This is a genomic window from uncultured Eudoraea sp., assembly GCF_947490415.1.
In the GTDB taxonomy this organism is placed as follows: Bacteria; Bacteroidota; Bacteroidia; order Flavobacteriales; family Flavobacteriaceae; genus Eudoraea.
This window is the reverse complement of the sequence record NZ_CANLGX010000003.1, coordinates 115,343-230,685: the sequence shown is the minus strand read 5'-3', so window position 1 is coordinate 230,685 and position 115,343 is coordinate 115,343. Positions and strand designations below refer to the sequence as shown.

The window sequence follows — 115,343 nt, the reverse complement described above, 5'->3', positions numbered from 1 at the left end:
CAAAGGCTAATTCTTTTGCAGTATTGTATGCATTATCAAAGTCTTTACCATTAAAAACACTGTTTATCCAGACCATTTCTTCTTTGGAAGGATTACTTTTTAATTGAGCAAATAAGTTTGATGAAGAAGGAATAATTTTATCATTGTTCATGACATATTTATTGACCGTTTTGAAATACTTAAAATGTTCTTTCACTTCCTGCTTTAAAACTGAAGGATCCGGATCTATCAATTTCAGTTCACTATCGAGCTTAAATAAATTACCGCCAGTAAGAAAATGATTGCCGTAAACAAAATCCTGAATATTGCTATTATGCCTGAAAAGAGGAATCTTCTTAGTTGAGTCAAATACTCCAGCATGAATAAGTCCTCTCCCCAGCCAGGCAACTTCTGATGGAATTATCATATCATATCGCGATTCTAATAACCCCAGGATTGCCGGCGCTACATCTTCATGGGAAACCAAAGAAGCTATCTTTGCTGGCTGTTTTAATAAAGGACTGTATATGAGCAAGGGCACCCTATATCTTCCCAAATTGTCTTTCAGTGGCAGATCAGTAAGGTTATGACTGCCTGTAATAATAAAGATGGTGTTATCGTAATCCTCATTGCTGGCATATGAAGAGAAAAATGATTTTAACGCGCTATCAGTATATAAAATACTGGCAAAAATCTCTTTATTCTTCTTCACCAACTTTGAAGTCCTGGACTCCATTTTGCCTTTAGCCAGAACTTTGTCCACCTTAAGTATATAAGCCTCTTTTTCAGGAATAAGGAAGGGTTTTTTAGAACTTAAGGTAAAAAAGACATCTAATCTTGGATTATTAGAACCAACGAGATCATTTTGCCATTTCTGAAAGAGTGCTTTATCCGGATATCCAAGGGATATACCGGCTGCATCTTCATTTTGTTTCAGATATCCGCTGCCAAACCCTTTGTTGTCTAAAATAAAATCTACTCTTTCTTCATAGAGAAATTTGTCTAATTGATTATGTGCACTGTTCCCTCCGTAGTTAAAAGAAGTAGTATAGTCATTTTTTTTAAGGACCCCATAAATAGTCTGTCTGGCAGGGGAAGCAGCCGTATTGGTAAAACCATTATCTCCAAACGGCAAAGAACCTAATAAGCATGGTAAAGCAGCATGGCTTTCTCCGGCATTGCTCAAATAATTGTTCCAATATAAGGATTTGGTCTGAAGCGAATCTAAAAAAGGGGTAAATCCACGATATATTGCCCTATCACCAGCAAAATCTGATCCCAGACCGTCAACTATTATAAATACCAAATTGGGCTTTTTATCTCTTAAATTAAAATAGGGAGCAAGGCTTTTATTTGAAACATAGTTGCGTAATAGAGGATACTCTTCTTCTCCTTCATACTTGTTAAAATCAAAAAGCTCATCAGCAACGCTATAGGCTAAATACTGTAGTTTATTTTCATTAACAGGGTTTTTATCGGAAGTTAAGGTGGCCAGAAATAAACTTAAAAGAATAATGGTCAGTGGAAACATCCGGCTTATAGTTCCATACACGGAAGCTGTTAATTTATAAAAGAGGTATAGCAGTCCTGCCATTAAAGGGAGTAAAAGCAAGATAGAGAGCAACAAGGTAGCTGTTGATGTTCTGCTGGCATAAACTTCTAAAAATCCGGCACCAAGTATGTCGTAGTTACGCACATAGAATTCTATAAGTAAGCCCTCAAGAATTAAAATAACAATGAATAGTAAGCATGTCACTTTAAATCCCAAAGAATTTTTCTTATCCTCCAAATAATTAAATATAAAAGCCATAAAAAGGCCGATCATGGCTGTAAAACCAGAATGATGTACAACTAAAAGCAACAGGCTTTTAGTAAATACTCCATCGAGAACCCCCGCCATATACAGGCGTAGGTTTTGATAAATGGACAAAACCACCATACATATAAAAAAGGCCATTATAAGACGTATAAAGTCCCTTAGGGTCTTTCGCCCGGCATTCCGCGATATGTTAGTGACTATCTGCATTTTATTATATTTTGGCAAATCCTTTCCGTACCTGTGATCCCCAGCCGGATTTTACCCTAAATAATTTTTTATAATTACCCCGAATAGCAGACCAAACTACTAATGGGTGAAATGTAAATGGTTCAATTATGGCACAAAACATTAGAATAAGTATGTCTTTTGTCCTGGTATACTGATTATAAGAATACACATCCCAAAGAATTGCATAGAATGAAAACATAATGGAAAATGTATAGACTGTAATTGTAATAGCCAGAAAGAAGTCCAAATTTAAAATTCCCATATAGCAAAATATAATAATGGAAAAAAACCCTATGAATTCTAAAATTGGCGCCAGCCATTCATAAAAAAACCAATACGGATAACTAAGCATTCCAAGTCGGCCAAACTTGGGGTTAAAAAACATGTCTTTATGTGTAAACAAGGTTTCCAGGTTTCCACGTGCCCATCTATCTCGCTGATTCACAAGATTTTTAGTGCTTTCCGGAACTTCAGTCCAACAGAGTGAATCCGGGATATATTCGATCGTATAGGGAAGTTGGCGCTCATGCATATGACGCCTCATTCTAAATACAATCTCCATATCCTCTCCTACTGTTTCAGTGTCATATCCACCTACTTCCAGGGCTATTTCCCGATCGAAGAATCCAAAAGCTCCTGAAATGATCAAGAGACTATCTATTCGGCCCCAGGCCATTCTTCCTAAAAGAAAAGACCGGGTATACTCTAGTAATTGGAATCTGGCCAGCCAATTTTTTGGTAGTCGAATCTCCTCAAGAGTTCCACCGGAAATTTTACAGGAATTAGCAACACGAATTACACCGCCAACGGCAATTACCCTTTTTTGAGTTCTTTGATAAAATGATTTTACAACATGCAGTAGCGCATCTGGTCGTAAAAGGCAATCCACATCTATACAGCCAACATATTTATTTTCAGATAGTTGAATGCCTGTATTTAACGCATCAGATTTACCGCCATTTTCTTTGTCAATAACTGTTAGCTTTGAGAAGGAGCGCTGCCTGGATTTGTACACACCCCGTATAGGTTTTGAGCTCCATTCAGGATCTATTGTGCGTTGCACTTTTTCCAGATCATAGGCGTCTATCATATTCTGTAAGGTGTTATCCTTACTACCATCATTAACCACCATTACCTCATAATTCACGTATTGAAGGGAAAGAAGAGATCGAATGTTTTCAACTATGGTCAACCCCTCGTTATGGGCCGGAGCAATAATAGTAATACTTGGCGCCAAAGGTGAAGCCATTATTTTAGACAAATCAACGAAACTGTTTTTCCTTCTGTAGTGGATAGATTTTCGGGTAGACAGATATCCCATAATGCTGAACATGGTGAAAAGCACCACTGTAAACACAAGAAATACAATGTTTAAATATTCTATTAATATGTTGAATAAACCACTATCCATTAAACTTCTCCTTAAGTTTTTTAGGAAATAAGATTATGTTTCTCATAAGTGAACCAAATATTTTATCTTCCTCTTTATCCGTTTCTTTATAATCTGTTTTATCTGGCTGCAGCCCCATTTTTATCACCTCCAATGCGGTATCCATTAATTCAAAATCCAACTCATAAAGATGTTTCTCATTATTATCTTTTTCATTGGTTGAATCATCTAAAAAACAGTACTCCAGGGACTTCATATTTTCCTCTTCCATATCCGGAAAACTTCCGGACTTCATATTTACCGAGCTTATTACTTTCGTTTCTTCCTTATCAGAATATGTATTCTCAGCTCCTTGCCCATTAGTGTGAATTTGTTCTATAGTAGTCTCGTCGGGCATTTCAGGCGCTAACAGTTTATGTAACTCCTTTAATATTGATTCTGCTTTAGCACTTACCTTTTTGTCACTATCTTCCAGGAGTGTTTTTAAGAAATGAACTTCTTTCTCATCGCCCACAGCCAATATTTCATCTAATAAGATGAGTTTGGACTCTGTGTCGCAGGTTCGGAATAATTCCTGAAAAATGCTGAATCCATAAAAATCTGGAGTGGAATTATCATCATTATTTTCCTCACCCTCAATATTTTCATGCCAGGTCGAAGAATTTAAAGCAGCTGATTGAGCCATATTTCCGGCTCGTTCAGATTCGCTCACTAATGCCATCCAGTCTATTGAGTTTTTGGCTTTGGTTTCAAAACTTTCGAGTTTTTGTTCCGGCAACCAATCAACTTGTGGTATTTTGTTCTGCAGATTTGAATTTTTTTCTTCTCTAACTACTTCCTCTTCCGTTACTTCCATAGCTAATATGTCTTTATCAGCAGCCACTGCCAAATCTTCTGACTCTTCCTCTATATTACTTTCTACTACCAAGGGCAAAAATTCCAATTCTGTATCTTCCTCACCTTCATATGCATCATCTGCACTATGGGTTTTGATATTATCAAGAATTGCCTCTAATTCTTCTTTAAAACTTTCCTCTTCCAAAATTTCTTTCGTTTCAACATCACTATTCTCAACAGTTTTAGGATCCACGGTAGATTTTAGTTCCTCCTCTTCTGATATCAATGGCAAGAAATCCAGAGGCAAATAGTTCACTTCCTGATCCTCCGATTCATTAAATTCCGTAAGGATGTCCTCCAATTCCTCCATAAAGCAGAGATCAAAAATAATTTCATCCTCAACTTCCGGATCTAAATGATTCTGCAGATCTTTTGAGTCTTCTTCATGGTTTGAGGCTGACAGGCTGTCTTCCAGTTGTATCTCCTTGTTATTCATATCTTCTGTTAATTGGGTAGAATTGTCTTCTACATTATTTTCAAAATTCTTGGTGGCAATACGCTTATCAATTCCTTCTGTTGGGACATAGGTTTCTGGGGCTATAGCATTAATTGTACTTATTGCTTTACTTTTCACAAGGAAGTTTGATTCTTTATTTAATATGATTTGAAGAAATTCTATATCCTGTGCTTTCCCTAATGAAGAAATGGTGTCAAGAATCTGTAATTTAATATCCACACTACAGTTTCGAAAGACAGATTTTAACACAGGTGCAGCTTCAAAAACACCGAAATCCTTAATACACTGAATGGCTTCTGATTTAATCTGGTCATTCCTGTGCTTTACCAATTCTATCAGAGACTTATTGGCGTCATTTTGGTTATAATGCTTTATGAGTCGAATGGCAAATAATACGACATCCCTGTTTTTGGAGGTAAGCCATGCTTTAAATCGCGGAGGTGTAAAGTCCTCAAAATTCCTGAGTACATCCAGAAGTTTTAATTGTTGCCACTCAGAGATTCCATATCTCGTGGAATCTAAAAAATACGCAATACCTTCATGTTTTAGAGTAACCGTTGCTATTTGCGCTTGTTTACGTACTACGCCTCTTTTATCATTTATGAACTTTTTTATAAACCCATAAGCAGCTAATACTCTCATTTGGGTTAATTCAAGTATTCCCTTGGAAACGACCTCCCAGCGCCAGCTCCTTAATTTATTAAAGGCATCTAAATGTAGCTCCAGGTCCTGGTACAATTTATAGATGCGATTACGAGAATCTCCCGAAAGGTCTTTTTTAAGATCTAACAAGATCTCTGTTAAGACTAATCGGTTAAAGGGTGTTTTCAATAAATCCCGAATTTCAATTTTTAATTTTATGTATTCATAGTTTTCATCCTTAGTGGCATCTGTCTCGTGGAAGAGAAAATTACTGATGATGGGAGCCAGGATCTTTTTTTGCCCGGCTACTTTTGACGCTTTAGCAGAAAGACGGTTCCTGAATATAAAAACACCTAAAAAGAATATGATTCCGAGTCCGGAAAACAATATTGTTAAATCCCACAAAAGATCCATATGGATCTTTGGTGCACTTATCAGCGTAAAGCCGTGATATGTTGGTGAGATTAATTTCAAAAATTATTGTTTGTTTAATTCCCTTCCTACCCTAACCAAAAGTTCAGAAGGACTCACCGGTTTAGATATGAAGTCATTTGCTCCTAACTCAAAAGCACTAAGGACGTTTTCTTCGTTTCCTGCAGATGAAATAATGATTATTGGAATCTTTGAATCCAATTGGTTTCTTACATAATCTATGAGTTCAATTCCAGAGAAATAGGGCATCATTATATCGCTAACAATAATATCGGGAGTTGCCCTTCTAAGATATTCTTTTACATCCCTGCCGTCATTTGCTACGTGGACATTATAACCCCCTTTTTGAAGTCTATAATCCAATAAAGATGCTAACAACTCATCGTCCTCCGCTAATAGTAGATTTTTCTTTACCATCCTGCTAGTTCCTATTTTTCTTTATTCGCCTTAATTCTTCATCAATCATCTTTTCTGCTTTCGGATATTCCTGTACAAATCTGTTTAGCAGAAATTGCATATGATTTTCATCTTTAGTGGTCTTTGCGGCGGTATCTAATTGCTCAACAATGGAAAATAGCTCCATTGTCTGCATCATTTTTAAACCACATTTGATCTTGTGTGCTGCGAATGCAACCCCTTCTATATCGCTATCTTGCAGTTTCATTTTAACATTGCCAATAAATTCAAGGGCATTCCTTTTGTAAAGCTCAATCAGCTCCTCCAGCAGCTCCAACTCACCCATGCAGTCTTCTAGAACAGAATTAAGGTCGAAGCGCGAATCAGTTACCGATATATCGACTTGATTATCGTTCGATGAGGCATTTAATTTAAAATTAGTTTGCTGGTCATTCCTGTTTTTAATTAGTTTTGAAAGTAATTCTTCCGGGCTAAACGGCTTAAGGATGAAATCATTTATTCCATTTTCTTCACATTCGTTTTTATCGTCGATAGTGAAGTCTGCTGTGAGGGCTATTATGGGGATCTCTGCCACTTCTTTTTTAGTGCTCTTTCTAATTTTTTGTGTTACTTCAAACCCGCTCATTATAGGCATTCGGAGGTCCATAAGTACAATGTCAATTGCAGTAGTTTGAAGGAGATTCAAACCATAGATGGGGTTTTCTGTAATATAGGTTTTACAGCCCCACGAATTTAATCGACGTTCTATAAGTCGCTGATTTAACGCATTGTCTTCAAATACCAGGATCTTCATTCCTTTAACCTCTTCCGAAGAGATTTCTGTTGGTTTAGATTTAGATATCGCAGCAGATAAACCTTTTGTATAAGGCAGCGTAAATCTAAATGTAGTACCAACGCCAAGCGTACTTTCAACTTTAATTTCCCCGTCTAGTTTGTCAACAATCTGCTTTACAATATTCAATCCAAGCCCGGCGCCTCCATATTTAGAAAATGTCTGTTGATTAGCTTGTTTAAATGAGCCAAAAATATGTTCTAAATCATCCTTAGAGATTCCGATTCCGGTATCAGTAACAACAAAGTCTAATGTAACTTTTTCCTGATCCTGCCTGTGTAGTTTAATTTTTAGCATTATCTCGCCCTCTTCTACAAACTTTATAGAATTACCAAGAAGGTTTAATAATATTTGTGAAAGCTTGGAAGGATCACCAATAAGGTTCCCGGGGATATTCGTGTCAATGTCTACTTCGAGTTGAACATCTTTACCCAGCATAAGCGTATTACAGAGATAAACAACATCCTGTATAATGCTGAAAAAATTAAAATCCAGCATTTCAAAATTTTCCAATCCGGCCGAAAGTTTGGAGTATTCCAAAAGTTCGTTGATAATATCCATTAGGGAATTGGAAGCCGATTGAATGGCGTTAACCTGATATTGTTGGTCTGCGGTTAATTCTCCCTCTTTTAAAAGGTCTGCAAAGCCAATTATTCCGCTTAGTGGCGTTCGTATCTCATGACTGACTGTGGCGATCAGCATTTCCTGAGCATTTTGTAACTGCTCTTGTTCTTTTATTGAATCTGTTTTGGAATCCAGATCAAGTGGAATATCTTCTCCCCAAATCCGTTTTTCAAGATGGGTTTTAAAGGCTTCAAATGATTTTTTAAGACGTGTGGCTTCATCTGCAGATAATTCTTCAAATGAAAAATTATTAAGAGTCGTCTCCAGTTCCGACAATTGAGAAAGTAGGTTTTTTGGTTTCAAGGGGTAATTTTAGGTTAGTTATAGGATTGGAAATGCAAAAGGGTGATTCTTCCCAGGGCCTTCTCAAACTTCAATTTTCTAAACTTTAACATGTCTAAAAATCCCTATTTACAGACCCTCATGCAATTAAATGTTACCTAGGGCGCGTATTATGTTGTCAAATTGCTTTATTTGTAGGTATAAATCTTATCGTATGCGACATATTATTGGCTTTTTCTGTCTTTTATCGACCATTGGGTGCAATGAATCCAAAACTTCAAAAAAACCAGACCTTGAGGCCACCGCCAGACAGATCCATGAAAATGTAATTACGGTTGATACGCATAATGATATTAATGTGAAAAATTTTACTGACAGTATAAATTATACCCAGGATCTGGAGACCCAGGTTAATTTACCGAAAATGAAGGCGGGAGGGTTAGATGTGGCATGGTTTATTGTCTATACCGGTCAGGATTCCTTAAACCCTGTGGGTTATGCCAAAGCAGAGGCAAATGCCATGGCCAAATTTAATGCTATTCACCGTTTGTGTGATACATTCGGTTCCGGAGAAATTGATCTTGCCAGAACTTCCGAAGAGGTTAAGGCTATTCATAAATCTGGTAAAAAAATAGCTATGATTGGTGTGGAAAATGCATATCCGATTGGTGAGGATCTATCCAAATTTGAACAATATCAAAAATTGGGCGCAAGATATATCTCCCTTGCCCATAACGGTCATAGTCAATTTTGTGATTCTAATACAGGAGAAAAAGACAATATATGGTTATATAATGGTTTAAGTAAACTAGGTGAAAAAGCTGTTTATGAGATGAATAGATTGGGTATTATGATTGATGTATCACATGTTTCAAAGGAATCTATGATTCAGATTGTATCTTTATCCAAAGCTCCAATCATTGCTTCTCATTCTTCAGCACGCGCGCTTTGTGATCACAGCAGAAATTTAGATGATGAGCAATTAAAATTACTCCAAGAAAATGGTGGTGTGGTGCAAACAGTGGCCCTGGATGCCTACTTGAATACAGCAAAATATGATAAGAGGGAAAATTACATGAAAGGGATATACAAGCACATTGCAGATTCGCTTGGAATAAAATGGATTGAAAAATCGCAATTGGGACTACTCACCGAAAAAGAACAGGATGATTATCTTGAAAATTCCAATAGAGTTGTCGAATTAGCAAGAGTAATTGTTGCTGACAGAAACGATGTACCGCCCGAAGTGGATGTGTCAGACTTTGTAGACCATATAGACTATATGGTTAATCTTATAGGGATAAACCACGTAGGAATAAGCTCTGACTTCGATGGTGGCGGTGGTATTAAAGGATGGTCCGATGCTTCCGAAACCTTTAATGTAACCTTGGAATTGGTAAAAAGGGGATATTCTGAATCCGAAATTGAAAAATTATGGGGTGGCAATTTACTACGAGTACTGGATGAGGTTCAGGAATATGCACGTTCTTTGAAAAAGTAATAGCAATGTAAAGCATTGGTGAATAGCTTAAACTTAATTTTCCGTTTAAACCTAAAATGGATTGAACATTCTATATTTCTCAGAAAAAGTCAAAAGTGTTAACAAATAATTGGGGAAGAATACTAAATAATGTTAAGCTAACAATAAACTTTTCTTAATTCCTTTTTAGTGAGAGATGAAATTGAATAGATTTAAGAAACCTAAACAAATTTCATCATGCAAACAATCAGCAAATACTTCGTTGCCCTTCTTCTTGCTTTTTTCTCCAATTATGTAAATGTGTCTCCAACTGATTCTGATATGCAGGCAGGAATTCATGAAACCCATATTAAACTCAAGAAACAATCAGACTGCAACAAGATGAAAAAGAGTTATTCTGTATTCGAAAATTATAGCTAAATCATCATGGAGCCAGCAGGAATAGCATATCACAATTCCGATCCGTGTTTCACGATTTTCAAAATACCGCAGTGGCGAGCTGACTTATATAAGTTCTTGTCCGTTACATTTTGGGGAGGCTTACCTGGCAATTTGCAGCGAAGTATTTCCGCTTTCTATTCTAGGGTTTATGACAAACCTTTTACTAAATATATCATTGCTCCTTATATAAGGTATTATTATAGGGATCCCAATTACAAGGACAAATTTCTCCCTCCGGAGGGGAAAGAGGATTTTGGAAGTTTTCAGGATTTTTTTATTCGAAGGTTCAAGATGCTTCCCGTAAGTAATAGTCCCTGGGTTTGGCCCTGCGAGGGTTTGCTTTGTGATGAAGGAAAAGTCCATGAATTTGGAACCTCAAAAGTTAAAAGTGATATACGCACTATTGAGACAATTTTTGGAGTATCCAAGGGAGACATTCCACCTGCTTATAGTTTTACAAACGTTTTTTTGCATAACAAAAATTACCATCGGATACATGCTCCCGTAAGCGGCACTATTACCAGAATTCAGCATATACCGGGAGACCTCATAGTATTACGCCCATGGATATATAAACAAAATCCATCCTTACCCGCATTCAGGAATGAACGCTATAATATTGATATTACTGATAATAAAGGGAGAATCTGGTACCTATCTGTTGTTGGAGGCCCAGGGGTTGGCAGTATAAAACTTCCTAAATCTATAACTTTGGACGGTTATGTTGAAAAACTTGATGAATTGGCTCTGTTTTATCTGGGTTCCACCTGCTGTATGGCTGCTCCTGAACACCCAAAGTATCATCATAAAAATACCTTTGTAGAAGTAGGTGCAAGCTATTGATTAATTAATATTCCCAGCTAAGGTTTTTGGTACATTAAGGTTTATCCTGAATTTTTCATTTATCTTCCTTATAAAAAAAGCGGCCAGCAAAGGAGATTCCAATTCCATATTCTGATGAATAAAAAAATGGATGTTAGTAAGCCCCAAAGTATGCCAATGCCATAGGCGCTCTACCCATTCATCAAGACGGTCATAATCACTTTTATGATTAGCCCCAACAAAACGAACAAAGGCTTCGTTATTGGTGAGTCGCATATGCATAATATCTCTTCGTCCTGCCGTGTCTACCAGAATATTAGCAATCTTCTTTTCTTCCAGTAAATTGTAAAGCTCATTGGCTACATACTCATCATTAAACCAATCAGTATGCCTAAATTCCAAGGCAAGTGGAAACTCTTTTGGCCAGTAATCCACCAATCGAACTACCCTATCCCAGTTTTTTGGGCCGAAGTTTGGGTGCATTTGCAAAAAAATGGTCCCCAATTTATCTTCGAATCCTGCAGTGGCCAAAAGGAAGTTTTCAAGTGCGGGATATGCCATGTCGTTTAAGCGTCTCAGATGACTCACATTTTGAACCACCTTGGGAAAAAATTTAAATGTATCTGGGACCATATGATACCAGTCATTATATTGTTTAACGGGAAAGATGCGGTAAAAGGTGGCATTGAGTTCTATACAATTAAATTGACTGCTGTAATAAGGTAATTCTTCCTTTGTCCCACGGGGATAAAAATTTTTAAGTTCCTGCCGATTCCACTTGGCGCATCCTACAAATATTTTTAACGGGTCTTTACCGGCATCAGAATGTAATACATCCGCTAGGTTAGGATGGTCCTCAGGAAGGGATAAATCTATAAGATCCGGGCGGTCTACCTTACCAAATTTCATGCTGCATCCTATTACTTTTAAACGATGATGAAATTACATATAATTCATAATACGTTTGTAAACGAACTTATGCAAATAGGCTATTGCATTATTTTCATTGAAATTCCGCCTGTTCATAAACCAGTTAACAACTAATTACTATCCAGGCTTAGGATAGGTGGCGTATTTTCTAATTTTATAGAAACTCCTACAGATGAACCAAAGATCTGCTGACCTCCTAAGCCTAAGGCCGGAGATTCCCAATGCCAAAATAACCCCTTACATGAGTAAAGACGAGCAATTCCAGAACAGTACGCTACGTCCTATAATCAAATTTCAAAACCCATTATTAATCGAAGCATTTAAGAATTACATTATTAAACATAAGAATGCGTTTTATCAATTGAACATTGAAAAACGATTAGATTATATAGAAAATGCTATTCAAAAGGATATCAAATTCCGAAACTCACTGAAGGGTATAATAATAGGGCAGTTTACCGTTGAAGAATATATGGCCTATATTCAAAACTCTTCTACGCTAAACAAACGGATGATGAATATCGTAGTTGAGCGCCTAAAAGACCAGGTACAAGCTTTCGAAATTACAGTATTAGTTTAGGAGGGATTCTCCATTAAGATTAGTTGTCAGGATTTCACTCATTAGATTAAAATAGGGTCTGATTTCTTTAAAGGATTTATTTACTTCTACAATAAAATCCTTATTCAACACTTCTTTATCTGTAAAATTTCGCACAAAAATAAACGCTTTTTTCCTGATCAGATCAATATTAGGATCGTCCTTACTAAATCCTTTAGGAGCTGTTTTAACTTCGTCACCAACCAGTTCTCCCCAAGTATTCTTAAAGGAAGGCTTATTAATTAATTCTCTTAAAGCTGTTGCATCAAGCTCAAGTTCCTTCCGAATACGTAAAAGATCTTCCTTATTTGGTTCCCAAAAACCGGCAGCCATAAATGATCCTCCAGGTCGGATCTGTAAATAATATCCCCCTCTAAGCTTAGCGCCTGCCCTTGAAAAGGAACCCGCAAAATGAGATTTATACGGCGTTTTATCTTTGGAAAATCTTACATCTCTGTAAATTCGAAACATTTTTAGTTTTTCAATTTCATCATGCTCTTTCATCTTATCCATCAGACTGTTGTAAAATCCTTTTACACCAGTTTCCAAAGATTTGAATTCTGACTTATTCTGCTCAAACCATTCGCGATTATTGTTTATTTTTAGTTCGTTCAAAAAACGAAGCGTGTCTTTAGTAATTACTGTATCTGCCATTCGACTAAGCGGTATAAAATTTATGCTAAAGTTAACCATTTTGGGCTAGATGCTTTTTGAATATTGGTTAATTTTGATACTCAACTTTATACAATGGACAAGTCAATAATCGTAAAGAAAATTATAGAAAATAAAAAGCAGCCTAATCTCAGATTTCGGCTTAAACGAAAGGTGGAAGATTTTACAGACCTTCTATTCCTTACATTATTTGACATTGAAACTCCTGTTGAGACAAATATTGAATCTCTGGAAATTAAATTTGATGAGTTGATAAATCTGGCTTGTTGGGATGTTGAAAAACCCTGTACCAAAATATGGGGCAATTATTTGGAAAAACTGCCTATGGTCCTTGAAAAGCTAAATTTAGACGCAGAAGCCATAGCCAGCTGTGATCCGGCTTCCTTGTCTATTGAAGAAGTTTATATGGCATATCCCGGCTTTTATGCGATTGCTATCTATCGCCTGGCACATGAATTGTATAACAAGGGTTTCCCTCTTGTTCCAAGATTAATGACAGAATATGCTCACAGACAAACCGGGGTAGACATAAATCCAGGTGCTCAAATAGGAGAATCTTTTTTTATTGATCATGCAACCGGGGTTGTTATTGGGGAAACGGCAATAATTAAAAACAATGTAAAGATCTACCAGGGGGTAACACTAGGAGCGTTATATGTAGCTAAAAATTTGGAGAGGACCAAGCGCCATCCTACTATTGAGGATAATGTTACTATATATGCAAATGCCACTATTTTAGGTGGTAATACTATAATTGGAGAAAATTCCGTAATTGGGGGCAATGCCTGGGTAACTTCATCTGTAGCTCCCAATTCTACAGTTTTTCATAGCGCTGAAATAAAAATAAAAACCTCGCCTAATGTCTCATAGTATTCTAGATCTCATAGGGAACACGCCTCTTGTGGCCTCAAGATCTTTAAATGTAAACCCCGGCGTTACTCTTCTGTTTAAGATGGAAGGGCATAATCCCGGAGGCAGCGTTAAGGACAGAGCCGCTTATAATATGATCAAAAGCGGGATAGAACGAGGAGAGATTAACGGCAACAGCAAATTAATTGAGGCAACCAGTGGGAATACCGGAATTGCTTTGGCTATGATTGCCGGTATATACAAGCTAAATATTGAATTGGTAATGCCCAAAAACTCAACTAAGGAAAGGGTGCAAACCATGCGTGCATATGGAGCAAAAGTTACATTAACCAATGCCGAATTGGGGATAGAAGGCGCCCGGGATTATGCAGAGGCAAAGGTAATAGAAGATGGTTATCAAATGCTTAACCAATTTGCAAACGACGACAACTGGAAAGCGCATTACGCCACTACCGGCCCGGAAATATGGAGGGATACGGCAGGGAAAGTCACCCATTTTGTTTCCTCCATGGGAACAACCGGAACTATTATGGGGACGTCTTCCTATTTGAAAGAGCAAAACAAAAATGTGACCATTGTAGGTGTACAACCCAAGGATGAATCCAAAATTCCCGGAATTAGAAAATGGCCCAAAGAATACCTTCCAAAGATCTTCGACCCTTCAAAAGTTGATCAGATAATGGAAGTAAGCGAAGATGAAGCCAGAATTATGTCTAAACGCTTAGCCAAGGAAGAAGGTATTTTCGCAGGAATGAGCAGTGGTGGGGCAACGGTAGCTGCTTTAAAACTAGCTGCGAGTCTTAAAAGCGGCCTGATTGTTTCCATTATTTGCGACCGGGGTGACCGCTATTTATCTTCAGATTTATTTGACTGATAAGAGGATAGAATTTCCTGAACCCCAGCACGATAAACCTCGAATTCATTTAAATTATTATGCTGCCCGCCCTTTATTGTAAAGAAGGTATTTTTATCGACTGAGACGGAATTAAAAAGGCGTAAGCCCGAATTATAGGGCACTACTCTATCTTCTGTGCCATGAAAAAATGCTATTGGACAGCTCACTTCTGAAATGTACTTATACGTTTTTAATGGATATTTTAAAAACCATTGAACCGGTAAATACGGAAAACGGTTTTTTCCCAAATCCAAAAGACTGTAATAAGGTGTTTCCAGGATAAGGCGAAACGGGCTGTTTTGCGAAGCAACCCAAGTTGCGATCCCAGTGCCCAGTGAACGACCGTACAATGTAATTCCCGACTCATCATAATGTTTTAAGGCGTATTCATAAAATAGCTGTCCGTCATTAAAAAGTGCTTCTTCACTAAGCTTACCGGTGCTTTTTCCGTAGGTTCTGTAGTCCATAATAATTACATCATAGTTCTTTTCAACAAAGAATAGTGCAATATTTCCCCAGCGTGTAAGATCGCCGGCATTACCATGGTAATAGACAATAACTCCTTCAGGCTGCTCCTGTTTAAAATGTATGCCATTTAAAACGGCACCATCATCAGCTGTTAAAAAGATCTCCTCAAAAGGCTGAGTAAAGGAATAAGTATAATCTGTGGGCAATGTGGAAGGTAAAAAGATAAGTTTTTCCTGAAGAAAATAGAGCATAGTAGATATAAGTAGATAAACTGTTAATAAGAATAGAACAGCTTTTTTTAGTTTAACCATTTAAACTTTTAAATTATGTTTTACATGAATACTGGAACCTTTGAGATCAACCTTTGTTGGTCTTTTTGTTATGATTTCACTCAACATTTTGTGGTAAGATTCGAATGTATTCAAATTCTTGTGCCCTCCACCAATCACCGTATATAAGGTTGTTGTAGTTGGTTTTATTTTGGATAGCTTAACACTTGTCTTGTAAGGAATCAACTTATCATCTGTTCCATGTATTATATGGATAGGGCAATTTACGTATTGCAGCCATTTATAGGTAGGCATTGGAAATTTAAGCAATATCGAAAGAGGCATAAAAGGAATGTATTTTTTGGCCACCTTGCTTAAACTGTAGTAGGGAGCATCCAGTATCAGCATTCTAGGATTGTTCATAGATGCTAGTTTGGCAGCAAAACCAGAACCTAAAGAGCGACCATAAAGTATGATATACTTTTCGTCAACGTTCTCCTTTATTTTATTGTAGATTACCTGCATATCCCGCTTAATAGCTTTCTGCGTGCGTCTACCTGTGCTTTTACCAAAACCCCTGTAATCTACCATTAATACATCATAGCCATGCCTTGTAAAATCCACTGCAAACTTCCCCCATCCTTTTATGCTTTTGGAATTTCCTTTTAGATAGAATACAATCCCTTTAGGCTGCTGTGCTTTAAATCTAAGTCCATTTATTATTGCCCCATCCCTTGTTTCAACATTATATTCCTCTATTTCCTGGTGCTCATATTGAAACAGAAAATCTTTTGGAAGTTTTTCGGGTTTAAACATAAGGTAATCCTGAAGTAAATAAACTAGCGCACTAATTACGACATAGGCCAGAATCAACAAAACAACAATATAACCCCAATTTGGCATAGAATAACATTTGTTTCAATGTACAAAAAATTCTATTTACAGGATTTATTCAAATTCAAGCTTGTACAATATCAGCCCAGAACCGGGAGCGATATATGAAATCTTTATATCTGTATCCTCCGTTAAGGATCTTTCAATTTCATCAAGGCTAAGAAGACCTCTGCCTAATTGGATTAACGCACCCATAATCATCCGAACCTGGTAACGCATAAATCCTTTACCGCAGATTCTTAGTACATAACTGCTCTTCGGAAAAAAACTGGCTTTAATTTCCGTATTCTTCATAATTTCACAATAAGAAAGTGTTCGTGTTACTTGTTTGTTCTCGCCGGGTTTTGCTGTATAGGCCTTAAAATTGTGGGTCCCTTTATAAAGTATTGCAGCTTTTGTCATAATGTCAATATCGAGATCCTCTAAAATGTTTGCCATAAATGGAGCACAAAAAGGATGGTTTTTTTCACCATAGGAAAAAAAATAACAATATTCTTTCAATTTACTATCCTTAATTATATTAAAGTTTTTATCCACTTTATCTACTTTAATTACTTTAATATCAGATGGTAAGTTTTTATTAAATGATTTAACAAAATCTGATATATCTGAAATAGGTGTTTCTTCTATAATCAGTTCGAATGCTGCATCGAGCGCGGAAACTTTTGCATCTGTCCTCCCTGCACCTAAGATTTTAAGTTTCTGCTGGGGCAGAATATATTTAAGTGTTTTAAGAAGCATTCCTTCTATAGTTCTTTGCCCTGGCTGTTTTTGCCATCCACTATATCTAAAACCTAAAAATTGAACTCTTATTAAATAATAATGACGTCTTTTCATAAGTGTTAAGATAAATAATTGTGCTGTTTAACGACAGGAATTTCGAAAACTTTGGATTTATTAGTGCAATGCTGTTACTCTACAGTTTTACCATATAGCATCCGACCTAAGTCTGAACTATACAGAATTTATAAAGTCGGATTTACATTTTTTTGTATTTTGTATACTATAAACAAACTAAACTGAAACAAAATGAGTGAGAAATCAAACAAAAAACCACCTGTCTGGTTTTGGATTGTGAGCATTGTCGCATTATTATGGAACCTTATGGGGGTTATGGCTTATCTTGGTCAGGCTTATATGACTGATGAAATGAAAGCAGGATACACCCCAGATCAATTAGCACTAATGGAGAGTACTCCGGCATGGGTTACGGCTGCATTCGCCATAGCTGTATGGGGAGGCCTTTTGGGATGTATTGTCCTTTTGCTAAGAAGAAAGTTGGCAAAACCTGTACTGATGTTATCCCTTATTGGTATTCTGGTGCAAATGGCACATTCATTTTTCATGACTAATGCCGCAGAAATTTATGGCCCTGTACAAGGCGTAGTTACTCCAGTAATTGTTATTATTATAGGTATTGTCCTGGTGCAATTCGCTCGCATTGCGGAGAAACGTAATTGGATTTCATAGATAGACACTATTCCAACTAAAAAAGGCGCATTTTTAAATATGCGCCTTTTATTGATTTATTATCATCTTGTTTATTATTCGGGTCTTATGACAGATCCAGCAAAGTTAAGTTTTTCCGGGATATATACTTTGGGAGATCATCAGCCTAATCAAATGAAGTATTTAGAAAATGGAAACCTACATGGTTTTCGCAACAACTTTTTGAGGTTACTCAACATTGTTTGCGCTTCATCGAATTTTTTCAAATAAAGAATATAGGCTTGCGTTAAAAACTCCAATGAGGTTCCCCAAAGCCTTGCAACCTACTTATATGAAGGCAATTTTAAATTTTTTCTCCTGGAGGATATGTTTGGTACTATCCATTGCGGTATTAGCAATTCTTATTGTTTTTAATTTTTATGGCTTGTACACCGATAAGTTTTACTTTTTCAAATTTGACAATTATATATTTCCATTGTTCGCAGTAGTCCATTTTATTTTTCTTTATGTGCTATGGTTCAAAATTAAAGAGCGGGAATACACTGATCCACAAATGCGCAATCTGGAATATGCCATGTATGGAATTTTTCTTATTTACATGTTTAAAATTATGGATACGGCCTATATATTGCAAAGCTATTATGAATATCAGGATCACATCATTCCAGAAGCATTTATACCTGTCGGCATATTTATTTTCCTATTGCAGTTCTTCTTGCTTTTCCTGACCATATTGACGTTTAAACACAGAATGGTAATGGTGGGTCCATATAACTTTGATAGCATTAATGAAAATATTGATTCCTGGCAATAACGAATTTCTATTATGTTATGGCAATGCAAAGGACCTTAGATGAATTTCTAAGGTCTTTTCATTTAAAACAATGAAACCTTAATACTATGTAATTCTCATGATTACATAACAAATAAAAGCGATCGTGATTTCCACGTGATCACAAAATTCTAAAATTTTGATTGAAGTTATGTAAGGAAAATGTGATTGTTTCGGCTACTATGATAATAATGCATCTTCATGATATCGCTATTATACCTTATTGAGTCACTCTAAAAAAGTAGCTCATTTATTTTAACCATAGAATATACGGAAAGGGTTAAGAATTGCTATGAAGATAAAAGCCCTTTTAATAAAGGGCTTTTGTTATTTAATATTCGCTTATAATTTACTTATAAAACTTCCATAAAGGTCTTTAAATTGATACCCCTTTTGAAATCTGCGCTTACTTAACTTTTTATTCGCCACAAGTCCCCACAATAGAAATTCCTTAAGAAAAAATGTATCCTCTTTGGGAATATCTGGCTGATGCCTTTTAATAAGTGTGTTTAGCTCAGGAATACTGTTGAGTGTAGCTTCATATTCATTATCGGTTAAATTGTCCATCAGATCCAATCCCTCGCTTTCAAAAAACCAATTGATTAAGTTATCATAAGGGCTTTCTGCATCTTTATGTTCCAATTTCTCAATCTTTGGAAAATAATTAGGGAATAGGGTTTTTATGGCATCTTGGAATAGTATAAGTGCAACTTTATCTCCACCCTCCTGTTCGCCTTCATATACCAGTTCTATTTTGCCAGTAATCGCAGGAATGACTCCCATAAAATCACTAAGCCTTACCCGGGTTTTATCTTCACCTGTAATCAAGGCCCTTCGCTCTGCGGTGCTTAACAGGTTTTCGAAGGCCGTAATACTTGTTCGAGCACTAACGCCACTTTTTGAATCGACATATTCACTTTGGCGTGCCTCAAAACTAATCTGCTCCAGTAAATCTTTCGCCAAGTCTGGCACATAAATAGATTTTGCCTGCCTCTCATCTAATTGAGCCTCTTGTTCGGTAATTCTTCTGGCAATTTTAATTTCTTCCGGGTAATGCGTAAGAATTTGAGATCCTATCCTGTCCTTTAAAGGTGTAACTATACTACCCCTGTTTGTGTAATCTTCAGGATTAGCAGTAAAAACAAACTGAATATCCAGAGGTAATCTCAATTTAAAGCCCCTTATCTGAATATCCCCTTCCTGCAAAATATTAAATAAGGACACCTGAATCCTTGACTGGAGATCCGGTAGCTCATTGATAACAAAAATGCAGCGGTTAGAACGTGGAATCATGCCAAAATGAATAACCCTGTCATCTGCGTAAGAAAGTCTCATATTTGCAGCCTTAATAGGATCTACATCGCCAATTAAGTCGGCTACAGTAACATCTGGCGTAGCTAGTTTTTCATAAAATCGTTCTTCCCGGTGTAACCATGAAACAGGCGTTTTATCGCCCTTTTCCTTGATAAGTTCCCTACTGAACCTTGATAAAGGCTTAAGAGGATCATCATTAATCTCTGAGCCTTCAACAAATGGTATCCATTCATCCAGTAAGTTCACCATCAACCTTGCCAAACGTGTTTTGGCCTGACCTCTAAGCCCTAATAAATTTATATTATGGCGCGATAAAATTGCACGTTCTAACTCAGGAATCACCGATTCTTCATACCCCCAAATACCGTGGAAAGTCTCTTCTCCTTTGCTTATTTTATCCCGTAAATTTGATCTTAATTCATCCTTTATACTCTTACTTTGATAAGCGGCCTTCTTGAGTTCTCCTAAAGTGGATATGTTTTTATAATCTATTTTCATAAGAATTTAATTATCTATATAGCAATATATTACAGTATTATACTAATGTTTTACTTTAATCTTTTTTTTCTATTCTGTTCATAATCTTCGAAAATCATTTCCCCTAAACCTTCAAGCCCGGTGAAAAAAGCCTTTCCATTATTGGCTTCTGTAAAATGCCTGATGAATTGCCTTAAATATGGATCCTGTGCTATCATAAAAGTTGTAATAGGGATATGTAATTTTCTTGCCTGTCTTGCTGTATTGTAACATTTTTCGACAATAAAATCGTCGAGACCAACACTATTTTTATAATAGGTGCCATCCGGCATTCTCAGACAACTGGGCTTGCCATCCGTAATCATAAAGATTTGTTTATTGGTATTTCTTTTTCTCCTCAACATATCCATAGCAAGCTGTAAACCGGCAACAGTATTAGTATGATATGGTCCTACTTTCAGGTAGGGAAGCTCCTTTATGGGAATAGGCCAGGCATCATTACCAAAAACCAAAATGTCCAGGGTATCTTTGGGATACCTTGTAGTAATTAGCTCGGCCAGAGCCATGGCAACTTTTTTGGCAGGTGTTATACGATCCTCTCCGTATAAAATCATAGAATGGCTAATGTCTATCATTAGCACTGTGCTCATTTGCGCCTTATAATGTGTGTCTTCTACTACAAGATCATCCTCCGTAAGAGAAAAACCATCCATCCCATGATTGATCTGGGCATTTTTCAAACTTTCTGTCATAGAAATATGCTCTAAAGAGTCTCCGTATCGATACTCCCTGAAATCACCGGTATGCTCATCTCCAGGGCCTGATTTCCCGGTCTTATGGTTACCTGCACCGCTTCTCTTTAGCTTACCAAAAATTTGATCTAAAGCACGCTGACGAATAATTCGTTCCATTTTAGCAGTGATCGACAAACTGGCTTCACCTGGTTCACCATTTCCTTCTCCTCCACCCTCTTCCAATTCTTCTCGCAAGAATCCCTTTGCCTTCAGGTCCTCAATAAAATCATCAATGGTATAGTTCTCATCTGTGAGTTCATACTCCTTATCCAATTCCCGCAACCAATCCAGGGCCTCATCCACATCACCTGAAGTATGTGTAATAAGTTCCTGAAAAATCTCAAAAAGTTTTTCAAAAGGGGTAAGCTGAGGTGCTTCGTAGTTTAAAAATCTAAAGCCTTTTCCTGTTTTCATAGCCATTAGCTAAAAATAACACATTTAATAAAATGCAGTATTAAATTTAAGAAAACTTAAGGGTTTAGGATCTTAAATTTTATGCCTGCTTTTTAGAATGTCGACAACATCTTTAAGAAGATGACCTTTGGCCTGCAACAAAATCAGGTAATGAAAAAGCAAGTCGGCACTTTCTTCAAGGAAAAGCTTTTCATTGTCATCCTTGGCTTCAATAATAGTTTCTACTGCTTCTTCACCAACTTTCTGAGCAATTTTGTTTATCCCGCTTTTAAACAAAGAACTAACATAACTCTTTTCATTACTATCATTTTCTTTTCTATCTGAAATAATGGCTTCAAGCCGGGTTAGAAAACCAAAATTCTGAACATTATCTTTATTCCAACAGGTATCGCTTCCCTTATGACAAGTAGGTCCTACCGGGTTTGCAGAAATTAAGAGTGTATCGTGGTCACAATCAATTTCAACATTAACCAGATTCAGAAAATTACCACTCTCTTCCCCTTTTTGCCATATTCGTTTTTTGCTTCTGCTGTAAAAGGTGACTTTTCCTGTTGCCATAGTTTTATTAAGGGCTTCCTCGTTCATGTAGCCCAGCATTAAAACATTTTTAGTAGTTGGGTCCTGGATTATTGCCGGCACAAGACCATCTTTGTTTTTATCAAATGCTACTTCCATAGAATAATTCTTTTAATGCCAAATAAAATATTGTTATAGTCTAACAGGAATGCCATTATCCTGTAATTTCTTTTTTAGATCTTTTATCTCCATTTCCTTAAAATGAAATACACTAGCAGCTAATGCAGCATCGGCCTTGCCATCATTAAAAGTATCAATAAAATGCTGCATGTTACCAGCCCCTCCGGATGCAATTATTGGAATGTTCCGCTCTGTTGATAGCCTGGCTAATGTTTCATTGGCAAATCCGTTTTTTGTGCCATCATGGTCCATCGAAGTAAACAATATTTCTCCCGCCCCTCTTTCCTCAACTTCCTTTGCCCATTGAAAAAGCTCTATTTCAGTTGGTACTTTACCTCCTACAAGATGTACTTTCCATTCACCTTTTATTTGCTTTGCATCTATGGCCACTACGATGCACTGAGAACCAAATTTCGCGACAAGTTCATTAATTAATTCAGGGTTTTTAACCGCCGAAGAATTTATAGAGACTTTATCTGCCCCATTATGAAGCAGAATATCAACATCTTCAACGGAAGAAATACCTCCACCAACCGTAAATGGGATGTTAACTTTCTCTGCTACCCTTTTTACCAAATCAGCAAGCGTCTTTCGTCTTTCCTCGGTTGCGGAAATATCCAGAAATACCAACTCGTCCGCCCCTTCATCTGCATACACTTTTGCAAGTTCTACCGGATCTCCGGCATCTCGCAAATCGACAAAATTTACGCCTTTTACGGTACGACCGTCCTTTATATCCAGGCAAGGAATTATTCTTTTAGTAAGCATTCTCTAATTTTCGTTTTTAATATTCAAGTCTCTACCATCATAAAATCCTAAATCCTTGTTGATCAACTGCTTTGTCCAAAATGCAATTTGGCCCGTATGATAGGAATAATGTTCAACAGCATGAATAACAATTCCAATTCCCGAGAGATCATATCCCTGCACTACACGTTTTTTTAGTAACTGACTTTTACTACAATTATCTAGTACAAGCTTTGCTTTGTGAACGGTATCCTCTAGTTTTTGTATTAGTTCACTTCTTGTAAAACCATCAGATATTGAAAATTCTGCATCTCTATTTCTCAGATCATCTTGTTCTCCTAAAGATGCAATTATATATTGTGTTATATTGCCACATATATGAATTATTTGGTTACCAATACTATTGGAAGATTCATTTGGTTTTTTCCAAATATTAGATTCTTCAATTGACTTCAGACTAATTTTATTCATTCGGGTACTCTCATCTAGTCTGTAAACAGAATTCTCCAAAAATTCCGACATCCATTCATCTCTTATATTATTCATACTGATAATATAAATTGTTCTAATTGTTTTAAACTAATCTTATTCTCGTAAATGGCTTTGCCTAGTATGGCACCTTCGCAACCAATTTCCTGCAAAGCCGGTAAATCATCAAAATGCGCTATTCCACCACTGGCAATAAGATTTATTCCCGGAATTTTCACATCTTCCACACCACTCATGCTTACCACCGTCTTATTTATACTCGTTTCTTCAAGAAGCCGTTTGTATAATTCTATTGCCGGCCCGGCCAACATCCCGTCCTTTTTAATATCCGTGCAAATGATATATCGGATCCCTTGCTTTTGGTAATCTTTAGCAAATGGAATCAATTTCTTATCTGATTCTTCCTGCCATCCTGTAATTGCAATACGTTCGTCTTTAACATCTGCTCCCAGGATGATTCGCTCTGCTCCATAGGTTTCAATCCATCCCAGAAAGGTATCACGGTCATTTACTGCAATGCTCCCTCCGGTTATTTGTCCGGCACCGCAGTCGAAGGCAATTTTCAAATCTTCATTGGTCTTCAGCCCCCCTCCAAAATCAATTTTTAAATTTGTGTTAGTGGCAATGGTTTCCAAAACCTTATGATTTACAATATGTTTTGCTTTTGCTCCATCAAGATCAACAAGGTGAATATATTGAATTCCGTGAGCTTCAAATTTGAGCGCTACTTCCAAAGGACTTTCGCTATAAATTTTTTTTGTATTGTAATCTCCCTGTGAGAGCCTGACACATTTACCTCCTATAATATCTATTGCCGGGATTAATCTCATTTATCTAATTTTTTGCATCCATGTTTCTGGTTCAGAAATTTGGTGAAACCCATATTTTATATAAAATCCATGGGCATCTCTGGTTCTTAAACCAAACCCATTTACTTCTTTGATCTCGGGTAAATTCATAATATAATCCATCAAAAATCTGCCTACTCCTTTGTTCTTGTATTCATCTATAACAAATACGTCCATTAACCATGCAAACACTACATAATCTGTAACAAGTCGCGCAAAACCAATTTGCGCATTACCGTCAAATACAGCAAAACAAATGGAATTTTCCATAGATTTCACAACTTCTTCTTTGCCTCGCCCCTTTGCCCAGTATGATTGCTTTGAAAGATAATCATGGACCAAATCAATATCCATTTCACGTATATCTGTACTGATTCTAACTTCTTTCATTTCCCTCTATAATGCCAGAAAGTTTTTTAAGATCCGAGCTCCAACTTTACTGCTTTTTTCGGGGTGAAACTGAACCCCATAAAAGTTATCTTTCTGTAAAGCACTACTATATGCCATTTCATATTCTGAGACTGCTATAGTTTCTTTGCAAATTGGGGCATAATAACTGTGCACCAGGTAAATATGATCTTTTTCAATTACATCCTTAAATAAAGCAGATTTAAGATTTGTTATTTGATTCCATCCAATTTGCGGGACTTTAACACTGTTAGTAAACCTGACCACATCGGTATCAAAAATACCTAAACCCGATGTATTGCCTTCTTCTGAAGTATTGCACATTAACTGCATCCCCAGACAAATGCCTAAAACCGGCTGTTTTAATTCCGGAATTATCTTGTCCAAACCACTTGCTTTTAGTTTATTCATAGCACTACTTGCTTCCCCAACACCTGGAAATATCACTCGGTCGGCCGCCATTATCTCTTCCGCTTTATCACTCAATACAGCCTCAACCCCAAGGCGTTTGAAAGCAAATTTTATACTTTGGATATTACCAGCACCATAATTTACTATAACCAATTTCATGTACTTAAATACTTTGGCGATTATTTATTTCGATACTCCGAATCAGATTCTAAAGCATTCCCTTTGTTGTTGGCAATAACATTTTATCCACATCGCGTTTTACCGCCATCTTGATTGCTTTTGCAAATGCCTTAAATATAGCTTCAATCTTATGGTGTTCGTTGGTTCCTTCCGCTTTAATGTTCAAATTGGCTTTTGCTCCATCAGAGAAAGATTTGAAGAAATGATAAAACATTTCAGTTGGCATCTTACCAATCATTTCCCGTTTAAACTCAGCTTTCCAAACTAACCAGCTACGTCCTCCAAAATCAAGAGCTACCTGTGCAAGACAATCATCCATTGGCAGGCAAAAACCATAACGTTCCATTCCCAACTTATTTCCTAATGCTTTATGGAATACCTCACCCAGGGCAATCCCTGTATCTTCTATGGTATGGTGTTCATCTACTTCTAAATCACCCTTTACACTAATATCCAGGTTCATCTGGCCATGCCGGGCAAGTTGGTCCAACATATGATCAAAGAATACAATACCGGTGGAAATATTACTTATGCCCGTTCCATCTAAATTAAGTTTAATCCTAATATCAGTTTCTTTAGTTTTTCTTGAAATTTCAGCAACTCTGTTTTCCAGTTTTAAAAAATCATAAATGGCCTTCCAATCTGCCGTTTCCAGGACAATTGTTTCCTTTAAGTCCTCTTCTTCAACAGTGATTTCATTTGTTCCCAAAAACGTATTTGTATTTATATAAATTCCTTTCGATCCCAAGTTTTTTGCCAATTCCATATCGGTTAACCGATCGCCAATAACAAAAGAGTTTTGCAGGTCATATTCTTCAGCGAAATACTTTTTCAACATTCCTGTACCGGGTTTTCGGGTCTCCGCATTTTCATGTGGGAAGGTTCGATCTATGTGGGTTTCTGAAAAGACTATCCCCTGGCCCTCAAAACATTTAAGAATAAAATTATGTGCTGGCCAAAATGTATTTTCAGGAAACGTCTCGGACCCAAGACCATCCTGATTAGTCACCATGACCAATTCAAAATCCAATTCCTTGGCTATTCTGCTTAGATAGCTAAGGACTCCCGGATAAAATACTATTTTTTCTAAGCTATCTGTTTGTTCGTCGGGCGGTTCCACAATAAGCGTACCGTCGCGATCAATGAATAAGACCTTCTTCTTGGTCGGTTGTAGTGCCATTACAAGGAGTTTAATACTTTTAACAATGTTTCGTTCTCTTCCGGGGTACCTATTGTAAACCTAAGGGTATTATAGCAAAGTGGTTGTGTTGATCTGTTGCGGACCACCACCCCCAATTCTAATATTTCCTGGTACCTTTTATCTGCATCATCTACTTTTACCAATATAAAATTGGCATCTGTAGGGTATATTTTTTTTACATATGAGATTTTGGCTAACTGCCCTATCATTCGATCTCTTTCCGATAAAATCTCAGCAATCTGCTCTTCTACTAAAGCGGTATTCTGAATCATTTGAAATGCCTTTCGCTGAGTAAGTTCATTTACATTATACGGCGGCTTTATACGATTCAAGATCGTTATTATATTTTCAGATGCATAACAAACACCTAATCGTAAACCGGCCATTCCATAGGCCTTGGAGAATGTCCTGGTAACCATAAGATTAGGAAACTGGCCAAGTTTATTAAGCCAACTACCCTGGGTTGCGAAATCTATGTATGCTTCGTCTACAACTAGTAAACCTTGAAAGTTATTCAGCAGGTATTCTATATGTTTAACAGAAAAACTATTCCCGGTAGGGTTATTAGGTGAACACAGGAAGATAACCTTGGTTTTCGAATTTACAGACTCCAAAATTCTATTCACATCAAGCTCAAAACTTTCCGTCAAAAGAACCTCCCTGTTCTCTATTGCATTAATACCTGCCAGAACTTTGTACATTCCGTAAGTAGGTGTCATCGTAATGACATTATCTTTATGTGGTTCACAAAAGGCTCGGAAAATCAGATCCAATACCTCATCACTTCCATTTCCAAGCAGAATATTAGCTGGAGATAAAGAAGAGCTTTTTGCCAAAAGAGTTTTAAGCTTACGTTGTTGCGGATCCGGATAACGATTGATCCCATTAGAATAGGGGCTCTCATTGGCATCAATAAATACCATTTTAGAGCCATCAGAGGTATATTCATCCCTGGCAGATGAATAAGGTTTTAATCCCCTGACATTTTCCCGTACTAATCTATAAAGGTCAAATTTCATAAACCACATCCTTTAAGCAAATGCTATTGCTTGTTTTTTAAACTTTGAAGTCGCAGAGAAACTGCATTTTTATGAGCCTGAAGTCCTTCTGCTTCTGCCATAACTTCAATGGTATTACCAATATTCCATATACCGGTTTCAGATATTCTCTGAAACGAAATACTCTTCATAAAACTGTCCAGATTTACGCCACTATACTGTTTTGCATATCCGTTTGTCGGCAAAGTATGATTGGTGCCTGAGGCATAATCACCAGCGCTTTCCGGGGTATAATTTCCCAGAAAAACAGAACCAGCATTTACCACGTTTCTAATATAATATTCCTCGTCTTCACAACAAACAATAAAATGTTCCGGCCCATATTCATTAATTAGTTCGATGGCAATTTTATCATTTTCCACAAAGATCAATTTACTATTTTCAATTGCCTTTTTAGCGATGGCGGCTCTCGGTAGCTCGATAATTTGTTTTTGCAATTCCTCCTCTACTTTGTCCATAAGCGATTTGGATGTAGACACCAGTATGACCTGACTATCTGTACCATGTTCGGCCTGACTTAAAAGATCTGAGGCTACAAAACCCGCATTGGCAGAATCATCTGCCACTACTAAAAGCTCGCTTGGCCCCGCTGGCATATCTATAGCGACACCAAACTTGGTTGCAATTTGTTTAGCTACGGTAACAAATTGATTACCTGGCCCAAATATTTTATAAACCTGGGGTATACTTTCTGTTCCAAATGCCATTGCCCCTATTGCCTGAATTCCACCAACTTTAAAGAGCTTTGTAATGCCACAAAGTTTAGCGGTGTAGAGAATAGCTGGATTTATTTTCCCGGATTTATCGGGAGGTGTACATAAAATCAACTCTGAACATCCCGCAATATTGGCAGGTATTGCCAGCATTAGAATAGTTGAAAACAAAGGAGCTGTGCCACCAGGGATATAAAGGCCGACTTTTTGAATTGCCCTTTTTTCCTGCCAGCATATTACACCTGCTGTAGTTTCTATTTCAATTTTTGACGTTTTCTGAGACTCATGAAATTTTTCAATATTAGATTTTGCTGTTTGTATTGCAACTTTTAGCTGTTCTGACACCAATGTTTCAGCTTCAATAAACTCATCAGGGCTTGCCAATAAATCAGTTAATTCAACTCGGTCAAATTGTTTCGTATATTTATGTAAAACCTTATCGCCACCTGCCTGTACTTCATTAAAAATCTGCATTACAGTGCGTTCTATATCTTCAACAGTTTGAGTTGGACGCTGCAAGATAAAAGGCCAGTCCTGTTTTTTAGGATTGAATATTTTTTTCATAACACCATTTTCTCAATCGGGCATACTAATATTCCCTCAGCACCCAGCTGTTTCAATTCATTAATGACTTCCCAGAATTTATCTTTATTGATTACCGTATGAACTGAGCTCCAGCCTTCTTCTGCCAGGGGCAAGACTGTTGGACTCCGCATTCCAGGTAATATTTTAATAATATCTTCTAATTTGTCATTCGGAGCATTCATCAAAATATATTTGGATTGTCTGGCAACCAGTACCGATTTTATTCTAAACCTCAGATCTTCCAGAATTTCTCTCTGCTTCTCCGCGATCATTGGTGATACGGCTAAAACAGCTTCACTCCTGAGCATTACTTCTACCTCCTTAAGATTATTTTTGAATAAGGTACTACCACTGGATACTATGTCGCAAATAGCATCGGCTAATCCGATATTAGGGGCAATTTCCACAGAACCGTTAATAATGTGAAGCTCGGCCTGAACCCCTTTGCCCGACAGGTATGCATTTAGGGTATTTGGATATGAGGTAGCAATCCGTTTTCCTTCCAAATCCTTGATCTCAGCATAAGTACTGGATTTTGGGACGGCCAGGGAAACCCTGCATTTTGAAAAGCCCAGATTTTCCGCCACAGCGATATTGCCTCCTTTTTCTTTAAGCACATTCTCCCCAATGATAGCGACATCTACTACACCATCTTTCAGATATTGTGGAATATCGCCATTTCTAAGGTAAAACACTTCCATTGGAAAGTTACGTGCCGAAGCTTTCAATTGGTCTTTACCATTATCAATAGAAATACCACAGTCTTTTAGAACTTTTATTGAATCTTCGTTAAGCCTCCCCGACTTTTGTATGGCTATTTTTAATTTCTCCATTTGTTAAATTTCATTTTCAAGCAATCAAAAAGATTTAAAAGCAAAACCCGTTTGATTGCTCAAACGGGTTAGATATATTTTGGAATACAACAATACATTTCTACCTCGCCTGAGTGCAAGTGTACAAATGATGATGTGTATTTTTAGTTCTCATTAGATTGTAAAATTAGAATTTATTTTTATTTCACAAAACTTATTGTAATTAATTATTTCCTAAAATAAGAGGTAACCCATCTCCACCCGAACCTATTACGACGACTTTGGCATTTGGAGATTCTGCCATTTTTAAGGTGGCATCTATCCCCTTGTCTTTGAGAATTTTATCGGTTAAAGATGCGCTAAGTATCTTGTTGGCATCTGCCTTTCCCTGAGCTTCAATACGCACTTTATCTGCCTCCTTTGCTGCGGTTATTAAAAGAAATTCATATTCCAATGATTCTTGTTCCTGCTTTAGCTTTCTTTCAATGGCCTCTTTAATTGTCGCAGGAAGAGTAACATCGCGGATAAGAATTTCATTCAATTGTATATACTGATCCTCTACAATTCCCTTGGTTTCCTCATAAATCTCTACCTGAATGGCGTCTCGTTTACTGGAGTATAATTGTTCAGGGGTGTATCTCCCGACTACGCTACGCGCTGCAGACCTGATCGCAGGAAGAAGAATACGCTCTTTATATTGTTCGCTTTTTTCCTGATGTAATTTGCCTAGGGAAAGATAATCAGGTTGAAACCAGGCAGAGGCATCGAGCAGGATGTCCAAACCATTACTGGAAAGCACACTCATCTTTTCAAAAACTTCCTGTTGTCTTACTTCGTAAATAAAAACTTTATTCCAGGGAGCAACTATATGAAAACCTTCATTAAGAGGAGGTTCATCCGTCACTACTCCGTTCCCAAAAGTTTTAAATAGAACCCCCGCTTCACCAGAACCTATGGTTACTGCTGATTTAGAAATTAGTATAATCAATAAAATAATTATAAACACTGCTGGCAGTGCTATTTTTGGTAATTTATCCATTAGATATAATATTAAATTAGTCCGTTATATTTTCTTATAAACCACTCCGCTGTCAAAGCTGCAACAATGATTCCCAAGAGAATTTTAAAATCTATCAAAGATACGACATTTTGCTTGCTTTTTTGGATTGGCACAAACCTATTGTCTTTAATGATGTCCTCAATGAAATTAGAAACCTGGGAAGGAAAATAAAGTGTCGCATTGGTGCTTTTAGCCAACCTATCTAATTTCTTATAATTACTCGATAACAATTGTTTTTCTAAGTCGTAGTCCAGTATTGTGAATTTTCCTGTTTTAGTAAGATTTTCATCCTTCACACTTGCCGTAAAGCTATAATCCCCGGATGGCAGTGTACTGATATCAGCTTCGTAATACCCTTTCTTAAGCAACATAGGAATTTGCCTGCTAGTGTTATTCTCAATACCACTTAATATTAAATTTAGTGTTGCATTATTATCAAAAACAAAGGTTTCATCAAAATAAGTAGCCTTTATAGTTGCTTCATTTAAGCCCTGATAAATATTTTCGTACTCCAATGTGAGCCTGCTTCGTGGTTTGCTATTTGCCAGGAATAAAATAACCTTAGAAATAAAATCATCAAATTTTTTAAACTCCTGATCTTCCCTGTAACTCTGTACGCGCCATTTCCAAATATTTTCACCAAAAAGGATGGCCTCGCGACGTAAATTGGTTTCAAGTACCGTAAAAAGAGGTTCATTCAAATCTACTCCCTTGATTCGTTGACTCAACATATTTTCATAAGATGCCGTTATAAGTAATTCGCCCAAAGTTGTCTCAACGGGAGGATATTCGGATACTGTAAGATCTGAGATATCAAAATGCGTAAATCCCGCATTTAAAATAGGGGTTACTTCTTCTTTCTGATCATAACTATTCTTTTGAAAACTATTCTGCACTTTATTAAGAAATGTCCAATCTGTCTTGGGGCCGGTGATAGTAAAAATATTTGCCCCTTTACTTTCTATATAAGAATATACCTTTTCAAAAGACGTGTCTGGCTGATATATAATAAATAAATCAAATTGTTCCAGTTCATTAGGTGATAAGGATGGTTTTATAATTGATACCGATCGTTGCTCATTACTTTCAATTGCTTTTTTTAAAGCACCCAGATCCGGATGAAGCATGTTGGAAACTAGTGCAATGTTGGTTTTTTCATCTATTACTTCTATTCCTATTTGCCTGGAATTATTGGCAATGTTCCTTTCATTTTCCAAAGGACTAAGGCTAATCTTTATATTCTTTATTCCAACAGTAATGGCATCCAACACAGCATTGATAATCTGGGAATTCTCGGTCTCACTTAGAACAATTTGTTTTCTATATAGGTTTTGACCAGCTTCTGTAATGGTCAGAGTGGTTGACACCGTATTTTTGCCCTGGTAGGAAACAAAAATTTCCATAGGGTATTTATTTTTTAAAAAGGCGTATTTGTTTGTGTTTACCTGATCTATTCTGATATCCTGATAACTTGTTGTATCTCCAACAACCAGCGGGTAAATGGGGAATTTTTGCCTTCCTCCGGAGAATTCATAATCTTCACCCAGAGTCTGGTTTCCGTCCGTAAGCATCAAAATAGCTGTATTGCTTCCCGCAAAAATATCTTTTAGTGATGAAAGAGCGCGTCCTATATTCGTAGCTTTCTCCGTAAATGATAAACTGTCCAAAGAATTTAACTCTGTCCCAAATACATATTCAGAGACATTAAACTTTTCCGCAATACTAGTATTCTCTTCAATCAGTTTTTTGGCATTAACAAGCTGATTAACCCCGTTTGCCTGACCAATTGATGAAGTATTGTCTGCTAAGATAATTAGATTCGCCTTCTCCAAAGAATATTGCTCTTTGGTGATTTTTGGATTTATTAGAAGTAAAAACACACAAAATAATGCTACAAATCTCAAAAAGGAGAGTGCTATATATAAAGTGCCTTTGCTCTTGGATTTGTAGTAGTACTGAAATATAACCAACCCCAAAGCCAAGATCGCAGCAAATAATATCAGGAATACCGTTTGTAGTTGCATGAAACTTTTTGGATAACACCTAACTGCCGGAACCCAATCCAGTCAGTAGTCTTGCGCTGGGGTTAATAAATCGTGTGACCGGGCATTATGTTAACATACCGCCATCAACATTTAAAACTTGTCCGGTAATATAATCAGACAGATCTGAAGCAAGAAATAAACAGGCATTTGCAACATCTTCAGGAGATCCACCGCGTTTTAGTGGAATTGCCTCTCGCCACCCTTGTACAGTGTTTTCATCTAATTTATCGGTCATTTCAGTTTCAATAAATCCTGGTGCAATAGCGTTACAACGAATATTTCTGGATCCAAGTTCAAGGGCAACAGATTTTGTAAATCCGATAATCCCTGCCTTGGAAGCTGCATAATTTGTTTGACCCGCGTTACCTTTTACGCCAACCACGCTGCTCATATTAATTATGGAGCCTTTGCGCTGTTTTAACATTGTCCGCTGAACAGCTTTGGTCATGTTGAAAACAGATTTTAAATTGATCTCAATAACAGTATCAAAATCCTCTTCTCTCATTCGTATTAACAGATTATCTTTTGTGATACCCGCATTGTTAATTAACACGTCTATTCCTCCGAAATCCTCCAGAACCTGAACAACCAGCTTCTCAGAATCTGTAAAACTTGCCGCATTACTTTTATAGGCTTTTGCCTTTACTCCTTTAGAATTTAGCTCCTTTTCCAATTCAAGCGCGGGAGCTTCACTGGAACTATATGTAAAGGCTATATTAGCTCCATGTTCAGCCAAAACCCTGGCAATACCCATACCTATACCCCGACTTGCACCGGTAATAATAACATTCTTCCCGTCTAATATTTTCATATCATTGTTTTGTTTCCTAACTCGTATTTCAAAGATAAGTTTTGTTTCACATAAAGGCTAAAAAAAATCCCGACTAATTCGGGATTTTCCTCTCAGATATACCGAGGATTCTTGTTGTTATTTTGTACTATCCGACTACTTCTTTAACCTTCTTTCCTATTTCAGCAGGAGAATCCACTACATTTATTCCACACTCGCGCATAATGCGTTTTTTAGCCTGAGCAGTATCATCTGTTCCTCCCACTATTGCCCCGGCATGACCCATAGTTCTTCCTGCAGGTGCCGTTTCACCGGCGATAAAACCTACAATTGGTTTTTTACTACCACTGGCTTTATACCATTTGGCGGCATCCGCTTCTAGTTGACCCCCTATTTCTCCTATCATTACAACACATTCTGTTTCGGGATCATTAATTAGCAATTCTACTGCATCTTTGGTTGTAGTACCAATTATTGGATCACCACCAATACCAATAGCCGTTGTAATACCCAATCCCTGTCTCACTACCTGATCAGCAGCTTCGTATGTTAAAGTACCAGATTTAGATACAATACCAATAGTTCCTTTCTTAAATACAAAACCGGGCATAATACCTACTTTAGCCTCTTCCGGTGTAATTACACCAGGGCAATTTGGTCCTATTAGAGTGCAATCTCTGTCTTTAATATAATTATTAGCCTTTACCATATCAGCTACCGGAATACCTTCAGTAATGGTAATAATGACTTTTATTCCAGCATTTGCAGCTTCCATTATTGCATCTGCAGCAAATGCCGGTGGTACAAAAATGATTGTAGTATCTGCACCTACACTTTGAACAGCTTCCTCAACAGTATTAAAAACAGGTTTTCCAAGGTGCTCGTGGCCACCTTTGCCCGGAGTAACTCCTCCTACTACATTCGTGCCATAGGCTATCATCTGTTCCGAGTGAAATGTCCCTTCACTACCTGTAAAGCCTTGAACAATAATCCTGGAATCTTTATTTACTAATACGCTCATTGTGAATTTGTCTTTTTAGTTATGCAAAAATATATTTTTGAAAACTATTTTTGGGTGGTTAATTGCTTATTGTTTGTTTAAATCTTTTAAAATTGATGAGAGATTTCGCAGATGGGCTAATTCTCTGAATTTTTCTCGGGCTTCACCAGCCGGACTTCCCAAATAACTTTTGCCCCCTTCGAGAGATCTGCCAATACCCGCCTGCGCCATTATTACTGCTTTCTTTCCTATGGTAATACCGCTTATTATCCCAACCTGACCCCAAATAGTAACCTCATCCTCAATTACTACACAGCCTGCAATTCCTGTTTGTGAGGCAATCAAACAATTTTCTCCTATTACCGTATCATGTCCCACCTGAATCTGATTATCAAGCTTGCTGCCTTTCTTAATTGTTGTATCACCGGTAACCCCCCTATCTATGGAGCATAGTGCACCGATATCTACATGGTCCTCTATTACTACACGTCCTCCGGAAAGCAACTTATCATAGCCCTCTGGCCTTCTTTTGTAGTAGAAAGCATCGGCTCCAAGAACTGTACCTGCATGAATTGTGACATGATCGCCTATAACACAATTGTCATACAGACAAACATTGGAATGAATTGTGCAATTATCACCAATTACGACATTATTACCAATAAAGACATTAGGCTGAATATGAGTATTCTTTCCTATTCTGGCAGATTTTGAAATCGACAAATCTGATTTTTCGAACGGCTTAAAGTAATTCGTAAGTGTATTAAAATCCCTAAAAGGATCCTCGGATATCAGCAGTGCTTTCCCAAAGGGGCAATCTACTTTTTTGTTTATTAAAACTACAGTCGCTTTAGAATTTAGGGCTTTGTCATAATACTTTGGATGATCTACAAAAACAATATCACCTTCTTCCACAACATGTATTTCGTTCATCCCATAAACAGAAAAATCATCCGCCCCTACATATTCAGAGTTGATGATTGCTGCAATTTGTTTTAAAGTGTATGGCTTTGGAAATTTCACGAAAAGTTTATCTAAATTAACAACTTAAAATATAAATCAATGATCAAAATAAAATAACCTAATACATTTAAATACAGATATTTATCTATATTTATTCTTTTGCCCTCTCCATATAAGAGCCCTTTTCAGTATCAATTTTAATTTTATCCCCTTCATTAATAAAAAGTGGTACATTTACTTTGGCTCCGGTCTCAACAACCGCTGGCTTCGATGCATTTGTAGCAGTATTTCCTTTAAGTCCGGGTTCTGTATGGGTAACTTCTAAAATGACACTGGCGGGCATATCCACGGATAATGGCATGCTATCTTCCGTGTTAAACATTATTGTAACTACTTCGCCTTCTTTTAAAAGTCCCGGAGCGTCCAGAATATCTTCCTGAAGTGAAATTTGATTATAATCATCAGTATTCATAAAATGATAGGTTGTGCCATCGGAATACAAAAACTGATAAGACCTTGTTTCCACACGTACATCTTCAATTTTATGCCCGGCAGAGAAAGTATTATCCAAAACTTTTCCGTTTGTTACGCTTTTAAGTTTGGTTCGTACAAATGCAGGTCCTTTACCCGGTTTTACGTGTAAAAACTCAATAACCTTATAAATATCATTGTTGTACTTAATGCACAATCCTTTTCTAATATCGGATGTATTTGCCATAGATAATTAATTTGTACTAAAATAGCCTTTCATTATCCCCCTTTGGGAATCACGAATAAACTGTAAGATTTCATCTCTTTCGGGCGTAGCTTCCATTTCTGCTTCAATGATCTGTACAGCCTGAGTGTTGTTATAATTCTTCTGATAAAGTATTCTGTAAATATTCTGTATCTCCCTGATTTTATCTGAATCAAATCCTCTCCTTCGCAGTCCGACGGAATTTATTCCAACATATGACATTGGTTCTCTTGCGCCCTTGACATAAGGAGGAACATCTTTACGCACTAAGGATCCGCCAGTTACAAAAGCATGGTTTCCAATTGAAACAAATTGATGCACAGCCACCAGACCTGCAAGAATAACATTATCGCCAATCGTTACGTGTCCTGCAAGGGTTGAATTATTGGAGAAAATACAATTATTGCCTACAAAACAATCATGGGCAATATGGCAATAGGCCATAATAAGACAATTTTTACCAATGACTGTTTTCATTCTGTCATGGGTACCTTTGTGAATGGTAGCACACTCCCGGATTGTGGTGTTGTTACCAATAACCACAGTAGTTTCTTCCCCTTCATATTTCAAATCCTGAGGCGGTGCTGATATTACGGCACCGGGAAAAATATTGCAATTCTTTCCTATGCGGGCACCTTCCATAATAGTAACATTGGAGCCTATCCAGGTACCATCGCCAATTATCACATTGTTATGGATAGTGGTAAATGGTTCTATAACCACATTTTTTGCAATTTTAGCTCCTGGGTGAACGTAGGCAAGCGGCTGATTCATGCTAATCTTCTTGTTTTGTTTTTACGATTTGGGCCATTAATTCTGCTTCGGACACCAATTTTCCATTTGCATATGCATAAGCCTGCATATGACAGATTCCTCTTCGTATTGGTGAGATAAGATCGCACTTAAAGATTAAAGTATCTCCAGGGACGACTTGTTGTTTAAATTTAACATTGTCGATCTTCATAAAGAAAGTAAGGTAATTTTCAGGATCAGGAACTGTGTTTAAAACCAGTATTCCCCCTGTCTGTGCCATAGCTTCTACCTGTAAAACCCCAGGCATGACAGGCGCTCCGGGAAAGTGTCCCACGAAAAATGGTTCGTTCATGGTAACATTTTTTACCCCTACCACATGAGAATCAGAAAGTTCCATTATTTTATCAACCAAAAGGAAAGGTGGCCTGTGTGGCAACATTTTCATAATTTGAGTGATGTCCATTAATGGAGGTTGATTTAAATCGAATTTTGGAACCTTATTCCTTTTTTCCAATTTAATTATTTTGGACAGCTTTTTGGCAAATTGAGTATTTACGTAATGTCCGGGCTTATTGGCAATTACTTTCCCCTTAATTCTTGTTCCTGCCAATGCTAAATCTCCAATTACGTCCAATAATTTGTGTCTGGCAGCTTCGTTTGGTTGATGTAATGTCAGATTATCTAAAATACCATTAGGCTTCACCGACAGTTTTTTCTTATTAAAAGCCTTTTCAAGCTTCTTCATGGTGGGAGCTGAAATTTCCTTGTCTACATAAACAATGGCATTGTTCAAATCACCCCCTTTTATTAACCCATTTTCCAATAACATTTCCAATTCATGAAGAAAACTAAATGTCCTGGCATCTGCAATTTCACTCTTAAAATCTGCTATTTTCTCTAGGGTAGCATTTTGTGTCCCAAGAACCTTGGTGCCAAAATCTACCATGGTGGTAATTTTGTAATCCTCCGCAGGAATTAATGTTATATCACTTCCGGAAGCTTCATCTTTATAAGTAATTACTTCTTTAACAACATATTCTTCTCGCTCGGCGTCCTGTTCTACAATTCCGGCCTTTTCAAGCGCCTCGACAAAAAACTTGGAAGATCCATCCATGATGGGTGGTTCAGGGGCATCCAATTCTATTAAAACATTATCTATCTCCATGCCCACCAATGCTGCAAGAACATGTTCCGAGGTTTGGATCTTAACGCCTCTTTTCTCAAGATTAGTCCCTCTTTGAGTGTTAACCACATAATTCGCATCTGCTTCTATAATTGGTTCCCCTTCCAGATCAACTCGTTTAAAAGCAAAGCCGTGGTTCTCGGTTGCAGGAACAAATTTCATGGTAACTTTCTCTCCGGTATGCAAACCCACGCCGGTTAATGTTACTTCATTTGCTATTGTACGCTGTTTTGCCATCCTTTATTTATCGTCACTTTTTTTTTCCAAATTATTAATCCTGTTCTCCAGTTTTGGTAGGTTTTTAAAATGAACATAAGATTTATTATAGTCTGCATAGTTAAATGCAGGTGATCCCTGTATGAATTCATCATCTTTTACATTTCTACCTATTCCTGATTGTGCCTGTATCCTAACCCTGTCGCCAATAGTTATATGTCCAACAATGCCAACCTGGCCCCCAATCTTGCAATTTCTTCCAATTTTGGTAGACCCCGCTATACCTGTCTGGGCTGCTATAGCCGTATGCTCTCCAATCTCAACATTATGAGCAATTTGAATTTGGTTATCCAGTTTTACACCATTTCTAAGAATGGTTGATCCGAGCGTTGCCCTATCTATAGTAGTTCCTGCACCAACATCTACATTTTCCTCCAGAATTACATTCCCGGTTTGAGGAACTTTACTATACTCCCCATTTGAATTAGGCGCAAAACCAAATCCATCTGCTCCAATGATTGCCCCACTATGAATTACACATCCCTTTCCGATTATTGATTCTGAATAAATTTTGGCTCCTGCAAAAATCAGAACATTATCCGCTATGGTTACATTGTCACCTATATAGACATTCGGGTAAATTTTTACATCATTACCAATTTTTACATTGTTACCCAAATATGAAAATGCTCCCAAATAGAAATTTTCTCCATAAGTGGCAGATTCTGATAAAAATATGGGCCTTTCCAGTCCCGTTTTGTTATTCTTAACCTGATTGTAATATTCTAATAATTTTGAAAAAGATTCGTAGGCATCATCAACCTTAATCAAGGTAGTAGTAATGGCCTGCTCTGGGACAAAATCTTTATTTACAAGAGTGATTGATGCTTCGGTGCTATATATAAAAGAGGTGTATTTGGGATTAGCCAAAAAAGTTAATGAACCAATTTCTCCTTCTTCAATCTTAGCCAATTTATGCACAGCAACTTCTGGGTTGCCTTCTACCTCACCCTCCAAAATACCTGCAATCTGACTAGCTGTAAATTTCAAATTTTAAAATAATTTAACCCTGTGTTTAGATTCAGACAAAAGTAAGAAAAATTGATTAATGGTATTAAGCAGAATACATGTGCATAAATCCCTATAAATTAGCATATTAAGACTTTCAAAACGCTTTCAAGAAATTGGAGGTGACCAAAATTCAGAATATTAGAGCTAAAGATCATCTTTTGGATAACAGATATAATATTTAGTTACCGTCTCAGACAGGGAGGTTAAATTTAAATGATCCGATGCTTTGGCAACATCTAATAATTTACCATTACTGCGTAAAATATTTATATTCTGGCTATGACGATTATAGGCCTTGTTCTCTATAATTCCTCGGAATACAAAATAGGAGGTTTCTGTTTCGCTCAACTTGTATTTTGTTCTAAAATTCCCAAAAAGTTCATTAAATCTCTTCTCCTTTTCAGGCTGGTCTTTTAGCCTTATATTGAGCAATCTTCGATTCAGAATCATCCCGCAAAGTTTTGACAAAACAAAGTCACTGTTATGCTGCCATTGTTTTATCGCAGCCAATATATCCGTGTCATCGAGACTTGCAAAAAGATCCAAGACCTCCAAATTAAAATTCTCCTTGTCTATTTTGTTTTTCAAAAAGAACATGAGAGCCGGGCTACAAGCCAATTCAACATTCATACCAACCAGTTCCTTTGCCCTCTGTAATGTTTTAATTAGCAATTGCTCAGCTACTAATCCTGTTTTATGAAGGTATACCTGCCAATACATAAATCTTCTGGCCATTAGAAATTTCTCTACGGAATAGATTCCCTTTTCTTCAACAACCAAGATGCCATCCACAACATTTAACATCGTTATTAAACGCTCGGCATTTATATTTCCTTCTGCAACGCCAGTATAAAAACTATCCCGCTTCAAATAGTCTAATCGGTCCATATCCAATTGACTGCTGACCAGTTGATTCAGAAATTTTTTTCTATACGTGCCTTTAAAAATTTCAATTCCTAAAGTTAAACTTCCGTTAAACTTGCGGTTAAGTACCTCCATAAAAAGGTGCGAAATTGCTTCATGATTTATTCCTTCTACCAAACTATGTTCCATAGCATGTGAAAAAGGCCCATGGCCAATATCGTGCAATAAGATAGCACATAGTAATCCTTGTGCTTCCTCATCTGAAACCTCAATCCCCTTAAAGCGAAGTAGTTGTATTGCTTCCTGCATTAAATGCATACTGCCTAATGCATGATGAAAACGAGTATGATGTGCTCCCGGATAAACCAGATATGAAAGCCCCATTTGTGAAATACGCCGAAGCCTTTGAAAATATGGGTCCGCTATCAGGTTGAAAATTAGTGCATCTGGAATTCTAATAAATCCGTAAATTGGATCGTTGAATATTTTAAGCTTGTTTGATTTTGACAAAATAGCTATTGTTTTCAACGGTAAAGATAAGGACTAAATGGACAAGATAACAATCCTTTGGGTAGATGATGAGATAGATTTGCTAAAGCCCCATATTATTTTTCTGGAAGGCAAAAACTATCAGGTAGTAACTTGCAAAAGCGGTCAGGATGCATTGGAAGAAATTAGAGCCCGGAATTTTGATATTGTTTTTCTCGATGAGAATATGCCGGGAATTTCCGGTTTGGAGACATTAGCTGAGATTAAAGCAATAGATACAACCCTTCCGGTAGTAATGATTACCAAAAGTGAAGAGGAGTATATCATGGAAGAGGCTATTGGCTCAAAAATTGCCGACTATCTTATAAAACCAGTCAATCCTAATCAAATACTTCTTTCACTTAAAAAAAACTTAGATCACTCTCGTTTGGTATCAGAAAAGACGACTTCCAACTACCAGCAAGAGTTCAGAAAGATCTCGATGGACCTATCTATGGTCAACTCTTATGAAGAATGGGCAGATCTTTATAAGAAGCTTATTTATTGGGAATTACAATTGGAAGAAATAGAAGATTCCGGGATGTTTGAAATTTTGGAGTCTCAAAAAGTTGAAGCTAATAATCAGTTCGGAAAATTTATTGAAAAGAATTATGCCAACTGGTTTGAGGATGGTGATGGCCCGGTAATGTCGCATACCTTGTTTAAGGAACTAATTCTGCCTGAAATCAAGGATACCCCTACCCTCTTATTGGTGATAGACAATTTAAGGTATGACCAGTGGTTTTCATTCGAAGATGTACTAACGCCTTATTACAAGAAAAGCAAGGAAATGCCATATTACAGTATTCTGCCAACTGCTACACAATATGCGCGAAATGCCATTTTCTCGGGCCTTATGCCCCTGGGAATGGAAAAAAAATACCCCGAATGGTGGAAGAACGATACGGACGAAGGGGGAAAGAATTTATTTGAGGATAAATTCCTTGGAGAACAATTAAAACGATTGGGACTTGACTTAAAATGGGAGTATCATAAAATCAGTAGTCTTAAACAAGGTAAACATCTTTCTCAAAACTTTCGTTCCCAAAAGAAAAATGACCTTACGGTTCTGGTGTATAATTTTGTGGATATGCTTTCACATTCCAAAACCGAGATGGATGTTATTAAAGAATTGGCATCCAATGATAAGGCTTATCGGTCCTTAACCAATAGTTGGTTTAAGAATTCGCCTCTTCTTGAGATCATTCAACAGGCTCAAAGTATGGGCTTAAAATTAGTCATTACTACAGATCACGGAACTATAAATGTAAAACAACCTTCTAAAGTGATTGGAGACAAAGAGACCAGTCTTAATCTTAGATATAAAACAGGCCGGAGTCTTACATATAATAGCAATGATGTGATAGAGGCCAAAGACCCTGCTAATATTCATCTGCCAAGTATTACAATGAGTAGTTCATTTATTTTTGCAAAAAATGACTTGTTTTTTGCTTACCCAAATAATTACAACCACTATGTGAGCTATTACAGAAATTCTTATCAACATGGAGGTGTTTCTCTGGAGGAAATGATTATACCATTTGTGGTGCTGGAGCCAAGATAATCATATTTGCGTTTTTACTTTTTTCATGTGTTAAACCAACAAGAATTGCTAAGAATCCTTCCGGTAATTAATGGGCATTTTATCAAATTATTGATTCTTGCTAGAATCTAATTAGACTTACCACGACTAAACTTTGCCCTCTAAGGATTATTTCAAATAGATTTGTCTGGAAATCATTTGGTAAATAAAAAAGGCATTTCGGACATTTAAAGCGAGGCTTCGTCCTTTGAGATGGTTTAAATTTTTGAATTTCAACTTTATTTGTGTATTAAACTTTGGAATAGTGATGTAAAGCACTAAATATGCGGGGCTTTACCTAAAATACTATTCTATATCTGAATACTAACTTTAAAACAACCATGGAATGAGAAAAGGAATTACATTTTTAGTCATCTGCTTATTGAGTTTTCAATTTGCAATGGCCCAGGCAATCACAACGCATCAATATAGAAAGGTAGCACCTGAAAATATGCAGGAGTATTTAAAAAGAGAAACTACGTATTGGGCCAAATGGGCAGAAAAGGAAGTTACAAAAGGCAACCTGACATTTTGGGCCATTTTACAAAGGGTCGGAGGTGTAAACCAGGATACCAGCCCGAATATCCTAATAATAAATACTTTTAAAGATATTGACAAAGGAGCAGATTGGGGAAGTATAGACGCAATGTTTCCGGATGTTAAAATGGAAGATATTGCAACATGGGAGATTAGCACCAATATGCATCACGTATTCCTGAGCGATCTTCCCAACCATATCCGGGCAGAAAATTCAACCAATGATGATTATAAATTTGTGCGGATCATTTATCACGACACAAAAAATTCAGGGCAGCACCTTGCTTTTGAAGCCGAGAAATGGAAACCTATGGTAGAAAAGGCCATGAAGGAAGGGAAAACTAGCATGAAAGGCTGGGGTAATCAGGCCATCATTTCTCCGGTTACTTCTTCGTTCACCTATAGCAGCTATTCCTATGATATATTTTCCTCCCTGCAAGAAGCATTATCACCTGCTTTTAGCGATGACTGGGCCGCACCTGAAGGATTTTGGGATGGCTTTCAGGAGAACTATAACAAACGTAATTCCAACGTTTACAGAATTGTTGCAGGTGCATCTGCCCCTACAGAGTAAACAAACCTGAAAGTATTAAAGACAAATGGAAAGCCTTGAATAAATATTCAAGGCTTTTTTTGGTAATTAGATAGATCACAATTTCTTTCAAAGAGCACATTTTAACTTTTAGCATATTCTGGCCTTTGATAAATAAAGAATATTATTCGGACATTAAATGAAGGCTTTAGTCCTTGATGACTTGCTGTATATTATTATTAATTAGCAATTTAGACTCATCTGATAAGATAAATTGATTGGTTAATATTAACAAATAACTTCAGAATTATGGAACTAGATGAACAAAAATTGCATGCTTTATTGGGGAAAGTTGTAGTGGAAATGGGTGCTGCTGCCAACGGTCCTCTTATTACTATTGGAGATAAGCTTGGACTGTACAAATCACTATCAGAATTAGGGCCAATGTCTGCTGCTCAATTGGCCAAAGCAACAGAAACTGCAGAAAGATATGTCAGGGAATGGCTGGCAGCTCAGGCGGCATCGGGCTATGTAGAATACGATAATGTAAATGATACATTCTTTATGACCCCGGAACAAACAGCAGCTTTTGGTGATAAAAATAGCCCTGTGTTTATGACCGGTGCTTTTTATGCAATTACCTCGCTGTATCACGATGAACCCAAAATGGTAGAAGCATTTAAATCCGGGGAAGGTATTTCCTGGGGAAATCATAATAAATGTTTGTATTGCGGGACTGAGAAATTTTTTAGTCCCTCATACGAAGGCAATTTAATCTCAAGTTGGATTCCGTCACTTAGTGGTGTTGAAGAAAAACTTAAAAGAGGTGCAAAAGTTGCTGACATTGGTTGCGGACATGCAGCTTCTACAATTATTATGGCCAAGGCATTTCCAAATTCCACGTTCATTGGGGTTGATTTTCATGACAAATCTATTGAACATGCCAAATTAAAAGCAAAAGCTTCAGGTGTTAATAATATTTCCTTTCAAGTTTCCACAGCTAAAGAACTTCCCGGCGATGGCTATGACCTTATTACATTCTTTGACTGCCTTCATGACATGGGAGACCCGGTTGGAGCTTGTGCGCATGTAAAGAACGCATTAAAACCTGATGGCAGCTGCATGATTGTTGAACCATTTGCTCATAACACTTTAAAAGATAATCTCAATCCAGTAGGAAGAGCTTTTTATGCATTTTCCACACAGCTTTGTGTACCTTGTTCAATTAACCAGGAAGTTGGATTGGCACTTGGTGCACAAGCAGGTGAAAAAAGGTTAAAGGATGCTATTATGTCTGGTGGCTTCAGTCGTTTCAGACGTGCAACTGAAACCCCATTTAATTTAATTTTAGAAGCACGGCCCTAACGAATAGAAACCAAAAAAACTAAACTCGTTTTTTAAATTAATACCAAAACATTTTAAATATGGGAAACATACAGCTTACCGCAAGATTTTTAATACATGAAGGTAAAGAGGAAGAATTTAAAAGCATAGCAGCTCAGTGCCTGAATATTGTAAAGGAGAAAGAAAAAGATACCACCTTGCAATACGACTGGTTTTTTAATACAAAGGGGAATGAGTGTGTTGTAAGAGAAACGTATTTAGATTCAAATGCAATCTTTCTTCATTTGGGAAACCTCGGAGATTTACTAGGCCAGTTCCTTCAGATAGCTGACTTTTATCCAGAGATTTACGGGAGTCCCTCTAAAGAAATTCTGAACGCCATTAAAGACATGAACCCTAAAACTTATTCCCTTTATCAGGGTCTTTAATTGGATTAGATCTTAGGTCTAAGGTTTTTATTATTTATCCAAACAGGATTATTAAGGTTCCCTAATTCAGAGCCTAAATTGTAATGCTCCAGGGTCAGCCTGATGGTTAATTTATAAATCCTAAGTCTTTTCCAAATAAACAGCCCTTCAATTGAAGTTTATCCTCGTTTATTAATAAAAATTAACATAATTACTCATTATCTTTGAATAGCGCAGTTCTGTACTTAGTTCAGGATTCAAACTTTAATCTAAAAAGAAAACCAAATTATGATTAGGATTATCGCTATTACCGCCCTGTTTTTTTTAAACGGATACATTACAAGAAGCCAAGCTGATAAACCGAAACTGGTTGTTGGTATCGTGGTAGATCAAATGAGATTTGATCATCTTTACAAGTATCAGGAGCGGTTTTCCAACGGCGGATTTAAACGAATAATGCGCGACGGATTTAACTATAAAAACACTCAGTATAACTATATTCCTACCGTTACTGCAGCCGGACATGCATCTATATATACAGGGACAACCCCATCTGCGCATGGAATCATCGGAAATACCTGGTATCAGCGGAGTTCAAAACAGGTCATTACAAATATTGGGGATAGTAACGAACTTATCGTTGGAACCACGGATGTTAACAGCTATGGTGCATCTCCAAGAAATCTTCTTACGACTACCATTACTGATCAGTTGAGAATGGGCACTAATTTTAGGGCTAAAGTAATAAGTGTTTCCCTAAAAGACCGCGGTGCTATTTTACCCGGAGGACATGCGGCTAATGCTGCATATTGGCATGACTGGAAATCGAGTCCCGGTTATTTCGTAAGCAGTTCTTATTATATGGATGAATTACCTAAATGGGTGACCAGTTTTAATAAATTGGAAAAATCAAATTCATATTTATCAGATTCCTGGTCAACTCTTTATCCAATAGAATCCTATACGGCTAGCGCTCCGGATGACAATAATTATGAGCGGGCTCTTGGCGGTAAAACAAGTGCAACTTTCCCATATGATTATAAGAGCATGAGGGAGCGCTACAGGGAAATAGGTGCTGAATTTCAATTAATTTGGGTTACCCCCACTGGAAATTCCTTGTTGACGGATTTTGCCATAGAAGCAATTAAGAGCGAAGGCTTGGGTACAGACGATATTACAGATTTTATTAATATAAGCTATTCAGTTCCTGACGTTATCGGACATACTTTTGGGCCGCAGTCCGTAGAGTTTGAAGATGTAATATTAAGATTGGACAGGGACATAGAAAATTTATTAAAATCACTTGATGCAACTGTTGGTACTGGAAATTATTTACTGTTCTTAACCTCTGATCACGGGTCTGTACCTGTAGCTTCCTACCTGGCAGATCATAAGCTACCTGCAGGGCTTGCTCATATAAATCAATATGAGACTGCTCTTCTGACTCATTTGAATTCAAAATATGGCACAAACCAATGGATTGAAAATTTCGATGGGGAGGCTGTATATCTAAACCGGGATGTAATAAAGCAAAAAAAATTATCTCTTAGAGCAGTACAGCAGGAGGCTGCAGATTTTCTGATGACTCTTGATGAAATTACCGGAGCACTTACTGCATCGGATCTGCAATCACAAAGTTATAGTTATGGTATGAAGCAAATGCTTCAAAATGGCTATCATTCGAAAAGATCAGGAGATGTCCTTTTAATATTTAAGCCAGGGTTTATTCAGAATTTGGACCCCAGAATAACCATGCAAAAAATTAAAGGTACTACACATGGTTCCGGGTATGCCTACGACACCCATGTTCCTATGTTATGGTTCGGAAATTCTATTCCTAAAGGTAAATCCGTAAGAAAAGTATCTGTAGTCGATATTGCACCCAGCATCGCACAGATTCTGAATATACCCTATCCTAGTGGAACAAGCGGGGAACCCTTAATAGAACTGTTTGAATGAAAAACCCTTCAGTGAATATGGAGATAAGGGATTTTTTATTTTAAAAAGTAATGGAGTATTGATGCAAACGGTAGATAGCGTTTTATTTTAGCCTTGCAACGTTTAATATCTCCTTTCTGTATGAGTTGTCATTTGCCAAAACATCAAAAAAGTCACTGATAAATCTTCTTGCCGTTGCAAATTCCTTTGGATCATCAAAGCTTGATTCTAGATCATTAACAACCGTCATAATTTTGCTTTTATTATTCAGGAATTCATTCCTTACGTTTTGGTATGTTGCCGGGTCGCGTTTAAAACCCCTATATAATCTTTGAGTGACATCAGTTATACTCAGTACTTCACCCTGAACCTGAGAGACAACTGCGTAGCTGGCATCAACCAATCCTGACATATCAAAATCATATGGTACCGGCATAATATTGTTATCTACAAACAAAAGTTTTTCATTATGCCGATAAGCCGAGGAATAATCGGTATTACCAATCATAAACTGAAAAAAATCATTTCTAACCGAACACAGATCATCCTGTTCAAGCGGATGTATAGACCTTGTAATTTGCTTACCATTGCATCTGTCTTTTACCTCATCAATATCTTCTATAAAAAATCCTTTTACGGTATAGGTTTTCACTTTCTGTCCTTTTTCATCCGTAAAATCAATATGCAACAATCTCGTTTTAAAATGATAAGGAGAGATAAGTTCATACAATTTATACGCCATATATTCCTTTACAACTTTATCATTATAGTCCTTCTGAAGCACACATGGAAGTACGAGTTTTAGTTTCTTATTTCCCTCAAACAAGGTTCCGGCGGAAACTGATTTTTTAATTTTCATTTTCACGGGCGGGAAATAGCAATTTTCCCTTCTGTAATTCCCCCTTGCTCTAATTTTTACTTCTAAAGTTTTCCAGGACTCATCGCTTGTCATATAGCCAATTTCACTATCAATATATGTGCTGTCATTGGTTTCTTTCCTTAAAACTTTATTAGAATAACTCAGCTTAACGGGTAAAGCATCATTTTTAAGAAAGAGCTCAGTGACCTGATTATCCTGCTCGCTTTTTGCTAATTCCTGCGAAAAAACAGGTCCAAAAAAATGAAGATATATGAAAAGGAAAAGAAATATGGCTTGCTTATTCACTAGATTGTAGTTAGATTTACTTTCATAAGTTAATAAATTTTAAGTTATTAGACGATATCTTTCCATATTAAATTACAGAACATTAATCGTATTGATTGTTTCAATAGTCGTTACGTTTCTGGCTTTTAGATTCAATTTAAACTTTTATGTTGATCTTACCATGTTAAGTATTGCCATAATATTTCCTCTGGTTTTTACTATACGTGGTTCGTTCAGGCGTCGGGAAAAGGCCCTGCAGCATTTGAGTAAATTCAGAAGTGCTCTAAAGACTGTTCACTATTTTGTAATGAGTAACCAGGAACTCTCTGCAGAAAGCAAAAAAGAAATGACCGATATTTTGCTTAACATTAGTGAGCAAACTATGGATCAACTAAAAAATAATGATGACAACACAAAAGATCTGGATGAAATCATTGACAAGGTGCTTACGTTTATCGTCGCCAACGATCAAACAGTTTCCAAAAATTTAAAAGACAGAACTTTTCGTTTTATGAAAGATCTGCATGAATCTATAGAAAACCTGCACGCTATTAACACTCACAGGACTCCAATAAGCTTAAAGGCCTATTGTCTCGTATTCATCTATATCTTCCCATTAATTTATGCTCCAACCATTATCTTTGATGTTGGCTTGGAAAACAATCAGGGAATTACCTATTTTATAGTTTTGCTTACTGAGTTTATACTTATTTCTCTTTACAACATCCAGGATCAGTTAGAATATCCGTTTGATGATATTGGCTTGGATGATATCAATCTTGAAACATTTAAACTTAACAGATAGTCCAAAACGGAGAAACTCTTTATCTAAGGAAAGGAAAGGCAACCACTTTACAATACTCCCGCCTAATATCCATTCTAAAAATATAATGGATATATACTTAAAGATTTAAGAACACTTCATTATATTTTACAATTGAGAATAGGACAAAGGTTTTAAAAAAACCCTGTATATATTTGAAACTGTATTAGCGTACTCCGGTAGTTTTGAAATTCGCTGCCATTCCTGATTAGGGCCAAATTTCGCCCAGTTTGCGTCGCGCTCTGCCATGTCTTTAAATGCAATTAAATAGGTGAGACAAGGCATTTGTGGCCCCGCGATTTTCTCTCCAAAAAATACGGAGTGCAGGCCTACCTCATCAAAAATGCTCAATTCACTTTCATTAAACATTTTTACTTTGCGCTGAAAAGCATCTTCATTATAGCTCTCATAGGTTCGTAATTCAAAAACCATGGAACCCTCTGATGGTTTTACTAATTTTGGTATACCATCGAATGCCGTAAACAATGACGTTACATATCGTTCTACAGGAAAAATTTCCTGAGAAGTTTTACTGTATGCTGCAGATGCCTGCAAAAAAACTGAATCATCCTTTAGATTATCAAGCACCTTTTGGTAGCTATTCAAATCATTATAAGCAATTAACAAATAGATCTTCTTTGGCAAAGCATCGCCAATTTCTTCAAATGCTCCAATATTTTTAATTCCATGTTTGTTTAAAGCAGGTATTAAAGCATTTTCAAAATAATCATGTAAAACCTTAACAGGTTTCCCAAATTTTAACTCATATTCCCGAAGTTCATAAACTTCCTTTTGGCTGAATCCAAAAGCACCTAAAAATAGTATAACTACAATTGTAAATTTTTTGATCATGATTAAATTTTTAGCACATATTAATTACATTGTTATAAATCTAATTCTTATTTCATAAATACCCGGATTAATTTATTGCAAATCCTCTTATATCCTACAGAATCTTTTTATAGGCCTTAAGTATATTTTCAATCCGTTTGTTTTCCTCCTGGTCTATAATCTTCTTTTCCGGGTTTTCATCCAGCCATTTTAGGGTCCTTTTTATACCTTCTGCAAAGGGGATTATAGCTTTAAAGCCGGGGACAAATGTTTTTATTTTGGTATTGTCAAAAATCACACTTTCGGCTTTATCAGCAAGTAAAGTGCCTGTATAAGAAGGTTCTATTTTACATATAAAATCTGAAGCAATATGCACTACTTTTGCTTTACAGCCCAGACTACTTGCCAGGATTTCATAGATCATGTTCCAACTTAATATTTCGTCAGAGGTAATATGGAAAGCATGGCCTGTAGCCTGTGATAATCCCAATAATCCTACAAAGCCCCTGGCAAAATCATCAGAATGTGTAACGGTCCACAATGAAGTTCCGTCCCCATGAATAATAATTTCCTTTCCTTTTAGAATTCTATCGGCGGCGGTATACTCTTTAAACCCACCAATAGCTATAGGGATAACAGTGTCATAAGTCAAAGAGGGCCTCACAATGGTAATCGGAAAACCTTCTTCCCTGTATGCTTTCATCAATCTATCCTCGCATTTAATTTTATCATTGGAGTAATCCCATAAATTATTACATAGAGGAGTAGACTCAGTAATGACAGGGTAACTCAATGGTGTCTGATAACATGATGCCGAACTTATAAAAATATATTGCTTGGTTTTCCCTTTGAATAAAGTAATATCCCGCTCAATATCTGCTGATGTAAAAGCTATCCAGTTAACCACAACATCCCAGCTATGAGCTTTCAGTTCTGTCAGACTAGATAGAATGTTGATGTCGCCTAAAATAGTTTTTACCCCTTCTATTTCTACCTTGTTTATCCCTCTGTTCAAGTGATACAGCTCTATCCCTTTTGAAATAGCCAATCTGCTAGACGCACTGCTAATATTTCCTGTACCCCCTATAAATAATACTTTCATATATTTTCCTAAAGAATTACAAAGTACTGAATTATCCAGAACAGTCAATACCTCAGGTTAATAATATTGTTTGAGAGATTTTTATAATAATTCTTCAAGTCAACAGAGGAAAGTATTATTCAATATTGCTAAATACCATCTAAATGATAAATCCTTACCTTAGATATTTAATAATGAAAGAGCCGCTTTAAATGATAAATCTCGATAGACGAACCAAACAAATTATACATCTTCAAATAAAATTTAAAACATGCTGTCACTTTACAAAGAGTAATTTTATTTCTAGACTTAACCATACAACTTCGATTCTTACCTTTTTATTTGTAATCATTGGATTTACAGGCTGTTCGGGTACCTCGGAGAAAACTTCAATAGATACACGACCCAATATTTTAATATTAGTGGCAGATGATCTGGGTTATGCAGATCTCGGTTGTTTTGGCGGAGACATTGCAACTCCCAATATTGATGGTTTGGCATCAAGGGGCATCCGGTTTAGCAGGTTTCATACAGCACCCATGTGTGCTCCCACTAGGGCAATGCTTTTAACAGGTAATGACAACCATATAGCAGGAGTAGGAAGACAGGCCCTAAGTACACAGGTTTTTGGCTACGAAGGATATCTGACCAGCCGTGTGGCCACCATTCCCGAATTACTTAAGGAAGATGGTTACCACACCTACATGGCCGGTAAATGGCATCTGGGTACTGACAGGGAGGCCAACCCGAACCAAAAAGGTTTCGAACATTCGTTTGTTCTGCTTGAAGGTGTTGGAAATCATTATAACAGCCAGGGATTATTTAAAGGTATCCCGGTTTCACATTACACAGAAGATGGAAAACCCACAAAATGGCCGGAAGGATCTTATTCTACAGATCTTTATACCGATAAACTCATTGGATATATTGATCAGCACAAAGATGATGAACGTCCATTTTTTGCCTATGCTGCATATACTTCACCGCATTGGCCACTGCAGGTTGATAAAGCTTATTGGAAAAAGTATGAAGGCCGGTATGATGAAGGTTATGATAAATTAAAGGAAGAAAGGTTTCTAAGTCTTAAAAAGGCGGGGATGATTCCTGAGGATGCGGTCTTACCTCCTACTCACCCTTCAGTAAGGCCCTGGAATTCTCTTTCGGCGAATGAGAAAAAAAGAGAATCGCGAAAAATGGAACTCTACTCAGGAATGGTGGATAATCTTGATGTAAATATTGGCCGTATCGTACAGCATTTAAAAGATATTGGGGAGTACGAAAATACCCTGATTATTTTTATGTCTGATAATGGGGCCGCAGGTGAGGATTATTATAATAATCCAGGGATCAGACCTTATATAAATCCATATTTTAATAATGACTATGAAACCATGGGAGAAGCAAATTCTTTGATTTCCTATGGTCCCCAATGGGCAGAAGCCGGTTCTTCACCCTTCAGGTATTACAAGGAATATGCCACTAACGGAGGTATTATAGCCTCCATGATTATAACCGGCCCCATGGTAGCGGAGCAAAATGTAATTGCAAACGACTTTCTAACGGTTATGGATATAGCTCCTACTCTGTATGACATGGCCAAAATAAGCTATCCTCAGAAATTTAACGGGAATTCACTATTCCCTTTGAAGGGAAAATCACTTTTGCCATTTATTTCAGGTAGAACAAAATCTATACACACAAAGGACTATGTTTTTGGTTTGGAGCACAGCGGAAATACAATGTTGAGGAAGGGGCAGTGGAAAATAACCAATTTCAGTGATCCATTCAGTTTATCGGAATTTGAACTCTATAATCTCGATGAAGATCTGGGTGAAATGCATGATTTAAAAAGCACCAATCCCCAAAAATACCAGGAAATGTATCAGGAATGGACCAATTTTGCGAGTGAAATTCAGGTGCAATTACCTGGCATTAATTACGATTAAACTAATAAATTACCATCGCCCCTTATTTCATACTTTCTATGTTAAGGAAACAAATTTCTTCTTATAATTAATTATGCCCCCTCTTTTTTGGGCTTTGGAGGAAGTTTGAATTCCTCAGGTTGCGGATCCAAAGGTTCTAATTTCTTTCCTTGTAATCCCGGATGGTCTGCAGGGATAAAATTTGATCTGAATTGCCAGTATGCCATAGGCATTGGTGAAACAGGCTCCCCATCAGAATGATGAATAGTCCCACGATAGGGATTCAAATATTCCCAAACAATTTCTCCTTCCGGGGTAACTTCAAAAAAACGACCTTTGGGCCCTTCATTGATAAAGGTATTTCCATTTTGCATGCGTTGTGCACCCGAAATAAAGCTTCCATAGAAGGAAAGTGTGTCCGGCGCTATATACTTCCAAACAGGTTCCTCCGGCCCAAATTGACCGTCTTCATTCCTTAGATAGTTACCTTTATTATCGGTGGGTAGTTCTAATTCGTATACTGCCGAATAATCCAGACTATCCGGACCCATTGGAATATCATTATTAAAGACTGTGAGATGTCCTGCACCCGGTAGGCCTTTCTCAATCCACCGTACATCGTGCTGACCGAACAATTTCTGATCTGTTGAATCTCCCGCGTTATAATTTTTAGGATTTCCCCAACGATATAAAAAATCACCGCCCTGACCCATTTTCCCTCCTGTATGGCCGGTAGCTTCTTCCGTAGTTGTACTATGGTCAATAATAAATATTTCATCCAAATTTGGGGAGCTAAAGGCAATTTGATCCAGTTCAGGATTGTAGTTAATGGCATTTAAATGATAAACATCAGCGCCCCTGTTTTCAACTGTTTGATTCCTCCATGCTCTTTTCATTTTATGCAATACCGCCATACTGTCATGGGAAATAAGGGCTGGTATTTCACCGTCTTTATTAAAGTCGAGAAGTTCAGGGTGTGCTGCAACATCCCCATAATTATCCTTGGTTTCATCATAATCCTGTATTAAATGGTCCCAGATATGCCATTCCCATACAATTTCACCCCCACTTCTACCCTGAGGTTTTATTTCAACTATTTTATCGGGCCAAAGCCCGGCTTTTGGAGTAAATTCGGGCTTTCTGCCAGCCTGTAAAACCTCTTCTTCCGACTTTGCTTCCCAGGCAATGGTGAGAAAATTTCCATTTGGCAATACAGCCATATCATGATGTGCATGATGTTCTTCATTGGCGTATTCAAAATCCCATAGTATTTTACCGTCCCAGCTAATTTTTTGTAGCCTGCCGGCATTACCTCCACCACCGAATACCGGAAAATCAGGATCTACCGAAAGCAGACTTAGGGAACCATCGTCATTTAAATAAAAACTATTTACCTCATAATTCCCTTTCCATTCATGAACTACTTTTCCCTCCCGGTTAACAAGGTAGGTAGAAGCAGAATTTGCCGGTCTGAATATCACATACCCAGGAGTAAGACCTTCTGTGGTTTTTGTTAAACCACGCGGTATATAAAGACCGAACATATTACGATCCTTTTTGTCGGGTTCGTCAGCTATTGGTTTTTTATCAGTACAATGGACAAGGATGGCCGCTAAAATAGCGGCAATTAGATATTTCTGAAATTTTTTCATGTTTGAATTATGGTTAATTGGCTGGAATTTTAAAAAATACAAAAGTGAATTTAGTAACTCTTAACGAATTATTCATAATGTTATCCTTCAAATTAATTCTAAAAATTCATTTTCTTTATTTCTGAAATAAAATTTATTATGCCTCCTCAAATTAATTCTCTTATACCGTTTCCATTATAAATAGCTAATTACTAAGTAATAAGATTAACCTTAATTGTTTATCTTACCTAAAAGAATATTAATATCCTTAAACCAATGAATATCCTAAGCAAACTTTCAGTTCTGATTCTACTAATTTCATGTTCCCAAAAAAAAGAACCTATGAAACATATATTTTATTTACATGGTATGATAATAGAAGTACAGGGAATTCATGCTGTAAGCCCTCAGTTCGGGGCATATGAATACACCACTATTATCGATTCCCTTAAAGCAACCGGCGCTAAAATTCATGCAGAAGTAAGAACTGAGAAGACCGATTTTAATGAATTTGGAAAGAAAATTTCTAAGGAAATAGACGATCTTATAGCAAAGGGGGTAGCACCTTCGGACATTACAGTAATTGGGGCATCCAAGGGAGGTATGATAGCCATGTATATTTCAGATTTGAATATAAATAAGGTGAATTATATACTGTTGGGCTCAAGCAGTGATTATACCCGAAAGAATTTTGACTGGAACCTGCACGGGAATATATTAGGGATTTATGAAAAATCAGATACCGTTGCCGGCAACAATTACCAATACTGGATAGATAAATCTACAAATGCCTCTAAATTTGAACAGCTTCAAATAAATACGGGACTTGGGCATGGGTTTTTGTACACCCCAAACAGTGCTTGGCTGAACCCGGCAAAGGAATGGATGACCCAAACCGATTGAACCAATGGCTGACCAAGACAAAAGTGCCTGATATAAATGTGATTGAAGTAAGCCAACCTAAAGAACTTAATTTTTCAAATCCTTGATAATTAGTTGCCATATGACGAAGAGCCAAACCCTCAATTTATCCATTTAACTGGTGAAAAAGAAGGTCTCCGTTTTTCTTCATTGCTATATATCCCAATTATTCCTTTCATAAATCCGGATGGGAAGACACCTTCATGTTGCTCTCCTTCAAGCACATCTAAATATAATTTCAAATTATCAATTCTTTTCATATTCAGTTCATTAACTAATACATACAAATCCGTAACCATCCCAAAACCTTCTTCATTTTCACCTACTGCAAAATAAACTCTCGTTTCTTTACTGAATAAACCCTTATCCAGAACAGAAACTTGTTTCATAACATATCTATCATGCCTGGCATTGTTCCAATCATCCCACCATAGTGACGGACTTATAATAATATAACGATTAAACAATTCCGGTTGGGTAAGTAACGAATGTATTGCCGCTAATCCACTTAGGGAATTTCCAATTAGCACCCTGTCAGAGTCACTTACATTGAAATGCTCTTCAATGAAAGGAATAAGCTCATCTTTAAGGACCTTTAAAAATGTATCGGTACCACCTGAACCAATATAATCCACCGGATTAGATGCGAGAAAATGAGTACTGTCGGGAGGAGTGAATTTGGTAGGTGTATAATCTCTAGTCCGATTTTCTACTTTTGGTATACCGTCTGCTTCATTGGTATAGCCTATACCAATGAAATAGGCAGCTGGAATATAGTTGAAGTATTCATAATTAGAGCTCATTGCAGCAGAAGGAACAAATAAACTTAAAGGATCAAGAAAATAAAATGCAGAAGCTTGCTCACCATTTTCAGGATCTCTAAGCGGTTCCCTAATATAAATCCTATAGTTTATGCCATTAGATGATATAGGCAAATCAAAAACATGTACTTTAAAGGGATATTCAAATGGTTTAGATTCAATTGTTTGGGCAAACAACTTAAACGAAAATGACCAAATGACTAAGACGAATGTTAATTTTTTCATGTCCATGATATTTAGTTTTCATATAAGGACGAGCGAAAACTTCGCATGTTGCAAGCTTACAATTGAGCATCACAAAGGGATATAATTATTGATGATATCCTACTTATATGAACTAAGATAATACAGCTAATATTATAAGTACAATCCACTTAAAAAAAGACCTCCACATTAGATAGGGTCACAGATATCTCTTTGGTTGATGATATTTAAGTATAACGGTCTCGTATAACCGTCAGTTACGGGTTTATATGCATTGATTTTCGGTTCGGAAAAGAAGTTAGCGATTCCGAGTGGATTCGGACATAATCGAATCCGCCGTAATTGCGGTTAGACATTGTTGGCAATAGTTTTTAATTTAATATACAGTGAAAGGTTTTATCATTTTTCTTTCAACTGCATTGGGAATTTCAGAGATTAGCACATAATTCCCTTTTTCAAGAGTTGCTTCAAAATAACCAGTTTCTCCTGCTGGTAAATCTTCAACTCCTCCCAAAAACAATAATCCCCCAGGTTCAGGTGAACGAAATGCTTTAAAATCAACTATGTTTAACCAATTATTCAAATCAGTTACTAAACTGTCATTTTCAATTTTAACCAAATTAACATCATGTCCCATTAAGTGTTCGTATTGTTTTTGGTCTTCAAATATTGCCTCAAATGTATAATTTCCTGATTTTATTGAGTCAATAAATGTTATTCCCTGTTCACTTGATATACCTATTTTAAAATCAGCTTTTGGGGGTTCATTTCCATTAGATTCATTACTTACTTTTAGCTCTTTAATCATGCCCATGAAAACATGTCCCAAACCGTTTGGCATCCTAACATAGCATTCCATAATGTATGTCCCAGGCTCAAGAAATATTGTCGACTTGGATGTTGTTTTTTTTGAGGTTAATCCAACTCCTCCAGCCAATTCTACTTTATAAAACCACTGCGGTATTTTTTCAAATTCCTTCATACCTGCTTCCATTTCTCCTTTTCCAAAATGCTCAAATGCTGAGATAAAAGGTGGGAATAAATCTTTTTTGTACGTGGTTAATCCCAAGGTGTCGGGCATTTTTTCTAATATAAAAAAGTGTGGTTCAAACGATTTGTTTATGTATTTAAATGTAGTCCAACCAGATTTAATTTCATCCACGGTTTGGAAATCCATTCCGTTTGTTATTACTTCTACATAGTTGTCCTTTTTTTCAACTTTGTTCTCTGAATCATTAGATTCCTTTTTCTCTTTGCATGAGGAAGAAGCTATTAATGCTAATACTGTAAAAATTAATATTGAGCTTTTGCGTTTAAATTTCATATTGTTAGATTTTAATCAAATTATTGCCAACGGTTGGGCTATGGTTTCGTTGTGGAATTTTCCGCAGGAAATATTCCACCGTAAGATCAGTCGTATTTTATAAAATTAATTTTGGAGTGGCACAAAACCACAATGAATTATAGCCATTGTTGTAGCTAGTTTTCATATTTGTAAAAATGGTCAAATTGCTGGATGCCGTTTATGCCATTCTGTGGCTTGTTCAAATTCATAACCCAATCTGCATAATATAGATTCACTAAATGGAGCTCCCATTAGTTGTAAACTAAGAGGATATCCTTCTTTCGATTTTCCACATTGAAATGTAATTGCAGGAGTTCCTGAAAGATTAGCAGGTATAGTAAAGTGCATATTAGCAGCTGCTACATAAGGATTAAAATTTTCCATATTTCCTCTTTGGATTTCATGAGTAATCCCTTCTGGTAAAGTTCCTGCTGGAGCCACTATAACATCAACATTCTTAAATGTTCTTAAAAATTCCTCCTTAAATTTTTCTTTAGCTAATTTGGCATCTTCGTAATCTTTTATAGATACAGATTTACCATAAGCAAGGAAATCACGAAAATAGGGACCATACAAATCTTCTTTTGATGGATAATTAATTTTATGAGCAACCACAGCCTCTGGTGTGCAGATATTAAACCAAATTCCACCCAGAGTATTTTTGTCCCAAGGAATTTTAAATCTTACAATTTCTGCTCCTAATTCCTCTAATTTATCAACTGCATTCAATATGCTGTCAACAATATCCTTATCAACACCATCGGCAATATAACTTTCATCCAATCCAATTCTGAGTCCATCTATTCCCTTTGCTAGTTCAGCACTTAAATTTGAAGCAGGTTTATTTATAGAGTTTGGATCTTTTTCGTCATAACCACTAATTACATCAAACATAATAGCAGCGTCTTTCACACATCGAGTAATTGGACCAACATGATCAAGAGAATCACTTAAAGGTAAAACACCATATTTACTAACTCTACCAAAAGTTGGTTTGAGTCCAACAACACCATTTGCCATTGAAGGAAAACGAATAGAGCCTCCAGTATCTGTGCCAAGTGAACCAAAACAAAGTCCAGCGGCAGTGGCTACACCTGAACCGCTTGAAGAAGCGCCAGCCCAATGTTGCTCTTCCCATGGGTTTATAGGAATTTCAAAGTCACTATGATATCCAGCCATAGCACCTTCAGTAAGATTTAATTTACCCAGAATTATAGCTCCAGCATTCTCTAATTTTTCAAAGACCGTTGCATTATATTCAGGAACAAAGTCCTTATAAAAAGAAAGACCTCCAGTTGTTGGAGCATTTTTTGTAAAGACTAAATCTTTTACTGCAATTGGAACACCATGTAAAGGACCAAGATAATCCCCTTTTAATAACTGCTCATCAGCCATTTTAGCTCTTTTTAATGAATATTCACTCATTATAGTAATATAACTATGTAATCTTTTGTCAATACTTTCTATACGATCTAACATTAATTGAGTCAATTCAACTGAGCTAATTGTTTTATATTTAATAAGATCAGCTACCTCATAGAGGTTTTTAAAATGAATATTTGCTAAATTGAAATTCTTATCTGAAGAAATGCAACCAAAAGGAAGTGTAAGCCCAACAATTCCTAGTCCAGTTAAGGAGCACATTTCTCTTCTGGAAATACTGTTTTTCGAATTATTCATTTGAAATTTAAGTTTTAAGGTTAGTTTTTTTGTTTTTATAAAATTAGCTACAACATTTGAATATAGTACATTATGCACTTTATCCCACTTATGTAAACTAAGATAGTTTATTTAGATCAAGCCCAAAGTTGGTTGGGGCTTATTGGTCATGTGGCACATCATTACATGTACACATTAGGGAGCGTCACAGATGTTGCCTTGGTCGGCGGCGTAGCCTATTCCCAAACAGGGGAAATATCACTTTCCCATAACGGAGTGTTGTTTGTGGATGAACTTCCTGAATTTAAGTGAGGTGTGTTCGAGGTAGTGAGGCAACCTTTGGAAAACAAGGATGTGACAATTTCAAAGGCACGCTTTACAGTGTCTTATTTCATCCATTGAAAATACCTTAGCGTCAGAAATTATGGGGAAGATGATACTATTTTAAAAATAGATAATGACTTCGTGAACTTGGGTTTAATGGATTTTTAGTATAACACGAGCTTGAAACTTGTGTCTGCAAAGAAGCCAGACTCGCACCAACTGGTGGCTATTCTCTTTCAAATTACGATAAACTTTATATGATCTATAACTTCTGATTTCACTTCTATTCAGGCAATTAAATATACCAAGGCTTTTGGCCGTATATTAACTATTTTCTACTTGCTTTTCAGAATACACGTCACCGGTTTCTTGTAATTCAGAAATGATTTTTTTGTCTTTTTTTAATGTAGATTTAAGAGCTATGATTATTGGTGTTAGAACAAAAATTGCAATTATTACACCAAAAGAGAATAAAGAAAATATTAATAAAGCTAATGATGTTTTAATGTTCCAAAATAATAGTGTAATACTTACTTCAGTGGTGTTTTGAAGTGTGAATATAACAACAAATATCAATGCGATTATTGTTAATCCTAAATTAGTTGTCTGTTTCATTTTTTATAGTTTACTTAAGTAGTTTCATTTTAGTTTTTTTAATTAAACGTACCCTACTAAAATTCATTTAAAAATACACCTTGTTTTAAAGTGAATAAATGATCTTCATCATATGTATTATTTAATCAATCTTATTAATGGAACTTTATATTGGTTAAAACAATTGGATATATTTATCAACTACATGTGCACATTAGTTAGCGTAACAAAAGGTGCTTTTACTGGCATGGTTACCTATCGCCAACCGTGAGAAATATCACTTTTCCATAACGGAGTGTTGTTTCAGGTTAAACTTCCTGGGTTTAAACAGGGTGTGCTCGAAGTTTTCGACAACCTTTTTAAGACAAGGAAGTGGCAAATTCAAGGGCATGCTTTATGGTGTCTTTTCCCAAGCATTGGAAATATCATAGTGTAAGAAATTATGAAGAAGATAATACTCTTTTAAAAAAGATTATGACTGTATGAACTTGGGTTTAATGGATTTTTAGTATGACACGAGCGTGACGCTCTCGCCAACGGGGGCAACGCTCACGCCAACAGTGGAAATGAGATAAAGAAGTTGTAAGTAAGAATTTTCAGAAGAAGATTTCTCTCATAGGTATAATGATGATCTTCCTACTTTGTATTAATGCTCTAACGAATTATTTTGTCTTTATTATAATTTTGTTAATTGATTTTTTATTCTAACCAATTTTTCATTTCTTTTTATCAATTTTATATTCGCCATTGCTAACATTTCAGTTTTAGATTCCGACTCTTCTTCCAATTCTTCAATTTCTTTCTTCAGTTCGGCTATTCTGGCAGAATCATCAACAATTTCTTCTGTCAAATCATTTGTTTCATCTGTTAATTTTTCTATGCGTTTTTCAGTGTCATTAACTCTACCTACATAATATATTGGCAAATAGTATTTTAAGAAACTATCCATTATTTCAGTAATGGCCTCATATTCATCAGGGTTATTTTTTTTGGTCAAATAGATGTCGTAACCATAGCGTACGAATACTTTCATTTCAGAACCATTTTCGTCTTCTGTGATAAGCGTGTAGAAATCCATTTCCTTAGAAGATATTTGTTTTACAGTTATTGCTTCTGCTGAACGAAGGTCATTGTTGCTTAAAAATCCTATTCCCTTCAATTTAAAATCGTAATTGTCTTTAAGATACTCTCTCCAGGCGTTTTTAAGAGTTTTGGGTTCGGGATCTAGATTTACCTGAATGCAGGGACGTTGAGCGTTATCATAATCAACTGTTGCTTCAATTGATTGAATAGACGATTGGTCTGATTGAATAGATGATTGGGAATTTATTTGTACGTAGGATTGCGCATTTAATTGCATTGCCCCAACTAACGCTGCTAAAAAAAAAGTTACTTTGAGTGTTTTCATTATATCCGTTTTATATTTCTATATTCTCTATCATAAAAAGTCAAAGGGAATTATATGCATTGACTCCCGCTTCATTTTCAAAGGTCTGGAACTATATGCTTAGAATAAATACGGAATAGAAGTTAAAATGCCCCGTTTGGGTTTATTTCAATGAATATTGCTGAAACGTTTTATAATAATTTTAGTGTTACGGTGTGAACCATTGAAAAAGAGAACTGTTACTTTTTTAAGGTAAGCAGTATTATAAGTCAAATGTTCTTACTTTTTTTATTTGCTTTAGATAATCTTTAGGTAACACACCATAGCGGGTTTTGAATTGCCTGGCGAAGTGACTTTGATTTTGATAACCTACAGTTTCTGATATCTCTTTAATACTTAGTTGGTCTTTTAATAACAATAATTGAGCTTTTTCCAGTTTTTTATAGCGTAACCAGGTTTTTATTGGGGTATCAAAAATGTTTTTAAAACCAATTTTAAGTTTTGTTTGATTGACACCTACTTTTTTAGACAATGATGCAATAGTTGGTGACTCATTTAAATTTTTAAGTAATATTTCTTTAGCCTTTAATATCTTTTCGATGTCTTCATTATTTAAAACTGTGCTCTTTGCAGAAGTGGTTGAGACACTGTTATTAAACAATTTTATTTGATTAGATAATAATTCTAATGTAATGCCCTCTAAATAAACACTCCTGGCCAGGTCAACATGGCTATTATTTAATACTGACAGTAGGTGTATAGAGCTGGCCATACTGTAGTTAGTTTGATAAAAAAAAGACTTTTCAGTAAGTGTATCTAAAAAAACCGATTTCATCTTCTCTGGCATTTTATTTGATTCCACATCAATCTTATGTTTAAAATCTTCCCTATTGATCATAATACACGAAAAAACTATTTTTTCCTTAGGTTGAAATATAAAAGCTTCTGAACTATCCATTTGATTACCTGAGATAGTGCTCTGTAATGGATTAAGCATGTAGTGATTATTTTCATAATTGCTAATATGCGTAATACTTCCTGTAGAGACGAAGTTAAAGAGTAATGGTGACAAAAGAGATTTGTCAAAGACTACAGTACATCTTCGTTTAAACATACAATCAAATAGTAAAAGACCTACTCCATCACTAAATTTAAAACCTAATATTCTGCCTTCACCATATTTTTTTGACAAAAAAAGTTCTTCTTCTACATATTTAGAATTTGTTGCGATGTTTAATGCTTTCCCTATTGTTTTAACAATCAAATTAGGGTTATATGTTATTAGATTTAATTCCAACTATTTTTCTATTTATGTCTTGATGACCTACAGCAATGGGACGTAGATATTATTAAACTCCCACTCATGGAAACTAAGATAGTTTATTTAGATTAAGCCCAAAGTTGGTTGGGGCTTATTAGTAATGTGGCACATCATTATATGCACACATTAGAGAGAGTCACAGATGTAGTAGTGCTTGGTCTTTCTTAATAAAGATGGAGTACGAGATAGGTGGCTATGAATAAAAGCCATTGTTGTAGCTAGTGTTCTTTTTATTTACTTAATTTCAATATTCTAAATGCTCCTTGAATTACCAAAGCAAAAACGATTGTTCCGATAATCAAATCGGGTTTTCCCGAGTTTAACCAATTCACTAAAAGTCCTGCTATTATAACTCCTAAATTGATAATCACGTCATTTGAAGTGAAAATCATACTAGCTTTTATATGTGCTTCTTTTTTGCTTTTTGACTGTTGCATCAAATACAAACAAATTCCGTTCGCTATTAAAGCAAAGATTGATACAATAATCATTGTAGTGAAATCTGGAAGTTTTTCATTTCCGAAAAATCGTCTTAAAATCTCTACAAATCCAATAATCGCAAGTGTGATTTGAAAATATCCTGCAAGTTTTGCTATTCGTTTCTTTTTGATTATGGTTCCACCAACTGCAAAAAGACTAATTCCATAAACAAAACTGTCTGCTAACATATCCAAACTGTCTGCTACAAGTCCCATAGATTTGGAAATCAAACCTGTTGTCATTTCGATAACAAAGAAAGCAAAGTTAATTCCTAGTACAGTCCAAAGTAATTTTCTTTGGTTTGTACTCTCTTTAAAATCGGTTTGCTCGGTTTGTACTGTAGAGATTTTATTACCTCCAAGATTCAATTCGTTTATCGACTTTTCAATTTGGTCGATTTGACCGCTATGGAAAACAGTCAATTTTCGGTTTGGAATATCAAAATCCAAATTCGCAATACTTGAAATTCCGTCTAGTTTCATTCGGATTAGATTTTCCTCGGAAGGACAGTCCATTTTGGTAATTTCGAATATTGTTTTTTCCATTCAGTTTCTTAGTTACCGCATTAGCTACGACAAAGGGATATAGTTACTGATGACATACCAGTTATTTAAACTAAGATAATACAACAAATATTATAAGCACTACGGATTTAAAAACAAGACCTCCACATTTGATAGAATCACAGATGTAGTAGTGGTTGGTCTTTCTTTACATAGGATGGAAAAGGAGATAGGCAGTAATTTCATTTAACCTTTGGGCGTAGGCTCTAGTTAAATCTTTTATTTTTAATTTTAATAAAATTAAGCCTCACTTGCCGTAGCCAAACCGCAGGGAGGCTATGGACATTTATGCTTATGATATACCCATCTCACACCACTAGTCTTTCCCTACATAACGCATGAAAGACAAACAATCCATGACTTTCTAAGTCAAATGCAATAAATGCGTATATCATTGATTAATCCAAAATTTTCTAAGAAGTTTTTGCTCATCCGTTAAGACCTCTACTTCTGTGATCTTTCCCGTTTCTTCTTCATATTTGAAACCTACTTTGTACAAGGTCTCCTGAAGAGGGAGAGGGGTTGTTCCTGAAATGTACTTCTCTACAAATACTTTAAGCTCAGGGAAGCCACTTACCTTGTAAATCTCTTCAAATAAATAATCATCCTTAAACGGTCTGTCTTTCCCATACTTCTTTAATAAGTCTGCAATTAAATTCTGAACCCCATATGTCCCATTACTCAGCTCACGTAATCTTATATCCAGACATAAGTTAATTAGTGCTCCTTTGAAATAGACATTCATGTAGTAATCGGGCATATCTATTACCTTCTTACTAAACTCAGTGAAAGGAATATCAGTAGAATACTTATTCATGTTAGAAACCTTTTGCTCTAAGACTTTGAGAAACTCATCCAATGATTCCATTTTTTCCATTATCCGCATGTGGATAGTGAAGTATTCCGTCATCCCCTCGTATAGCCACAAATGCTTAGAGAATTTCGGATTAGAGAAATCATACTCTGCAATTTCATAGGAATGTAGTCCCAATGGCTGTACAGTATGAAAAAACTCATGACTAGCCAAGTGAAAGACAGTTGACTTAAACGCTTCCATATCAAAAGGGGAATACATAAGAAGAACAGTCGATTGATTATGTTCTAAGCCATCGGAGAAATATTTCTCATCTTCGACATTTTCATTGTGATAGACGATAAAAGTGTATTTATCAGTAGCTAGGTTTCCTTCAAGGTATGCTGTCTGGTTTTTTAGTAAAGGCCCAATTGATATGGCTAAGGAGTCCGCTATTTTTTTTCCTGAACTTGAATAAGCTGCTATAAGAACAGAGATATTAGAAAGTTCGATTGATGTGGTATCGGGTTTTGAATACATCAAAGGATTATCCACTAAATACCTATAATTCTTAGCCTTAAATTCATCTTGGTTTTTGGAGATACTCCGTTTTTCCAAGCTACTTGCTCCATAAAAGTCTTCCCTTTTTAAAATTGTAATATGGTAAGGAACTTTCTCCAGTTTTTCGAAGTATCCAAATATACCGTTAGAATTTAAAATGAAGATATCTTCATTAAAATAGTTCTCCGCAGACCTATAGGGTCTAAGATCTTCGAAATTAAAGTTGTCCCAACCCTGTGATACATTGTATTCTAACTTAGCAAGACTCTTTGCATTAAATAACTGCCAACAATTGGTATTAAACTTCTTTACCTCTAGTCGTTCTCCTTCACTCGTAAATGCCTTAAAATCATGAACAAACTTCCCGAAATTTGTATCATCATAAATGCCAGGAATAATTTTAGGTAAACAGAAGCAGGCTGTATCAGGTAATTCCCCTGAAAACTGTAGTTCAACTGGTATACGCCCATCCTTTACCTTGGTTAGGTCTGTAATATATCGATACTCTTGCTTATCAGCTTCATTAGTATTACTACAACTAAGGATAAGGAGCAGAAGTATGGAGAAGTAAACTGTTTTTTTCATATTTATAAAGTATCTTTTTGTTCGTAACCAATTGGCTTATAACTGCATAAATTTACCGTAAGACATAACGTAGGGATATAGATTATGATCTATATATCTTTTATATGTGAAACTAAGATAAGAGATTATTTATTTAAGCTAAGTTAAGGAACCATAGTAAACACGGTGAGTTTAGAAACATTAGCGAAATTTTGTTCGGATAATATGCATTAACTATCCTTTATATCGCAAATAGACCATACACCAAGTTTGGAATTCTGCAGGAACTTCCAAAGTAAGCGAGAACAATCAACCTGTCCGCCTCTGGCGGATTACTTATAGCCATTGTTGTGCCTTCGTTATTTTTTAAATATTTAATAACTAACTTTTCAAGTGTTCGAGTTCGTCTCGAATGAGAGACAATAGTTCGTGGATTGCCTCTTGACAATTTCGAAGAGAATCAAGAGCATTACCAGACGTACTAAGAATACTACTAAATTCTCTTATTAGTTTGGGATAAAAGGTTTCGAATTTCTTTATATTGAATACGCTTGCAGGCTGTATGTTATTACGGTCATAAAAAATTTGAAGATCTCCTTTAATGATTGGCTTGAGATGAAATTCCGACTTCTCATCAATGCTTGCGTCTACATGCAGATAACGTTTGTATATTCTGTCATATAGCTCTAACAATTTGGATTTTATCTCTTCAGATTGAAGAAGTGCTTGAAAACCGCTGTTTGACATTTGATTATATGCGCTATATCTTGGAAAAAAACTGGCGCCGATTTTGCCTGTACTTTTAAGGGAGTCCTCGAGCTGTTGAACTGTATAGTTTTCAATAAGTTCTTGATATGAATTGCTGATGAAAAATTTTTGAGCTTCCATTCCAGCACTTATTAATCCACTAAATTTTACTACATCTGTAGAATCTGCGGACAAACTTACCAATAGATTTTCATAGAGTTTGATTTCTTGAACTCGCTCTTTTCTCGATTCATTCCAATTATTAACCTGAAGAGCCAATAAAATACCAATCATGACTAATGCAATCTCGCCAATAGCATAAAGCAGATATTTACTAAATTTGTTTTCAGCCAGCAGTCTTTGACGGATTTTACGGAAGAAGTTAATCATGTGTAGTATTGGTTGATGGTTACCTTAACAAGGTACTGAAATATTTTATTCCACTAATTTGTAAACTATTGACTTACCAAGTAAGTAATACTATATCATAAATTGTTAGTTGCCGTATAGTGCTTTTGACATCTGTGGGAAGTGCTGTGAAATGGTCAGTTATTCGAACGAAATAAAGTAAAAGCCCCATGTCCCACAAAATCTTAGTTTTGAAGGCCTTTCCAAAACAATGACATGATAATGATTTTTTTACTAGCATTTTTACCCGGTAGCATTGTCCGCACCATAACATAACAGATGTAGATTTAGTTGGTGGTGGTGACCATCTAAGTTAGGCCATTCATTATAGATTCCTTAATAGGGATGGGTGGTTGGAACAAGGCTCGAGCTTGACGTTCGCGCTAGCGGGAAAATGTATTTTACAAATTGTCAGAGAAATACTTTTGTATTGTTCGTTAAACATGTCACGTACTTCGATAACAAGTTACTAAGTACTAAAAATTAGTTGTTGTAATGTTTTTTAGTCTAGGATGACTTGGTTGTTGGGGTTAATTTTTTTTCTTTAGACTTGGTTAATGGTTTAACATATTTATGCTTAAAAAAAGTGAAAGGAACTCCTTTTTCAAGAATCATCTACCAAAAACCTTAGTATTGCAATGGGAATATTATAAATCATCAACCAATATGACCGTAATCATTGTTTGTACTATTTCTGTGCGATATTTTACACTATAGTGACATCATGATTGATAACATCATGTTATATATGAAGAAATTTTTTAATTAAATAAATTTATAAAGTTGTCCAAACTATGAAAGGTCAAAATCAAGAAGTCAAAACGCATGAAAAACATGGAGTAGCCCGCACTATAGAGGCAGTAGGTTGGGGATTATTTTTTATTTGGGTGGGTATTGCATTTACCATCGGTGTTGGAAAAGCAATCGGATTGCTTGTTATTGGCATCATCACGCTAGGTGGACAGGTCGCCCGTAGATTCTATGGCCTGAAACTGGAAGGGTTTTGGGTAATTGTGGGCAGTTGTTTTATCGTGGGCGGATTGTGGGAATTTTTCACACCGGAATTTGCCTTAGTTCCCATTTTACTTATAATAGCCGGTTTGGCATTGATTTATTCGGTTTCGAAGAAGCGATAGAAGAAGAATAAATAAGTCGAAAGAGAAGAAAGGTTGTGTTACCTCACTTGTGATTCAAAATAAACCAAGGCCCTCCCTAAGGATAATAAAAAAATGTCGTTTTTTTGTCTGCTCGGCAGTTTAATAATACTTAAATAGAAGACCACCACATTGTAGAGAGTAACAGATGTAGTAGTGCTTGGTCTTTCTTAATAAAGATGGTGTAGGAGATAGGAGGCTATGAATAAAAGGCGTTGTTAGCATTTTGTCATTTTAATCTAATTAGACAAGCTTGAAAGTATGCAATAATACATTTCTAATATCATCAACTTATTCTTCTTTGATATAGGTCGTATACCCTAAACCAGGTCTTCTCATCGAAAGGTTACCCTCACTTGGGGTGTTAAAACTTATGTACACCTGAGAGCCAATTGGAATAAAAATATATCCTTTATGATGTTCTAATTTATAATCAATATCATCTTCTTTAAAAGTCAAATGCAATTCCTTTCCTTCATTGCTTATTTTTATTTCTTTAATCCCAACTGCTAAGCTACTATCCATTATTTTATATGTTCCCACTATAGTATTTAATATTGTTTGGGTCATTGGTTCTAAATCTAATGTTTTGGGAATTGAATCTGTACTTTCAATAAGTTCTTGAATTTTACCATACGTTTCAACAGCTTTAAATCGAAATATTTGACTATATAAAGCAATATTTCCTCTATCATTCATGTAATTGTGAACCATATTCTTATAGCGAGAATCATAGAGATAATAATTAAATGCTGCCTCCGTCACAATGCCCCTTTGCTTTAATAAAAAAAAACCGTGTTGATTAGATCCATCATCAACATTTTTTAATACAGTTTCCGTTATTCGTGAATTAGATATGTCTATACTATTTTTTATCCTCACATAAAGATTCTTTAAATCCTTAAGTATAGGTTGATACTTTTCAGGAACGTTGTCAATGTTCCTCGCTAAGTTATCGTAACCACTGGTATTAATGACGAAATTGACAGAGTTATATCCTAGCCTATGTCCTATTTTGGGGCCACTTGGATAGTCGTTTCGTGTGGATTTATTATTTAATATTGAGTCTTCAATTATACAATCTCTCATAAAGAGATTAAAGACTTGTTTAGAACTCTCAACATCAATCACTAAATCTTGTTGAATTTCTTTTAAAATACTCGTGATTTTAGCATCATTGATTTGTTGTTGGTTCCAATTATTAATCTGCAGAGCAATTAATATCCCTATAACAACCAATACAATTTCCCCAATAGCATAAAGCAGATATTTACTGAATTTGTTTTCAGCCAGCAGTCTTTGACGGATTTTACGGAAGAAGTTAATCATGTGTAGTATTGGTTGATGGTTACCTTAACAAGGTACTGAAATATTTTAATCCAATTATTTGTATTCTATTGGGCTTACTAAGTAAGTTAATACTATATCATAAATTATTAGTTACTGTTTAGTACTATCATCATCTGTGGGAAGTGCTGTGAAATATTCTATAAATTAAATCGAGGTTAGTTTTTTATACCTGTAAAAGTAACAGTATTACCGTTCCATTGAAAAGTACAATTGAAAGTCCTGTTATGCATATTGAATCCACTAAGAAAATGGTGTTCATCTTGGTTATGTGCACTATCCAAATGTCTAGTCCAATCTGTGCTACCTGAATTCATATGATTCATACCATCTCCTGACATCATCCCTTCGCCATGTCCATGTCCGTACAAATTGGAATAATCGTTTCCGGTTAAACAAACCATAATATTTTCATAGTGTTCAAAATAATCTAACATCATTATAACATCAATATTTTCACCAAAACAATGGAATTCCAATTGATTTCCTTTCATTTTAATTTCTCCAATAATTTCATTATTTGGTACTTGGGATGATTTATTAATTAAACTTTCACTTTCTAATGACCCAATGTATGTTCCTTCAATAGAACTAAGTTCGATATCATCACCTTTATTACATCCGGTGAATGATAAAATTGTAAATACAACAAATAATAATTTTAATTTGATCATGACGTATGAATTCTAATATTCATCAAAGATTATTCTACCAATAATGAAATCAAATGACAATGGTCATAATATTGATATTTTGGATTTAAATAGAACTTTCTATTCCTTCCAACCCCAAAAAGGTACATGGTCATATTGAGGATGACTTTTTCTTACTAGATTTTTTGGTTTCAATCCTAAATCTATAAACTCATATACATTCAGAAGAACAATCTATTAAAATTAGATAGTAAAGTGAGTTCGTGAACTCATTAAACAAGCTAACAGTTTGGTGCTTTTAACATCTGTGGGAAGTGCTGTAAAAAGTCTGGCTATAAGAGCCAAACAAAGAAGAAAACCAAGGAGAAAAGAATCAACCATCAACTTTATCAAGAAGTATAAACGTCCAATTGTGTTATTGGAACAAGGGTATAAAGGATCTCACGTTCGTAAGATCTGTAATTTGAATAAAAACACTATTACTAAGATCAAGAAATTCATTCAACCTCAACTTCAAGAAATATAAAATTGAAACCAATTGATATGCGCCCCGCGTACTTTGCTAGAAGCACTGAAGTATTTGTCTCGAAATATTATTTCAAATAGCTCAGTTCGCATATTCATTTTAGTGTTTGTTGACGATGGTTATTTTAAGGGGCTGAATTAAATATTGAATCTGTCAATGACTCCCACCAAAATGAATTACTTATATAATCATTTAGAATGAGCAGTAATATGTTTGTGATAAAGACAAACACATAGCTTACATAGATTTTTTTCTCTTTCACATAGTCTTTTATTACTAGTAAAAGCAGGATTAAAGAAATTATAACATTTGCCGGGTCATTGAAATATAAATCGATCCCATTTGCTTCAAATACATTATTTAGCAATCTTGCCAACGCAGGAGGGAGTGCCCAAAAGGCAGTTGTGACCATCCAGCGAGCATGAACCTGAACATTTTTAGAATTTACAATTGCCATGCAAACCGAAATTGCAAATCCAGCAGTATTTGTGACATCAAACAAAATTATTTTCCGTACTACTTCAGCTGCAAACGGGCCGTTATAAAAATGAGGAATCATCAAGATTGCAGAAGCAATTACACCGCCCGCAAGTATCAGGCTGAGCATACCTAATTTTCTATGTAGCTGGACGTTTTTTTTACTGTAAAGGTATGGTTGGATTATAAGTAGGATAAACCATAGAGTAGCTGTAATGCCATGAATATGAAGTCTAAATGGTACTTGCATAGGTTTGGCTAAATAAGAAGGCCAAAAACCAGCAAGAACTATTACAAGTATTACGCTAAGCCAAATGTGAATCTTATTAAGTTTCATATATTCGAATTATTGTTAACAAGGTACTTAAATATTTTATTCCAATAATTTATATTCAATTAGACTTACCAAGTAAGTAATCCTATATCATAAATTATAAGTTACTGTTTAGTTCTATCTGCATCTGTTGGAAGTGCTGTAAAAAGGGGTGGTTATTCGAACGGAATAAAGTAAAAGCCCCATGTCCCACAAAATCTTCGTTTTGAAGGACTTTCCTAAGCATTGACATGATAATGATTTTTTTCACTCGCGTTTTTCACGGTGAAATTGTTAGCACAATACCATGACAGATGCTTTTGTGGGTGAGGAACTTTATTAGCCTTTTGTTATTTTCATTTAGTATTCAAAGCAGGTAGATTTTCAATACCGCTATTCCCAATATTAGCAAGTGAATCGACACCGTTAACAACCCTTTCAAGCCTTTTATAGTTTCTAATAACTCGAGAGGCGTGTTCAATAGATTCCACCAATAAATTTGCAAATTCATTATTCCTAAGAATTTTATTATAATCCGTTTCATTTTGCATTAAAGGGATATCTTTTAATTGTGAGTTACCAATTCCTTTTAATCGGATAGCACTACGATTAATATACTTATTTAGGAATGGGCTGAGTTTATCATCGACGAACTTAACTTGGAGTTCTTCAAAAAGGCTAAGAAACTCTTGGTCAGATTTTAATTGTGCAAGGGCATTTCTCAATTCTTCCGAGGAAATAAGTTTTAGTTCACCGGATCCGATAAGTGCATCATAAATTGAGGTCGGTGTACCAGACAACCAACGTGAGGTAATCCTATCTATATCTTTATCAAGCCTATCAATATTCATTTCCTGTATTGGAGATTGCATTTCCATTAGCAAATTTTTAGCCGAAAGAATACTATTCTCTTGTTGTTCTGTGCCTCTGGCAAAGAGAAATCTTCTTAATTTCAACTCTTCTGAAAGAGCTTTCAGGATTCTTTTTTCTTCCATGTAATTCAATCTCTTTTCATTCCAATTGTTTACTTGCAACGCAATCAGAATTCCAATCACCACTAGTACAATTTCCCCTATGGCATACCTCATGTATTTTAAAGGCTTGTTATTGTCTGCCATTTTTTTACGGATTTTACGAAAGAAGTTGATCATTGGAAGTGGTTGGTTGGTGGTTACCTTAACAAGGTACTGAAATATTTTATTCCACTAATTTGTATTCAATTAGACTTACCAAGTAAGTAATACTATATCTTTATAATCAACTAATAACCAATTAAATATAAAATTATGAAAGCAAAAATAACATTTGCGCTGATTACGATATTCGGAATTGTAATTATAGGATGTAAACAAAAAGAAGAAAAAGTTGTAGTTGAAGAAGTGAAAATTGACCTTTTAAACGATGAATTTCCAGATGCAAAACAAGAGGTAAAACTCACTATGGACAGTATTGCCCAAAGTGTAAAAGATTATGACATTGACAGACTAATATCCTTCCATGCTTATGGTCCTAAGTTCACTGAATTTAAAAATGGAGAACCTAGAAATGGTGGAGCGGAAAATGAAGAATTTGAAAGAGGTGTTTTCGGCTCGGTCACTGAAGTTGTGAAATTTGATATGAACGATTTGAAAGTAGATGTTTATGGTGATGCCGCTAATGTTACCCTTCACTCTGATTTTCATTTGAAATTTGATAAAGATCTCGCAGTGGTGAACGAACAAATATCTTTGTTATTTCTTAAAACTAAAAATGGTTGGAGAATAGTCCATGAACATCATTCGCCCTTAAATATGGAAAAAAAAGAATAACGTACTACAGCAACCTCTATGTAAATTGGCTTTTTAAGCACAAGCCATTAAAGCTTGTGCTTTTTTAATACATTTATACTATCCGCAAAGATTGTGCAAATCAAAAAGCTGCTTTTCAAATAGAAGTCCTTTAGAGAATATAAAAGCAGAAATATTTTATTCCAATAATTTGTATTTAATTAGGCTTCCCAGGTAAGTAATACTATATCATAAATTGTTAGTTACCGTTTGGTGCTTTACACATTTGAAATTATAGCTGTAATTAAATATGACATATTTAAAATAGTGTTCCCACTATATTTCTCGTAACCAACAACTATCTTTTCCTTTCAAGCCCGAAAAGGTGCATTATCATATCGAGGATGTCTTTTTTCTTACTGGATTTTGGTTTCAATCCCGAATCTATAAACTTTTAAACATTCAGAAGAACAATCCATTACAATTAGATAGGATAGTGAGTTCGTGAACTCATTAAATAACCTAACCATTGGTGCTTTTAACATCATAACGAAATACATGCAAGATCTTCTGCCACGATAATTGTTCCGTTAAATTTTGATCCCACAAGCCTTACTGTGGTATTTATATCATAAAGACTAAATTGATTAGCTCGCTTATCAGTAGCATCTAATTTCATTAAGTGACTTAAAACCACCCGCTGAATACCAGATTCCTCGGCTACTGTCCCCACTTTGCCTGGTTTCGCATGCAGGTTTGTAAATGGTTTGTCAGCTTCTTCAGAAATGGCCAAATGCAATACCAGAAGGTCTGAACCTTTAACAAAATTGACAAAATCTGGGCTATCAAGCGTTTGATCTGCTCCAAAAACAATGCTCTTATGGTCTATGGTTACTTTATAGGCCAAAGTAGGTTTATTGGCATGGTTTACCCCAATTGCAATTACCTCGAGCAGTTCATCCTTATAGACCGTTGTTATAGAATCTTTTTGTGGAAAAACTTCAATAGCATTGATTCTGGTAAAAGCATCAATAGGGGCTGCCATATCATTTATAGCGGAAAGGAATCCTTTGATTCCGTCAGATCCTTGGCCTTCCGGGCCGGAAACGTTTAATGGAGTCGGCCTGCTTGAAAAAATGTCGGACCAAAGCAAGGCCGGCAGCTCAGAGGCATGATCTGGATGAAAATGACTTATGCCCAGAAACTTAATATCTCTAATATGCACCCCTGCTTGTTGTAATCTTAGATAAGTGCCCCCTCCGGCATCTATCATCACCACAGGACGGCCATTAAACCAAACCAGATATCCGGTTGAAGCCCTGACGTCTCCGGCAGCAGGGCCACCAGAGCCCAGAATCTGGAGCGTAAGGCCTGTTTTATCACATGGGGTATTAGTTTCAACTGAGTCCTGTTCCGGTTCAATTTTTGGATTCGTATTGCAACCAATAGACAACAATAATAAAAATAGAAGTATCAGAAAGTTTTTCATAACAGAAGAATTTGTTTGCTATAAGAAGAAATATTTGACCTATTCACCTGGGTACAAGAGTTTATTATTTTTTACTCTAAGCTCATAGCACCAATAAAGATAGCGAAACATATATATTTCAAAGTATTAACCTATATACTGGTGAAAAACAATCCAGGGAAGAAGCGTATCATTATTTTGATATCTTTAACCAATGAGCTTTATCGAAAATCCTGTTTATGTTTTAGGGGTATTGTGTTTAATGGTGATCCTTGCAGATTATATTTCTAAAACCAAAATTGGCAAAAAATTGGGTGCCGCTTTATTGGTAATACTTTTTACGGCAGTAGTAGCTAACCTGGGATTAATTCCTTCAGCTTCAAATTCTATTCCTTTATATGATGGTATTTTTACCTATTTAGCCCCTATTTCTATATTTTACCTATTGTTGGGGGTTAATCTTAATTCCATAAAGAAGGCCGGGGCTCCAATGATTATCCTGTTTTTAATAGGCTCGTTGGCTACCACCCTGGGAGTGCTTATAGCCTGGTATCTGATTTCACCGCAGGACATACTTGGAGAAGATGGTAAAATTATTGCTGGTATGTTAACAGGAACCTATACAGGAGGTAGTGTCAACTTTAATGCGGTGGCCCTGGAGTTTGATTTTCAGGAACGAGGTATTCTGTATGCCGGTACCATTGCGGTTGACAATGTAATTACTACCATATGGATTATCGTCACCATCTCCTTCCCTGCCATATTAAGAACATTCTGGAAAGATAAAAAGGTACAAACAGCTGCACCAACATTAGCTGCAGAGGATAAAGAACATCTTAATTTTCATTCGCTAATCTGGTTGCTTTTTCTGGGTATTTTCGCATATTATATATCTGAATTAATAACTAACTTTTTCCCTCAAATTCCTTCAATTTTAACGCTTTCTACTATTGGGATTCTACTTGCGCAAACCCGTTTTGTTCAAGGTTTAAAGGGAAACCATTTCCTTGGTTTGTACCTGGTATACATATTTCTGGCGGTAATTGGGGCATATTGTGAAATTAGTTCGGTTATAGAACTTAAGGAGGTGGGGCTTACTTTATTGATATTTGCTTCAATTGCTGTATTTCTGCATGGGATCCTTGTAATTCTATTAGGCAGTTTCATTTACCGTGACTGGGAGATGATTTCGATAGTAAGTCAGGCTAATATTGGTGGAGGCACTACAGCCATAGCTCTTGCTGAAACCTTTGACAGAAATGAGCTCATCTTGCCTGCCATCCTTGTTGGAACCTTAGGCAATGCACTTGGTACTTATTTAGGTTTTCTGGTGGTATACATATTGTGATAATCAATATGGCAGCAATTCATGGTCCTAATTTTGATCTACGTAAAATGCGATTGATGGCCTTTTATTTTTGATAATTACAAAGTAATTTTAAGATCATTCTACCTCTAAAATTGGTTTTAATAGTATTTTGACTACAAAATTCAACAGTTGACCACATATTTTTTTTTAATTCCACAAAGTTTACCTCCTTTACGGTCCCTAATCTTAAAATGAATTACAATGAAACCTGAATTTCTATTATCCTTTGTGTTTATGACGGCTACCTTATTCGCCTCAGCAAAATGCGACAACACGTATTCTTCAGCGTCTTATGCTTTAAACCACACAAAGAAATCTATTAGCTCAAAGAATTTTGATCACCAAAAATATTATGCCTATAAGGCTCTGGAAGCTTTGGAAAAAGTAAAAAACCAGATAGAAGTATGTGGTTGTGATAAAGCTATGGATCCTATTTTAGATGGGATTGAAAATTTGGAGAAAGCCTCGGACCCTAAAGATTTTGAAATGGGAAGGTATTACACCAAAAAGGCTTTTTCTGATATACAAACCCTAATTAGCCAGCTAGATATTTACACTCAGGGTATTGAGCAGACTTTCGATAGTTCGAATTTCTCAATAGACCAGGACAGCTCTGAGGAAAAGGCATTACTTTCTGAATTAGCCGCAATTAAAAGCCAGAAAATTAAGCTCGCTGTAGAGCAGGCGCGACTTCTTGAGCGACAAAAAGCTATAGAAAAGCAGATAAATAGAACGGGGTCCTAAGTAAAATATCCTTTATAGATTATATCAGCCTAAGATCTTTGAATCAGCCTTTAATTCATGATTTTTCACCGGTAGCTCGCGAATCCGAATCCCAGTTGCATTAAAAATTGCATTAGCTAATGCCGGGGCAATACCCGGGGTACTGGGTTCACCTGCCCCTCCTGGCCAGTTGTCGCTTGTAACGATATAGGTTTCAATTTTAGGAGACTCGTGCATACGTACCATCTGGTAATCATGAAAATTACTCTGCTTTACGGCCCCGTTTTCGATGGTTATTTCGCCATACAAAGCAGCCGTAAGACCGAAAACAATACCGCTTTCCATTTGTGCAGTAAAACCGTCGGGGTGAAACGCATAACCAGGATCAGCCACACAAACAACCCGATGCACCTTCAGTTGGTCATCAACTATTTCTATCTCGGCAACCTGGGCCACAATGGTACCAAAAGATTGGTGAAGGGATATACCCCTGCCCCATCTAGCCGGAAGGGCTTCTCCCCAATTGGCTTTCTCAGCAGCCAGGTCCAGCACCTTTAAAAATCGGGGTGCATTGGTAAGATGATCCCGCCTAAACTGATAAGGGTCTTTATTGGCTTTAAACGCCAGCTCATCCATAAAGGACTCAGTGAAAAAAGCGTGCATGGAAGAATCTACACTTCGCCAATATCCCCAGGGCACATGTGTTTCACTATTCGTATAATGAATAAATTGATTTTCAACCCCATAAGGAATGTGCGGGGCTTCTTCCGGGTCGTGCTTAAATACAAACTGATTGTTCCACGCGCTTATTTGACCTTTATCATTAAGGCTCGCTTTAAAGCGACTGATATTGGCTTCCCTGTAATGATCCTGTCTGATGTCATCTTCACGAGACCAGATTAGCTTAACCGGATAGTCTACCTCCTTGGCAATCAAGGCTGCCTGAATGGCAACGTCGGGCACTGATCTTCGACCAAATCCCCCACCCAGATATTGGTTATGTACCAATACTTTCTCTGTGTCCATATCCAGCACTTCGGCTACACTGTTTGCAAATCCTAAGGGATTCTGACTTCCCACCCAGATCTCGCATCCATCTTCTTTTACCAAAGCAGTGCAATTCATGGGTTCCATTGTAGCATGGGCAAGATAAGGTACCCTGTATTCCGCCTGTATTACATTGGTAGCTTCTTTAAAAATGTCCTTTATGCTTCCTTTTTTAACATCTTTTTCTTCATTCCCCTCCGCAATGGCGGAATCCATATCCCTTAAATACTTATCATAAATATCATTCAGGCCTACGGTATCGTGATCACTTTTGTCAAACTCAATGGGTAATGTGTTTATCGCCTTTTTTGCCAGCCAATAGCCATCTGCAATTACGGCTATGGCTCCTTCAAGATTCACAATTTTGTGCACCCCGGGCATATCCTTAATAGCACTTGCCTCCAAAGGCTTTGCCTTGGCTCCAAAAACAGGAGATGCCTTGATGGCAGCATATTTCATATTTGGGAGGACAACATCAATTCCAAAATTTGCCGTTCCATCTACCTTAGAAGGAATATCGAACCGCGGTGGCGAGGTTCCCATTATGGTAAATTCTTCTGATGTCTTAAGACGGGGTTTGGCCGGTTGAGATAAATTCGCAGCTTTTACTACAAAACTTGCGAAAGGTGCCATTCTATTGCTCGCCGGGTGCGAAATAGTACTGTTTTTAACTACTAATTCCTCTGCAGCGACTTCCCATTCCTCTGAAGCGGCCTCCAGTAAAACGGATCTTGCGGCGGCTCCTGCCACGCGCATGGCAAACATACCCGTAAAACGAACAGAAGAACTGCCCCCGGTCATTTGAAGACTGATTTGTTTAGTGGCCGTTAAAAAAAAGCCATCAACCGTTCCTATAAGTATAGAAGGGATATCTTTTGGTCCCATAAGAAACCCTTTCCCCATGGCGTAATTCGCATATTCTTTATTGCCCGGAGCTTCTAACATCTTGATATTTTTCCAATCCGCATCCATTTCGTCGGCAAGCATCATTGGCAAGGTGGTATGGACCCCCTGACCCATTTCGGCATGAGGAACAATAACCGTAATGGTGTTATCTGCATTAACTTTCAGCCAGATATTGAGTACGGTATCTCCTTCTCCGGCAATTAAATCCTTGACTTTATCCGCACGATTTCCGGGTCTGATGGCCACCCCAATTATCAGGGCACCCCCGCTCAATACTCCGGTTGTAATAAAAGCCCGTCTAGTCCACTTCCCCATTGTTCCCTTTTATTGTATTTGAAGCTGCCGCCAATGTAGCAGCAGCTCTTTTGATTCCTTTTCGTACTCTTGGATAGGTGCCACATCGGCAAATATTGCCACTCATAGCCTCGTCTATATCCTTGTCGGTTGGAGACGTATTGTTGGTCAATAAGGCATGGACAGACATGATTTGACCGGATTGACAATATCCGCATTGAGGAACTTGTTCCTCAATCCATATTTCTTGTATGATATGCCATTCGTTATCGTTAGGCGCAATACCTTCTATTGTGGTTATTTCTTTATCTATAGCCTGCTGTACCGGGGTAAGACATGATCGAATTGGTTGTCCATCCAGATGGACTGTACAGGCTCCGCATTGTCCTATTCCACATCCAAACTTTGTTCCTGTCAACTCAAGCTGTTCCCGGATGACCCATAATAAAGGGGTAGCAGGGTCAACATCCACTTCAAGTATTCTATTGTTTATATTTAACTTCATTAATTAATTTAAATTAACATTTCTAGTCCATTCAATTTTGCCTTAGGCTTTTCTAAATCTACATATAATAATTGAAAATGAAGTTTTACTATATTAAAATATGTGCCCGGAAGATATGATGGTTGTGTCGTTTTGCACTTCTTTAAAATTAATCCTCATTCAGCGTTTTCCTAGTGAAAATTTTAAAAGATAATTGAGTACCTTGGTGAGGTAACTTCCAGCCACTACATTATATGATCAAATTCTTTCAAAAAATCCGCCGGCAGCATTTGGCTAAAAATACTCCTGACAGACGGGCAGGCAAAACGGGAAAGTATCTCATTTATGCCTTGGGGGAAATTGTTCTTGTCGTCATAGGAATATTAATTGCATTGCAGATCAATAATTGGAATGAGGATAGGAAGGCGATCATCAGTGAAAGAAGTCGCATAAATTCTATTCATCAGGATTTAAACAGAGATTTGAATAAAATTGAGGCCATTATTGAGCAATTAACCAATCAATATACCACTGGTTTAGAGGTGCTCAAAATTCTTGAAAATAAAGAGTCTGTTATTTTAGATTCGGCCAGGTTAACAACCAATATTGCCTGGGTTTTGTCGGGTATAATTCCTGCAGACCGAGATGAGAATACCTGGGATGGATTAAAGGTACAGGGCATCAAAACTTTCCTTATAAATGATACGCTAACCGTGCAGTTAAATGCATTTTATACCCGTTTTGACGGGCAGATTGAACGGTTTAACCAGTTGCCAAAAAAAATACGACAGGAACTGCGGGAACTTACAGGAAACTGCCATAATTCAGAAAGCGTTAAAACTATTTTTGAAACGGGAATAGAAAATTATGGTGAATCTTCTTCCCAATTGCGCCATTGCATTATATCAATAGAGAAAATCCCTGAGCTTGTAGGTGCCATAGCCGTTTCAGCGATTGTGAATATAAAATTATACGAAGAACTAAAAAATAAGGGAGAAGCTATTAATTCTTATTTAGAAAACCAATTTAAATTCCTTAGCGATAAGCCTTAATACCGGTGAAGCATTTGTTTTTAAAAGCAATTTTACTACCAAACGTATAATGTTTGCAAATAAAAGGACCACTCCCTTTTAAAACAATGGAGCCCGCCATAGGCAGACTCCTTCTAGTTTAGTTTTTAGCTGTCAAGGACAACCAGCCTTTATCAATTAATCTCAGTCGAATTAATCATCAACAGAAAGGAAATTTCCTTCGGCATCGAAATAGACCTCAAGGCCATTGCTCATAGTCACTTCATATTCTCCTTCGTCTTCTACTTCTGCACGCACAATTGTAAGTTCAGGGTACATTTCTTCCAGGTATGCTAAAGCCGTATCCGGCAATTGGGCAGGGTCTATAGCCTCACCGTCATCATGGCCATCTTCTTCATCCCAATCATAATCTCCATCACCGTCCTGATCGTTTTCATCAACACCAATGCCTAAAAATCCACCGTTGACATCAAAAATTAAAACGACATCATCATTTAAAGTAACTTCGTAATGATCATTGTTTTCAATAGATGCTTCCTCTATGCCTATCTGCGGATAATTCATCTCTATATACTCTAAAATAGCTGGTAATAGGGTTGCAATATCTACCTCAAAGTCGTCAAAATCACCATTCTCCTCACTATCGTCATCAATACCCAAAAAGTTGCCATTAGCATCAAAAATAAGTTCGGTGCCGTCACTCAACTCAACCTCAAAATTACCATTATCTTCTTCTTCCGCCTCGTCGATAGTGCGTTCGGGAAATTCCCTGGCCACAAAATCCAAAATCTCCATAGGTAAATCGCCTACTTTAACTTTAGCATCCGCTTTTAAGGCTATACCTTCAGGTAAAGCATTAGAGATATCCTCATTGTCTTTGCTGCAAGACACCATAGCTAATACACTTAATACGGTTAGTGATATTTTTTTTATCGTTTTCATTTTTAAATTGTTTGAAGGTTTAAATTCATTTTTCATTTGGGGGTAATCATGTTGTTGTTTCATAGACATAATAAATTTTACTAAGATTTGGGTTTATTTAATCCTTGTGTTAGATTATATAACAACTCCCTTTAAAAAAACCCTACCACAAATCGTTAAACAACTAATTTTAGGCATCTTTGATAAGCTTACAACGAAACTTACACACTTGTTTTGTTGCTGTAAAGTATATATAAAAACTGTTCGGGTGTTTAATTTGTGGAATGGAATTTTATATAAGGACCTACCTTCCTTGAGCCAGGCGTTAATATGTTACCCAATACGCATAGACCCCCATAGAATCTTGTTTCTGTAAACTTTCGGATTGTATATCTAACCTAAGGTTGTTATATTTGATAATGAAAAAAATATGCTATCTCCTCTTACTTTCGGCGCTCTTTTCGGGCGGACTTCTTGGACAAAGCAGCACATCGATAAAAGAAGCTTACGAATCCTATTTTGAACTTCCCAGGGAATCAATATTCCTGCACTTGAACAAGAGCACCTATGTGGTTGGGGAAGAGCTCTGGTTTAGTGCTTACGCATACGACAGGAAGAACGGACTGCCCTTTACCCAGACTACGAACCTTAATGTAGTATTGTACAATGAACAAGGGAAGCCCATAGAAGATCGGTTGTTCATGGCCGTTAACGGATTTGCCAGGGGGAATATCAGTATAGACTCTACGTACACAAGCGGAGACTACTTTATAAAAGCCTCCACCAATTGGATGAGGAATTTTTCTGAGGATGATTCTTTTATCCAGAAGATACAGATCATTAACGGCAGCGTAGAGCTCAAGGAACTGGAAGATACAAAATACGACCTCCAATTATTACCGGAAGGAGGCCATCTTGTTCAAGGCGTAGAAAGCGTCATAGGTGTAAAACTGATTGACAGCGATGGCCGTGGAGTAGTGTTTGAAAAAGGTAGTCTTATTGATGATAGTGGCAGAAATGTTATGGATTTCAAGGGGAACGCATTCGGAATGGCTAGTTTTCCTGTTCAACCCAATAGTGGAAACTATAAGGTGCGCATAAATTTTGGGAACAATAAGGAAATAACGGCTCCTCTACCTCAGGTATCAGAAACCGGCATTGTCCTTAGGGTGGTCAACAACTATAGTGGCACTGATATCTTATTAGGGGTAAACACTAATAAAGAAACCTTGAAGGACATTAAAACGAAAAAATTCAGGCTTTTGGTGCATAAGGATGGTGACATCATAGAGGCCAGGACTATCGTCTTTGACGATGTGGAAAAAGAGAACGTCCTCTCTATAAGCCGGGAGCAACTCTTTCCAGGGGTAAACACGGTAACCCTTTTTGATGAAGAAAACAGACCCATTGCAGAGCGCCTCTTCTTTAACCATTTCGGGGTAAATGTGATGGAAGCCGAGGTGCGTCTTTCGGGGAAAATGAAGGATTCCCTGGTCATCGATGTTGGGATCTTATCAGAGCGCTTAACTAGCGGGAAACTAAGTATTTCGGTACTCCCTTCCAAGACAAGGGCTTACAACCAGAAAGTCAATGTTTTTTCTGAATTTCTTCTAAAACCATACGTAAGAGGCTATGTAGAGAACCCGGCCTATTATTTCAGGGGATTCGATCCTAAAAAAAGTTTCGATCTGGACTTGTTGCTATTGACACAGGGATGGAGCAGGTACGAATGGAAGAATATCTTCAACCGTGCGCCTGTCATCAACTTCCCTTATGAAAACGGTCTAACCCTCAAAGGAAGTATCATGGGCGCAGACTTAAGAAAATTCCCTTCCTTTTACATAGAAGATTCAAAATATCACGACTCCAGAGCAGTGCTATTGGAAAACTCCGACTTCGAGATTCCTAACTTACTTGTGGAGAAGAACGAAGAAGTGCAGATAAAACTGATCCGGGAAAATGGAAAACCATCATCACGCAGATTATCCGCTAAAATTGTTCCTGACTCAAACCCAAGCCTTTTGAGACCAAGTGAATTGACCACTCCCAATAATTATGCTTCTGAACTACCGGAATTAGACTACAAATTAGAGAACAAAACCATCTTTTTAGATGAGGTAGAAGTAGTAGAACAAAAACAAAAATTTTCAAATATAATTGGAAAGGATGAAATTGTTGTGGATCAGCAAGTGGTAAACATGTATCCCAGGGTAACTGATTTTTTACGAGTTAAGGGCTATAATATAAAGGAGAGTTTGGGCGCTGTAAAGATATCCAGCAGAAGAAGCCTTGGTGGTGCACCACCTGTAATATATTTGGACGGCACACGTTTGGTGGCCGAAACTTCAGCATCATCATCTCCTCCTCCATCACAAGCACAAGGTAATGGTTTTGGTGGTAGTGTTAAAACCCCGGATACACCTGTAGCCGATCCTTTTCAGGAATCAGGTAGTTTTAGTTTTCTTTACGAACTTTATACAGCAGAGATAGATCGTATTGAGGTCAATCCAAGGCCCGATGTCACTGAAGGTGTAAATGGAGCTGGTGGAGTGATCAAAATATGGACCAGAAGGACACCGCTTGTCCCTACCGATGCCACAGCTATGAATAAAAGTTTTATTGATACAACCCATGGTTTTGATGTTCCAAAAAAGTATTATACGCCAAAATATATTTATACCAATTCCCTTTTTGAATATACAGGGACCATCCACTGGGAACCACAATTGGAATTCAACAATACTGGAAAAACCACATTTAATATTGCAGATACCGGAACGGAAAATATCTCACTCTATATAGAGGGTATGGCAGAAGACGGTAGCCTGATTTCTACCATTAAAACGATCATGAAATCTGAGAAGAGCAATCCTTGATCGTTAATTTTTCCAAACTTCAAAACTTAAATTCCAGGAGCAAAAGACACACTCAAAATCATTTGAAATTTTGTAACTTTAAGGGTCCCGCTAACTATTTAGAACTCTTTAAACTTTGCAATGCCTTATGTGGTAGAAAATAATGATTTAGCATTTTATATCTTGTGAAATTCAAGGACTATCTTAACGAATTACAACGCAGGCATGTCGTAAAAGCAGGAGTTGCCTATTTGGTAATTGCCTGGTTGATTGTACAGGTACTCTCTGTAATGATACCTGCATTTGATCTTGGTCAGGGTTTCTTGAAAATCTCAATCATAATTTTGTCCATCGGATTTCCCATATGGCTCATTATTGCATGGATATATGACTTTACCCCGGAAGGCATAAAGAAGACGGAAGATATGGTTTTCGATGCCAAGGTATTGGCCAAAAAGAATGTACGTCTTAATCGTGTAATTATTGGTGCGCTTTCTATTGCACTTATTTTGTTGATAGTCAATCAGTTGCGCATGGCAGAAACTATGGAAAAACAAGTGATGACAGCCTCTATGTTACCTGATTTCACTTCTTCCATTGCCGTATTGGCGTTTGATGATATGAGTCCCAACAAAGACCAGGAGTACTTTTCTGATGGTATTAGTGAAGAGATATTGAATCATCTGACCAAATATAAAGAACTGAAGGTGATCAGCCGTACCTCGTCTTTTGCCTACAAAGGAAAGGATGTTACGATTAATATGATAGGTGAAGAATTGGATGTCGCCTATGTTCTGGAGGGTAGTGTACGCAAATCTGGAGACACTTTTCGGACCACGGTACAGTTGATTGATACCAAGGATGGCACACACCTATGGTCAGAAACCTTTGATCGTAAAATTGAGGATGCCCTATTTACACAAGACGAGATTGCCAGTCTTGTGGCAAAACGACTAAAACTAACCTTACTCAGGGAAAATGTGCGTTTGCGCAAAGTAGACCCCAGAGCTTATGAGATGTACCTGAATGGAAGAATAAACCTGGCTTTCCAGACTCCAAAAGGAATCGATGTTGCCGAACAATATTTTTTAAAATCGGTGGAGATAGATCCTCTATTTGCTCCAGCTTTTGCGGGATTGTCGGGAATTTGGATAGTCAAAAAACAACTGAATATGGTTTCTCCGGAGTTAGCCGATCCCAAAATGGAAGAATACCTGGCAAAGGCATTTGAACTTGATAGTGCCGATGCTGAGGTCTGGCGTTGGCAGGCAAGCAAATTGGCAAACACGGATTTTAAATGGAAGGCCAGTAATAATGCTATGGAAAAGTGTCTTAAATTAAATCCGAATTTTTCGGAAGCCAGAGCCTTTTACGCACATTTTTTAATGATCCAAAATAGATGGGATGAAGCCTGGGAACAAATGAATAGAGCTGTGGAGCTTGACCCTTTTAGTCCTTTAGTACAAAATTTTCGTGGTATTTTGTTACTCCATCAGGGCAGATATGATGAATACCTGAGCATATTTGAACCCCTGAACATTTCAGCACTCGGCCATACAGGTCTTTTGATATCTTATTCCTTAACAAAACAGTATGATAAAGCCATTGAACATTTGAAAAAGATAATTAAAACAAAAGGTCAAGAAGATAAAAACAAAATAGAGGAAATAATTAAAATACTGGATGAAACGTATAAAAGTACTGGTTTTAGGGCAGCTTTAAATGTTACTGCGGAAGCCTTGGGGAAAATCAGTGACTCGCACCACCTGTGGTCAGGTCAAATTATGCTACTATACCTTATGGCCGAAAACAAGGAGAAAGTACTGTATTGGTTGGAAAAATTATATATAAGAAAAAACCCTAATCTTCCTTATTATGCCATTATAGGACCCCTCACTAAACGCTACCAGAATGAACCACGTTATATAGAAATTATGGAAAGGATAAATCTCAGGTAGAACAAAGATAAACCTTACCTAAATAAGAAATAAAAATAGAAAGAACACAAACAATATAAATGGGATAAGGCTTTATAAACCAGAACACCACGCCTAACCCACCGTTCTCGGCAAAAAGAAATTAATTAAAATAGTTTAACATTTAAAAAAGTAGAATTATGAAAATCAACAAAGAAGACATGCCAATTGTCATGCAAACCCCTGATTCTATTATGCGCAATATAACCGGTTATGGAGGAATGACTGTTGCTTTTAATGAAATCCCCAAAGGAACCGACTTTACACCTTTGCTTCAGGGACTAAAAAATAATAGCTGCCATTGCCCGCATTGGGGCTACATTTTTGAGGGCGCAATACGCCTGGTTTATGATGATAAATCTGAAGAAATTGTCAAAACAGGTGATGTTTTTTACTGGCCTGCGGGACATACCGCCATTGTTGAAGAAGATGTGAAAATAATTGATTTTAGCCCTGAGAAGGAGTTCGGTGAAGTGATGGAACATATAGGTATGAAAATGGCGGAACTGGGAGAATAAATTAAAATAATTTGGCGCTAATAAAAGTTATTATTGTATAGGGAAGTTGGATTCAAGGAATTAATGAATAGCTATCTTAGCAAAAGCTAACATTCTTCATTACTACAGCATTATGGATCCTGAAGAAGCTCCTGAAGTCTTCCATAACCGACGCTTTATTTCAGAGGGTGAGGAAGTATCTGGTGAATAAAAGTTAACTTTGAATTAAAGTGAATTTAAAAAAATACATAGCAGAACTCAAAAGACGTAATGTATTTAAACCGGCTATAGCCTATTTAGTAGTTGCCTGGTTAATTACTGAAGTGGCTTCTATAGTTCTTCCAACTTTTGGTGCTCCGCCTTTTATCTTGAAAACCTTGATTTTTTCTCTGATCATAGGCTTTCCGCTCTATTTAATTATCGCCTGGGTATATGAATTCACTCCTAAAGGAATTAAGAAAACTGAAAATACTGAAGTAGCGGCTTCGTTACCACCAAAATCAAACCAGTGGTTTGACAAAAACATTAAAAAACTTGCGGTATTACCCTTTCGAAATATCAGTCCGGAAAATGGCAGCAATTATTTTAGTGATGGTCTTACCGAGGAAATTATTATGCGTTTATCCGGAATCAAGGAGCTTGAGATAGCTTCCAGAAACACTTCCATGAGGTATAGAAATTCGGATTTGGATATTGAATCATTGGGAAAGGAATTGAAAGCGAAATACCTGTTGCAAGGCGCTGTGCGCAAGCATAAGGATGATTTAAGAATTTCGACAGAATTAATAGATGTCGAAAAAGATGCTGAACTTTGGGCCGAAATTTACAGTGGTAAGATGGCAGATGTTTTTGATATTCAGGAAAAGGTATCTAAGAAGATTGTAAAGTCTTTACAACTAAAGCTTACTCCTAAAGAAAAAGTGGCTATTAGTGAAAGTTCAACTATGAATAGCGAGGCGTTTGATACTTACTTAAAAGCCCGTGAATTTCTATTTCGATATACAAAGAGCTATCTCCTTTTAGCTATAGATCTTTTTCAAAGCGCAATTGATCTGGATCCTGAATATGCTGCAGCTTATGCTGGTATGAGTGAAGCTTACGCCATGTTATATGAAACACATGACAAAAATATCTCATGGCTTGAAAAGGCAGAAGGATCAGCCTTGAAAGCACTAATCTATGATCCTAACTCCTCGGAGGCTTATGGCGCTCTTGGGTTAGCTTACTACAATAAAAATTTACTAAACGAAGCATTGATAGCCGTTCAAAAAGCGATATCATTTGACCCTGATAATTTTTTTGCCTATTGGATTAGAGGCCGACTCTATAGAATACAGGACAGAGATTCTGAAGCTGTAGTTGATTATAATAAAGCATTAGATCTTAACCGAGATTTCCATACAGCTTATGGTGATTTGCAGATGTCTTATGAAAAATTAAAAGATAAAGTTGGGTTAGAGGATACTATTCAGCGGGCAGCAATATTTTACCCTGGATATCTGAAACGGAACCCTACTGACGCCCGTGCCCACCAATTTTATGCTTTTACATTAAAAAGGTTAGGTAATTTAAAAGAAGCAAAAATAGAAATGAAAAAGGCTCTTGAACTAAGCCCTAATGACTTAATTATTATTTATAATCTTGCTTGTTTTAATGCCTTATTAGGTGAAAAAGCTGCGGCAATAAAAATTCTTAAAAAAGCAATTGATAATGGATATGGAAATTTTGAATATATCAAACACGACCCTGATTTATATTGCTTACAAACGGAGACAGATTTCATTAAACTTATGCAAGGCAAATAACTGGTTTAAATTAAACCTCCGAAAGTACGGACGGCTTTATGGCATTTCGCTACTGAAAATGAATTTTAAATAATATTATAGTAATGGTAAATAATGTGAAGGTCTAATTTCTTAGTCATCTACAAGCACCTGAATAATTCTACAGATAAAACACTATCCTGATACGATAAATGCCAACCACTTCTGCAACTAATCAAATTCTTTCTTGATCAAAACAGGACGGAGCGTTAAAAAAACATTCAGTGAATGTTTTAGTAAACTGGCCAGCCGCTACGCAGGAGTAATACAAAATAATATACCGGTAGTCCCGGTAGTTTCTCCTTTGTAATACTATGGAGAAAGAACCATTGGGTTCGAATTCTTGAAAATATAATTAGTAAAGACCAAAACGATTTTTAGGCGAATATACGCGTGGCTTGAATATCTATAAGCATTTAATAATAGGTTTTTATCAATAATCTTGGCAATAATTGCCAGAATTTAGAGTTAAAGGATCATCTTAACAATGTTTAAAACTAAAAAACCAACAAAATGTTTAAAAAAATTTTATTTGCAGCCCTATTACTTGTTTCTGTAATAGAAATAAAGGCCCAAACCTTTGAGTACAGAATTGTCACGAGTATTGAATCGGTAGTTCCAATGGGACTTGGAAGGTCCAGGATTATTTCCGCCCAGGAAGATAAGGATTATACGGAATACACCTCATCCAGAACAGAAGAAAATAATAAGCAGAATAAATCAAAACGAGGCGACGCCAAGGTGGATAATTTTGATGAAACTAAAATTCTCAATTTCTACAGTGCAACAGGTATTAATTTTCAAAATGTTGCTTCAAATGACGCCTTACTTTCATCAAAGGTCAATACTATGATTACACAAGGATGGGAATTGACATTCGTAACAAGTGGCGTTGAAAGTGACTCAGGGAAAGGTGATGGAACAGGTATCTTTATTACCCGATTCATCTTTAAAAGATTAAAGTCGTAAGTATACCTTAAACTTGATCAATTACATAAGATAAAGTAAAGATTTATTTTATATTTAAGAATAAAAAAACCGCCACAATCTAGTGTGGCGGTTTTTTTATTTCGTGATAATTGTTTAGTATTAATCTATTACTCTTTTTACAATATGCCATATATACTTAAAAACAAAAATCTGGAAATTCATATTGACCTGCCTGAGGAGAATTATACCTTTTCAAGATTTGACTGGACAGGAAAAATTGTGGAAGTAAAATTTCAAAACATTAATTTATCCGGTGTTGAGCGAACTGATTGTGAAAATGAGCATTATTTTGGAAAAGGATTTTATAATGAATTCGGAATTGATTCGGCATTAGGGTTTAATGAGACTGATATAGGTGGTTGGTTTCACAAAATAGGCGTGGGTTTATTAAAAAAAGATGAGAATCAATATCTGTTTAGTAAAAATTACGATATTAAACCAGCAGCGTTTAATACTGTTATTGAATCAAATAAAATTTTAATTAACTGTTTATCAGAAAATATCAACGGCTATTCGTATTTATTGAAAAAAGAGGTCGAATTGCATGAAAGTAATTTTACAATCAAATACTACTTAGAAAATAAGGGTGAAAAAGATATTTGTACGAACGAATACGGGCACAATTTTATAGCAATAAATAAAGAACTTGTGGGGAATAATTATGTATTAAAATTTCCATTTCAATTAAAGCCTAAAAAATTTGGGGAAACTGTTAATCCTGAACGAAAAGTTGATATAGGGCAAAATGAAATTAAATTCAATAGTTCGCCCAATGAGCAATTCTATTTTAGCAACCTCTCCGGAAATGAAAATGTTGATGCAGAATGGGAATTAATAAACCGTAACCAGAATATTGGAATTACTGAAACCGGAAGTTTTAAAACAAATAAAATAAATCTTTGGGGATGTAGTCATGTGGTTAGTCCTGAGTTATATTTTAATATATTTATTAAACCTGGCCAATCAGTGGCATGGTCCAGGACGTATAAGGTGTATAATTTAAAATAAATCCAGACGTCTGCTAATTCGAGTTACCCCTGACATTTGGAAGGGCAGGTAAAATGGGCAACTACCTGAAATATGCTTTTGACGAAAAAGTATTGGCCTGTTGCTTAACTTGTTATGAACACTAATGTAAGAATGATATTTATGAAACTTGATTTACAATTTGTACGCTCACAATTTCCGGCTTTTTCTGAACCCGCCCTGGAGGGATGGGCCTTTTTTGAAAATGCGGGAGGATCCTATCCTTGTATACAGTTTATTAGCCGGTTGACCGACTTTTATATGAAAAACAAGGTGCAGCCTTACTATCCCTATCCTTCTTCAATGCGGGCGGGAGAATTGATGGACCTTTCGTATAAGAGAATGGCTGATTATTTGAATGTTGAAGCTTCAGAAATTCATTTCGGTCCATCTACCACCCAAAATGTTTACGTTTTGGCCAATGCCATGCGGCCCATGTGGGAGGACGGGGATGAAATCATTGTTTCTTGCCAGGATCATGAAGCCAATGCAGGCGCATGGAGGAGATTAGCAGAACGAGGAATTAAAATTGTAGAGTGGCATGTAGATTCGGAAACGGGATTGTTGAGCTTAGAAGCATTGGAAGCTTTGTTTTCTGGCCGAACAAAAATGGTGGCTTTTCCGCATTGTTCTAATGTAATTGGCCATATAAATCCGGTTAAGGAAATTAGCACCCTGGCTCATAAACATGGTGCCCTGTCTGTTGTGGATGGCGTAGGTCTTGCACCCCATGGATTTCCGGATTTAAAAGATCTGGGCGCAGATATTTATCTTTTTTCATTGTACAAAACCTTTGGCCCTCATCTGGGGTTGATGTATGTGAATAAAGAGCTGATTGGCAAGATGGAAAACCAATCTCATTTTTTCAAAGAAGGCATAAGCCGAAGTATGCTGACTCCTGCAGGACCAGATCATGCGCAAATTGCCGCTGCCGGCGGAATATTAGATTATTTTGATGCGCTTTATGAACATCATTTTGAAGAGGAAGCAAAACCAGCTCAAAGAAATAAAGCATTAAATAAATTATTCCAGGAGCATGAAAAAGCCCTGATGGAGCGGCTACTTGATTTTTTAAGAACTCGTGATGATATTAAAATAGTAGGTCCTGATAGTGCAGAAAGAAGGGCACCAATTATTTCTATTATTCCTAAAAATAAAAACCTTAAAAAGGTATATGCAAACCTAACAGAACACAAATTGATGCTTGGCATGGGTACTTTTTATGCGGTGCGACCTTTTATGGATATGGATATTCCTTTACAACCCGGTGTAATAAGAATTTCTTTTTTGCATTATACCAGGATGGAGGAAATTAATCAGCTGATCGCGGGTTTAAAAGTTGCGCTGGATGATATATAGCTATAATTGAAGGCAGTAGGAGAATCCTTAAAAACATAGTATCTTACCGTATAAATTTATCCGTCAAAACTCAATGAAATTCATGTATGCAACCAACCAGGTCAAGGATGACCTAAATTATTATCTGCCGATTCTCCGTAATTTGAAGCTTAACAGATTTGCCCTAATGGCAGCTTTAGGTATTCTGACCCTTCTAAGCTGTGCGGGTCCTCCGGTGGCCACAAATGTGCAACTAGTACCAAATCCGAATAAAAATGCCCCATTGGCAGGAATTCTGACCTTTACTTCAGATCGTCCGGTAAGTACTACTCTAACTATTGATGATGGGGTGACGCGGCAAATTGTTCAGCCTGAAGATTCCTTAAAAACAAATCATCAGGTTTTGGTCCTGGGACTGAAACCAGGTAAACTGCATCAGATTACCGCAACACTAAAAGATAAAAATGGCAGGGAACTTGTCCTGGATTCGCTTTCTATTGAAACCCCTCCATTGCCAGACGATTTTCCTTCGCTGGAATTGGTACAGGAGAAAACCGGTGAGATGGAGCCCGGTATAACGATGTTCACTGTGTTTCGGTGGAAAGAACCATTTGATGATGATTCGGACTGGGGATATGCCATAGCGGTAAATGAAGCCGGGGAAGTAGTTTGGTACCTGAAAACAGATCATTGGCTTGATGAAGTTCGCAGAAAACATAATGGAAACCTGATATTCGGAGGCGTGGACGACGGACGTCTTTTTGAGGCAGATATGCTGGGTAATATTGTTCAGGAATGGTATTCTTCAGGTGCAATAACCAAACCCATAACAGAGGAAAGTATTGCTGTAGATACGGATATGTTTCATCATGATGTGATAGAACTTGCCTCCGGTAATTTCCTGGGACTGGGACTGGAGGTGCGTTCACTTGAGGATTTCCCGGTGGAGTATCCCCCTTCTGAGAAAAAACAAACTGCTGATGTCGCCGGCGATGTCATCATTGAGTTCGCTCCGGATGGCAGAACAGTTCGCAAATGGTCTTTGGTAGACATTCTCGACCCCAGGCGGCTGGGCGAGGGTTCCTTAAGAGGAGACCACTACTATGATATTTATAAAGAAATTTATGATCCCCTGCCCTATGATATTACACACTGCAATGCTATTTATTACATTGAGGAGGAAGATGCGGTATTGGTCTCCTCCAATTTCCAATGTGCCATTTATAAAATAGATATGAAAACCGGGGCCTTAAAATGGATTCTCGGTGATCCGACCGGTTGGGAGAAACCCTGGTCCGATAAGCTCCTGCAGCCTAAGGGGGACTTCATCTGGCCCTGCCACCAGCACGGATTGGAAATGACCCCCCAGGGCACACTTCTTTTATTCGACAACGGAGGGGCTCGCTTTATACCCCCAAATCCGCCAATGCCGGAGGAAGATCGTTTTAGTAGAGCATTGGAATTACGGGTAGATGAAGTTGCCGGAACCGTGGAAGAGGTATGGACCTATGGCCCTGAAAAGGAACGATTTGTATCCCCTTTTATAAGTGATGCCGACTACCTCTCAAACACCGGCAATGTTTTGATAACCGATGGCGGACGTTTTAAGGATAAGGAAGGAAATTTGATGCCAACATTCGGGGGCCATCAATGGGCCCGGATCCTGGAAGTAACGAAAAAACCCTCTACTGAAAAGATCTGGGAATTACATATTTATGATCCCGAAATCCGTTATTCGGTATACAGGGCACAACGATTTTACAGCCTGTACCCCAATAAGGATCGCCCAACAGGATAAATAGATTTTAGGGGTAATATACTTAACACTAGTAAATAGGCGCTATTAGATATAGTCCATAAATTTTTAACACACGCCAAAAACAGTATCAACTTAAAAATTTAAATCATGACATCAACTAAATTATTTGACCTTACAGGAAACGTAGCGGTAATTACCGGGGGAAATGGAGGTATTGGACGGAGTATAGCAATCGGATTGGCACAGGCAGGGGCATCCGTGGCTATATTTGGACGTAACGATGCAAAAAACAAAGCGACCCTTTCGGAGCTAAAGGAAATTGGAGTTCCTGCAATGGCTTTAAAAATTGACATCACAAAACGAACTGAACTGGCGCCTGCCATAAAGAAAGTGGAACAGGAGTTAGGAAGTATTAGCATCCTGGTAAATAACGCTGGTATTGCTGTATTAAGTGGAGGTATTCTTAATGAAACAGAAGAAGAATGGGATGGCTTAATTGAGGTACAACTTAACGCCGTATTTTTATTATCTAAACTGGTTGCAAAATCTATGGTTGAAAATAAAAGAGGAAAAATAATAAACATTGGTAGCATGTATTCTTTCTTTGGGTCCAGTTTTGCCCCATCCTACAGTACCGCAAAAGGAGCTGTGATTCAATTAACCAAATCAATGGCAATAGAATTGGCTCCATACAATATTCAGGTTAATGCCATTGCACCAGGTTGGTTTGTAACTGATATGACCGCTGCGGTTCAAACTATGCCCCTTAATGATGAAATAATTATGAGAACACCCGCCGGACGTTGGGGAAAACCCGAAGAATTAGTCGGTGCAGCCGTGTTCCTGGCTTCAAAAGCTTCTGATTTTGTAACCGGTGAAACCATTCGTGTGGATGGTGGTTATGCTATTCGGTGAACATTCAGATACCAGATTCAAATCTTGAAGAAGAATTCGAAGAAGGGCGCAGCTATTGCTAGCATATTTGAACAATATGATGTAGAGGGCATGCCTAACCCCTTTGAATAAATTAATAGAGAATTCAGTAACTTGGTAAAGTAACCGACTACAATACTTCGCATGATTAAATTCTTTAGAAAAATCAGACAACAGTTACTAACTGAAAACCCGCCTGCCGGGCGGGCAGGTAAATTCAGCAAATATTTGATATATGGGATAGGCGAAGTTGTTCTAATTGTTATTGGAATTTTACTCGCTTTGTATTTAAATAATATCAATAGTGAACAAAAATCAAAACTTGTTGAAATTGAATTACTTAATGAATTAAAGTCTAATATTAATAGCAGTATTAAATCATTTGAAAGAACACTTGAATGGGAACGGGAATATCTGGGATATAATTTACTGATCTTAGATTATTTAGACAATAAAAAGCCTTTCGATGACAGACTCCTCAAGCCATTTGCTACCTATTTTTGGACGGTTTCTTCAAATCCAATTTCAGGTGGTTACACCTACTTAAAATCAAAGGGAATCGATTTAATAACCAATGATAGTTTACGAAAAAACTTGAGCGTTTTATTCGAAAATGAATACCTAATCATTAAAGAGGAAAATCAAGTTTGGGCAAATAATTTACAGCAAAATATTTCTTATCCCTATCATGTCAGCCACTTCCGGAGGTATTTTTTGAAAGATAGTATTTCAGGAGATATTGAAGTGGCAAAACCCTTTAACTATAATGCCCTGATTTATGACAATAAATTTAAAAGTATTAACGCAGAAATCATTTCAAATAGAAATTGGAATATTAATAGCTTACAGGACTTAATTATCAAATCAGAAGTTGTTGTGAAGGAGATTGAAGACGAATTGAAGTTTTTATATGATCAAAAATAACGGAAAGCTAACAACATCTATAATTGCTCTATCTCAAACCATTGGAATTCCTTAATGGATAATTCAGTAACCGGGTAAAGTAAATACCAACTAGTACTTCACATGATTAAATTTTTTCCTCAAAATATACCGGCAATTCTTGGCTGAAAATAAAAAAGGAAATTTTTAAAGTATACCATTACAGAAGGTTATCAATAGCCTTGTTTTCTTTAGTAGCCACTGTGATCAGTTTTTTTTTAACCATAGGAACTGTAACCTTAAAAGTCTAGGAGATTTTATATAACTTGTCGCGATAGAAATCCTGTATGTCTATTATTGGAAAGTTTCAGGTTTCTCATCAAAAACTAACCAGGTCTATCCTTTAAAAAACCATAATGAAGAAAATTATCTTTTTACTCTTGGCAATACTGATTGTAATTGCCGGTATTCTCGTATTCAATACACTCTCTTTAACCTCCAGACAGGTAGAACCAGAATCATTGGAAAAACTTGATATTCCGGACTCAGTTTTTCAAAACCTATCCAGGGCGGTCCAATACAGGACGATTTCCTTTAGCGAAGATGCAATCCCAGATTCTACAGCCTTTCATGGTTTTCACCAATTTCTGGCAGATACATTTCCGCTCATCCATGAAAATCTTTCCCTGGAAAAGATTAATGAATACAGTTTGCTATACAAGTGGGAAGGTTCAGATGCTTCCAAAAAACCAATAATACTTATGTCGCACCAGGACGTTGTGCCTGTAGATCAGCCTACCCTCAAAAACTGGGAGGCAGGTCCTTTCGAGGGGAAGATTACAGACACCCACATCATTGGCAGGGGGACCCTGGATGACAAAAGTTCCTTAATAGCGTTAATGGAGTCTGTGGAAAAGTTGTTGAGTGAATCATTCACTCCTTCACGGACCATTTACCTTGCCTTCGGACACGACGAAGAGGTTGGAGGAAAAAACGGGGCTGGCAAAATTGCAGCCTATCTAAAGGGAAAAGGTGTTAATGCAGCCATGACCCTGGATGAAGGTGGTTTTCTGTCAGAAAGCATGGTTGAGGGAATAGACAAACCAGTAGCCAGGGTAAACCTGGCAGAAAAGGGGTTTGCGTCCTTCCGCCTCATTGTTGAAACAAATGGGGGACATAGTTCGCGTCCTCCTAAGGAAAATACTATAGGAATGCTGGCTCAGGCCATTGTGGACCTGGAAAACAATCAATTGCCTTATAAACTCGTAGAACCAATCAACTACCAGTTCGAATACATGGGAGCTGAACTCCCCTTTATGGAAAAATTGACTTTTGCCAATCCGTGGTTGTTCAAAAATAGCATCCTGGAAGATCTCAATGCTCATACCACCACGGCCCCAACAATTATTGGAGGCGGGGTCAAAAACAATGTGATACCTACTGTGGCTGAGGCTACCATGAACTTCAGGATTTTGCCCGGGGAGACCATAGAAACGGTAAAGCAGCATATACAAAATAGTATCAGCGATAAAATCAGGGTGGAAACTGTAGGTTTTCTAACCAACCCCTCCCCTGTTTCCAAGATTGATTCTGAGGCGTATAAGACACTGGAAAAGACCATTCGATCTATGTTTCCCAACGCTGTCGTGGTCCCCGGACTTGTAGGCGGCGGTACAGATGCCCGTTATTTTTACGACATTTCCGATGATGTTTACCGGTTTTACCCTCTTCGGATCACTCCCGAGAGTTTTACGCGGTTTCACGGTATAGACGAAAAGATCAGCAAGGACAATTATAAGGAAATAATTGAATTCACCTACCATTTGATCAGGGAATTCAATTGAAATAAATCAGGTTTTGGAACTTTATAGATTCTGGTAAACGGATAACTACTGCTTAACATGATTATATTCTTTAGAAAAATAGAAAGACGCTCCTGACTTAAAACCCGATTATTGCTTTCGCATAGCATAAGCGAAAAAAACCGGACGGGCAGGTAAATACAGTAAAAAATAGTATTAGCTTATTTTATGGAAGAACTCTTTGATAATTTTGAAACCCTGGATCCCAAAGACTGGGAAAAGTCTAAAGCTTTAATGCACCAGATGGTTGATGATGCTTTTAATTACACTAAAAATGTAAGAGATCGAAAAATTTGGCAGGAAATGCCGGAGAGTGTTTTAGATACTTTTAAATCGGGCTTGCCCAAACAACCAAGTGATGCAGAAGACGTTTATAAAGAACTTCAAAAAAATGTCTTGCCTTACCCAATGGGGAACCTGCACCCACGCTTTTGGGCCTGGTATATGGGCAGCGGTACTATTTCTGGCGTTATGGGCGATTTCTGGGCGTCTATACTTAACCCAAATTTAGGAGGTGGTAACCACGCGGCGCATAAAGTTGAAGAACAAGTTGTTGACTGGATAAAAGAAATTGTTGAGTTTCCAAAAACCGCCAGCGGACTTTTGGTAAGTGGTGGGTCTATGGCCAACTATGCGGCATTGGCGGTAGCCAGAAATGTAAAGGCAGGTTATAATATCAGAGCTGAAGGCCTCAAAGAAAACAACCTGGTTTTTTATGGTTCTACCGAAATCCACAGTTGCAATACAAAAGCTGTTGAGCTATTAGGCTTAGGAACCAAAGGCCTTAAAAAAATAAAGGTGAATGACGATTACACCATAAATATTGATGCACTAAAAAAACAAATACAACTCGACAAGGAGGCCGGATTACAACCTATTTGTGTTGTTGGCTCTTCGGGTACTGTTAACACTGGCGCCATTGACGATTTAGAAGCGATCGCCGATATCTGCCGGGAAGAAAACCTATGGTTTCATGTAGATGGTGCAATTGGTGCCATAGCAATGCTGTCCCCGATAATTAAACCGCAATTAAAAGGTATTGAGCGTGCAGATTCTGTGGCTTTGGATTTGCACAAGTGGTTACATATGCCTTTTGAGGTTGGTTGTGTTATAATAAAAGATAGTGAAGGACATAAAGATACCTTTTCTTTAATTCCGGAATATTTAGAGAAAAATACTAGGGGCCTGGCCTCCGGCGAAAATTGGTTTAGCGAATATGGCTTGCAACTCTCAAGACGTTTTAGGGCACTAAAAGTATGGATGTCATTAAAAGAGCATGGGAGCGAGCGTTTTGGAAGAATGATATCCAGAAATGTGGATCAGGCCCATTATCTGGGAGCCCTTGTAAACCAACACCAGGATTTAGAACTCATAGCCCCCATTGGCATGGACATTGTTTGTTTTAGATACAATCCCGGTGCGCTATCGCTTGTTGAATTAAATGCACTGAATAAAGAAATTAAATTACAAATTGAAGAACGTGCCATTGCCCTTCCCGGCTACACCACAATTAGTGGTATGTATTGCATCCGCTGTGCTATTTCCAGCCATCGTGTCACCAATGAAGACTTTGATGAATTGGTAAAAAGTGTATTGATTATTGGGAAGGAGCTACTCCCTTAGTTCGTTCATTTTAAAGTAATTACCCATTTACGCCTTTTAAGTACTTGCTGCAACCCTTATTTTAAGTTAGAAAGCAGTAAATTTAGTTTTCCTAAAAAACCAATAATTATGAGATTACAAAATGCTATTTACTGTAGTGTAACACTACTCGCACTTCTTATTACTTCCTGTTCTGGTCCAAAAAAAGAAGCTGCTACCATACTCATTTATGGTGGCCCTATTTATACTGTCGATACCATTCAATCAACCGTAGAGGCCGTAGCTACAAAAGACAATAAGATTCTTTTTGCAGGAAGCCTTGCAGATGCCGAAAAATACAAAGACGAGCAAACACAGTTAATTGATTTAAAAGGCAAAACCATGACTCCCGGGTTAATAGAAGGTCACGGTCATTTTATGGGATTAGGATATAATGAATTGAATCTGGATCTCATGAATACTACGAGCTATCAGGAAATAATTGATGCCGTAGCCGCTGCTGTTGAAAAGGCCGAACCGGGGGAATGGATTACAGGGAGAGGATGGCATCAAAGTAAATGGACCAAAATGCCTTCTGATACCGTAAATGGCTTTCAAACACATTACAGACTCAGTGAGGTTTCTCCAGATAATCCAGTGTACCTGGGCCATGCCAGTGGCCATGCCGGTTTTGCTAATGCCGCTGCGATGGATATTGCGGGTCTGCAAGTTTTACCCAAAGACGGTATCAACAAATTTGAGGTAGAGGGTGGTGAAGTAATGCGCGATCAGCTGGGAAGACCAACAGGTATTTTCAATGAGCGTGCCCAGGGTTTGATAACCAAACATATTCCCGAAAGTACCCCTGAGAAAGATGCCAAAGCTTTTGAATTGGCCATAGCCGCTTGTCACAGAAACGGTATTACCGGTTTTCACGATGCGGGTATTGGAAGAGAGACTATTGCTTTATATGAAAAAATGAAAACCGAGGGTAAAATGAAAGCCCGTCTTTATGTGATGCTCACAGGTTGGGACAAAGAATTACTTAATGAATGGTATGAAAAAGGTCCCTTAATAGATTCTGCCCATTTGCTAACTATTCGCTCGGTAAAATTGAATTGTGATGGAGCTCTGGGCTCTCGAGGAGCGTGGCTTTTAGAACCCTATACAGACAGGCCCGGGCATTATGGTCTCGAAACCTTGCCTATGGACTTTGTGAAAGAAACCGCATTGAACGGATTACAAGGTGGTTTTCAGGTTTGCTCACATGCCATAGGCGACAGGGCCAATAGAGAAATACTAGACCGCTATGAAGTTGCTTTTGATGAATTACCTGACCTGGCAACCGATCACAGATTTAGAATCGAGCATGCACAGCATATACATCCGGATGATATACCGCGCTTTGCCCAGTTAGGTGTGATACCTGCCATGCAGGCAGTACACCTGTCTTCTGACAGACCATGGGCCATAGACCGCTTGGGCGAGCAACGAATCAAAGAAGGAGCTTATATGTGGCAGGCCTTATTAAAAAGTGGCATCCCGATTGTAAATGGTACCGATGTGCCAGTAGAACCTTTGAATCCAATAGCCAGTTTGTATGCCAGTGTTAGTAGAAAAACCTTAAATGGCACGCCGGAAGGCGGTTATGAACCGGAGCAAAAAATGACCAGAGAGCAGGCCCTTAGATCCTATACTCTGGATGCGGCTTATGGCGCTTTTGAGGAAGACAATAAAGGTTCTATTACAGTAGGTAAATTAGCCGATTTTACGATTTATAACCAGGATTTAATGACGGTAGCGGAAGAGGATTTCTTAAATACGGAAATAACCATGACCATTTTTGATGGAAAAGTGGTGTATTCTAAAGCTGAATAAATCAATTAGGTTAAATGATGAATATCTTTCAGGAAAAAGCGTCAGGAAGGCAGAATGAAAAAGTCAACAATTAGGCTTTTGAGTGATGAGCCAGATGAGGCGAGGCAAAGCAGACTTTTTTAGCAGGTTATATCGAAAGCTATGGGCCAGATATAGTGTTTGGATATCAGCCTGCAGCGCTGGCGTTAAAAGTAAAAAGTATGATAAAGTTTCTTAAACGAATCAGATACAACCTTATGGACAAAAATGAAACCGGAAAGTATTTAAAGTATGCTTTGGGAGAAATTGTATTAGTCGTCATTGGTATTCTTATTGCACTGCAGATCAACAATTGGAATGAGTTTAAAAAGGAACGAAAACAGGAACGAAAAGTATTAATAGAGCTTTTGACATCCTTAGAGCATAATTACGATAGAATGATTTCAGATTCTATAAACAGATCAAACTGGAACAAATCAAGCGATATCGTTATCAATTCTCTGGAGAAAGGGACCGCCTACTCAGATACTATGAATAAACATTTTCAGGATGCCCGAAAACCTGGAACAAATCTTTCATTGTCTTATGCCGGTTATGAAGGTTTGAAAAATGTTGGCTACAATATAATTACTTCTGATACACTTAGAAAAAATATTATTGAGCTCTTTGAATTAACTCATAAGACTTTGCTGGAAGAAATGGAATATTTTGAATCTTTCCAACCAGATAGACAAGCTCATATTGACAGGTTATTTAGTTACGAGCATGATAAATTTAATCCAAATAAACCTTTTAATGTCCCCATTTATCCAAACAATTACACTGCATTATTACAAGACCCAATATACTTGCCCATGATTAAATCGGTAACGGTGCAAAGAAATGTGATCGCTGTATTGCTATATAACAACCTAAAGGAGACACAAAGAGTGATTTCAATGATCAAAAATGAACTAAATGAACTCAAACATTGATTAACTTCTTCAGAAAAATCGGCAGAAAAATTCCTGACGATAATAAGACTTTTAAATACCCTATGCTATTGGAGAAATAATACTGGTGGTTACTGGGAGAAAGAAGTGATTAGAACTGCCAACAGCCCATTAAATGTTTTTAGTAATGCTTCTAATTTTGGGGATTAAGGGTATAAAAATTTGAACTCAATGCACTGCTCATAGGTGCGTAATGTTGCTTGGGCTGTTGTTCACCGCGAGTTTGGCAGTAGTTTGGTCATATATTGCCTGAACAATCCTGTACAAATCGGGCATTACTGTTTTTGCGAGCCGGGAATTATTGTTTAAAAGCACGCAAATCCCTAGATCAGCTTCAGGGTAAACCGCAATTTCATTTCTGTAACCATTTACGCTTCCACCATGGTGCCAAATGGTTTTTTCCTGATAAGTATCCTGCTCAGCAAATTTATGGATCCTCCATCCAAAGCCGTAATAGGATGATAAGTGTCCCGGCCAGCGCTGGTAATATTTACTATGCCCTTTAATTTCAATAAAGGGGTTAAAAGCTTCTTCTAAGGCCGACTTGCTCATGATCTCCGGGTTATGTCCCAGCAAAAATCGAATCCATTTGCCCATATCAAGGGCACTGGCATTGATACCTCCAGCCGCTATGGCATTGTAATAATGGTCATTAAGTTTTTTTGGTCTCCATCCGTTTCGCCTTTTTGAATGCGGCATTGCAACATTTTTTTCATGTGCCAGGGTTTCATAATCCATGGTGGTAGAGCACATTTCCAGTGGCTTAAAAAATCTATTCTCTAAAGATGTGCTAATGTCCTGGCCGGTAGCCTTGTACATCATCTCTCCGGAGAGGGCAAAAAGGGCATTCTGATAGCTATACATTAAACCCGGGTTACTGATTGGGGTTACGTCTTTGAAGCGTTTTGCAATATCTGTCAATGACAATCCGGCTTCTACAAGATTGGTATAACTATGGTAAGGCGCGCCCGAAGTGTGTGATAAAATATTGGCCAGCGTAATTTTAGCGGTATTACTTTTGTCGCCCAACTGAAATTCCGGAATATAATCGCTAACCTTATCTTCCCAATCCAATTTGCCTTCATCCTTTAAATCGGCAGCCAATACTCCGGCAAATCCTTTTGAAAGGGACCCGAGTCTAAATATCGTTTGGCCGTCAACGCCTTCATTTACGTTAATATTTCTTTTACCAAAGCCATCTGAAATTACAATCGAATCTCCTCTTACGATGCTCACCCCCGCTCCTACTATGTCACCGGATGCAATGGCCTTATCAAAATATGCCTGCACAGCAACTTTCAATTCTTGTTGTTGCGATTTATATAGTTGTGCCGCTCTTTGATCGGCTAAAGTTGTTTTTAGCTTGTCAGTTGTATTTTTTGACTCTGAAGAAGATACAGGATTATTGGCGCTTATGGTTAGGGCATAAAGCGTAATAATTAAAATCGCAGTGCCTACCAGGATTTTAAATCTATGCATAGGTAAATTATTGTATGGTATAAAGTGTGACAGGATGAATATAGGATTATTTAACTTATTAACCCATTAAAGGCGTTATTATTATGTATTTCATTGTTTTTTATATTGTGGAGTTCTTAATTAATCTAGCCAAACGATCCTCTTTCCCATAAATTATAAATTACATCCCGATAGTTTCTCCTTCGTAATACTATGGAGAAGGAGCTATCGGGACCAAATTCTAATGGCCCGGTTATTGGACATAATTATTTAGAATTTGAGATTTGAGATTTGGTGCTTGATGCTTCTATAGATAATTCAGTAACTTGGTGAGCTAACCGCCAACCATCCTTGCAATGATCAACTTCTTCCCTAAAATCCGCCAAAATCCATGATTCAAAAAAAAGCACCCTGGCACTTCCTGTTTCTACTCATTTTGGCCGGAGAGTCTGTATTTATCATTCCATTTGTTCTTGCTCGAGTCTTTAGGCCTACAGTGCTTGAGGCGTTCAACCTGGATAATGTACAGTTGGGAATATGTTTCTCTGTATATGGTATAATAGCCTTGCTATCCTATCTCTTTGGAGGTCCTCTGGCGGATAAATTTCCACCAAGAAAATTGATTGCACTGGCTCTATGGATGACAGCCTCAGGAGGTTTGGTCTATGCAACTTTTCCCGGTTATACAGTATTAAAAATACTTTATGGTTATTGGGGTTTTACAACTATTTTCTTATTCTGGGCTCCTATGATCAAGGCTGCCAGGGTCTGGGGCGGGTCTTCTTCCCAGGGCAAGGCGTTTGGATTTTTGGACGGCGGACGTGGCCTAGTGGGGGCTCTGTTCGGAGCTATGGGCGTACTTATTTTTTCACTCTTTATTAATGCTGAAGTTGCAGAAGCGACCCTTTCTGAAAGCAGAGCAGCCTTCAGGTACGTGATACTGGTATCCTCAGGTATCGTTGTTATCGTAGGCCTTTTGGTTTGGTTCTTTTTGAAAATGGACCCCAAAGCAGAAAAAGAGATCATCCTGGAAAAAATAACGATATCGCAAATAAAAGAGGTGCTGCGTTTACCTTCCGTGTGGTTACTAATGATCATTATTTTATGTGCCTATGTAGGTTACAAAATCACAGATGTGTTTTCACTCTATGCCCGGGACGTAATGCTGTATGACCAGGTGCAATCGGCCCAGGTAGGCACTTTTTTGTTATTTATTCGCCCAGTCATTGGGGTGCTCATTGGGGTATTGGCAGACCGCACAGAAACTACCTACTGGTTGGTCGTTAGTTTTGTAGTTTCATTCCTCGGGGCATTATTGTTCGCTACTGGTATTATCTCAGATTCGTCCACAATATTGTTTTTTGTATCTATTTTGGTCGTGGCGACCGGAGTGTACGCCGCACGTTCTCTGTACTTCGCAGTGATGGAGAGGGGTCAGATTCCTTTGGTACTTACAGGGACCGCTGTTGGGCTTATTTCGCTCATAGGCTATACGCCGGATATATTCGCAGGACCCGCCATGGGATTTCTCTTAGAGAATTCGCCAGGTGAAGTTGGTCATCAGCATGTATTTTGGATGTTGGCTCTATTTTCCTTTATAGGTGGTATCGCCGCCTGGTATTATTTCCGATGGTATGGAAAGTAGAAACAGCATTGATGGATGACAAAGCGAACCGAAGCTAAATCCCCTGAGGCCACAGTGTAAGGTATGGAATTAAATCAATCGAATACTTCCATAAATAATTCAGTACCTTGGTTAAACAACCACAAACAACTACTGCACATGATTAAATTCTTTAGTAAGATTCGTCAAAAATTACTGACTGAAAACCAGTCTAACGGACGTGTAGGCAAATTCAGCAAATATCTGCTTTATGCTATTGGCGAAATTGTATTGGTGGTCATCGGGATCCTTTTTGCCCTGCAGATCAACAATTGGAACGAGTTTAAAAAGGATAGAGTTGTCGAAAATAAACTCTTAATTGAATTAAAAGAAAACCTAAACACCAACCTGGTGCGCCTTAAAAATGAAATCCAAAAAGAGCACAATTCCATAGCTGAAATCAATTTAATTGTTGACCATATCGATCATAGGCGAGCTTATCATGATTCACTGGACACTCATTTTCGACAAGCATTTTTATCACACGATATTGTACTTTCCTCTTCAGCTTTTGAAGCTATTAAATCGAAAGGATTTGAAATAATTGATTCAGATTCCCTGCGAAAAGATATTATTGACCTGTTTGATGTATCATACTCCAACTTGATTAGTGAAACGGTAAGACTTGAAGATCTATTTTGGCCATCTTCCGTACTACCTATTCTTCATACCCATTTTCGATGGGAGGGAAATACTACCAAACCCGTTGATTATGAAGCACTATTAAATGATAAGAGATATACAAATATGATCACGAATAGGAGGCATTTCCGAAAATTAGCTGCTCTGAAAAAAAGCGAATCTTTGCTTCGAACAAAAGCCTTAATAGCACATATTGATAGTTATTTGGAATTAGCAGAAGATTAAAATCCTATCCCAACAACCGCCGAATGCTGGTGCGAGCATCATGCTCGTTTCTTGTCCCAACCATCCTTGCCTGTCCAGGCTCCCAATATGGCATGGGAATTAAATTTGAAGTAGAAGGTTAGAGGTACAAAGTCAAAGCTACTTCGTATTTTCCACCTCTTACTGCGCATTTCATATTTCGTATTTCGTTATTCCCCTAACTAGCGCAAGCGTCACGCTCGTGTCTTGTCCCAACCATCCTTGCCTGCCCAGGCTCCCAATATGGCATGGGAATTAAATTTGATTTAGAAGGTTAGAGGTACAGGGTCAAAGCTACTTCGTATTTTCCACCTCTTACTTCGCATTTCATATTTCGTATTTCGTTATCCCCCTAACTAGCGCAAGCGTCACGCTCGTGTCTTGTCCCAACGATCCTTGCCTGTCCAGGCTCCCAATATGGAACGAGAATTAAATTTGAAGTAGAAGGTTAGAGGTACAAAGTCAAAGCTACTTCGTATTTTCCACCTCTTACTGCGCATTTCATATTTCGTATTTCGTTATCCCCCCAATTAGCGCGAGATTCACGCTCGTGTCTTACCCCAACCACCCTTCCCTGTCCAGGCTCCCAATATGGAACGAGAATTAAATTTGAATTAGAAGGTTAGAGGTACAGGGTCAAAGCTACTTCGTATTTTCCACCTCTTACTTCGCATTTCATATTTCGTATTTCGTTATTCCCCCAACTAGCGCCGTCGTCACGCTCGTGTTTTATCCTAACCATCCTTGCCTGTCCAGGCTCCCAATATGGCATGGGAATTAAATTTGAAGTAGAAGGTTAGAGGTACAGGGTCAAAGCTACTTCGTATTCTCCACCTCTTACTGCGCATTTCATATTTCGTATTTCGTTATTCCCCCCTGCCAGGGCGAGCGACCACCACGTGCCTTATCCCAACAATACTTGCTTATAAAGGATCTGTATTTAAGGGCCTAACTTAAATGACTCATATGATTAAAGTCATATTAACACTATAAAGCAAGGTGTATTTTTGAAGATGTTTTTAGCAGCTTACGACTAATTTAAAGAAGGAAGACTTAAAGCCAACTTATCAATATATTGATTAATTGGTTACAACATTCCATCAATTGATGGCAATTAAAATATCCCTTGGGTGGTGAGCCTGGATTAAATTGATTTAATAAAAAAACAATCATTTAAGATACAAAGAAACTTGAAAAACTTAATGTATTTACTCGGACTAATGATCCTTATTTTAGCTTCTTGCAACCCACAACAAGAAAATGCTCAAAAATCAGAATATCCATCGGATGGTAGTGTTCTGCCGTTTCCCGAACCACCATCAGCCAGTGTAGCCGGAAAAACCCTAGCCGATTCAAAACATCAATGGCGTAAGGCAGAAAATCATCTTCCGGCAGATGCCCCCAACATTGTAATTTTTATGACGGATGATGCCGGTTTTGGAAATCCAAGCACTTTTGGAGGTCCAATAAATACCCCAACAATGACACGTTTGGCTGAGTCGGGAATTTCATACAATGCCTTTCATACTACTGCGATGTGCTCACCCACAAGGGCTTCCTTATTAACAGGGCGAAACCATCACCGGGTTGGTGCAGGACAGATTGCCGAACTGGCTTCCGATTGGGATGGTTACGTGGGACTAATACCTAAATCAACCGCTACCTTCTCTCAGGTCCTTTCCTATTATGGCTACAATACAGCTGCATTCGGAAAGTGGCACAATACTCCGGTAACAGACATCACCAAACTGGGGCCTTTTGACCGCTACCCAACAGGATTGGGATTTGATTATTTCTATGGATTTCTGGCAGGAGAAACCTCCCAATATGAACCTGCATTGTTTGAAAACAACAATCCGGTGCAAGCACCTCATGATCCCAAATACCACTTAACAGAAGACATGACGGAAAAAGCTATCGAATGGTTGAGAACTACTAATACCATCAACCCGGGTAAACCCTTTTTTATATATTTCACCCCGGGTGCCGTACATGGGCCTCACCATATTTTTAAGGAATGGGCCGACAAATACGATGGGAAGTTCGATGAAGGTTGGGAAGCCCTTCGATCTATGACTTTTGAAAAGCAAAAAGAAATGGGTTGGATTCCTGAAGATGCTGTTCTGAATCCATTGGCGAAAGGGATGCAAAAATGGGACGATATTCCTCAATCACAGCGTGAATTCCAAATCCGTTTAATGGAAATTTATGCGGGTTTCCTTGAGCATACCGATGTCCAATATGGTAAAATTGTAGATGAACTGGAGCAACAAGGATTGCTTGAAAATACCCTTATCATTTATATCAATTCAGATAATGGCCCTTCGGCTGAAGGTATGAATGGAACCATTTCTGAATTGTTGGCTCAAAATGCCATGCCTTCCACTGTTGATGAGCAAATCGAAGTGCTCAACAAAGTGTATGGCGGAATAGAAGTATTGGGCGGACCCAAATTAGAAAACATGTATCATCATGGCTGGACCTATACGGGCTCAACACCTTTTCAAGGCACCAAACTGGTAGCCGCTCACCTTGGGGGAACCAGAACCCCTATGGTTATATCCTGGCCTAAAAAAATAAGGCACGATGGCAAGGTTCGTTCACAATTTCATCATGTAAATGACATAGCAGCCACTATTTACGAAATTCTTGACATTGACCCCCCTGCTGTTGTAGACGGATTTGAACAACAACCCCTTGACGGCGTATCCATGACCTATACCTTTGATCAGCCGGAAGCAAAATCAAATAAGAAAACACAATATTTTGAAATTCTTGGCAGTCGGGGTATCTATCATGAGGATTGGTTTGCAGGCACTTTCGGTCCCAGAGCACCATGGTCAACCGATATAGAAGGGGTAATTAACTGGGAACCTGAAAATGAAGTTTGGGAGCTCTACAACCTTGAAGAGGACTATTCTCAATCAAAAGATTTAGCTACTCAAAACCCTGAAAAACTAGCTGAACTAAAATCACTTTTTGACAAGGAGGCGACTGACAATCTCGTATACCCAATTGGCGCATCAATGTACACGGTGTTTTTTCACCCCGAAGAATTACCCTCTTCAACACTTACAGAATGGTCGTTTTATGAAGGTCAGGATCGAATCCCTGAGGCAATGGCTCCCAAATTTGCGAGTGGGCGATCTAGTTTAGCTTTGATTGATGCTGAAATTGGTGAAAATGCCGAAGGAGTGCTTTTTGCCCTTGGCGGAATTTCTTCAGGCTTTACGGTATACATGGATAAAGGATTTTTAAAGGCAGAATACAACGCCATGACCATGAACCGCTACAAAATTACATCTCAGTCAGCACTTCCAGTCGGTAAAGTAAACATTGAAGTTGAAACCAGGTATGACTCAAAAGAGCGCATGGCTCCGGCTACCATAACTTTACGTTTAAATGGGGAACAAGTTGGTCAGGGACGTATTGATCGCTCTGTACCTGCTGCCCATACCGCCTCTGAAACCTTTGATGTTGGCGTGGATTTGGGCTCACCGGTGTCATTGGATTATTATGATCGGGCGCCTTTCAGGTTTAATGGAAAGATCAATAAGATTGATATCAAGTATTTGAATTAAACCGTTGTAACAAATTAATAAAACACGAACATGAAAAAACAAGGTCTGATTTTGATAGTGGTAATAGTATCCTTTCTAGCCTGCAAAAACTCAAATGAGAATCAACAAAATATTAATCTTAAAGACACTGCATATGAAGCTTTTATATATGCATATCCATTAATGGAACAAGTAAAAACTGTAAATGGTATGTTCGAGTTTATGGGCTTGAAGCCAAACATACCTGCTATGAGTGATAGGTTTCCAATGGAAAATGTGGGGCAACCCATTGTCGCGCCAAATTTAACCTCTATGACCGGCGGGCTTTTAATCGATGTTTCCGGTGGTCCGGTTACCCTTGAGATCCCAGAGGTCAAAGACCGATATATTGTTTACCAGTGTGTTGATGTCTTCACTCATAATTTTTATTACATGGGTACTCACGCAAACAATGGCGAAGGCGGTCGTTTCACTTTTCACAACAAGCACCAGGAAGTACCGAATGATGGTTCCACGCCTGTCTTAATGGAGGGTGATCATGCCATGATTATTATCCGTATCGACATTAAAGACCGTAGTGAATTAGAACGCGTAAGAGCCATACAAGATGCTATCAAAATAGTTGCTGCACCGGAATCATCTCGTGATTACCCAACTTATGACAAAGAAAAGGCCTTCTCCCCGCAGTTTGTAGAATACTTAAATGACTTGTTGATTGAAGTACCTGAATCAGAAACTGAGTTATTTGAAAAGTTTAAAGCCATTGGAGTCATGAACAAGGTTGATTTGAATGAGGGGCAACTGAAACAAGTTCAGGCCGGTATAGATTCAGCAATTGTGGTTATTGATAATGAATCAAAAAACCTGGAAGTTGGTAACGGCTACTTTAGTGCCACCGAAGTTTTTGGCACCCGTGAATTTTTAAATGGAAATTACCTGGGCAGAGCGGCCGGTGCCCATTTTGGACTTTGGGGTAACTCAAAAGAAGAAGCCAATTACTTTATGCTAAAAACCGAAGGTGAGGGCGAAATAACTTTTGGTCCGGATGAGTTGCCTCCCCTTACAGATATTGGATTCTGGTCTTTAACAGTGCACGATGAAAACGTGCATGTTAAAAAGAACGAATACGATTCGTACGTGCTTACCATGGATAAAATGCAGTTTGAGGCTGACGGTTCTTTAATATTGAAGATTTCGTCCAAGCCAGAAGAAGGCAACTGGCTCTATACGCCCGGTGGAAAGATGGTCATTCTAATCCGAGCTTATCAGGCCGATCCGGATAAGATTGGAGACTATGTACCACCGCCATTTAAAAAATTATAAATCATTAGATATGAAAAACTTAGCGAAAATCGCTTCACGTATAAAAATCATACTATTTGCGATTGTAATACTCTTTTTTGCTTGTAATCCTGCTCCTAAAACAGAAAGACAAAGTGAGCTATCCTCTGAGGAGGCAAGGAGCATTGCCAAGGAAGCATTTCTATGGGGTATGCATCCTGTAGCTATTTATCACCTGCGCTATAATTATAGCCAGAATGATTTAAGTCCGATTAAAGTTGGTTTAAACCGGATTGCGTGGTTCAGGAAGCCTCTGAAGGCCCTTCCAAAGGTGGCGACTACACCGAATGCCACTACGCTTTATGGCACCGGAATGTTTGACGTTTCAAAAGAACCAATGGTCATTATAGTACCTGACATTAAAGATCATTATTGGAGCGTACAGCTTTTTGATAATTATGCACGCTGGGGACACATGATCGGTAGCCAGTTTAATGCACCAGGTAAAGTTCAGCGTTTAATTCTTGGCCCCGATTGGAATGGTTCATTACCGGAAGGTTTCTCCGGTGCAGATGTTGTCCAATCAAAATCAAACTTTGTAGGTGTATTAGCGCGTGTCGCACTTACAGATAATACAGACGCAGAGTTGAAGATTGTCAACGGTATCCAGGATGGTATCACAGCTATTACGCTGAGCCAATGGAATGCAGCTGGACGGAAGTTAGTTAGGGCAGAAGATGTTCCGGGCACCGTGGCCGATTACCCCACTTATCCAGGTATGGAAACTGTAAAAGAACCGGGGAAGTTGGCAGGGGTAGAATTTCTACGATGGGTTGGTCTGGTGCTCAACGATCCTAGTTTTACCAAACAAACAGATGGACATAAGGAGATAGAGGCATTTAAACGCTTCGAACGTTTAGGCTTAAAAGCCGGAGTTTCCTTTGATCCTGATCAATTTTCTCCAGAAATAGTAACCGCCATTGAGGAAGGTATTGAAGAAGCAAAAAATGATATTCAGGCCTTATCTGAAAAAGGTGTTGGATTTAACAAGAACGGTTGGGATTTCACCAGTGATTTGGACTATAAGGACACCGACTGGTTAACACGGGCGTGCTATGGGCTGATCGCAGTTCTTGCACCGGTACCTTCTCGATCCCATACGGGTTCACTTTGTATCAAGGATTCTGAAGGAAGATTGTTAATGGGCGAGCACAACTATACCATCACCTTTGATCTGGATAATATGCCTCCGGTCACTGAGTTTTGGGAAATGCCCCTGTATGACAACGCAGGTTACTTTGTAGACAACCCACTGGATCGCTATTCATTGAACAGTTACATGCTTGAGCGGGGCCAGCTTCACACAGAAAATGGGAAATTGATCATCTATGTTCAAAGAGAAGAGCCTACTGATCCCAATAAGAAAAAAAATTGGTTACCGGCTCCTGAACAAGGCTTCCAATTTGCCGCCCGATTTTATGGCGCTTACACACCATTGATTGATGGTAGTTACAATATGCCCGGTGTGGTGCGTGAAGATTAATTTGATCTGATAACAAACAAAAATAAAAAATGAAGAAATTAGCGAAAATCATCCTGTTTACGTTTGTAGTAGTCGTTACAGCATGCAATACAGGCACAAAAACAAGCGCGCAAAATCTATCCCCAGATGAAGCTAAAAACCTCGCAAAAGAAGCTTGGCTTTTCGGTATGCCATTGGTGATGTTCGAGAAACAAATCGATTACAGCACCCATGTGACACAACCAGAGGAAACCCGGGCACCGATTAACCAATTTGTTCACTATCGAAAGTTCGTCGACGCTTCAAACCGCTCTATTGTCGGTTTCAACGTAGACAACCTCTACTCGCTCGCTTGGATCGACCTCAAGGCCGAGCCGCTCGTGCTTTCCGTACCGGCCATGGGGGATCGCTATTGGATGATGCAGATCGTCGACGCCTGGAATGGCGTACCAGCAGCACCTGGTTCTCGAACGCTCAGTGGCGACGACCCACATGTCTTTCTCATCGCGGGGCCAGACTGGAAAGGTTCAGTTCCTGAGGGAATGGAGCTACTTCGCTCACCCACCAACCTCGGCGGCATAGGTGGTCGTACCTATTGTTCGGGCGACGATGACTATGCTACTGTCAACCGGATTCAGGACGAGTACAAACTAACACCTTTGTCTGCTTGGGGCAAGCCTTATGTTACTCCTGCCAGCGTACCGCTGAAAGATGGAGCTGATGGCAAAACCTTAGTCAACGAGCAGCTGATGGCGCTTAATGCTGAACAATTTTTCAGCAACCTCAATCGACTCCTGGCGACGAACCCGCCCTATGCAGAGGATGATCCGACGCTGGAAAAGATTCGCATGCTCGGCATCGCTCCAGGTATGCCATTCTCCACCGAAGGACTCACTGACGATGTTGTCGCGGCTCTCGAGGAGGGAGTGGCGCAGGGAAAAGCGTCCATGGCGGCAGAGATGAAAAATCTTGGCAAGATGGCCAATAATTGGGGCCTAACCTATGACATGGGGCGCTATGGTACTAAATATGCGTATCGTGCCGCATGGACTTTCGTCGGCATCGGCGGAAACGTTATCGAGGATGCCTTCTATCCACTCACGATGAAGGATATTGACGGCAAACAGCTCAGTAGCGAGCACAGCTACACGCTGACTTTTGAGGAAGGAGCTTGGCCACCAGCTGCTGCATTCTGGTCCTTAACTATGTATGATTTGGAAGGGTACCTGGTAGATAATCCATTGAATCGATATGCGGTTGGTGATCGAAGCAACATGAAGCCAAATGAAGACGGATCCTTAACCATTTACATCCAACCTGAATCACCGGGTGCGGATAAAGAAGCTAATTGGCTGCCAGCTCCAAAATCGGGAGCATTCAAAGTAGCATTGCGTTTATACGCTCCTATGGAAAAAGTGATTGACGGTTCTTGGGTACCACCAGGAATCGCACCTCAGAAGTAGCTAAATTCGAAATAAAAAACAACGAAATTGAAAAAATTAGCAAAAATCAGGTTACGAATAAAAATATTATTATTTGCACTTGCAATACTTTTTACGGCATGTAATTCTGTAGAAAATAAAAAAGCTAAGCTTTCACCAGATGAAGCAAGAGCCATTGCCAAAGAAGCCTATGTATATGGTTTCCCTATGGTAATGAACTACAAAACAATGTATAATTACACATTGAATGAGCAATCGCCAGATTACAAAGGCCCCATCAATCAAAAAAGTTGTGAAGCGCGTTTATACACTCCCAATGATAAGGCCGTGGTTGCGCCAAATTCCGACACACCTTATTGTATGTTTTGGATGGATCTGCGAGACGAACCACAGGTCATTTCGGTACCGGAAATGGAAGCTGAAAGGTTTTACCATTTTCAACTGATAGACTTATACACGCATAACTTTGCCTACATAGGTTCTTTAACAAACGGAAACAAAGCCGGAAATTACCTGATTGCCAGTGAGGGTTGGAAAGGTGAAAAACCTGAAGGGGTTACTGAGGTCATCTATTGCGAGACGGACTTGTTTTTTGTGGTGGTTCGTACCCAATTAATGGATAACAACGATCTGGAAAATGTACAGGCAATTCAAGATTCGTATGAAGTTCAAAGCTTAAATAGTTTTTTGGGAGAAGCACCTATTGTTACCGATAGAAATGAAAATGCATTAGTATGGCAAGATGGCGATGAACTAACCCCTAAGGCATTCACCTACTTAGACTACATGCTGAATCTTACAACACCGGTTGAATCTGAAATGGAGTTAAGAGCCAATATTGGCAAGCTGGGAATTGGCACAAAAGAAGGATTTGACATCATGCGTTATGACCAGGAAACACAAGAGGCGATTCAATTAGGCATTGAGGAGGGACTGAAAGAAATGAAGGCGTTTGCTGCGAAATATAGTAAAGACCCTTTGACAAGTTCAAGAATTTTTGGAACCCGTGATTTTCTAACAAAATCCGCGAAAGAAAATTATGACATGGATAACTTCTATGTTTTACGTTCTATCGCTGCGTTTCTTGGGCTTTATGGCAATTCGGGTGAGGAAGCCATCTACCCGGCTTATTTAATGGAAGCACCGGATGTTCCTTTTAATGCTGCAACGAATTCTTATACACTCACATTTCCAAAAGATCAATTGCCTCCTGTAAACTTTTTTTGGTCGTTGAGTATGT

98 protein-coding genes and 2 pseudogenes (2 of these 100 running past the window's edge) are annotated in these 115,343 nt (G+C 37.5%); 44 read left to right on the top strand and 56 right to left on the bottom strand.

Features of this window, described 5'->3' with window-relative positions; all coding sequences use genetic code 11:
* The 5 genes in view from Q0874_RS09280 to Q0874_RS09260 are tightly spaced (at most 4 nt apart) and all read right to left on the bottom strand, a layout consistent with a single transcriptional unit that may run on beyond the window.
* On the bottom strand, nucleotides 1–2,005 hold the 5' portion of the coding sequence (locus Q0874_RS09280; RefSeq protein ID WP_299162207.1) for an LTA synthase family protein. Its footprint begins 392 nt before the window's first position; 2,005 of the gene's 2,397 nt are visible here — the first part of the coding sequence; it begins with the start codon at nucleotides 2,003–2,005; its stop codon lies beyond the left edge, outside the window.
* A gap of 4 nt (nucleotides 2,006–2,009) precedes the next feature.
* Nucleotides 2,010–3,437 carry a glycosyltransferase gene (locus Q0874_RS09275; protein ID WP_299162204.1) on the bottom strand — a complete coding sequence of 476 codons (1,428 nt, stop codon included), beginning with the start codon at nucleotides 3,435–3,437 and terminating at the stop codon, nucleotides 2,010–2,012.
* The gene (locus Q0874_RS09270; RefSeq protein ID WP_299162201.1) at nucleotides 3,430–5,886 is read right to left on the bottom strand and encodes a hypothetical protein; all 2,457 of its coding nucleotides are present in this window, start codon (nucleotides 5,884–5,886) and stop codon (nucleotides 3,430–3,432) included. The genes Q0874_RS09275 and Q0874_RS09270 overlap by 8 nt, the downstream gene beginning before the upstream one ends.
* Nucleotides 5,887–5,889: 3 nt before the next feature.
* Complete coding sequence (locus Q0874_RS09265; RefSeq protein ID WP_299162198.1) at nucleotides 5,890–6,261, bottom strand: response regulator; 372 nt, start codon at nucleotides 6,259–6,261, stop codon at nucleotides 5,890–5,892.
* Nucleotides 6,262–6,265: 4 nt separating this feature from the next.
* Entirely contained in the window at nucleotides 6,266–8,020 is a 1,755-nt protein-coding gene (locus Q0874_RS09260; RefSeq protein WP_299162195.1) for an ATP-binding protein, read from the bottom strand.
* A gap of 193 nt (nucleotides 8,021–8,213) precedes the next feature.
* Between Q0874_RS09260 and Q0874_RS09255 the strand changes: the two genes are divergently transcribed.
* From Q0874_RS09255 to Q0874_RS09245, 3 genes are all read left to right on the top strand, one after another.
* Entirely contained in the window at nucleotides 8,214–9,500 is a 1,287-nt protein-coding gene (locus Q0874_RS09255) for a dipeptidase (RefSeq protein ID WP_299162192.1), read from the top strand.
* Between the two features lie 216 nt (nucleotides 9,501–9,716).
* Nucleotides 9,717–9,899 (top strand): hypothetical protein, encoded by a 183-nt coding sequence (locus Q0874_RS09250; protein ID WP_299162189.1) that lies wholly within the window; start codon nucleotides 9,717–9,719, stop codon nucleotides 9,897–9,899.
* A gap of 6 nt (nucleotides 9,900–9,905) precedes the next feature.
* Nucleotides 9,906–10,763 (top strand): phosphatidylserine decarboxylase, encoded by an 858-nt coding sequence (locus tag Q0874_RS09245; RefSeq protein ID WP_299162187.1) that lies wholly within the window; start codon nucleotides 9,906–9,908, stop codon nucleotides 10,761–10,763.
* Here the strand turns inward: Q0874_RS09245 and Q0874_RS09240 are convergent, their stop codons facing one another.
* Nucleotides 10,764–11,651, bottom strand: coding sequence for a DUF72 domain-containing protein (locus Q0874_RS09240; protein ID WP_299162185.1), 888 nt, complete (start codon nucleotides 11,649–11,651; stop codon nucleotides 10,764–10,766).
* A gap of 193 nt (nucleotides 11,652–11,844) precedes the next feature.
* On the opposite strand from Q0874_RS09240, the gene Q0874_RS09235 reads away from it, so the two are divergent.
* Complete coding sequence (locus tag Q0874_RS09235; protein ID WP_299162182.1) at nucleotides 11,845–12,252, top strand: glyoxalase; 408 nt, start codon at nucleotides 11,845–11,847, stop codon at nucleotides 12,250–12,252.
* Here Q0874_RS09235 and Q0874_RS09230 read toward each other — a convergent pair.
* Nucleotides 12,244–12,924, bottom strand: coding sequence for a DUF2461 domain-containing protein (locus tag Q0874_RS09230; protein WP_299162179.1), 681 nt, complete (start codon nucleotides 12,922–12,924; stop codon nucleotides 12,244–12,246). The two genes, Q0874_RS09235 and Q0874_RS09230, sit on opposite strands and share 9 nt — an antisense overlap.
* Before the next feature lie 93 nt (nucleotides 12,925–13,017).
* Between Q0874_RS09230 and epsC the strand changes: the two genes are divergently transcribed.
* On the top strand, nucleotides 13,018–13,812 hold the full coding sequence (gene epsC, locus Q0874_RS09225) for a serine O-acetyltransferase EpsC (protein WP_299162177.1): 795 nt from the start codon (nucleotides 13,018–13,020) through the stop codon (nucleotides 13,810–13,812).
* Nucleotides 13,802–14,686, top strand: coding sequence for a cysteine synthase CysM (cysM, locus tag Q0874_RS09220; RefSeq protein ID WP_299162175.1), 885 nt, complete (start codon nucleotides 13,802–13,804; stop codon nucleotides 14,684–14,686). Before epsC ends, cysM begins: the two co-directional genes overlap by 11 nt.
* Here cysM and Q0874_RS09215 read toward each other — a convergent pair.
* From Q0874_RS09215 to Q0874_RS09205, 3 genes are read right to left on the bottom strand one after another with little or no spacing between them, the layout of a single operon-like run.
* A complete protein-coding gene (locus tag Q0874_RS09215; RefSeq protein ID WP_299162172.1) occupies nucleotides 14,659–15,486 on the bottom strand; it encodes an alpha/beta fold hydrolase in 828 nt (275 codons plus the stop codon). The genes cysM and Q0874_RS09215 overlap by 28 nt on opposite strands.
* Nucleotides 15,487–16,347, bottom strand: a complete 861-nt coding sequence (locus tag Q0874_RS09210; RefSeq protein WP_299162170.1) for an alpha/beta fold hydrolase — start codon at nucleotides 16,345–16,347, stop codon at nucleotides 15,487–15,489.
* 45 nt (nucleotides 16,348–16,392) lie between these two features.
* Nucleotides 16,393–17,175 (bottom strand): tRNA pseudouridine(38-40) synthase TruA, encoded by a 783-nt coding sequence (locus Q0874_RS09205; RefSeq protein ID WP_299162167.1) that lies wholly within the window; start codon nucleotides 17,173–17,175, stop codon nucleotides 16,393–16,395.
* Between the two features lie 192 nt (nucleotides 17,176–17,367).
* On the opposite strand from Q0874_RS09205, the gene Q0874_RS09200 reads away from it, so the two are divergent.
* Together Q0874_RS09200 and Q0874_RS09195 are read left to right on the top strand one after the other, a co-directional pair.
* Complete coding sequence (locus tag Q0874_RS09200; RefSeq protein WP_299162165.1) at nucleotides 17,368–17,808, top strand: hypothetical protein; 441 nt, start codon at nucleotides 17,368–17,370, stop codon at nucleotides 17,806–17,808.
* Between the two features lie 310 nt (nucleotides 17,809–18,118).
* Entirely contained in the window at nucleotides 18,119–18,601 is a 483-nt protein-coding gene (locus tag Q0874_RS09195) for a hypothetical protein (RefSeq protein WP_299162163.1), read from the top strand.
* Nucleotides 18,602–18,961: 360 nt separating this feature from the next.
* Here the strand turns inward: Q0874_RS09195 and Q0874_RS09190 are convergent, their stop codons facing one another.
* From Q0874_RS09190 to Q0874_RS09085, 22 genes are all read right to left on the bottom strand, one after another.
* Nucleotides 18,962–20,431, bottom strand: coding sequence for a magnesium chelatase (locus tag Q0874_RS09190; protein WP_299162161.1), 1,470 nt, complete (start codon nucleotides 20,429–20,431; stop codon nucleotides 18,962–18,964).
* Nucleotides 20,432–20,481: 50 nt separating this feature from the next.
* Complete coding sequence (locus Q0874_RS09185) at nucleotides 20,482–21,624, bottom strand: VWA domain-containing protein (protein ID WP_299162159.1); 1,143 nt, start codon at nucleotides 21,622–21,624, stop codon at nucleotides 20,482–20,484.
* Nucleotides 21,625–21,690: 66 nt separating this feature from the next.
* Entirely contained in the window at nucleotides 21,691–22,293 is a 603-nt protein-coding gene (hisIE, locus tag Q0874_RS09180) for a bifunctional phosphoribosyl-AMP cyclohydrolase/phosphoribosyl-ATP diphosphatase HisIE (protein WP_299162157.1), read from the bottom strand.
* A gap of 33 nt (nucleotides 22,294–22,326) precedes the next feature.
* Nucleotides 22,327–23,082 (bottom strand): imidazole glycerol phosphate synthase subunit HisF, encoded by a 756-nt coding sequence (gene hisF, locus Q0874_RS09175; RefSeq protein ID WP_299162155.1) that lies wholly within the window; start codon nucleotides 23,080–23,082, stop codon nucleotides 22,327–22,329.
* A gap of 3 nt (nucleotides 23,083–23,085) precedes the next feature.
* Nucleotides 23,086–23,607 carry a DinB family protein gene (locus tag Q0874_RS09170; RefSeq protein ID WP_299162153.1) on the bottom strand — a complete coding sequence of 174 codons (522 nt, stop codon included), beginning with the start codon at nucleotides 23,605–23,607 and terminating at the stop codon, nucleotides 23,086–23,088.
* Complete coding sequence (locus Q0874_RS09165) at nucleotides 23,604–24,380, bottom strand: 1-(5-phosphoribosyl)-5-[(5-phosphoribosylamino)methylideneamino] imidazole-4-carboxamide isomerase (RefSeq protein ID WP_299162151.1); 777 nt, start codon at nucleotides 24,378–24,380, stop codon at nucleotides 23,604–23,606. Before Q0874_RS09165 ends, Q0874_RS09170 begins: the two co-directional genes overlap by 4 nt.
* Nucleotides 24,381–24,788, bottom strand: coding sequence for a GNAT family N-acetyltransferase (locus Q0874_RS09160; protein WP_299162150.1), 408 nt, complete (start codon nucleotides 24,786–24,788; stop codon nucleotides 24,381–24,383).
* A gap of 6 nt (nucleotides 24,789–24,794) precedes the next feature.
* Complete coding sequence (gene hisH, locus Q0874_RS09155; RefSeq protein WP_299162149.1) at nucleotides 24,795–25,376, bottom strand: imidazole glycerol phosphate synthase subunit HisH; 582 nt, start codon at nucleotides 25,374–25,376, stop codon at nucleotides 24,795–24,797.
* Between the two features lie 49 nt (nucleotides 25,377–25,425).
* Nucleotides 25,426–26,577, bottom strand: coding sequence for a bifunctional histidinol-phosphatase/imidazoleglycerol-phosphate dehydratase HisB (gene hisB, locus Q0874_RS09150; RefSeq protein WP_299162147.1), 1,152 nt, complete (start codon nucleotides 26,575–26,577; stop codon nucleotides 25,426–25,428).
* On the bottom strand, nucleotides 26,577–27,617 hold the full coding sequence (gene hisC, locus Q0874_RS09145; protein WP_299162145.1) for a histidinol-phosphate transaminase: 1,041 nt from the start codon (nucleotides 27,615–27,617) through the stop codon (nucleotides 26,577–26,579). Before hisC ends, hisB begins: the two co-directional genes overlap by 1 nt.
* Before the next feature lie 23 nt (nucleotides 27,618–27,640).
* Entirely contained in the window at nucleotides 27,641–28,933 is a 1,293-nt protein-coding gene (gene hisD, locus Q0874_RS09140) for a histidinol dehydrogenase (protein WP_299162142.1), read from the bottom strand.
* Nucleotides 28,930–29,787 (bottom strand): ATP phosphoribosyltransferase, encoded by an 858-nt coding sequence (gene hisG / locus Q0874_RS09135; RefSeq protein WP_299162139.1) that lies wholly within the window; start codon nucleotides 29,785–29,787, stop codon nucleotides 28,930–28,932. Before hisG ends, hisD begins: the two co-directional genes overlap by 4 nt.
* 202 nt (nucleotides 29,788–29,989) lie before the next feature.
* Nucleotides 29,990–30,805, bottom strand: a complete 816-nt coding sequence (locus Q0874_RS09130; RefSeq protein ID WP_299162136.1) for a prohibitin family protein — start codon at nucleotides 30,803–30,805, stop codon at nucleotides 29,990–29,992.
* 11 nt (nucleotides 30,806–30,816) lie between these two features.
* Nucleotides 30,817–32,850: a vWA domain-containing protein gene (locus tag Q0874_RS09125; protein ID WP_299162133.1), complete on the bottom strand. Its 2,034-nt coding sequence runs from the start codon at nucleotides 32,848–32,850 to the stop codon at nucleotides 30,817–30,819.
* A gap of 85 nt (nucleotides 32,851–32,935) precedes the next feature.
* Nucleotides 32,936–33,682: a 3-oxoacyl-[acyl-carrier-protein] reductase gene (gene fabG / locus Q0874_RS09120; RefSeq protein WP_299162130.1), complete on the bottom strand. Its 747-nt coding sequence runs from the start codon at nucleotides 33,680–33,682 to the stop codon at nucleotides 32,936–32,938.
* 127 nt (nucleotides 33,683–33,809) lie between these two features.
* The gene (gene sucD / locus Q0874_RS09115) at nucleotides 33,810–34,682 is read right to left on the bottom strand and encodes a succinate--CoA ligase subunit alpha (protein WP_299162127.1); all 873 of its coding nucleotides are present in this window, start codon (nucleotides 34,680–34,682) and stop codon (nucleotides 33,810–33,812) included.
* Nucleotides 34,683–34,748: 66 nt separating this feature from the next.
* Complete coding sequence (locus Q0874_RS09110; RefSeq protein ID WP_299162125.1) at nucleotides 34,749–35,684, bottom strand: UDP-3-O-(3-hydroxymyristoyl)glucosamine N-acyltransferase; 936 nt, start codon at nucleotides 35,682–35,684, stop codon at nucleotides 34,749–34,751.
* 91 nt (nucleotides 35,685–35,775) lie between these two features.
* Nucleotides 35,776–36,342: an elongation factor P gene (efp, locus tag Q0874_RS09105; protein ID WP_299162122.1), complete on the bottom strand. Its 567-nt coding sequence runs from the start codon at nucleotides 36,340–36,342 to the stop codon at nucleotides 35,776–35,778.
* Between the two features lie 6 nt (nucleotides 36,343–36,348).
* On the bottom strand, nucleotides 36,349–37,134 hold the full coding sequence (gene lpxA / locus Q0874_RS09100; protein WP_299162119.1) for an acyl-ACP--UDP-N-acetylglucosamine O-acyltransferase: 786 nt from the start codon (nucleotides 37,132–37,134) through the stop codon (nucleotides 36,349–36,351).
* A gap of 1 nt (nucleotide 37,135) precedes the next feature.
* Nucleotides 37,136–38,533: a bifunctional UDP-3-O-[3-hydroxymyristoyl] N-acetylglucosamine deacetylase/3-hydroxyacyl-ACP dehydratase gene (locus Q0874_RS09095; RefSeq protein WP_299162116.1), complete on the bottom strand. Its 1,398-nt coding sequence runs from the start codon at nucleotides 38,531–38,533 to the stop codon at nucleotides 37,136–37,138.
* A 3-nt stretch (nucleotides 38,534–38,536) separates the two neighbouring features.
* Nucleotides 38,537–39,562 carry a UDP-3-O-(3-hydroxymyristoyl)glucosamine N-acyltransferase gene (lpxD, locus tag Q0874_RS09090; RefSeq protein ID WP_299162113.1) on the bottom strand — a complete coding sequence of 342 codons (1,026 nt, stop codon included), beginning with the start codon at nucleotides 39,560–39,562 and terminating at the stop codon, nucleotides 38,537–38,539.
* 165 nt (nucleotides 39,563–39,727) lie between these two features.
* Entirely contained in the window at nucleotides 39,728–40,957 is a 1,230-nt protein-coding gene (locus tag Q0874_RS09085; RefSeq protein WP_299162111.1) for an HD domain-containing protein, read from the bottom strand.
* Nucleotides 40,958–40,994: 37 nt separating this feature from the next.
* On the opposite strand from Q0874_RS09085, the gene Q0874_RS09080 reads away from it, so the two are divergent.
* The 5 genes from Q0874_RS09080 (at nucleotide 40,995) to pafA (ending at nucleotide 47,336) form a co-directional block, all read left to right on the top strand.
* Complete coding sequence (locus Q0874_RS09080; protein ID WP_299162109.1) at nucleotides 40,995–42,539, top strand: bifunctional response regulator/alkaline phosphatase family protein; 1,545 nt, start codon at nucleotides 40,995–40,997, stop codon at nucleotides 42,537–42,539.
* 364 nt (nucleotides 42,540–42,903) lie between these two features.
* Nucleotides 42,904–43,668 (top strand): hypothetical protein, encoded by a 765-nt coding sequence (locus tag Q0874_RS09075; RefSeq protein WP_299162107.1) that lies wholly within the window; start codon nucleotides 42,904–42,906, stop codon nucleotides 43,666–43,668.
* A 267-nt stretch (nucleotides 43,669–43,935) separates the two neighbouring features.
* Nucleotides 43,936–44,991: a class I SAM-dependent methyltransferase gene (locus tag Q0874_RS09070; protein WP_299162105.1), complete on the top strand. Its 1,056-nt coding sequence runs from the start codon at nucleotides 43,936–43,938 to the stop codon at nucleotides 44,989–44,991.
* 59 nt (nucleotides 44,992–45,050) lie between these two features.
* The gene (locus Q0874_RS09065; RefSeq protein WP_299162102.1) at nucleotides 45,051–45,398 is read left to right on the top strand and encodes a hypothetical protein; all 348 of its coding nucleotides are present in this window, start codon (nucleotides 45,051–45,053) and stop codon (nucleotides 45,396–45,398) included.
* A 267-nt stretch (nucleotides 45,399–45,665) separates the two neighbouring features.
* Nucleotides 45,666–47,336, top strand: coding sequence for an alkaline phosphatase PafA (pafA, locus tag Q0874_RS09060; RefSeq protein ID WP_299162099.1), 1,671 nt, complete (start codon nucleotides 45,666–45,668; stop codon nucleotides 47,334–47,336).
* An 82-nt stretch (nucleotides 47,337–47,418) separates the two neighbouring features.
* Here pafA and Q0874_RS09055 read toward each other — a convergent pair whose 3' ends face one another.
* Nucleotides 47,419–48,480 (bottom strand): hypothetical protein, encoded by a 1,062-nt coding sequence (locus Q0874_RS09055; protein WP_299162095.1) that lies wholly within the window; start codon nucleotides 48,478–48,480, stop codon nucleotides 47,419–47,421.
* A 91-nt stretch (nucleotides 48,481–48,571) separates the two neighbouring features.
* Between Q0874_RS09055 and Q0874_RS09050 the strand changes: the two genes are divergently transcribed.
* Nucleotides 48,572–49,264, top strand: coding sequence for a hypothetical protein (locus Q0874_RS09050; protein ID WP_299162092.1), 693 nt, complete (start codon nucleotides 48,572–48,574; stop codon nucleotides 49,262–49,264).
* Nucleotides 49,265–49,390: 126 nt separating this feature from the next.
* Here Q0874_RS09050 and Q0874_RS09045 read toward each other — a convergent pair whose 3' ends face one another.
* Both Q0874_RS09045 and Q0874_RS09040 read right to left on the bottom strand, forming a co-directional pair.
* Nucleotides 49,391–50,134 (bottom strand): NIPSNAP family protein, encoded by a 744-nt coding sequence (locus Q0874_RS09045; RefSeq protein WP_299162089.1) that lies wholly within the window; start codon nucleotides 50,132–50,134, stop codon nucleotides 49,391–49,393.
* A gap of 94 nt (nucleotides 50,135–50,228) precedes the next feature.
* A complete protein-coding gene (locus Q0874_RS09040; RefSeq protein ID WP_299162086.1) occupies nucleotides 50,229–51,215 on the bottom strand; it encodes an NAD-dependent epimerase/dehydratase family protein in 987 nt (328 codons plus the stop codon).
* A 191-nt stretch (nucleotides 51,216–51,406) separates the two neighbouring features.
* On the opposite strand from Q0874_RS09040, the gene Q0874_RS09035 reads away from it, so the two are divergent.
* On the top strand, nucleotides 51,407–53,140 hold the full coding sequence (locus Q0874_RS09035) for an arylsulfatase (protein WP_299162083.1): 1,734 nt from the start codon (nucleotides 51,407–51,409) through the stop codon (nucleotides 53,138–53,140).
* A 71-nt stretch (nucleotides 53,141–53,211) separates the two neighbouring features.
* On the opposite strand, the gene Q0874_RS09030 is transcribed toward Q0874_RS09035, so the two are convergent.
* Nucleotides 53,212–54,771 (bottom strand): aryl-sulfate sulfotransferase, encoded by a 1,560-nt coding sequence (locus tag Q0874_RS09030; protein WP_299162080.1) that lies wholly within the window; start codon nucleotides 54,769–54,771, stop codon nucleotides 53,212–53,214.
* Nucleotides 54,772–55,092: 321 nt separating this feature from the next.
* On the opposite strand from Q0874_RS09030, the gene Q0874_RS09025 reads away from it, so the two are divergent.
* Nucleotides 55,093–55,653: a hypothetical protein gene (locus Q0874_RS09025; RefSeq protein WP_299162076.1), complete on the top strand. Its 561-nt coding sequence runs from the start codon at nucleotides 55,093–55,095 to the stop codon at nucleotides 55,651–55,653.
* A gap of 119 nt (nucleotides 55,654–55,772) precedes the next feature.
* Here Q0874_RS09025 and Q0874_RS09020 read toward each other — a convergent pair whose 3' ends face one another.
* The 3 genes from Q0874_RS09020 to Q0874_RS09010 all read right to left on the bottom strand — a co-directional run bounded on the left by Q0874_RS09020 (nucleotide 55,773) and on the right by Q0874_RS09010 (nucleotide 59,799).
* Nucleotides 55,773–56,717 carry an alpha/beta hydrolase-fold protein gene (locus Q0874_RS09020; protein WP_299162073.1) on the bottom strand — a complete coding sequence of 315 codons (945 nt, stop codon included), beginning with the start codon at nucleotides 56,715–56,717 and terminating at the stop codon, nucleotides 55,773–55,775.
* A 355-nt stretch (nucleotides 56,718–57,072) separates the two neighbouring features.
* Nucleotides 57,073–58,020 (bottom strand): hypothetical protein, encoded by a 948-nt coding sequence (locus Q0874_RS09015; RefSeq protein ID WP_299162070.1) that lies wholly within the window; start codon nucleotides 58,018–58,020, stop codon nucleotides 57,073–57,075.
* Nucleotides 58,021–58,200: 180 nt separating this feature from the next.
* Nucleotides 58,201–59,799: an amidase gene (locus tag Q0874_RS09010; RefSeq protein WP_299162067.1), complete on the bottom strand. Its 1,599-nt coding sequence runs from the start codon at nucleotides 59,797–59,799 to the stop codon at nucleotides 58,201–58,203.
* Between the two features lie 102 nt (nucleotides 59,800–59,901).
* Here Q0874_RS09010 and Q0874_RS09005 point away from each other — a divergent pair.
* A pseudogene (locus tag Q0874_RS09005) lies at nucleotides 59,902–60,090 on the top strand (ATP-binding protein); the annotation flags it as partial.
* Between the two features lie 258 nt (nucleotides 60,091–60,348).
* Here Q0874_RS09005 and Q0874_RS09000 read toward each other — a convergent pair.
* Entirely contained in the window at nucleotides 60,349–60,639 is a 291-nt protein-coding gene (locus Q0874_RS09000; protein ID WP_299162064.1) for a lipopolysaccharide assembly LapA domain-containing protein, read from the bottom strand.
* A 235-nt stretch (nucleotides 60,640–60,874) separates the two neighbouring features.
* On the opposite strand from Q0874_RS09000, the pseudogene Q0874_RS08995 reads away from it, so the two are divergent.
* Nucleotides 60,875–60,978, top strand: a pseudogene (locus Q0874_RS08995) (ATP-binding protein); the annotation flags it as partial.
* Between the two features lie 316 nt (nucleotides 60,979–61,294).
* Here the strand turns inward: Q0874_RS08995 and Q0874_RS08990 are convergent.
* From Q0874_RS08990 to Q0874_RS08970, 5 genes are all read right to left on the bottom strand, one after another.
* Nucleotides 61,295–62,026, bottom strand: a complete 732-nt coding sequence (locus tag Q0874_RS08990; protein WP_299162061.1) for a hypothetical protein — start codon at nucleotides 62,024–62,026, stop codon at nucleotides 61,295–61,297.
* A 241-nt stretch (nucleotides 62,027–62,267) separates the two neighbouring features.
* On the bottom strand, nucleotides 62,268–63,302 hold the full coding sequence (locus tag Q0874_RS08985; protein ID WP_299162059.1) for an AraC family transcriptional regulator: 1,035 nt from the start codon (nucleotides 63,300–63,302) through the stop codon (nucleotides 62,268–62,270).
* A 254-nt stretch (nucleotides 63,303–63,556) separates the two neighbouring features.
* Complete coding sequence (locus tag Q0874_RS08980) at nucleotides 63,557–64,351, bottom strand: cation transporter (protein WP_299162057.1); 795 nt, start codon at nucleotides 64,349–64,351, stop codon at nucleotides 63,557–63,559.
* Between the two features lie 409 nt (nucleotides 64,352–64,760).
* The gene (locus tag Q0874_RS08975) at nucleotides 64,761–66,308 is read right to left on the bottom strand and encodes a hypothetical protein (protein ID WP_299162055.1); all 1,548 of its coding nucleotides are present in this window, start codon (nucleotides 66,306–66,308) and stop codon (nucleotides 64,761–64,763) included.
* A 360-nt stretch (nucleotides 66,309–66,668) separates the two neighbouring features.
* Nucleotides 66,669–67,424 (bottom strand): DUF6090 family protein, encoded by a 756-nt coding sequence (locus Q0874_RS08970; protein WP_299162053.1) that lies wholly within the window; start codon nucleotides 67,422–67,424, stop codon nucleotides 66,669–66,671.
* Nucleotides 67,425–68,236: 812 nt separating this feature from the next.
* Here Q0874_RS08970 and Q0874_RS08965 point away from each other — a divergent pair.
* Entirely contained in the window at nucleotides 68,237–68,578 is a 342-nt protein-coding gene (locus Q0874_RS08965; RefSeq protein WP_299162051.1) for a hypothetical protein, read from the top strand.
* Nucleotides 68,579–68,887: 309 nt separating this feature from the next.
* Here the strand turns inward: Q0874_RS08965 and Q0874_RS08960 are convergent, their stop codons facing one another.
* The 4 genes from Q0874_RS08960 to Q0874_RS08945 all read right to left on the bottom strand — a co-directional run bounded on the left by Q0874_RS08960 (nucleotide 68,888) and on the right by Q0874_RS08945 (nucleotide 73,063).
* Nucleotides 68,888–69,925, bottom strand: a complete 1,038-nt coding sequence (locus tag Q0874_RS08960; RefSeq protein WP_299162049.1) for a DUF6090 family protein — start codon at nucleotides 69,923–69,925, stop codon at nucleotides 68,888–68,890.
* Nucleotides 69,926–70,101: 176 nt separating this feature from the next.
* A complete protein-coding gene (locus tag Q0874_RS08955) occupies nucleotides 70,102–70,617 on the bottom strand; it encodes a hypothetical protein (RefSeq protein WP_299162047.1) in 516 nt (171 codons plus the stop codon).
* 629 nt (nucleotides 70,618–71,246) lie between these two features.
* Nucleotides 71,247–71,936, bottom strand: a complete 690-nt coding sequence (locus Q0874_RS08950; protein WP_299162045.1) for a hypothetical protein — start codon at nucleotides 71,934–71,936, stop codon at nucleotides 71,247–71,249.
* A gap of 332 nt (nucleotides 71,937–72,268) precedes the next feature.
* Nucleotides 72,269–73,063 (bottom strand): DUF6090 family protein, encoded by a 795-nt coding sequence (locus tag Q0874_RS08945; RefSeq protein ID WP_299162043.1) that lies wholly within the window; start codon nucleotides 73,061–73,063, stop codon nucleotides 72,269–72,271.
* A 135-nt stretch (nucleotides 73,064–73,198) separates the two neighbouring features.
* On the opposite strand from Q0874_RS08945, the gene Q0874_RS08940 reads away from it, so the two are divergent.
* Nucleotides 73,199–73,720, top strand: a complete 522-nt coding sequence (locus Q0874_RS08940) for a nuclear transport factor 2 family protein (protein ID WP_299162041.1) — start codon at nucleotides 73,199–73,201, stop codon at nucleotides 73,718–73,720.
* A 502-nt stretch (nucleotides 73,721–74,222) separates the two neighbouring features.
* Here Q0874_RS08940 and Q0874_RS08935 read toward each other — a convergent pair.
* Nucleotides 74,223–75,167 carry an MBL fold metallo-hydrolase gene (locus tag Q0874_RS08935; protein ID WP_299162039.1) on the bottom strand — a complete coding sequence of 315 codons (945 nt, stop codon included), beginning with the start codon at nucleotides 75,165–75,167 and terminating at the stop codon, nucleotides 74,223–74,225.
* 193 nt (nucleotides 75,168–75,360) lie between these two features.
* Here Q0874_RS08935 and Q0874_RS08930 point away from each other — a divergent pair, with 193 nt between their 5' ends.
* Together Q0874_RS08930 and Q0874_RS08925 are read left to right on the top strand one after the other, a co-directional pair.
* Nucleotides 75,361–76,494 carry a DUF819 family protein gene (locus Q0874_RS08930; RefSeq protein ID WP_299162037.1) on the top strand — a complete coding sequence of 378 codons (1,134 nt, stop codon included), beginning with the start codon at nucleotides 75,361–75,363 and terminating at the stop codon, nucleotides 76,492–76,494.
* Between the two features lie 222 nt (nucleotides 76,495–76,716).
* On the top strand, nucleotides 76,717–77,259 hold the full coding sequence (locus Q0874_RS08925; protein WP_299162035.1) for a hypothetical protein: 543 nt from the start codon (nucleotides 76,717–76,719) through the stop codon (nucleotides 77,257–77,259).
* A gap of 24 nt (nucleotides 77,260–77,283) precedes the next feature.
* Here the strand turns inward: Q0874_RS08925 and Q0874_RS08920 are convergent, their stop codons facing one another.
* Both Q0874_RS08920 and Q0874_RS08915 read right to left on the bottom strand, forming a co-directional pair.
* Nucleotides 77,284–79,506, bottom strand: coding sequence for a molybdopterin cofactor-binding domain-containing protein (locus Q0874_RS08920; protein WP_299162033.1), 2,223 nt, complete (start codon nucleotides 79,504–79,506; stop codon nucleotides 77,284–77,286).
* Complete coding sequence (locus Q0874_RS08915; protein WP_299162031.1) at nucleotides 79,490–79,990, bottom strand: (2Fe-2S)-binding protein; 501 nt, start codon at nucleotides 79,988–79,990, stop codon at nucleotides 79,490–79,492. The genes Q0874_RS08920 and Q0874_RS08915 overlap by 17 nt, the downstream gene beginning before the upstream one ends.
* 233 nt (nucleotides 79,991–80,223) lie before the next feature.
* Here Q0874_RS08915 and Q0874_RS08910 point away from each other — a divergent pair, with 233 nt between their 5' ends.
* Nucleotides 80,224–81,021 (top strand): DUF6090 family protein, encoded by a 798-nt coding sequence (locus Q0874_RS08910; protein WP_299162029.1) that lies wholly within the window; start codon nucleotides 80,224–80,226, stop codon nucleotides 81,019–81,021.
* A gap of 171 nt (nucleotides 81,022–81,192) precedes the next feature.
* On the opposite strand, the gene Q0874_RS08905 is transcribed toward Q0874_RS08910, so the two are convergent.
* On the bottom strand, nucleotides 81,193–81,942 hold the full coding sequence (locus Q0874_RS08905; protein ID WP_299162027.1) for a PepSY-like domain-containing protein: 750 nt from the start codon (nucleotides 81,940–81,942) through the stop codon (nucleotides 81,193–81,195).
* Nucleotides 81,943–82,340: 398 nt separating this feature from the next.
* Between Q0874_RS08905 and Q0874_RS08900 the strand changes: the two genes are divergently transcribed.
* From Q0874_RS08900 to Q0874_RS08835, 14 genes are all read left to right on the top strand, one after another.
* Complete coding sequence (locus tag Q0874_RS08900) at nucleotides 82,341–84,797, top strand: hypothetical protein (RefSeq protein WP_299162025.1); 2,457 nt, start codon at nucleotides 82,341–82,343, stop codon at nucleotides 84,795–84,797.
* 164 nt (nucleotides 84,798–84,961) lie between these two features.
* Nucleotides 84,962–86,734 carry a tetratricopeptide repeat protein gene (locus tag Q0874_RS08895; RefSeq protein ID WP_299162023.1) on the top strand — a complete coding sequence of 591 codons (1,773 nt, stop codon included), beginning with the start codon at nucleotides 84,962–84,964 and terminating at the stop codon, nucleotides 86,732–86,734.
* 158 nt (nucleotides 86,735–86,892) lie between these two features.
* Nucleotides 86,893–87,270 carry a hypothetical protein gene (locus Q0874_RS08890; protein ID WP_299162021.1) on the top strand — a complete coding sequence of 126 codons (378 nt, stop codon included), beginning with the start codon at nucleotides 86,893–86,895 and terminating at the stop codon, nucleotides 87,268–87,270.
* A 209-nt stretch (nucleotides 87,271–87,479) separates the two neighbouring features.
* Nucleotides 87,480–89,054, top strand: a complete 1,575-nt coding sequence (locus Q0874_RS08885) for a hypothetical protein (protein ID WP_299162019.1) — start codon at nucleotides 87,480–87,482, stop codon at nucleotides 89,052–89,054.
* 531 nt (nucleotides 89,055–89,585) lie between these two features.
* Nucleotides 89,586–90,041, top strand: a complete 456-nt coding sequence (locus Q0874_RS08880) for a hypothetical protein (protein WP_299162017.1) — start codon at nucleotides 89,586–89,588, stop codon at nucleotides 90,039–90,041.
* 144 nt (nucleotides 90,042–90,185) lie between these two features.
* Nucleotides 90,186–91,070, top strand: coding sequence for a hypothetical protein (locus Q0874_RS08875; protein ID WP_299162016.1), 885 nt, complete (start codon nucleotides 90,186–90,188; stop codon nucleotides 91,068–91,070).
* 141 nt (nucleotides 91,071–91,211) lie between these two features.
* On the top strand, nucleotides 91,212–92,447 hold the full coding sequence (locus tag Q0874_RS08870) for an aminotransferase class V-fold PLP-dependent enzyme (protein WP_299162015.1): 1,236 nt from the start codon (nucleotides 91,212–91,214) through the stop codon (nucleotides 92,445–92,447).
* 82 nt (nucleotides 92,448–92,529) lie between these two features.
* Nucleotides 92,530–94,224 carry an aryl-sulfate sulfotransferase gene (locus tag Q0874_RS08865; protein ID WP_299162013.1) on the top strand — a complete coding sequence of 565 codons (1,695 nt, stop codon included), beginning with the start codon at nucleotides 92,530–92,532 and terminating at the stop codon, nucleotides 94,222–94,224.
* 108 nt (nucleotides 94,225–94,332) lie between these two features.
* Nucleotides 94,333–95,100, top strand: coding sequence for an SDR family oxidoreductase (locus Q0874_RS08860; RefSeq protein WP_299162011.1), 768 nt, complete (start codon nucleotides 94,333–94,335; stop codon nucleotides 95,098–95,100).
* Between the two features lie 162 nt (nucleotides 95,101–95,262).
* Nucleotides 95,263–96,042 (top strand): DUF6090 family protein, encoded by a 780-nt coding sequence (locus Q0874_RS08855; RefSeq protein ID WP_299162009.1) that lies wholly within the window; start codon nucleotides 95,263–95,265, stop codon nucleotides 96,040–96,042.
* Between the two features lie 374 nt (nucleotides 96,043–96,416).
* Nucleotides 96,417–97,844 (top strand): M20 family peptidase, encoded by a 1,428-nt coding sequence (locus tag Q0874_RS08850; RefSeq protein ID WP_299162008.1) that lies wholly within the window; start codon nucleotides 96,417–96,419, stop codon nucleotides 97,842–97,844.
* Nucleotides 97,845–98,030: 186 nt separating this feature from the next.
* Nucleotides 98,031–99,485: an aminotransferase class V-fold PLP-dependent enzyme gene (locus Q0874_RS08845; protein WP_299162006.1), complete on the top strand. Its 1,455-nt coding sequence runs from the start codon at nucleotides 98,031–98,033 to the stop codon at nucleotides 99,483–99,485.
* A gap of 108 nt (nucleotides 99,486–99,593) precedes the next feature.
* A complete protein-coding gene (locus tag Q0874_RS08840; protein ID WP_299162004.1) occupies nucleotides 99,594–101,321 on the top strand; it encodes an amidohydrolase in 1,728 nt (575 codons plus the stop codon).
* 200 nt (nucleotides 101,322–101,521) lie between these two features.
* Nucleotides 101,522–102,274, top strand: a complete 753-nt coding sequence (locus Q0874_RS08835) for a DUF6090 family protein (protein ID WP_299162002.1) — start codon at nucleotides 101,522–101,524, stop codon at nucleotides 102,272–102,274.
* Between the two features lie 198 nt (nucleotides 102,275–102,472).
* On the opposite strand, the gene Q0874_RS08830 is transcribed toward Q0874_RS08835, so the two are convergent.
* The gene (locus Q0874_RS08830) at nucleotides 102,473–103,771 is read right to left on the bottom strand and encodes a serine hydrolase (RefSeq protein ID WP_299162000.1); all 1,299 of its coding nucleotides are present in this window, start codon (nucleotides 103,769–103,771) and stop codon (nucleotides 102,473–102,475) included.
* A gap of 370 nt (nucleotides 103,772–104,141) precedes the next feature.
* Here Q0874_RS08830 and Q0874_RS08825 point away from each other — a divergent pair, with 370 nt between their 5' ends.
* Both Q0874_RS08825 and Q0874_RS08820 read left to right on the top strand, forming a co-directional pair.
* Nucleotides 104,142–105,395, top strand: coding sequence for a nitrate/nitrite transporter (locus tag Q0874_RS08825; protein WP_299161999.1), 1,254 nt, complete (start codon nucleotides 104,142–104,144; stop codon nucleotides 105,393–105,395).
* A gap of 138 nt (nucleotides 105,396–105,533) precedes the next feature.
* Nucleotides 105,534–106,280, top strand: coding sequence for a DUF6090 family protein (locus tag Q0874_RS08820; RefSeq protein WP_299161998.1), 747 nt, complete (start codon nucleotides 105,534–105,536; stop codon nucleotides 106,278–106,280).
* A gap of 38 nt (nucleotides 106,281–106,318) precedes the next feature.
* Here Q0874_RS08820 and Q0874_RS08815 read toward each other — a convergent pair whose 3' ends face one another.
* Entirely contained in the window at nucleotides 106,319–106,450 is a 132-nt protein-coding gene (locus Q0874_RS08815) for a hypothetical protein (protein ID WP_299161997.1), read from the bottom strand.
* A 470-nt stretch (nucleotides 106,451–106,920) separates the two neighbouring features.
* Nucleotides 106,921–107,070 carry a hypothetical protein gene (locus Q0874_RS08810; protein WP_299161996.1) on the bottom strand — a complete coding sequence of 50 codons (150 nt, stop codon included), beginning with the start codon at nucleotides 107,068–107,070 and terminating at the stop codon, nucleotides 106,921–106,923.
* Nucleotides 107,071–107,500: 430 nt separating this feature from the next.
* Here Q0874_RS08810 and Q0874_RS08805 point away from each other — a divergent pair, with 430 nt between their 5' ends.
* The 5 genes in view from Q0874_RS08805 to Q0874_RS08785 are tightly spaced (at most 30 nt apart) and all read left to right on the top strand, a layout consistent with a single transcriptional unit that may run on beyond the window.
* Nucleotides 107,501–109,879 (top strand): arylsulfatase, encoded by a 2,379-nt coding sequence (locus Q0874_RS08805; RefSeq protein ID WP_299161995.1) that lies wholly within the window; start codon nucleotides 107,501–107,503, stop codon nucleotides 109,877–109,879.
* Nucleotides 109,880–109,909: 30 nt separating this feature from the next.
* A complete protein-coding gene (locus tag Q0874_RS08800; RefSeq protein WP_299161994.1) occupies nucleotides 109,910–111,181 on the top strand; it encodes a DUF1254 domain-containing protein in 1,272 nt (423 codons plus the stop codon).
* 10 nt (nucleotides 111,182–111,191) lie between these two features.
* Nucleotides 111,192–112,682, top strand: coding sequence for a DUF1254 domain-containing protein (locus Q0874_RS08795; protein ID WP_299161993.1), 1,491 nt, complete (start codon nucleotides 111,192–111,194; stop codon nucleotides 112,680–112,682).
* Between the two features lie 29 nt (nucleotides 112,683–112,711).
* Nucleotides 112,712–114,124 carry a DUF1254 domain-containing protein gene (locus tag Q0874_RS08790; protein ID WP_299161992.1) on the top strand — a complete coding sequence of 471 codons (1,413 nt, stop codon included), beginning with the start codon at nucleotides 112,712–112,714 and terminating at the stop codon, nucleotides 114,122–114,124.
* Nucleotides 114,125–114,151: 27 nt separating this feature from the next.
* Nucleotides 114,152–115,343, top strand: partial view of a DUF1254 domain-containing protein gene (locus Q0874_RS08785; protein ID WP_299161991.1) — the 5' portion only. The gene runs 263 nt beyond the window's last position; only the first 1,192 of its 1,455 coding nucleotides appear in the window; it begins with the start codon at nucleotides 114,152–114,154; its stop codon lies off the right edge, out of view.

What these genes read in the sequence shown, in the direction of transcription:
- Q0874_RS09275 (WP_299162204.1), bottom strand. Translation starts at nt 3,437, where the DNA reads ATGGATAGTGGTTTATTCAACATATTAATAGAATATTTAAACATTGTA.
- Q0874_RS09265 (WP_299162198.1), bottom strand. Translation starts at nt 6,261, where the DNA reads ATGGTAAAGAAAAATCTACTATTAGCGGAGGACGATGAGTTGTTAGCA.
- Q0874_RS09255 (WP_299162192.1), top strand. Translation starts at nt 8,214, where the DNA reads ATGCGACATATTATTGGCTTTTTCTGTCTTTTATCGACCATTGGGTGC.
- Q0874_RS09250 (WP_299162189.1), top strand. Translation starts at nt 9,717, where the DNA reads ATGCAAACAATCAGCAAATACTTCGTTGCCCTTCTTCTTGCTTTTTTC.
- Q0874_RS09245 (WP_299162187.1), top strand. Translation starts at nt 9,906, where the DNA reads ATGGAGCCAGCAGGAATAGCATATCACAATTCCGATCCGTGTTTCACG.
- Q0874_RS09240 (WP_299162185.1), bottom strand. Translation starts at nt 11,651, where the DNA reads ATGAAATTTGGTAAGGTAGACCGCCCGGATCTTATAGATTTATCCCTT.
- Q0874_RS09235 (WP_299162182.1), top strand. Translation starts at nt 11,845, where the DNA reads ATGAACCAAAGATCTGCTGACCTCCTAAGCCTAAGGCCGGAGATTCCC.
- Q0874_RS09230 (WP_299162179.1), bottom strand. Translation starts at nt 12,924, where the DNA reads ATGGCAGATACAGTAATTACTAAAGACACGCTTCGTTTTTTGAACGAA.
- epsC (WP_299162177.1), top strand. Translation starts at nt 13,018, where the DNA reads ATGGACAAGTCAATAATCGTAAAGAAAATTATAGAAAATAAAAAGCAG.
- cysM (WP_299162175.1), top strand. Translation starts at nt 13,802, where the DNA reads ATGTCTCATAGTATTCTAGATCTCATAGGGAACACGCCTCTTGTGGCC.
- Q0874_RS09215 (WP_299162172.1), bottom strand. Translation starts at nt 15,486, where the DNA reads ATGGTTAAACTAAAAAAAGCTGTTCTATTCTTATTAACAGTTTATCTA.
- Q0874_RS09210 (WP_299162170.1), bottom strand. Translation starts at nt 16,347, where the DNA reads ATGCCAAATTGGGGTTATATTGTTGTTTTGTTGATTCTGGCCTATGTC.
- Q0874_RS09205 (WP_299162167.1), bottom strand. Translation starts at nt 17,175, where the DNA reads ATGAAAAGACGTCATTATTATTTAATAAGAGTTCAATTTTTAGGTTTT.
- Q0874_RS09200 (WP_299162165.1), top strand. Translation starts at nt 17,368, where the DNA reads ATGAGTGAGAAATCAAACAAAAAACCACCTGTCTGGTTTTGGATTGTG.
- Q0874_RS09195 (WP_299162163.1), top strand. Translation starts at nt 18,119, where the DNA reads ATGAAGGCAATTTTAAATTTTTTCTCCTGGAGGATATGTTTGGTACTA.
- Q0874_RS09190 (WP_299162161.1), bottom strand. Translation starts at nt 20,431, where the DNA reads ATGAAAATAGATTATAAAAACATATCCACTTTAGGAGAACTCAAGAAG.
- Q0874_RS09185 (WP_299162159.1), bottom strand. Translation starts at nt 21,624, where the DNA reads ATGGCTATGAAAACAGGAAAAGGCTTTAGATTTTTAAACTACGAAGCA.
- hisIE (WP_299162157.1), bottom strand. Translation starts at nt 22,293, where the DNA reads ATGGAAGTAGCATTTGATAAAAACAAAGATGGTCTTGTGCCGGCAATA.
- hisF (WP_299162155.1), bottom strand. Translation starts at nt 23,082, where the DNA reads ATGCTTACTAAAAGAATAATTCCTTGCCTGGATATAAAGGACGGTCGT.
- Q0874_RS09170 (WP_299162153.1), bottom strand. Translation starts at nt 23,607, where the DNA reads ATGAATAATATAAGAGATGAATGGATGTCGGAATTTTTGGAGAATTCT.
- Q0874_RS09165 (WP_299162151.1), bottom strand. Translation starts at nt 24,380, where the DNA reads ATGAGATTAATCCCGGCAATAGATATTATAGGAGGTAAATGTGTCAGG.
- Q0874_RS09160 (WP_299162150.1), bottom strand. Translation starts at nt 24,788, where the DNA reads ATGAAAGAAGTTAGAATCAGTACAGATATACGTGAAATGGATATTGAT.
- hisH (WP_299162149.1), bottom strand. Translation starts at nt 25,376, where the DNA reads ATGAAATTGGTTATAGTAAATTATGGTGCTGGTAATATCCAAAGTATA.
- hisB (WP_299162147.1), bottom strand. Translation starts at nt 26,577, where the DNA reads ATGGCACTACAACCGACCAAGAAGAAGGTCTTATTCATTGATCGCGAC.
- hisC (WP_299162145.1), bottom strand. Translation starts at nt 27,617, where the DNA reads ATGAAATTTGACCTTTATAGATTAGTACGGGAAAATGTCAGGGGATTA.
- hisD (WP_299162142.1), bottom strand. Translation starts at nt 28,933, where the DNA reads ATGAAAAAAATATTCAATCCTAAAAAACAGGACTGGCCTTTTATCTTG.
- hisG (WP_299162139.1), bottom strand. Translation starts at nt 29,787, where the DNA reads ATGGAGAAATTAAAAATAGCCATACAAAAGTCGGGGAGGCTTAACGAA.
- Q0874_RS09130 (WP_299162136.1), bottom strand. Translation starts at nt 30,805, where the DNA reads ATGGATAAATTACCAAAAATAGCACTGCCAGCAGTGTTTATAATTATT.
- Q0874_RS09125 (WP_299162133.1), bottom strand. Translation starts at nt 32,850, where the DNA reads ATGCAACTACAAACGGTATTCCTGATATTATTTGCTGCGATCTTGGCT.
- fabG (WP_299162130.1), bottom strand. Translation starts at nt 33,682, where the DNA reads ATGAAAATATTAGACGGGAAGAATGTTATTATTACCGGTGCAAGTCGG.
- sucD (WP_299162127.1), bottom strand. Translation starts at nt 34,682, where the DNA reads ATGAGCGTATTAGTAAATAAAGATTCCAGGATTATTGTTCAAGGCTTT.
- efp (WP_299162122.1), bottom strand. Translation starts at nt 36,342, where the DNA reads ATGGCAAATACATCCGATATTAGAAAAGGATTGTGCATTAAGTACAAC.
- lpxA (WP_299162119.1), bottom strand. Translation starts at nt 37,134, where the DNA reads ATGAATCAGCCGCTTGCCTACGTTCACCCAGGAGCTAAAATTGCAAAA.
- Q0874_RS09095 (WP_299162116.1), bottom strand. Translation starts at nt 38,533, where the DNA reads ATGGCAAAACAGCGTACAATAGCAAATGAAGTAACATTAACCGGCGTG.
- Q0874_RS09080 (WP_299162109.1), top strand. Translation starts at nt 40,995, where the DNA reads ATGGACAAGATAACAATCCTTTGGGTAGATGATGAGATAGATTTGCTA.
- Q0874_RS09075 (WP_299162107.1), top strand. Translation starts at nt 42,904, where the DNA reads ATGAGAAAAGGAATTACATTTTTAGTCATCTGCTTATTGAGTTTTCAA.
- Q0874_RS09070 (WP_299162105.1), top strand. Translation starts at nt 43,936, where the DNA reads ATGGAACTAGATGAACAAAAATTGCATGCTTTATTGGGGAAAGTTGTA.
- Q0874_RS09065 (WP_299162102.1), top strand. Translation starts at nt 45,051, where the DNA reads ATGGGAAACATACAGCTTACCGCAAGATTTTTAATACATGAAGGTAAA.
- pafA (WP_299162099.1), top strand. Translation starts at nt 45,666, where the DNA reads ATGATTAGGATTATCGCTATTACCGCCCTGTTTTTTTTAAACGGATAC.
- Q0874_RS09045 (WP_299162089.1), bottom strand. Translation starts at nt 50,134, where the DNA reads ATGATCAAAAAATTTACAATTGTAGTTATACTATTTTTAGGTGCTTTT.
- Q0874_RS09040 (WP_299162086.1), bottom strand. Translation starts at nt 51,215, where the DNA reads ATGAAAGTATTATTTATAGGGGGTACAGGAAATATTAGCAGTGCGTCT.
- Q0874_RS09035 (WP_299162083.1), top strand. Translation starts at nt 51,407, where the DNA reads ATGATAAATCTCGATAGACGAACCAAACAAATTATACATCTTCAAATA.
- Q0874_RS09030 (WP_299162080.1), bottom strand. Translation starts at nt 54,771, where the DNA reads ATGAAAAAATTTCAGAAATATCTAATTGCCGCTATTTTAGCGGCCATC.
- Q0874_RS09025 (WP_299162076.1), top strand. Translation starts at nt 55,093, where the DNA reads ATGAAACATATATTTTATTTACATGGTATGATAATAGAAGTACAGGGA.
- Q0874_RS09020 (WP_299162073.1), bottom strand. Translation starts at nt 56,717, where the DNA reads ATGAAAAAATTAACATTCGTCTTAGTCATTTGGTCATTTTCGTTTAAG.
- Q0874_RS09015 (WP_299162070.1), bottom strand. Translation starts at nt 58,020, where the DNA reads ATGAAATTTAAACGCAAAAGCTCAATATTAATTTTTACAGTATTAGCA.
- Q0874_RS09000 (WP_299162064.1), bottom strand. Translation starts at nt 60,639, where the DNA reads ATGAAACAGACAACTAATTTAGGATTAACAATAATCGCATTGATATTT.
- Q0874_RS08990 (WP_299162061.1), bottom strand. Translation starts at nt 62,026, where the DNA reads ATGAAAACACTCAAAGTAACTTTTTTTTTAGCAGCGTTAGTTGGGGCA.
- Q0874_RS08980 (WP_299162057.1), bottom strand. Translation starts at nt 64,351, where the DNA reads ATGGAAAAAACAATATTCGAAATTACCAAAATGGACTGTCCTTCCGAG.
- Q0874_RS08975 (WP_299162055.1), bottom strand. Translation starts at nt 66,308, where the DNA reads ATGAAAAAAACAGTTTACTTCTCCATACTTCTGCTCCTTATCCTTAGT.
- Q0874_RS08970 (WP_299162053.1), bottom strand. Translation starts at nt 67,424, where the DNA reads ATGATTAACTTCTTCCGTAAAATCCGTCAAAGACTGCTGGCTGAAAAC.
- Q0874_RS08965 (WP_299162051.1), top strand. Translation starts at nt 68,237, where the DNA reads ATGAAAGGTCAAAATCAAGAAGTCAAAACGCATGAAAAACATGGAGTA.
- Q0874_RS08960 (WP_299162049.1), bottom strand. Translation starts at nt 69,925, where the DNA reads ATGATTAACTTCTTCCGTAAAATCCGTCAAAGACTGCTGGCTGAAAAC.
- Q0874_RS08955 (WP_299162047.1), bottom strand. Translation starts at nt 70,617, where the DNA reads ATGATCAAATTAAAATTATTATTTGTTGTATTTACAATTTTATCATTC.
- Q0874_RS08950 (WP_299162045.1), bottom strand. Translation starts at nt 71,936, where the DNA reads ATGAAACTTAATAAGATTCACATTTGGCTTAGCGTAATACTTGTAATA.
- Q0874_RS08945 (WP_299162043.1), bottom strand. Translation starts at nt 73,063, where the DNA reads ATGATCAACTTCTTTCGTAAAATCCGTAAAAAAATGGCAGACAATAAC.
- Q0874_RS08940 (WP_299162041.1), top strand. Translation starts at nt 73,199, where the DNA reads ATGAAAGCAAAAATAACATTTGCGCTGATTACGATATTCGGAATTGTA.
- Q0874_RS08935 (WP_299162039.1), bottom strand. Translation starts at nt 75,167, where the DNA reads ATGAAAAACTTTCTGATACTTCTATTTTTATTATTGTTGTCTATTGGT.
- Q0874_RS08930 (WP_299162037.1), top strand. Translation starts at nt 75,361, where the DNA reads ATGAGCTTTATCGAAAATCCTGTTTATGTTTTAGGGGTATTGTGTTTA.
- Q0874_RS08925 (WP_299162035.1), top strand. Translation starts at nt 76,717, where the DNA reads ATGAAACCTGAATTTCTATTATCCTTTGTGTTTATGACGGCTACCTTA.
- Q0874_RS08920 (WP_299162033.1), bottom strand. Translation starts at nt 79,506, where the DNA reads ATGGGGAAGTGGACTAGACGGGCTTTTATTACAACCGGAGTATTGAGC.
- Q0874_RS08915 (WP_299162031.1), bottom strand. Translation starts at nt 79,990, where the DNA reads ATGAAGTTAAATATAAACAATAGAATACTTGAAGTGGATGTTGACCCT.
- Q0874_RS08910 (WP_299162029.1), top strand. Translation starts at nt 80,224, where the DNA reads ATGATCAAATTCTTTCAAAAAATCCGCCGGCAGCATTTGGCTAAAAAT.
- Q0874_RS08905 (WP_299162027.1), bottom strand. Translation starts at nt 81,942, where the DNA reads ATGAAAACGATAAAAAAAATATCACTAACCGTATTAAGTGTATTAGCT.
- Q0874_RS08900 (WP_299162025.1), top strand. Translation starts at nt 82,341, where the DNA reads ATGAAAAAAATATGCTATCTCCTCTTACTTTCGGCGCTCTTTTCGGGC.
- Q0874_RS08890 (WP_299162021.1), top strand. Translation starts at nt 86,893, where the DNA reads ATGAAAATCAACAAAGAAGACATGCCAATTGTCATGCAAACCCCTGAT.
- Q0874_RS08880 (WP_299162017.1), top strand. Translation starts at nt 89,586, where the DNA reads ATGTTTAAAAAAATTTTATTTGCAGCCCTATTACTTGTTTCTGTAATA.
- Q0874_RS08875 (WP_299162016.1), top strand. Translation starts at nt 90,186, where the DNA reads ATGCCATATATACTTAAAAACAAAAATCTGGAAATTCATATTGACCTG.
- Q0874_RS08870 (WP_299162015.1), top strand. Translation starts at nt 91,212, where the DNA reads ATGAAACTTGATTTACAATTTGTACGCTCACAATTTCCGGCTTTTTCT.
- Q0874_RS08865 (WP_299162013.1), top strand. Translation starts at nt 92,530, where the DNA reads ATGTATGCAACCAACCAGGTCAAGGATGACCTAAATTATTATCTGCCG.
- Q0874_RS08860 (WP_299162011.1), top strand. Translation starts at nt 94,333, where the DNA reads ATGACATCAACTAAATTATTTGACCTTACAGGAAACGTAGCGGTAATT.
- Q0874_RS08855 (WP_299162009.1), top strand. Translation starts at nt 95,263, where the DNA reads ATGATTAAATTCTTTAGAAAAATCAGACAACAGTTACTAACTGAAAAC.
- Q0874_RS08850 (WP_299162008.1), top strand. Translation starts at nt 96,417, where the DNA reads ATGAAGAAAATTATCTTTTTACTCTTGGCAATACTGATTGTAATTGCC.
- Q0874_RS08845 (WP_299162006.1), top strand. Translation starts at nt 98,031, where the DNA reads ATGGAAGAACTCTTTGATAATTTTGAAACCCTGGATCCCAAAGACTGG.
- Q0874_RS08840 (WP_299162004.1), top strand. Translation starts at nt 99,594, where the DNA reads ATGAGATTACAAAATGCTATTTACTGTAGTGTAACACTACTCGCACTT.
- Q0874_RS08835 (WP_299162002.1), top strand. Translation starts at nt 101,522, where the DNA reads ATGATAAAGTTTCTTAAACGAATCAGATACAACCTTATGGACAAAAAT.
- Q0874_RS08830 (WP_299162000.1), bottom strand. Translation starts at nt 103,771, where the DNA reads ATGCATAGATTTAAAATCCTGGTAGGCACTGCGATTTTAATTATTACG.
- Q0874_RS08825 (WP_299161999.1), top strand. Translation starts at nt 104,142, where the DNA reads ATGATTCAAAAAAAAGCACCCTGGCACTTCCTGTTTCTACTCATTTTG.
- Q0874_RS08820 (WP_299161998.1), top strand. Translation starts at nt 105,534, where the DNA reads ATGATTAAATTCTTTAGTAAGATTCGTCAAAAATTACTGACTGAAAAC.
- Q0874_RS08815 (WP_299161997.1), bottom strand. Translation starts at nt 106,450, where the DNA reads ATGCGCAGTAAGAGGTGGAAAATACGAAGTAGCTTTGACTTTGTACCT.
- Q0874_RS08810 (WP_299161996.1), bottom strand. Translation starts at nt 107,070, where the DNA reads ATGCCATATTGGGAGCCTGGACAGGCAAGGATGGTTAGGATAAAACAC.
- Q0874_RS08805 (WP_299161995.1), top strand. Translation starts at nt 107,501, where the DNA reads ATGTATTTACTCGGACTAATGATCCTTATTTTAGCTTCTTGCAACCCA.
- Q0874_RS08800 (WP_299161994.1), top strand. Translation starts at nt 109,910, where the DNA reads ATGAAAAAACAAGGTCTGATTTTGATAGTGGTAATAGTATCCTTTCTA.
- Q0874_RS08795 (WP_299161993.1), top strand. Translation starts at nt 111,192, where the DNA reads ATGAAAAACTTAGCGAAAATCGCTTCACGTATAAAAATCATACTATTT.
- Q0874_RS08790 (WP_299161992.1), top strand. Translation starts at nt 112,712, where the DNA reads ATGAAGAAATTAGCGAAAATCATCCTGTTTACGTTTGTAGTAGTCGTT.